Source organism: Streptomyces sp. NPDC096176 (assembly GCF_044763255.1).
In the GTDB taxonomy this organism is placed as follows: domain Bacteria; phylum Actinomycetota; class Actinomycetes; order Streptomycetales; family Streptomycetaceae; genus Streptomyces.
On the sequence record NZ_JBIWFV010000006.1, the window covers coordinates 112,439 to 224,981 of the forward strand.

General features: G+C 71.0%; 104 protein-coding genes and 2 riboswitches (2 of these 106 cut by a window edge). Of the genes, 54 read left to right on the forward strand and 50 right to left on the reverse strand.

The genetic code is table 11. The annotated features are described in order from the left end of the window. A protein-coding gene (locus tag ACIQ7Q_RS18175) for a regulator (protein ID WP_403862472.1) crosses the window boundary here: on the forward strand, nt 1–314 show its final stretch. The gene continues 1,138 nt to the left of window position 1, outside the view; 314 of the gene's 1,452 nt are visible here — the last part of the coding sequence; the start codon falls outside the window, past its left edge; its stop codon occupies nt 312–314. A gap of 144 nt (nt 315–458) precedes the next feature. On the opposite strand, the gene ACIQ7Q_RS18180 is transcribed toward ACIQ7Q_RS18175, so the two are convergent. Together ACIQ7Q_RS18180 and ACIQ7Q_RS18185 are read right to left on the reverse strand one after the other, a co-directional pair. Next, complete coding sequence (locus ACIQ7Q_RS18180) at nt 459–1,817, reverse strand: NAD(P)/FAD-dependent oxidoreductase (protein ID WP_403862474.1); 1,359 nt, start codon at nt 1,815–1,817, stop codon at nt 459–461. 213 nt (nt 1,818–2,030) lie between these two features. Next, the gene (locus ACIQ7Q_RS18185; RefSeq protein WP_403862477.1) at nt 2,031–2,930 is read right to left on the reverse strand and encodes a TIGR01777 family oxidoreductase; all 900 of its coding nucleotides are present in this window, start codon (nt 2,928–2,930) and stop codon (nt 2,031–2,033) included. A gap of 44 nt (nt 2,931–2,974) precedes the next feature. Between ACIQ7Q_RS18185 and ACIQ7Q_RS18190 the strand changes: the two genes are divergently transcribed. Further along, the gene (locus ACIQ7Q_RS18190) at nt 2,975–3,475 is read left to right on the forward strand and encodes a GNAT family N-acetyltransferase (protein ID WP_403862480.1); all 501 of its coding nucleotides are present in this window, start codon (nt 2,975–2,977) and stop codon (nt 3,473–3,475) included. 58 nt (nt 3,476–3,533) lie between these two features. Here the strand turns inward: ACIQ7Q_RS18190 and ACIQ7Q_RS18195 are convergent, their stop codons facing one another. Next, nucleotides 3,534–4,055, reverse strand: a complete 522-nt coding sequence (locus tag ACIQ7Q_RS18195; RefSeq protein WP_403863559.1) for a DUF4240 domain-containing protein — start codon at nt 4,053–4,055, stop codon at nt 3,534–3,536. Between the two features lie 133 nt (nt 4,056–4,188). Here ACIQ7Q_RS18195 and ACIQ7Q_RS18200 point away from each other — a divergent pair, with 133 nt between their 5' ends. Next, nucleotides 4,189–5,121 (forward strand): SDR family oxidoreductase, encoded by a 933-nt coding sequence (locus ACIQ7Q_RS18200; RefSeq protein WP_403862483.1) that lies wholly within the window; start codon nt 4,189–4,191, stop codon nt 5,119–5,121. A gap of 27 nt (nt 5,122–5,148) precedes the next feature. Here ACIQ7Q_RS18200 and ACIQ7Q_RS18205 read toward each other — a convergent pair whose 3' ends face one another. From ACIQ7Q_RS18205 to ACIQ7Q_RS18235, 7 genes are all read right to left on the reverse strand, one after another. Continuing rightward, complete coding sequence (locus ACIQ7Q_RS18205; protein ID WP_403862486.1) at nt 5,149–6,114, reverse strand: helix-turn-helix transcriptional regulator; 966 nt, start codon at nt 6,112–6,114, stop codon at nt 5,149–5,151. Between the two features lie 19 nt (nt 6,115–6,133). Further along, nucleotides 6,134–6,952 (reverse strand): MerR family transcriptional regulator, encoded by an 819-nt coding sequence (locus ACIQ7Q_RS18210; protein WP_403862489.1) that lies wholly within the window; start codon nt 6,950–6,952, stop codon nt 6,134–6,136. 98 nt (nt 6,953–7,050) lie between these two features. Further along, a complete protein-coding gene (gene aceE / locus ACIQ7Q_RS18215; protein WP_403862492.1) occupies nt 7,051–9,720 on the reverse strand; it encodes a pyruvate dehydrogenase (acetyl-transferring), homodimeric type in 2,670 nt (889 codons plus the stop codon). Between the two features lie 910 nt (nt 9,721–10,630). After that, nucleotides 10,631–11,254, reverse strand: a complete 624-nt coding sequence (locus ACIQ7Q_RS18220; RefSeq protein ID WP_403862495.1) for a GntR family transcriptional regulator — start codon at nt 11,252–11,254, stop codon at nt 10,631–10,633. Between the two features lie 115 nt (nt 11,255–11,369). After that, nucleotides 11,370–13,154: a 2-oxoglutarate dehydrogenase, E2 component, dihydrolipoamide succinyltransferase gene (gene sucB / locus ACIQ7Q_RS18225; RefSeq protein WP_403862498.1), complete on the reverse strand. Its 1,785-nt coding sequence runs from the start codon at nt 13,152–13,154 to the stop codon at nt 11,370–11,372. A gap of 54 nt (nt 13,155–13,208) precedes the next feature. Next, the gene (lpdA, locus tag ACIQ7Q_RS18230; protein ID WP_403862501.1) at nt 13,209–14,597 is read right to left on the reverse strand and encodes a dihydrolipoyl dehydrogenase; all 1,389 of its coding nucleotides are present in this window, start codon (nt 14,595–14,597) and stop codon (nt 13,209–13,211) included. Nucleotides 14,598–14,901: 304 nt separating this feature from the next. Then, a complete protein-coding gene (locus ACIQ7Q_RS18235) occupies nt 14,902–16,413 on the reverse strand; it encodes a leucyl aminopeptidase (RefSeq protein ID WP_403862504.1) in 1,512 nt (503 codons plus the stop codon). A 630-nt stretch (nt 16,414–17,043) separates the two neighbouring features. Here ACIQ7Q_RS18235 and ACIQ7Q_RS18240 point away from each other — a divergent pair. The 3 genes from ACIQ7Q_RS18240 to ACIQ7Q_RS18250 all read left to right on the forward strand — a co-directional run bounded on the left by ACIQ7Q_RS18240 (nt 17,044) and on the right by ACIQ7Q_RS18250 (nt 18,924). Further along, on the forward strand, nt 17,044–17,385 hold the full coding sequence (locus ACIQ7Q_RS18240) for a hypothetical protein (protein ID WP_403862507.1): 342 nt from the start codon (nt 17,044–17,046) through the stop codon (nt 17,383–17,385). A 22-nt stretch (nt 17,386–17,407) separates the two neighbouring features. Next, nucleotides 17,408–18,040, forward strand: coding sequence for a spherulation-specific family 4 protein (locus ACIQ7Q_RS18245; RefSeq protein ID WP_403862510.1), 633 nt, complete (start codon nt 17,408–17,410; stop codon nt 18,038–18,040). A gap of 80 nt (nt 18,041–18,120) precedes the next feature. Continuing rightward, on the forward strand, nt 18,121–18,924 hold the full coding sequence (locus ACIQ7Q_RS18250) for an endo alpha-1,4 polygalactosaminidase (RefSeq protein ID WP_403862513.1): 804 nt from the start codon (nt 18,121–18,123) through the stop codon (nt 18,922–18,924). 46 nt (nt 18,925–18,970) lie between these two features. On the opposite strand, the gene cobS is transcribed toward ACIQ7Q_RS18250, so the two are convergent. Then, on the reverse strand, nt 18,971–19,765 hold the full coding sequence (gene cobS / locus ACIQ7Q_RS18255) for an adenosylcobinamide-GDP ribazoletransferase (RefSeq protein ID WP_403862516.1): 795 nt from the start codon (nt 19,763–19,765) through the stop codon (nt 18,971–18,973). Nucleotides 19,766–19,833: 68 nt separating this feature from the next. On the opposite strand from cobS, the gene ACIQ7Q_RS18260 reads away from it, so the two are divergent. After that, entirely contained in the window at nt 19,834–20,592 is a 759-nt protein-coding gene (locus tag ACIQ7Q_RS18260; RefSeq protein WP_403862520.1) for a hypothetical protein, read from the forward strand. On the opposite strand, the gene ACIQ7Q_RS18265 is transcribed toward ACIQ7Q_RS18260, so the two are convergent. The 4 genes from ACIQ7Q_RS18265 to ACIQ7Q_RS18280 form a co-directional block, all read right to left on the reverse strand. Further along, nucleotides 20,538–21,242: a hypothetical protein gene (locus ACIQ7Q_RS18265; RefSeq protein WP_403862523.1), complete on the reverse strand. Its 705-nt coding sequence runs from the start codon at nt 21,240–21,242 to the stop codon at nt 20,538–20,540. The two genes, ACIQ7Q_RS18260 and ACIQ7Q_RS18265, sit on opposite strands and share 55 nt — an antisense overlap. Further along, nucleotides 21,239–23,014 carry a phosphatidylglycerol lysyltransferase domain-containing protein gene (locus ACIQ7Q_RS18270; RefSeq protein ID WP_403862526.1) on the reverse strand — a complete coding sequence of 592 codons (1,776 nt, stop codon included), beginning with the start codon at nt 23,012–23,014 and terminating at the stop codon, nt 21,239–21,241. The genes ACIQ7Q_RS18265 and ACIQ7Q_RS18270 overlap by 4 nt, the downstream gene beginning before the upstream one ends. A 104-nt stretch (nt 23,015–23,118) precedes the next feature. Beyond that, nucleotides 23,119–24,207: a nicotinate-nucleotide--dimethylbenzimidazole phosphoribosyltransferase gene (cobT, locus tag ACIQ7Q_RS18275; RefSeq protein WP_403863562.1), complete on the reverse strand. Its 1,089-nt coding sequence runs from the start codon at nt 24,205–24,207 to the stop codon at nt 23,119–23,121. 39 nt (nt 24,208–24,246) lie between these two features. Continuing rightward, entirely contained in the window at nt 24,247–25,446 is a 1,200-nt protein-coding gene (locus tag ACIQ7Q_RS18280; protein WP_403862529.1) for a bifunctional adenosylcobinamide kinase/adenosylcobinamide-phosphate guanylyltransferase, read from the reverse strand. Nucleotides 25,447–25,542: 96 nt separating this feature from the next. On the opposite strand from ACIQ7Q_RS18280, the gene ACIQ7Q_RS18285 reads away from it, so the two are divergent. After that, nucleotides 25,543–25,746 (forward strand): hypothetical protein, encoded by a 204-nt coding sequence (locus ACIQ7Q_RS18285; RefSeq protein ID WP_403862532.1) that lies wholly within the window; start codon nt 25,543–25,545, stop codon nt 25,744–25,746. A gap of 84 nt (nt 25,747–25,830) precedes the next feature. On the opposite strand, the gene ACIQ7Q_RS18290 is transcribed toward ACIQ7Q_RS18285, so the two are convergent. The 3 genes from ACIQ7Q_RS18290 to ACIQ7Q_RS18300 form a co-directional block, all read right to left on the reverse strand. Beyond that, entirely contained in the window at nt 25,831–26,910 is a 1,080-nt protein-coding gene (locus tag ACIQ7Q_RS18290) for a S1C family serine protease (protein ID WP_403862535.1), read from the reverse strand. A gap of 105 nt (nt 26,911–27,015) precedes the next feature. After that, entirely contained in the window at nt 27,016–27,726 is a 711-nt protein-coding gene (locus tag ACIQ7Q_RS18295) for a class I SAM-dependent methyltransferase (RefSeq protein WP_403862538.1), read from the reverse strand. Between the two features lie 98 nt (nt 27,727–27,824). Further along, nucleotides 27,825–28,424 carry a DUF3043 domain-containing protein gene (locus tag ACIQ7Q_RS18300; RefSeq protein WP_403862541.1) on the reverse strand — a complete coding sequence of 200 codons (600 nt, stop codon included), beginning with the start codon at nt 28,422–28,424 and terminating at the stop codon, nt 27,825–27,827. A 272-nt stretch (nt 28,425–28,696) separates the two neighbouring features. Between ACIQ7Q_RS18300 and ACIQ7Q_RS18305 the strand changes: the two genes are divergently transcribed. The 5 genes from ACIQ7Q_RS18305 (at nt 28,697) to ACIQ7Q_RS18325 (ending at nt 35,302) form a co-directional block, all read left to right on the forward strand. Next, on the forward strand, nt 28,697–29,497 hold the full coding sequence (locus tag ACIQ7Q_RS18305; RefSeq protein ID WP_403862544.1) for a PspA/IM30 family protein: 801 nt from the start codon (nt 28,697–28,699) through the stop codon (nt 29,495–29,497). Between the two features lie 9 nt (nt 29,498–29,506). Continuing rightward, nucleotides 29,507–29,803 carry a hypothetical protein gene (locus tag ACIQ7Q_RS18310; RefSeq protein WP_403862546.1) on the forward strand — a complete coding sequence of 99 codons (297 nt, stop codon included), beginning with the start codon at nt 29,507–29,509 and terminating at the stop codon, nt 29,801–29,803. Between the two features lie 240 nt (nt 29,804–30,043). Further along, complete coding sequence (locus tag ACIQ7Q_RS18315; RefSeq protein ID WP_403862549.1) at nt 30,044–31,300, forward strand: sensor histidine kinase; 1,257 nt, start codon at nt 30,044–30,046, stop codon at nt 31,298–31,300. Beyond that, the gene (locus ACIQ7Q_RS18320) at nt 31,297–31,983 is read left to right on the forward strand and encodes a response regulator (RefSeq protein WP_403862552.1); all 687 of its coding nucleotides are present in this window, start codon (nt 31,297–31,299) and stop codon (nt 31,981–31,983) included. Before ACIQ7Q_RS18315 ends, ACIQ7Q_RS18320 begins: the two co-directional genes overlap by 4 nt. Before the next feature lie 148 nt (nt 31,984–32,131). Continuing rightward, on the forward strand, nt 32,132–35,302 hold the full coding sequence (locus ACIQ7Q_RS18325; protein WP_403862555.1) for an efflux RND transporter permease subunit: 3,171 nt from the start codon (nt 32,132–32,134) through the stop codon (nt 35,300–35,302). Nucleotides 35,303–35,378: 76 nt separating this feature from the next. On the opposite strand, the gene nadA is transcribed toward ACIQ7Q_RS18325, so the two are convergent. Further along, nucleotides 35,379–36,566 carry a quinolinate synthase NadA gene (gene nadA / locus ACIQ7Q_RS18330; protein ID WP_403862558.1) on the reverse strand — a complete coding sequence of 396 codons (1,188 nt, stop codon included), beginning with the start codon at nt 36,564–36,566 and terminating at the stop codon, nt 35,379–35,381. Between the two features lie 248 nt (nt 36,567–36,814). Between nadA and ACIQ7Q_RS18335 the strand changes: the two genes are divergently transcribed. Then, complete coding sequence (locus ACIQ7Q_RS18335) at nt 36,815–37,171, forward strand: iron-sulfur cluster assembly accessory protein (protein WP_005318559.1); 357 nt, start codon at nt 36,815–36,817, stop codon at nt 37,169–37,171. An 83-nt stretch (nt 37,172–37,254) separates the two neighbouring features. On the opposite strand, the gene ACIQ7Q_RS18340 is transcribed toward ACIQ7Q_RS18335, so the two are convergent. Together ACIQ7Q_RS18340 and ACIQ7Q_RS18345 are read right to left on the reverse strand one after the other, a co-directional pair. Then, entirely contained in the window at nt 37,255–38,748 is a 1,494-nt protein-coding gene (locus tag ACIQ7Q_RS18340) for a hypothetical protein (protein WP_403862562.1), read from the reverse strand. Nucleotides 38,749–38,864: 116 nt separating this feature from the next. Then, a complete protein-coding gene (locus ACIQ7Q_RS18345) occupies nt 38,865–39,089 on the reverse strand; it encodes a hypothetical protein (protein ID WP_403862565.1) in 225 nt (74 codons plus the stop codon). A 128-nt stretch (nt 39,090–39,217) separates the two neighbouring features. Between ACIQ7Q_RS18345 and ACIQ7Q_RS18350 the strand changes: the two genes are divergently transcribed. Continuing rightward, a complete protein-coding gene (locus ACIQ7Q_RS18350; RefSeq protein WP_403862568.1) occupies nt 39,218–40,192 on the forward strand; it encodes a carbohydrate kinase family protein in 975 nt (324 codons plus the stop codon). A gap of 170 nt (nt 40,193–40,362) precedes the next feature. Here ACIQ7Q_RS18350 and ACIQ7Q_RS18355 read toward each other — a convergent pair whose 3' ends face one another. Continuing rightward, entirely contained in the window at nt 40,363–41,751 is a 1,389-nt protein-coding gene (locus ACIQ7Q_RS18355; protein WP_403862571.1) for a cysteine desulfurase/sulfurtransferase TusA family protein, read from the reverse strand. 272 nt (nt 41,752–42,023) lie between these two features. Here ACIQ7Q_RS18355 and coxB point away from each other — a divergent pair, with 272 nt between their 5' ends. The 4 genes from coxB to ACIQ7Q_RS18375 all read left to right on the forward strand — a co-directional run bounded on the left by coxB (nt 42,024) and on the right by ACIQ7Q_RS18375 (nt 46,539). After that, nucleotides 42,024–43,028 (forward strand): cytochrome c oxidase subunit II, encoded by a 1,005-nt coding sequence (gene coxB, locus ACIQ7Q_RS18360; protein ID WP_403862574.1) that lies wholly within the window; start codon nt 42,024–42,026, stop codon nt 43,026–43,028. After that, on the forward strand, nt 43,025–44,764 hold the full coding sequence (gene ctaD / locus ACIQ7Q_RS18365) for a cytochrome c oxidase subunit I (RefSeq protein ID WP_403862577.1): 1,740 nt from the start codon (nt 43,025–43,027) through the stop codon (nt 44,762–44,764). Before coxB ends, ctaD begins: the two co-directional genes overlap by 4 nt. Continuing rightward, nucleotides 44,761–45,159: a cytochrome c oxidase subunit 4 gene (locus tag ACIQ7Q_RS18370; RefSeq protein ID WP_403862580.1), complete on the forward strand. Its 399-nt coding sequence runs from the start codon at nt 44,761–44,763 to the stop codon at nt 45,157–45,159. The genes ctaD and ACIQ7Q_RS18370 overlap by 4 nt, the downstream gene beginning before the upstream one ends. A 120-nt stretch (nt 45,160–45,279) precedes the next feature. Continuing rightward, nucleotides 45,280–46,539 carry an Ig-like domain-containing protein gene (locus ACIQ7Q_RS18375; protein WP_403862583.1) on the forward strand — a complete coding sequence of 420 codons (1,260 nt, stop codon included), beginning with the start codon at nt 45,280–45,282 and terminating at the stop codon, nt 46,537–46,539. 14 nt (nt 46,540–46,553) lie between these two features. Here the strand turns inward: ACIQ7Q_RS18375 and ACIQ7Q_RS18380 are convergent, their stop codons facing one another. Beyond that, complete coding sequence (locus ACIQ7Q_RS18380; RefSeq protein WP_356634870.1) at nt 46,554–46,955, reverse strand: hypothetical protein; 402 nt, start codon at nt 46,953–46,955, stop codon at nt 46,554–46,556. A 181-nt stretch (nt 46,956–47,136) separates the two neighbouring features. Here ACIQ7Q_RS18380 and ACIQ7Q_RS18385 point away from each other — a divergent pair, with 181 nt between their 5' ends. The 6 genes from ACIQ7Q_RS18385 to ACIQ7Q_RS18410 all read left to right on the forward strand — a co-directional run bounded on the left by ACIQ7Q_RS18385 (nt 47,137) and on the right by ACIQ7Q_RS18410 (nt 54,303). Further along, the gene (locus tag ACIQ7Q_RS18385) at nt 47,137–47,757 is read left to right on the forward strand and encodes a heme-copper oxidase subunit III (RefSeq protein WP_403862587.1); all 621 of its coding nucleotides are present in this window, start codon (nt 47,137–47,139) and stop codon (nt 47,755–47,757) included. A gap of 92 nt (nt 47,758–47,849) precedes the next feature. Beyond that, nucleotides 47,850–48,659: a c-type cytochrome gene (locus tag ACIQ7Q_RS18390; protein WP_403862590.1), complete on the forward strand. Its 810-nt coding sequence runs from the start codon at nt 47,850–47,852 to the stop codon at nt 48,657–48,659. Then, a complete protein-coding gene (locus ACIQ7Q_RS18395) occupies nt 48,656–49,732 on the forward strand; it encodes a Rieske 2Fe-2S domain-containing protein (protein ID WP_403862593.1) in 1,077 nt (358 codons plus the stop codon). The genes ACIQ7Q_RS18390 and ACIQ7Q_RS18395 overlap by 4 nt, the downstream gene beginning before the upstream one ends. Next, nucleotides 49,729–51,354 (forward strand): cytochrome bc complex cytochrome b subunit, encoded by a 1,626-nt coding sequence (locus tag ACIQ7Q_RS18400; RefSeq protein ID WP_403862596.1) that lies wholly within the window; start codon nt 49,729–49,731, stop codon nt 51,352–51,354. The genes ACIQ7Q_RS18395 and ACIQ7Q_RS18400 overlap by 4 nt, the downstream gene beginning before the upstream one ends. Nucleotides 51,355–51,506: 152 nt before the next feature. Further along, the gene (gene trpD, locus ACIQ7Q_RS18405) at nt 51,507–52,571 is read left to right on the forward strand and encodes an anthranilate phosphoribosyltransferase (protein ID WP_403862599.1); all 1,065 of its coding nucleotides are present in this window, start codon (nt 51,507–51,509) and stop codon (nt 52,569–52,571) included. A gap of 74 nt (nt 52,572–52,645) precedes the next feature. Continuing rightward, nucleotides 52,646–52,763: riboswitch (SAM riboswitch) on the forward strand. 178 nt (nt 52,764–52,941) lie between these two features. Further along, entirely contained in the window at nt 52,942–54,303 is a 1,362-nt protein-coding gene (locus ACIQ7Q_RS18410; RefSeq protein WP_403862602.1) for an aminotransferase class V-fold PLP-dependent enzyme, read from the forward strand. Nucleotides 54,304–54,310: 7 nt separating this feature from the next. Here ACIQ7Q_RS18410 and ACIQ7Q_RS18415 read toward each other — a convergent pair whose 3' ends face one another. From ACIQ7Q_RS18415 to ACIQ7Q_RS18445, 7 genes are all read right to left on the reverse strand, one after another. Next, the gene (locus ACIQ7Q_RS18415; RefSeq protein WP_403862604.1) at nt 54,311–55,471 is read right to left on the reverse strand and encodes a glycerate kinase; all 1,161 of its coding nucleotides are present in this window, start codon (nt 55,469–55,471) and stop codon (nt 54,311–54,313) included. After that, nucleotides 55,468–56,898 (reverse strand): SLC13 family permease, encoded by a 1,431-nt coding sequence (locus tag ACIQ7Q_RS18420; protein WP_403862607.1) that lies wholly within the window; start codon nt 56,896–56,898, stop codon nt 55,468–55,470. The genes ACIQ7Q_RS18415 and ACIQ7Q_RS18420 overlap by 4 nt, the downstream gene beginning before the upstream one ends. Nucleotides 56,899–56,984: 86 nt before the next feature. Next, nucleotides 56,985–57,644 (reverse strand): response regulator transcription factor, encoded by a 660-nt coding sequence (locus ACIQ7Q_RS18425; protein WP_403862610.1) that lies wholly within the window; start codon nt 57,642–57,644, stop codon nt 56,985–56,987. Further along, a complete protein-coding gene (locus tag ACIQ7Q_RS18430) occupies nt 57,641–59,086 on the reverse strand; it encodes an ATP-binding protein (protein ID WP_403862613.1) in 1,446 nt (481 codons plus the stop codon). The genes ACIQ7Q_RS18425 and ACIQ7Q_RS18430 overlap by 4 nt, the downstream gene beginning before the upstream one ends. Continuing rightward, the gene (locus ACIQ7Q_RS18435) at nt 59,055–59,348 is read right to left on the reverse strand and encodes a small hydrophilic protein (RefSeq protein ID WP_403862615.1); all 294 of its coding nucleotides are present in this window, start codon (nt 59,346–59,348) and stop codon (nt 59,055–59,057) included. The genes ACIQ7Q_RS18430 and ACIQ7Q_RS18435 overlap by 32 nt, the downstream gene beginning before the upstream one ends. A gap of 152 nt (nt 59,349–59,500) precedes the next feature. After that, nucleotides 59,501–59,782 carry an Lrp/AsnC ligand binding domain-containing protein gene (locus ACIQ7Q_RS18440; RefSeq protein WP_356634894.1) on the reverse strand — a complete coding sequence of 94 codons (282 nt, stop codon included), beginning with the start codon at nt 59,780–59,782 and terminating at the stop codon, nt 59,501–59,503. Then, nucleotides 59,779–60,510 carry a rhomboid family intramembrane serine protease gene (locus tag ACIQ7Q_RS18445; protein WP_403862618.1) on the reverse strand — a complete coding sequence of 244 codons (732 nt, stop codon included), beginning with the start codon at nt 60,508–60,510 and terminating at the stop codon, nt 59,779–59,781. The genes ACIQ7Q_RS18440 and ACIQ7Q_RS18445 overlap by 4 nt, the downstream gene beginning before the upstream one ends. 151 nt (nt 60,511–60,661) lie before the next feature. On the opposite strand from ACIQ7Q_RS18445, the gene ACIQ7Q_RS18450 reads away from it, so the two are divergent. The 5 genes from ACIQ7Q_RS18450 to ACIQ7Q_RS18470 all read left to right on the forward strand — a co-directional run bounded on the left by ACIQ7Q_RS18450 (nt 60,662) and on the right by ACIQ7Q_RS18470 (nt 66,247). Beyond that, a complete protein-coding gene (locus tag ACIQ7Q_RS18450; protein ID WP_037774904.1) occupies nt 60,662–60,904 on the forward strand; it encodes a hypothetical protein in 243 nt (80 codons plus the stop codon). Nucleotides 60,905–60,941: 37 nt separating this feature from the next. Continuing rightward, nucleotides 60,942–62,306 carry an NYN domain-containing protein gene (locus tag ACIQ7Q_RS18455; RefSeq protein ID WP_403862621.1) on the forward strand — a complete coding sequence of 455 codons (1,365 nt, stop codon included), beginning with the start codon at nt 60,942–60,944 and terminating at the stop codon, nt 62,304–62,306. Between the two features lie 327 nt (nt 62,307–62,633). Further along, on the forward strand, nt 62,634–63,659 hold the full coding sequence (locus tag ACIQ7Q_RS18460) for an NlpC/P60 family protein (RefSeq protein WP_403862624.1): 1,026 nt from the start codon (nt 62,634–62,636) through the stop codon (nt 63,657–63,659). Between the two features lie 245 nt (nt 63,660–63,904). Then, on the forward strand, nt 63,905–64,933 hold the full coding sequence (locus ACIQ7Q_RS18465) for an NlpC/P60 family protein (RefSeq protein WP_403862627.1): 1,029 nt from the start codon (nt 63,905–63,907) through the stop codon (nt 64,931–64,933). 93 nt (nt 64,934–65,026) lie between these two features. Further along, nucleotides 65,027–66,247 (forward strand): hypothetical protein, encoded by a 1,221-nt coding sequence (locus ACIQ7Q_RS18470; protein WP_403862630.1) that lies wholly within the window; start codon nt 65,027–65,029, stop codon nt 66,245–66,247. On the opposite strand, the gene ACIQ7Q_RS18475 is transcribed toward ACIQ7Q_RS18470, so the two are convergent. Next, the gene (locus ACIQ7Q_RS18475; RefSeq protein WP_403862633.1) at nt 66,201–67,439 is read right to left on the reverse strand and encodes a glycosyltransferase 87 family protein; all 1,239 of its coding nucleotides are present in this window, start codon (nt 67,437–67,439) and stop codon (nt 66,201–66,203) included. The two genes, ACIQ7Q_RS18470 and ACIQ7Q_RS18475, sit on opposite strands and share 47 nt — an antisense overlap. 122 nt (nt 67,440–67,561) lie before the next feature. Between ACIQ7Q_RS18475 and ACIQ7Q_RS18480 the strand changes: the two genes are divergently transcribed. Beyond that, nucleotides 67,562–68,704 (forward strand): glycosyltransferase family 4 protein, encoded by a 1,143-nt coding sequence (locus tag ACIQ7Q_RS18480; protein WP_403862636.1) that lies wholly within the window; start codon nt 67,562–67,564, stop codon nt 68,702–68,704. 484 nt (nt 68,705–69,188) lie between these two features. On the opposite strand, the gene ACIQ7Q_RS18485 is transcribed toward ACIQ7Q_RS18480, so the two are convergent. Then, a complete protein-coding gene (locus ACIQ7Q_RS18485; protein WP_403862639.1) occupies nt 69,189–70,985 on the reverse strand; it encodes an AMP-dependent synthetase/ligase in 1,797 nt (598 codons plus the stop codon). Between the two features lie 289 nt (nt 70,986–71,274). Here ACIQ7Q_RS18485 and ACIQ7Q_RS18490 point away from each other — a divergent pair, with 289 nt between their 5' ends. From ACIQ7Q_RS18490 to ACIQ7Q_RS18515, 6 genes are all read left to right on the forward strand, one after another. Next, nucleotides 71,275–72,042 carry a metallophosphoesterase gene (locus ACIQ7Q_RS18490; RefSeq protein WP_403863565.1) on the forward strand — a complete coding sequence of 256 codons (768 nt, stop codon included), beginning with the start codon at nt 71,275–71,277 and terminating at the stop codon, nt 72,040–72,042. Between the two features lie 91 nt (nt 72,043–72,133). Next, on the forward strand, nt 72,134–72,583 hold the full coding sequence (locus tag ACIQ7Q_RS18495) for an SRPBCC family protein (protein ID WP_403862642.1): 450 nt from the start codon (nt 72,134–72,136) through the stop codon (nt 72,581–72,583). Beyond that, a complete protein-coding gene (locus tag ACIQ7Q_RS18500; RefSeq protein ID WP_403862646.1) occupies nt 72,583–73,809 on the forward strand; it encodes an ArsA family ATPase in 1,227 nt (408 codons plus the stop codon). Before ACIQ7Q_RS18495 ends, ACIQ7Q_RS18500 begins: the two co-directional genes overlap by 1 nt. Before the next feature lie 74 nt (nt 73,810–73,883). Continuing rightward, a complete protein-coding gene (locus ACIQ7Q_RS18505; protein WP_403862649.1) occupies nt 73,884–74,327 on the forward strand; it encodes a DUF5304 domain-containing protein in 444 nt (147 codons plus the stop codon). Between the two features lie 65 nt (nt 74,328–74,392). Continuing rightward, complete coding sequence (locus ACIQ7Q_RS18510; RefSeq protein WP_403862652.1) at nt 74,393–75,334, forward strand: ROK family glucokinase; 942 nt, start codon at nt 74,393–74,395, stop codon at nt 75,332–75,334. 68 nt (nt 75,335–75,402) lie between these two features. Beyond that, on the forward strand, nt 75,403–76,155 hold the full coding sequence (locus tag ACIQ7Q_RS18515) for an endonuclease/exonuclease/phosphatase family protein (protein WP_403862654.1): 753 nt from the start codon (nt 75,403–75,405) through the stop codon (nt 76,153–76,155). A 459-nt stretch (nt 76,156–76,614) separates the two neighbouring features. Here the strand turns inward: ACIQ7Q_RS18515 and ACIQ7Q_RS18520 are convergent, their stop codons facing one another. Next, a complete protein-coding gene (locus tag ACIQ7Q_RS18520) occupies nt 76,615–77,169 on the reverse strand; it encodes a hypothetical protein (protein ID WP_403862657.1) in 555 nt (184 codons plus the stop codon). Beyond that, complete coding sequence (locus tag ACIQ7Q_RS18525) at nt 77,162–77,968, reverse strand: alpha/beta hydrolase (RefSeq protein WP_403862660.1); 807 nt, start codon at nt 77,966–77,968, stop codon at nt 77,162–77,164. The genes ACIQ7Q_RS18520 and ACIQ7Q_RS18525 overlap by 8 nt, the downstream gene beginning before the upstream one ends. Nucleotides 77,969–78,178: 210 nt before the next feature. Here ACIQ7Q_RS18525 and ACIQ7Q_RS18530 point away from each other — a divergent pair, with 210 nt between their 5' ends. From ACIQ7Q_RS18530 to ACIQ7Q_RS18550, 5 genes are all read left to right on the forward strand, one after another. After that, on the forward strand, nt 78,179–78,958 hold the full coding sequence (locus ACIQ7Q_RS18530) for a lysophospholipid acyltransferase family protein (protein WP_403862663.1): 780 nt from the start codon (nt 78,179–78,181) through the stop codon (nt 78,956–78,958). Nucleotides 78,959–78,990: 32 nt separating this feature from the next. Continuing rightward, on the forward strand, nt 78,991–80,199 hold the full coding sequence (gene macS, locus ACIQ7Q_RS18535; protein ID WP_403862665.1) for a MacS family sensor histidine kinase: 1,209 nt from the start codon (nt 78,991–78,993) through the stop codon (nt 80,197–80,199). Further along, nucleotides 80,196–80,870, forward strand: a complete 675-nt coding sequence (locus ACIQ7Q_RS18540) for a response regulator (RefSeq protein WP_403862668.1) — start codon at nt 80,196–80,198, stop codon at nt 80,868–80,870. Before macS ends, ACIQ7Q_RS18540 begins: the two co-directional genes overlap by 4 nt. A gap of 157 nt (nt 80,871–81,027) precedes the next feature. Then, a complete protein-coding gene (locus ACIQ7Q_RS18545; RefSeq protein WP_403862671.1) occupies nt 81,028–82,056 on the forward strand; it encodes a 6-phosphofructokinase in 1,029 nt (342 codons plus the stop codon). Between the two features lie 64 nt (nt 82,057–82,120). Continuing rightward, a complete protein-coding gene (locus tag ACIQ7Q_RS18550; RefSeq protein ID WP_403862674.1) occupies nt 82,121–83,125 on the forward strand; it encodes a 2-hydroxyacid dehydrogenase in 1,005 nt (334 codons plus the stop codon). 7 nt (nt 83,126–83,132) lie between these two features. Here the strand turns inward: ACIQ7Q_RS18550 and ACIQ7Q_RS18555 are convergent, their stop codons facing one another. The 3 genes from ACIQ7Q_RS18555 to ACIQ7Q_RS18565 form a co-directional block, all read right to left on the reverse strand. Continuing rightward, nucleotides 83,133–85,034, reverse strand: coding sequence for an anthranilate synthase family protein (locus ACIQ7Q_RS18555; protein ID WP_403862677.1), 1,902 nt, complete (start codon nt 85,032–85,034; stop codon nt 83,133–83,135). 117 nt (nt 85,035–85,151) lie between these two features. Beyond that, nucleotides 85,152–85,208: a trp operon leader peptide gene (locus tag ACIQ7Q_RS18560; protein ID WP_356634498.1), complete on the reverse strand. Its 57-nt coding sequence runs from the start codon at nt 85,206–85,208 to the stop codon at nt 85,152–85,154. 98 nt (nt 85,209–85,306) lie between these two features. Then, entirely contained in the window at nt 85,307–88,105 is a 2,799-nt protein-coding gene (locus tag ACIQ7Q_RS18565; protein WP_403862680.1) for an N-acetylmuramoyl-L-alanine amidase, read from the reverse strand. Between the two features lie 164 nt (nt 88,106–88,269). On the opposite strand from ACIQ7Q_RS18565, the gene ACIQ7Q_RS18570 reads away from it, so the two are divergent. Both ACIQ7Q_RS18570 and ACIQ7Q_RS18575 read left to right on the forward strand, forming a co-directional pair. Continuing rightward, nucleotides 88,270–89,616, forward strand: coding sequence for a class II 3-deoxy-7-phosphoheptulonate synthase (locus ACIQ7Q_RS18570; RefSeq protein WP_403863568.1), 1,347 nt, complete (start codon nt 88,270–88,272; stop codon nt 89,614–89,616). 149 nt (nt 89,617–89,765) lie between these two features. Further along, entirely contained in the window at nt 89,766–90,032 is a 267-nt protein-coding gene (locus tag ACIQ7Q_RS18575) for a bacterioferritin-associated ferredoxin (protein WP_403862683.1), read from the forward strand. A gap of 76 nt (nt 90,033–90,108) precedes the next feature. Here ACIQ7Q_RS18575 and bfr read toward each other — a convergent pair whose 3' ends face one another. Further along, the gene (gene bfr, locus ACIQ7Q_RS18580) at nt 90,109–90,588 is read right to left on the reverse strand and encodes a bacterioferritin (protein ID WP_268770739.1); all 480 of its coding nucleotides are present in this window, start codon (nt 90,586–90,588) and stop codon (nt 90,109–90,111) included. 153 nt (nt 90,589–90,741) lie between these two features. On the opposite strand from bfr, the gene ACIQ7Q_RS18585 reads away from it, so the two are divergent. Next, nucleotides 90,742–91,374: a sulfite oxidase-like oxidoreductase gene (locus tag ACIQ7Q_RS18585; RefSeq protein WP_403862687.1), complete on the forward strand. Its 633-nt coding sequence runs from the start codon at nt 90,742–90,744 to the stop codon at nt 91,372–91,374. A 41-nt stretch (nt 91,375–91,415) separates the two neighbouring features. Here the strand turns inward: ACIQ7Q_RS18585 and ACIQ7Q_RS18590 are convergent, their stop codons facing one another. The 6 genes from ACIQ7Q_RS18590 to thiO all read right to left on the reverse strand — a co-directional run bounded on the left by ACIQ7Q_RS18590 (nt 91,416) and on the right by thiO (nt 97,091). Further along, the gene (locus ACIQ7Q_RS18590) at nt 91,416–91,928 is read right to left on the reverse strand and encodes a DUF4396 domain-containing protein (protein WP_403862690.1); all 513 of its coding nucleotides are present in this window, start codon (nt 91,926–91,928) and stop codon (nt 91,416–91,418) included. 75 nt (nt 91,929–92,003) lie between these two features. Then, nucleotides 92,004–92,852, reverse strand: a complete 849-nt coding sequence (locus ACIQ7Q_RS18595) for a deoxyribonuclease IV (protein WP_403862693.1) — start codon at nt 92,850–92,852, stop codon at nt 92,004–92,006. A 5-nt stretch (nt 92,853–92,857) separates the two neighbouring features. Beyond that, the gene (gene pknB / locus ACIQ7Q_RS18600) at nt 92,858–94,783 is read right to left on the reverse strand and encodes a Stk1 family PASTA domain-containing Ser/Thr kinase (protein WP_403862696.1); all 1,926 of its coding nucleotides are present in this window, start codon (nt 94,781–94,783) and stop codon (nt 92,858–92,860) included. 143 nt (nt 94,784–94,926) lie between these two features. Beyond that, a complete protein-coding gene (locus tag ACIQ7Q_RS18605) occupies nt 94,927–95,721 on the reverse strand; it encodes a thiazole synthase (protein ID WP_403862699.1) in 795 nt (264 codons plus the stop codon). 6 nt (nt 95,722–95,727) lie between these two features. Continuing rightward, on the reverse strand, nt 95,728–95,928 hold the full coding sequence (gene thiS / locus ACIQ7Q_RS18610) for a sulfur carrier protein ThiS (RefSeq protein WP_403862702.1): 201 nt from the start codon (nt 95,926–95,928) through the stop codon (nt 95,728–95,730). After that, nucleotides 95,925–97,091: a glycine oxidase ThiO gene (gene thiO / locus ACIQ7Q_RS18615; RefSeq protein WP_403862705.1), complete on the reverse strand. Its 1,167-nt coding sequence runs from the start codon at nt 97,089–97,091 to the stop codon at nt 95,925–95,927. Before thiO ends, thiS begins: the two co-directional genes overlap by 4 nt. Further along, a riboswitch (TPP riboswitch) is annotated at nt 97,089–97,200 on the reverse strand. (Overlaps the previous gene by 3 nt.) Nucleotides 97,201–97,251: 51 nt before the next feature. On the opposite strand from thiO, the gene ACIQ7Q_RS18620 reads away from it, so the two are divergent. The 6 genes from ACIQ7Q_RS18620 (at nt 97,252) to ACIQ7Q_RS18645 (ending at nt 101,974) form a co-directional block, all read left to right on the forward strand. Then, entirely contained in the window at nt 97,252–97,593 is a 342-nt protein-coding gene (locus ACIQ7Q_RS18620) for a hypothetical protein (RefSeq protein WP_403862708.1), read from the forward strand. An 88-nt stretch (nt 97,594–97,681) separates the two neighbouring features. Next, nucleotides 97,682–98,866 carry an NAD(P)/FAD-dependent oxidoreductase gene (locus ACIQ7Q_RS18625; RefSeq protein ID WP_403863571.1) on the forward strand — a complete coding sequence of 395 codons (1,185 nt, stop codon included), beginning with the start codon at nt 97,682–97,684 and terminating at the stop codon, nt 98,864–98,866. 43 nt (nt 98,867–98,909) lie between these two features. Then, a complete protein-coding gene (locus ACIQ7Q_RS18630) occupies nt 98,910–99,275 on the forward strand; it encodes an Rv2175c family DNA-binding protein (RefSeq protein WP_403862710.1) in 366 nt (121 codons plus the stop codon). 86 nt (nt 99,276–99,361) lie between these two features. Continuing rightward, a complete protein-coding gene (gene thiE / locus ACIQ7Q_RS18635) occupies nt 99,362–100,012 on the forward strand; it encodes a thiamine phosphate synthase (protein ID WP_403862713.1) in 651 nt (216 codons plus the stop codon). Between the two features lie 111 nt (nt 100,013–100,123). After that, nucleotides 100,124–101,041: a methylenetetrahydrofolate reductase [NAD(P)H] gene (gene metF / locus ACIQ7Q_RS18640; protein ID WP_403862717.1), complete on the forward strand. Its 918-nt coding sequence runs from the start codon at nt 100,124–100,126 to the stop codon at nt 101,039–101,041. A 51-nt stretch (nt 101,042–101,092) separates the two neighbouring features. After that, nucleotides 101,093–101,974 (forward strand): hypothetical protein, encoded by an 882-nt coding sequence (locus ACIQ7Q_RS18645; protein ID WP_403862720.1) that lies wholly within the window; start codon nt 101,093–101,095, stop codon nt 101,972–101,974. Between the two features lie 7 nt (nt 101,975–101,981). On the opposite strand, the gene ACIQ7Q_RS18650 is transcribed toward ACIQ7Q_RS18645, so the two are convergent. The 5 genes from ACIQ7Q_RS18650 to ACIQ7Q_RS18670 all read right to left on the reverse strand — a co-directional run bounded on the left by ACIQ7Q_RS18650 (nt 101,982) and on the right by ACIQ7Q_RS18670 (nt 108,167). After that, nucleotides 101,982–103,478, reverse strand: a complete 1,497-nt coding sequence (locus tag ACIQ7Q_RS18650; RefSeq protein WP_403862723.1) for a phytoene desaturase family protein — start codon at nt 103,476–103,478, stop codon at nt 101,982–101,984. 63 nt (nt 103,479–103,541) lie between these two features. After that, nucleotides 103,542–104,165, reverse strand: a complete 624-nt coding sequence (locus ACIQ7Q_RS18655) for a DUF4126 domain-containing protein (RefSeq protein WP_403862726.1) — start codon at nt 104,163–104,165, stop codon at nt 103,542–103,544. A gap of 363 nt (nt 104,166–104,528) precedes the next feature. Then, nucleotides 104,529–105,143, reverse strand: coding sequence for a TetR/AcrR family transcriptional regulator (locus tag ACIQ7Q_RS18660; protein ID WP_403862729.1), 615 nt, complete (start codon nt 105,141–105,143; stop codon nt 104,529–104,531). Between the two features lie 29 nt (nt 105,144–105,172). Then, nucleotides 105,173–107,260: a YhgE/Pip family protein gene (locus tag ACIQ7Q_RS18665; protein ID WP_403862732.1), complete on the reverse strand. Its 2,088-nt coding sequence runs from the start codon at nt 107,258–107,260 to the stop codon at nt 105,173–105,175. Beyond that, nucleotides 107,232–108,167 carry an ATP-binding cassette domain-containing protein gene (locus tag ACIQ7Q_RS18670; protein WP_403863574.1) on the reverse strand — a complete coding sequence of 312 codons (936 nt, stop codon included), beginning with the start codon at nt 108,165–108,167 and terminating at the stop codon, nt 107,232–107,234. The genes ACIQ7Q_RS18665 and ACIQ7Q_RS18670 overlap by 29 nt, the downstream gene beginning before the upstream one ends. 206 nt (nt 108,168–108,373) lie before the next feature. On the opposite strand from ACIQ7Q_RS18670, the gene ACIQ7Q_RS18675 reads away from it, so the two are divergent. The 3 genes from ACIQ7Q_RS18675 to ACIQ7Q_RS18685 all read left to right on the forward strand — a co-directional run bounded on the left by ACIQ7Q_RS18675 (nt 108,374) and on the right by ACIQ7Q_RS18685 (nt 110,420). Next, complete coding sequence (locus ACIQ7Q_RS18675; RefSeq protein WP_403862735.1) at nt 108,374–108,913, forward strand: SAV_6107 family HEPN domain-containing protein; 540 nt, start codon at nt 108,374–108,376, stop codon at nt 108,911–108,913. Between the two features lie 147 nt (nt 108,914–109,060). Then, nucleotides 109,061–109,777 (forward strand): class I SAM-dependent methyltransferase, encoded by a 717-nt coding sequence (locus ACIQ7Q_RS18680; protein WP_403863577.1) that lies wholly within the window; start codon nt 109,061–109,063, stop codon nt 109,775–109,777. A gap of 247 nt (nt 109,778–110,024) precedes the next feature. After that, on the forward strand, nt 110,025–110,420 hold the full coding sequence (locus ACIQ7Q_RS18685) for a DUF3040 domain-containing protein (protein WP_356634496.1): 396 nt from the start codon (nt 110,025–110,027) through the stop codon (nt 110,418–110,420). Between the two features lie 349 nt (nt 110,421–110,769). On the opposite strand, the gene ACIQ7Q_RS18690 is transcribed toward ACIQ7Q_RS18685, so the two are convergent. After that, nucleotides 110,770–112,543 carry the 3' portion of a transglutaminaseTgpA domain-containing protein gene (locus ACIQ7Q_RS18690; RefSeq protein ID WP_403862738.1) on the reverse strand. 761 nt of this gene lie beyond the right edge of the window, so the window shows 1,774 of its 2,535 coding nt (coding positions 762–2,535); its start codon lies beyond the right edge, outside the window; its stop codon occupies nt 110,770–110,772.

The following is a 112,543-nucleotide window of genomic DNA, read 5'->3' on the forward strand; positions in this document are numbered from 1 at the left end:
AGTTCGGCCACTGCCACCGGGACCTGCGGCAGTACCGGACCGCGGCCCAGCACGCGGAACGCTCCCTCCAGCTGCAGGCCCCGGCCTTCGCGCGCAGCCGGCTCTTCTCCCGCGTCGTCCTGGCCTCGGCCCGGCTCGGCCTCGGGGAACTGGACCAGGCCTGCGCGCTGGGAGCGGAGGCGGCGCTGCAGGCGTCGGAGATGCGGTCGGCGAGGGCGGCGGAGTACGTGCGGGACTTCGAACGCCGCCTGGAGCCGTACCGCGACGCGGCCCCGGTCCGCACGTACCGCGACCGCGTGGCGGCCCTCGGCTGAGGGCCGCGCCGGGGGTGTCCGGCTTTCGGCGGTACGCGCCCGGGGGCTCCGGCTTTCGGCGGCGGGGCCGAGGCCGCCCGGGTTTCGGCGGCTCCGAGGGCACCGGCGGCCGGCGGGCGGGGTGGCGGCCCCGTCCGCCGAGGTTCAGGCCGCCGCCGTCAGCGGCTTCGCCGCGTGGCCGGGCCGGATGCCGAAGTCGCTGAGCACCGCCTGCGCCGCCCTGCGGCCCGAGTGCAGAGCGCCCTGCACCGTTCCCGTGTCGCGGTGGTCGCCGCAGACGTAGAGGCCGGACAGCACCCGCACCGGACGTCGCAGATCGTGCGGGGCGGGCGACGCCGGCACCGCCCGGGGGTCGTGGTGGACCGCGAGCAGTTCCCACCCGTGGGTGCGGGTGCCGTACAGCATCGCCAGATGCCGGCGCACCCGTCGCTCCAGGTCCTTCCCCGCGGACCGCGCACCCAGCACCGTCGACGAGATCAGCACCCGGCCGTCCGACGCCCGGGACGGATCGACCTCGCTCATCACCGTGGTGTGCGAGACCGGACCCGTCCGGTCGGCGTCCAGCACGAGCGACGGCTCCCGCAACGGGGACTCGGGCGCGGTGTGGTGGAACACGGTCACCGCGTGGAACGGCGGAACCCGCAGCCCCGGCAGCAGCCCGGCGGCGGCCCCCGCCCCCGTGGCCAGCAGCACGGCACGGCAGCGGAGGATGCCGTGCTCCTCGGTGGTCACCGACGTGGTCGAGACGTCCGTGACCCGCGCCCCCGTCCGTACGACTCCCTCCGGCAGTCCCGCCGCCAGCAGTTCGGGCAGCGTCGCCGCACCGCCCGCCGGCACGCAGAGGCGGCCACGGGCATAGCCCAGCAACGCCAGATCGGCGCACCGGCTCGAGGTGGCGGTCAGATCCGGGTCGCTCAGCAGGGCGGAGAGCAGCGGGCGCAGGAAGCCGTGCACCGTACGGGCCGGCAGCCCGCGGCCGTACAGCGCCTCCGCGGCGGTCCGTTCAGGGCGGGCCAGGATCCGGTCCACGGGCGTCGCGGCGAGGCGGGCCAGCGCCGCCCCGAGCCGTGCCTGGTCGAGCTGGCGGGGCCGAGGGGCGCTCGCGAGGGCGCGCGCAACGGTGAATGCGACCCCCACGCCCCTCGGGGCGTTCGGCGTCCCCCGGCCCACGCTCCGCAGAGCGTGGGGAGAGGCCCCCACCTCGCCGGTCCGCTGGAGCCGGCCCCCGCTGTGCACGAGCACACCGGGCGCGAACATCCGCAGATCGGCGTCCCGGAGCGCCGCCGTGCGGCGCAGCTCCGGGTACGCGGTACTGAGCAACTGGCCTGTGCGGTCGAGCCGGAAACCGTCGAGCTGCTCGGTGGCCATTCTGCCGCCCACCACGGGGGCGGCCTCCACGACGCTGACCGTGACACCCGCACTGGTCAGACGGTGGGCCGCCGACAGTCCGGCGATTCCGGCCCCGACGATGACGACATCCGCATCATGAGCGGTGCTGAGCACGTGCCCCTCCCCGAGGTCGGCGCGGCTGGTGCGAGGGTCATGCCCCCAACAGGCCCGAGGAATACCCGAGTTCGGACCGAGACTAAGGAGGTATGGGGCCGTGGAGGTCGCGCACACCGCGGAGCACCGGAGCGCGGGGGCGCACGCGGCGCCTCTGGCGCCCCCGCGTCCCTTCGAAGCCATCCGTCCACCGCGGCGGGCCCCGATCACGTCCTACCGCACCGCGGCCCTGATCGCCTCGTCGATGCGCGGGAACGCGAAGGAGAAACCGGACTCCAACAACCGTGCCGGCAGCGCCCGCTGACTGCTCAGTACGTCGGACGCCAGGTCGCCGAGCGCCGCGCGCAGCACCGGCTGCGGAACCGCGAACGGTGTCGGGCGGCGCAGGACCCGGCCCATGGCCGCCGTCGCCTCCCGGTTGGTGACCGGTTCCGGCGCCGTCAGATTCACCGGTCCCGACAGCGACTCGGTGTCCAGGATGTGCCGCAGAGCGGCGACCTCGTCGTGCAGGGCGATGAAGCTCCAGTACTGACGGCCACTGCCCAGCCGTCCGCCCAGACCCGCCTTGAACAGGGGGAACATGCGCCCCCACGCGCCGCCTTGCCGGGCCACCACCAGGCCCGTGCGGGCGAAAGCCGTGCGTACCCCGGCCTCCTGGGCCGCGGCCGCCGCCTCCTCCCACTCGACGCACACCTGCGGCAGGAAGCCGTCCCCGGGCGGCGCGCTCTCGTCCACCGGCCGGTCGCCGGTGTCACCGTAGTAGCCGACGGCGCTCCCGCTCACCAGCACCCGTGGCGGCACGTCGAGGGAGGCGACGGCCTCCGCGATCGCCGCCGTGCCGAGCACCCTGCTGTCGCGGATCTCCTTGCGGTACGCGTCTGTCCAGCGATGGTCGCCCACCCCCGCTCCCGCGAGGTGCACGACGGCCTCGCAGCCGACCAGGCCCGCCACGTCCACGTGCTGCCGCTGCGGATCCCACTCCACCTCGTCACCGGCGCTCGGCGGGCGCCGGACCAGACGCACCACCTCGTGTCCGTCGGCGCGCAGCGAGTGCACCAGCGCCTTGCCGATGAGTCCGGAGGCGCCGGTGACGGCAATTCGAGATCTCTGCATGGAGCCCATCCTGCCCTCGTCGTCCGCCGTGACACAGTGGCTCCATGCCCGAGTCGCACATACGCCCCGCCCGCCGCGCCGACGACGCGGAGCTCGGCGAGCTCGACCGTGCCGCCTGGTCGCCGACGCACGCCGTGACGCCCCGGCCGCAGCCCCCGTACGACCCGTTCTTCGACCCGAGGCACCGGCCGGACCAGTTCCTCGTCGCCGAGGACGCCGACGGCACGATCGTCGGCTACATCCGGCTGGCACCGCCCACGCCGCTCGCCTGCAACCAGCACGTCCGCCAGATCCAGGGCCTCGCCGTGGCCGCCCGGGGGCGGGGGCGCGGTGTCGGGCGGGCCCTGCTGCGTGCGGCGTGCGACGAGGCCCGGCGCCAGGGCGCTCGGCGCATCACGCTCCGGGTGCTCTCCCACAACGCGCCGGCACGGGCGCTCTACGAGGCGGAGGGCTTTGTCGTGGAAGGCGTCCTGCCGGGCGAGTTCCACCTCGACGGCCGGTACGTGGACGACGTCCTCATGGGCCGGACCCTCGACGGAAACTGACGGGAACTGAGTGCGGCGCAACGGACCCGAGATCGGGCCCCAGAGCCGTGCGGTCCGCTCACAGCCCGCCGAACCGCTCCCACAGCCGGGGAAAGCGCTGCGCCAGCGCCATGTCGTCGTCGAAGTCGAACGGTGTGCCGGCGGGCTCCGCCGACTGCACGGGGATGCCCAGGTCGGGTGCGTCGACTCCGGTCAGCTGCTCGTACGCCTCGTCCGCCGCGTACCCGAGCTCCTCGCCGTCGCCGTCGATGTCCTCGTCGAACTCCTCCAGCAACTCGGCCAGGGAGTCCGGTTCGTGCACCCCGCCCTCGAAGATCTCCCGGCCCTGCCCGATCAGCCAGCAACGGAAGTAGTCGAAGGCGTCGTCGCTCGCCCCGCCCAGCAGCACCGCGGCAGCACCCCACAGGTCCCAGGTGTAGGCGCGGTTGTAGCGGGCCTCGAAATGCCGCGCGAAGTCGAGCACGGAATCGGGGTCGAGTTGCAGCAACCTCTCGACGAGCAGCTCCGCGTGGTCCTCGGGGTCGCCCTCGGCGGCCTCGCGGGTGCTGTCGATGATCTCCCAGAACTCCGTCTCGTCCATCACGGGTCCAGCATCGTGGTTGGCGGAGGGCGGCGCACGCGGAGCCGCCGAAAAGCGGCTGTTTCGCAATCGGAGGCACCTGCACGGGTCATACCGGACAGAGGATGTCCGGTATCCGTGCGACGGTCGGTTCATGACGACGAACAAGCCGCTGGACGGCAGCCTCTCGAACAAGATCGCGCTCGTCGCGGGCGCCACCCGGGGCGCGGGCCGCGCCATCGCCGTACAGCTCGGCGCCGCGGGCGCGACCGTGTATGTGACCGGCCGGACCACCCGGGAGCGTGTCAGCGAGGTCGGCCGGCCGACCGAGACCATCGAGGAGACCGCGGAACTGGTCACCGCCGCCGGCGGCGACGGAATCGCCGTGCCCACCGACCATCTGGAGGCGGATCAGGTACGGGCGCTCGTGGAACGCGTCGACCGCGACCACGGCCGGCTCGACATCCTCGTCAACGACATCTGGGGCGGTAACTTCCTGCTCGACTTCGACACGAAGATGTGGGACGTCGATCTGCGGCGGGGGCTGCGGATGATCGACCTCGGGGTGAGGAGCCACATCATCACCAGCAGCATCGCGCTGCCCCTGCTGGTCCGTGAACCGGGCGGCCTGGTCATCGAGGTCACCGACGGCACGGCGGAGACCAACCAGGGCTTCCGCGAGAACTTCTACTACGACCTGGCCAAGAACGGCCCGATCCGGATGGCGTTCACCCTCGGCGAGGAGCTGAAGAGCGTCGGCTGCACGGCTGTGGCGGTCACCCCCGGGTTCCTGCGCTCCGAGGAGATGCTCGACATCTTCGGCCTGACGGAGGAGAACTGGCGCGACGGCATCGGGAAGCAGCCGCCCCACTGGGCGCTGTCCGAGTCGCCCGTGTATCTGGGCCGGGGGGTCGCGGCACTCGCCGCCGACCCGGAGCTGTCCCGCTGGAACGGACAGTCCCTCGACAGCGGCCGGCTGGCCAGGGAGTACGGCGTCACGGACGCGGACGGCAGCAGGCCCGACGTGTGGGGATACATGCTGGCGGAGCAGGCGGGCCGGACACCGGCGGTGGAGGACTACCGGTAGCGGGGCGGGGCCGGCGGCGGTGCGGGACTACCGGTAGAGGTCCCGCATCCCGGCCGCCGCCCCCGCGAAGCGGTCGCGCAGCTCCTGTGGCTCCACGACCTCCACCTCCGGTCCCAGGGACAGGAGTTGGCTGTACGCCACGTCGAGGGACTCCACCGGCAGCGTCACCGTCACCCTGCCGCCCCCGTCCGGTGGCCCCGCCGCGGCGAGCGCCTCCAGCGCGGCGGCGCGGTCCGTCACGTACGGCAGCCGCCGTGCGCCGTCCTCGGTGGCGCGGACGACGACCTCGGCGCGCAGGATGGAGCGCGCGAACTGCGCCGCGCGCTCCTCCCAGAAAGCGGGCAGGTCGAAGTCGTCGTCGCGTTCGAAGAACTCCTCGTCCGCCGCGGCCGACGAGAACCGATCGATCCGGTACACCCGGAACGTGCCGCCGGCCCGGGCGCACAGGTACCAGACGCCGGCCTTCAGTACGAGCCCGTACGGCTCCAACTCCCGTTCGACCTCGGCGTCCCGGCGGCGGTACGTCGCCCGGATGCGGCGGTCGTCCCACACGGCCTCCGCGATCACCGGCAGCAGCTCCGGGGTCTCCGGCTCCTGGTACCAGCCGGGGGCGTCCAGATGGAAACGGCCGGCCGCGGAGTCGGAGGCGTTCCTGAGCGACGGGAGCAGCGCCGCGGTCACCTTCAGGCGTGCCGCGGACGCCGCGTCCTCGAGCCCCATGTCCCGCAGGGCGCCCGGCAGCCCGGACAGGAACAGGGCCTCGGCCTCGGTGCGGGCGAGGCCGGTCAGCCCGGTGCGGTAGCCGCCGACGAGCCGGTAGCCGCCCGCTCGGCCCCGGTCCGCGTAGACCGGGACACCGGCCTCCGACAGGGCGAGCGCGTCCCGGGTGACGGTGCGCTCGGACACCTCGAGCTCGCGGGCGAGCTCCGCCCCTGTCATCGACGGTCTCGACTGCAGGAGCAGCACCATCTTGATCAGCCGGGCCGCGCGCATGCCCTCATCATGGCGCAGCTCAGGCCAGCGGTACCTGGAGCTCCGTCACCCACTTCTGCTTGTCCGGCGGGCACTCCAGGTAGACCTCGCGGGCGTAGCCGACCGAGACATGGCCGCCCGCGTCGATCCAGCGGGCCAGGTTCTGCTCCGTGGGCATGATGGTGTCCATCGGCCCGCGGTGCACGATCGTCGCCGCCCGCTCGACGGCCGGGAGGTCGACGATCTCGAAGTTCTGACCGTCGGCCGCACCGGCCGCGACGGTGCAGCCGGCGTGCACCAGGATCGTGCCGTCGCCCTCGGGCGCGTCCTCGTAGTAGGCGACGCCCGGTCCGATCGGCGTGACGCCGGCCGCCTTCAGCCGCGTGAACAGCTCGTCGTACAGCGGGGAGATGACCGGGCCGATGTGTTCGGGTGCGTAACTGGCGGCGACGGCGGACAGTTCGGCGATCCGCACCGCCGGGAGGGTCTTGATCACGACGTCCTGGGTGGGCATGCGCCCCTCGCTCTCGATCGACCGGAGCCTCGCCTCGACCTGCGCCAGCCTTGCGGCCGCCACGGACATCGCCTCCTCCAGCTCCACCTGCCGCAGCTTGAGCATGCCGCGCAGCTCCTCCGGGGTCACCTTGTCCTCGAGGATCTCCTGCACCTGCTGCAGCGTGAAGCCGAGATCCTTGAGGGCGACGATCCGGTTGAGCCGGTCGAGCTGTACGGCGGAATAGTAGCGGTAGCCGGTGAAAGCGTCGGTGTGCTGGGGGCGCAGCAGCCCGATGGCGTCGTAGTGACGCAGCATGCGGGCCGAGACGCGACCGTGCCTGGCGAAGTCTCCGATGGTGAACATGACGACTCCCACTGCACGGCTTCACACGGTGTCAAGGTCAAGCATCGCGCACGGGGCCCCCGGAGGCAGCTGCCTCCGGGGGCCCATGTGAGCCGGTTCTACAGGCCGTAGCGCTCGCGCGCCTCCTTCACGGCGGACGCCGGGACCTCGCCGCGCTTGGCGAGCTGGGCAAGCGCCGCGACCGTGATCGACTGCGCGTCCACGCCGAAGTGGCGGCGCGCGGCGTCACGGGTGTCGGACAGGCCGAAGCCGTCCGTGCCGAGCGACGACCAGTCCTGCTCCACCCACTGGCTGATCTGGTCCGGAACCTGGCGCATCCAGTCGGAGACCGCGAGGACCGGGCCCGGCGCACCCTCCAGCGCCTGGGTGACGTACGGGGTGCGCTGCTCGCCGCGGAGCAGGGCCTCGTCCGCCTCCAGCGCGTCACGGCGCAGCTCGCCCCACGACGTCGCGGACCACACGTCGGCCGCCACGTTCCAGTCGGCGGCCAGCAGCTGCTGGGCCTCGAGCGCCCAGTGGATGGCCGTACCGGACGCGAGGAGCTGGAGTCGCGGCGCGTCGGCGCCCGCCGAGCCCTCGTTGAAGCGGTACAGGCCCTTGACGATGCCCTTCTCCACGCCCTCCGGCATGGCGGGCTGCGGCTTGGGCTCGTTGTAGACGGTGAGGTAGTAGAAGACGTCCTCCGCGTCGGGGCCGTACATCCTGCGCAGACCGTCCTTGACGATCACCGCGATCTCGTACGCGAACGCCGGGTCGTAGTTCAGCGACGCCGGGTTCGTGGCCGCGATCAGGTGCGAGTGGCCGTCCGCGTGCTGCAGGCCCTCACCGGTCAGCGTCGTACGGCCCGCGGTGGCGCCGACGATGAAGCCCTTGCCGAGCTGGTCGGCGAGCTGCCACATCTGGTCGCCCGTGCGCTGCCAGCCGAACATCGAGTAGAAGATGTAGAAGGGGATCATCGTCTCGCCGTGCGTCGCGTACGACGTGGCGGCGGCGATGAAATCGGCCATGGCGCCGGCCTCGGTGATCCCCTCGTTGAGGATCTGGCCGTCCTTGGCCTCCTTGTAGTACATCAACTGGTCGCGGTCGACCGGCTCGTACGTCTGACCCAGCGGCGAGTAGATGCCCGCCGACGGGAACAGCGACTCCATACCGAAGGTGCGGGCCTCGTCCGGGACGATCGGAACCCAGCGCTTACCGGTCTCCTTGTCCCGCATCAGGTCCTTGACCAGGCGAACGAACGCCATGGTCGTGGCCATCTCCTGCTTGCCGGAGCCCTTGTACAGCGCCTTGAACGCGCGCTCCTCCGGCTGGGGCAGCGGAGCGGAGGCGTGCAGCCGGCGGGCCGGGGCGGGGCCGCCGAGGGCGGCGCGGCGCTCCTGGAGGTAGCGCACCTCCGGCGAGTCGGCGCCGGGGTGGCCGTAGGGAACGAGGCCGTCCTCGAACGCGCTGTCCGCGATCGGGAGCCCGAGCAGCTCGCGCATGCCCTTGAACTCGTCGATCGTCAGCTTCTTCATCTGGTGGTTGGCGTTCTTGGACTCGAAGCCCTTGCCGAGCGTGTAGCCCTTCACCGTCTGCGCCAGGATCACCGTCGGCGCACCCTTGTGCTCGACGGCCGCCTTGTACGCCGCGTACACCTTGCGGGCCTCGTGGCCGCCGCGGGAGGTGTGGAAACACTCGGCGATCTTCGCGTCGCTGAGCAGCTTCGCCAGCTCGACGAGCGCCGGCTCCGCGCCGAAGAAGTGCTCACGGATGTATGCCACGTCACGCGTCGCGTACGTCTGGAACTGCGCGTCCGGGACCTCGCGCAGGCGGCGCACCAGCGCGCCCGTGGTGTCGAGCTGGAACAGCTCGTCCCAGGCCGAACCCCACAGCGACTTGACGACATTCCAGCCGGCGCCGCGGAACTGGGCCTCCAGCTCCTGCACGATCTTGAAGTTGGCGCGGACCGGGCCGTCGAGACGCTGCAGGTTGCAGTTGATCACGAAGGTCAGGTTGTCCAGCCGCTCGCGCGAAGCGAGGGCGAGAGCCGCCGTCGACTCGGGCTCGTCCATCTCGCCGTCACCGAGGAACGCCCACACGTGCGAGTTCGCCGTGTCCTTGATCCCGCGGTTGTGCAGATAGCGGTTGAAGCGAGCCTGGTAGATCGCGGAGAGCGGGCCGAGACCCATGGAGACGGTGGGGAACTCCCACAGCCAGGGCAGCCGGCGCGGGTGCGGGTAGGACGGCAGGCCGTTGCCGCCCGACTCCTGCCGGAAATTGTCGAGCTGTGCCTCGGTGAGGCGGCCGTCGAGGAAGGCGCGGGCGTAGATGCCCGGGGAGGCGTGGCCCTGGATGTAGAGCTGGTCGCCGGAGCCGTCGCCCTCCTTCCCGCGGAAGAAGTGGTTGAAGCCGGTCTCGTACAGCCAGGCCGCCGAGGCGAAGGTGGCGATGTGGCCGCCGACGCCGTACCGGGAGCCGCGGGTGACCATGGCCGCCGCGTTCCAGCGGTTCCAGGCCGCGATGCGCTGCTCCATCGCCTCGTCGCCGTCGAAGGCGGGCTCGGCGGAGGTCGGGATGGTGTTGACGTAGTCCGTCTCCAGCAGGCGGGGCAGGGCCACACCGGCCTTCTCGGCGTGCTGGAGCGTGCGGCGCATCAAGTACGCGGCGCGGTGCGGGCCTGCGTGCTCCGCGACGGCGTCGAGGGACGCCGCCCACTCGGCGGTTTCCTCGGCGTCACGGTCCGGGAGCTGGTCGAGCTCGCTCGGAAGCTTGCCTACGGGGTCGGTCATGATCGCCGCCTTCCGGACAGGAGGGGGGTGGAGATAGGGGTGCCGTGTCTGGCAGGACAGGGCGACGGGTTGGTGAACCCGTGGACGACTGTAAGTCTCTGATCGATGATCGATCAAAGTCTGGGACCAAATTGGCATCCAGTGCCGCGAAAGTGGGCACGCCGTGCCGGTACGAAACGGTCTTTCCCGGACGCGGTGGCCGGGGTGGCCGCGGTGGCCGCGTGGGCGCGGCGTTCTCGGGTGGGGGCCCGGTCCGAGGGCGTGGTGCCCCCGGTTCCCCGGTCCGAGGGCGTGGCGTCCCGGGGCTGCGCCCCCCGTGTGCCCGCTGTGCGGGGGTGGGTGCGGGGGCGGGGCCTCCGGGGGCGGGGCCTCCGGAGGGGGATCGCGGACTGCTTTCCCGTACTTGCCCCGCCCTGACTCACGACGCTTTACGTCCGCTCACCCCCCTCCTACGACCCCACCCCCTCCCGCCGGTCACGGGACCGTGGGGCCGGTGGCCGTCCCCACGGCCGGGGCAGGCTTCCCTCGGGGGAAACGGGCGCCCGTGGGCGCGACTGTCCACCTGGGGCGGAATGGACGCGCGGGTGCCGGTCCACGGAGGGAGAGGGGGCGCGCCGCAGTACCGCGGGCGGTGGGCTGTCCACCTCCGGGAGCGAAGCCGTTGGCCGGGGGAGGGGGACGCGCAGGGGGCGTGTTCGGGACGTAAGGCGTCGTGAGTCAGGGCGGGGCAAGTACGGGAAAGCAGTCCCGGACATGCCCCCGGAGCGGCACCCGGACGCCAAGCGAAACGGACCGGGCCACGCCTGACAGCGCACTCGGACCGGGCCGCGCCCGGACGTCAGCCGGGACAACCGGGCCGCGCCCCGGAACCGCACCCGGGCCGGGCCGCGCCCGGGACCGCCGGGCCACGTCAGGCGCGCGGCGCGCAGCCGAGGACGTGGGCCTTCACGAGCGCGCCGATCTCCGGGTCGCGGCGGCGGAACGCCTCCACCAGGTCCTGGTGCTCCTCCGCGTACGACTTCTGCACCGTGCCCAGCCAGCGGATCGACAGCGCGGTGAAGACCTCGATGCCGAGGCCCTCCCAGGTGTGCAGCAGCACGCCGTTGGACGCGGCCTTCACCAGCTCGCGGTGGAAAGCCACGGTGTGGCGGACCTGGGCCGCGGAGTCCCCGGCCGCGTCCGCCTCGTGGAGGGCCGTCACGTGGGGCGTCAGGGCCGAGCAGTCGTCCGCCAGCCGGTCGGCGGCGAGTTCCGCGGCGATCTGCTCCAGACCGGCCCGCACCGGGTAGCTCTCCTCGAGGTCCGCGGCCGTCAGACTCCGTACCCGTACGCCCTTGTTGGGCGCGGACTCGATCAGCCGCAGCGACTCCAGCTCGCGCAGCGCCTCGCGGACCGGGGTCTGGGAGACCTCCAGTTCCGTGGCGATGCGGCGCTCGACGATTCGTTCACCCGGCTTCCAGCGTCCACTGACGATCCCCTCCACGATGTGCTCGCGGATCTGATCGCGCAGCGAGTGGACGACGGGGATGGTCATGGAGCGCTCCTTAAAGCCGCGTTGACCTGTGACCCCTAGACAATACGGCGGCGCCCCCGCCGGGAAGTACTCCCGGCAGGGGCGCCGTCGGTGAGGCTGGTTACAGCCGGGTGGCTCAGAGGCCGAGTTCGACCTCGAACTCGCCCGCCTCAAGGATCGCCTTGACCGTCGTCAGGTAGCGGGCGGCGTCCGCGCCGTCCACCAGACGGTGGTCGTAGGAGAGCGCGACGTACGTCATGTCGCGGATCGCGATCGTCTCGCCGAGGTCCGGGTGGTTCACGACCACCGGGCGGCGGACCGTGGCGCCGATGCCCAGGATGGCGACCTGGTTCGGCGGCACGATGATCGTGTCGAACAGCGCACCGCGCGAGCCGGTGTTGCTGATGGTGAAGGTCGCACCGGCGAGGTCGTCCGGCGTGATCTTGCTGGCGCGCACGGCGCCCGCGAGCTCGGCGGTCTTCTTGGCGATACCGGCGAGGTTCAGGTCGCCCGCACCCTTGATGACCGGCGTCATCAGACCCTTCTCGGAGTCGACGGCGATGCCGATGTTCTCCGAGTCGAAGTACGTGATGGTGCCCTCGGCCTCGTTGATCCGGGCGTTGATGACCGGGTGGGCCTTCAGCGCCTGGGCGGCGGCCTTGACGAAGAACGGCATCGGGGAGAGCTTGACGCCCTCACGGGCCGCGAACGAGTCCTTCGCACGGGCGCGCAGCTTCATCAGCTTGGTGATGTCGACCTCGACGACCGAGGTCAGCTGGGCCTGGTCGTGCAACGCCTTCATCATGTTGTCGCCGATGACCTTGCGCATGCGGGTCATCTTGACCGTCTGACCGCGCAGCGGGGACACCTCGAGCTTCGGCGCCTGCGCCGCGGCCGGTGCGGCAGCGGCGGCGGGAGCCGGTGCGGCGGCCTTGGCGGCCTCCGCGGCGGCGATGACGTCCTGCTTGCGGATACGGCCGCCGACGCCGGTGCCCTTGACGGAGCCGAGGTCGACGCCGTTCTCGGCGGCCAGCTTGCGGACCAGCGGGGTCACGTACGCGTCGCTCGCCTCGACGGAGGCGGGCGCCGCCGGAGCCGGAGCCGCGGGGGCGGCCTGGGCCGGGGCGGGAGCGGGAGCGGCCGGTGCCGGGGCGGCCGGTGCCGGGGCAGCCTGGGCCGGGGCGGGCGCGGGAGCCGGAGCCGCCGGGGCGGGAGCCGGTGCGGCGGGGGCCTCGGCCTGTGCCGGAGCCGGAGCCGGAGCGGCCGGGGCGGCGGCCGGAGCCGCGCCCTTCTCGCCGATGACGGCCAGCTTGGCGCCGACCTCGGCGGTCTCGTCCTCGGCGACCACGATCTCGAGCAGCACACCGGAAGCCGGGGCCGGGATCTCGGTGTCGACCTTGTCCGTGGAGACCTCGAGCAGCGGCTCGTCCTCCGTGACCTCGTCGCCGACCTCCTTGAGCCAGCGGGTGACGGTGCCCTCGGTGACGCTCTCGCCGAGCGCCGGAAGGACGACGTCGGTGCCGGATGCGCCACCGGCGGGGGCGGCGGCCGGAGCTGCCGGGGCCTCGGCGGCCGGAGCGGGCGCGGCCTCGGCGGCCGGAGCGGGCGCGGCGGGCGCCTCGGCCGGAGCCGGGGCGGGGGCAGCGGCCTCGGCGGCAGCCGGCTCAGCGGCAGGCGCGCCGCTGCCGTCGTCGATGACGGCCAGCTCGGCGCCGACCTCTACGGTCTCGTCCTCGGCGACCTTGATGGACGCCAGCACTCCGGCGGCAGGGGCGGGGATCTCGGTGTCGACCTTGTCGGTCGACACCTCGAGCAGCGGCTCGTCGGCCTCTACACGCTCTCCCTCGGCCTTCAGCCAGCGGGTGACAGTGCCCTCGGTGACGCTCTCGCCGAGCGCCGGAAGGGTTACGGAAACCGCCATGGTTTCAGTTGCTCCTTACGAATGGTGCGGAAGTGGTCGTCGCGCCCGGACTGATCAGTCGTGGGAGTGCAGCGGCTTGCCGGCAAGGGCCAGGTGGGCCTCGCCGAGGGCCTCGTTCTGCGTCGGGTGCGCGTGGATGAGCTGCGCGACCTCGGCCGGCAGAGCCTCCCAGTTGTAGATCAGCTGCGCTTCGCCGACCTGCTCGCCCATACGGTCACCGACCATGTGGACGCCGACCACGGCGCCGTCCTTGACCTGGACGAGCTTGATCTCGCCCGCGGTCTTGAGGATCTTGCTCTTGCCGTTGCCCGCGAGGTTGTACTTCAGGGCGACGACCTTGTCCGCACCGTAGATCTCCTTGGCCTTGGCCTCGGTGATACCGACGGAGGCGACCTCGGGGTGGCAGTACGTCACCCGCGGCACGCCGTCGTAGTCGATGGGGACGATCTTGAGACCGGCCAGCCGCTCCGCCACCAGCATGCCCTCGGCGAAGCCGACGTGCGCGAGCTGGAGCGTCGGGACCAGGTCGCCGACCGCGGAAATGGTGGGAACGTTGGTCTGCATGTACTCGTCGACGAGGACGTAGCCGCGGTCCATCGCGACGCCCTGCTCCTCGTAGCCGAGACCGGCCGAGACCGGGCCGCGGCCGATGGCGACCAGAAGCACCTCGGCCTCGAAGGTCTTGCCGTCCGCGAGGGTGACGCGCACACCGGTCTCGGTGTACTCGGCCTTCTCGAAGAAGGTGCCGAGGTTGAACTTGATGCCGCGCTTGCGGAACGCGCGCTCAAGAAGCTTCGAAGAGTTCTCGTCCTCGACCGGGACCAGGTGCTTGAGGCCCTCGATGACGGTGACGTCGGTGCCGAAGGACTTCCACGCCGAGGCGAACTCGACGCCGATGACGCCGCCGCCCAGGATGATCGCGGACTGCGGGACGCGGTCCAGCTTGAGGGCGTGGTCCGAGGAGATGATGCGGTTGCCGTCGATGTCCAGGCCCGGCAGCGACTTCGGCACGGAGCCGGTCGCCAGCAGGACGTGGCGGCCCTGGACACGCTGGCCGTTGACGTCGACGGAGGTGGGGGAGGACAGGCGGCCCTCACCCTCGATATAGGTCACCTTGCGGGAGGCGACCAGACCCTGCAGACCCTTGTAGAGGCCCGAGATCACGTCGTCCTTGTACTTGTGGACACCGGCGATGTCGATGCCCTCGAAAGAGGTCTTGACACCGAACTGGTCGGCTTCACGAGCCTGGTCCGCGATCTCGCCGGCGTGCAGCAGAGCCTTCGTGGGGATGCATCCGTTGTGCAGGCAGGTGCCGCCGAGCTTGTTCTTCTCGATCAGTGCGACGTCCAGGCCCAGCTGAGCTCCGCGCAGCGCCGCAGCGTAACCGCCGCTACCACCGCCGAGGATCACTAGGTCGAAAACGGTGCTGGCGTCGTTCGCCACGTCACGTCCTCCATGCATGTGCGCCGTTCGCCGGTCGTCCATGACCGGGCGGCGGCTGGTATTCGGCCGCTTAGTCTTCGGCCCTGTGGTGGGGGCCCTGTCCTGCCGAGAACCCATCTTCGCACTTGTCGACGGGCGGCGGGACGCGGGGCCGGAGCTTGAGATGGTGACCTTGAGCGCTTTTACGGGTTACCGAGTCGTAGCCAACGCGGGGAAGCGGGGTGTTGTTCCCGGAGGTGGTGGGACTGCGGTGCAGCCCGTCCGGCGAGGGTGCGCGCCGCCGGAGCGACACGCACCCACAGCGTCAGCCCAGGTCGCCGGCGGCCGTGCGCTCCGCCAGCTTCACCAGCGTGCGGACCGCCGACCCGGTGCCGCCCTTCGGCGTGTAGCCGTACGGCGCACCCTCGTGGAACGCCGGGCCCGCGATGTCCAGGTGCGCCCAGGTGATGCCTTCGCCCACAAACTCCTTCAGGAACAGGCCGGCGACCAGGCCGCCGCCCATGCGCTCGCCCATGTTGGCGATGTCCGCGGTCGGCGAGTCCATGCCCTTGCGCAGGTCGGCGGGGAGCGGCATCGGCCAGGACGCCTCGCCGACCTCCTCGGCGATCTCGTGGATGGAGGTACGGAAGGCGTCGTCGTTGGCCATGATCCCGAACGTGCGGTTGCCCAGTGCCAGCACCATCGCGCCGGTAAGGGTCGCCACGTCGACGATCGCGTCCGGGTTCTCCTCGGAGGCCCGGGTCAGCGCGTCGGCGAGCACCAGCCGGCCCTCGGCGTCGGTGTTGAGCACCTCGACCGTCTTGCCGCTGTACATGCGCAGCACGTCACCGGGGCGGGTGGCGGTGCCGGACGGCATGTTCTCGGCGAGCGCCAGCCAGCCGGTGACGTTGACCGCGACGCCCAGGCGGGCGGCCGCGACAACGGCGGCGAACACGGCGGCCGCGCCGCTCATGTCGCACTTCATCGTCTCGTTGTGGCCGGCCGGCTTCAGGGAGATGCCGCCCGAGTCGTAGGTGATGCCCTTGCCGACCAGCGCCAGCGTCTTCGCGCCCTTGGAGTGGGTGTAGGAGAGCTTCACCAGGCGGGGCGGGTTCTGCGAGCCCTGGCCGACGCCGAGGATGCCGCCGAAGCCGCCCTTGACGAGCGCCTTCTCGTCCAGCACCTGCACCTTGACGCCGTGCTCCTTGCCGGCGGCCGTGGCCACGGCGGCGAAGGCCTCGGGGGTGAGGTCGTTCGGCGGGGTGTTGATCAGGTCACGGGCGCGGTTGATCTCCTCGGTGACCGCGATCGCACGCTCGGCGGCCGCCTTGAACGCCTTGTCGCGGGGCTTGGCGCCCAGCAGGGCGACCTCGGCCAGCGGCTTCTTGGCGTCCTTGCCGTTTTCCTGGTAGGCGGTGAAGGCGTACGCGCCGAGCAGCGCGCCCTCGGCGATGGCCTCCGCGTCCTCCACGGACTCTATGGGGAGCGCGAAGCCGGCCTTCTTGGAACCGGTCAGCGCGCGGGCCGCGGCACCGGCCGCACGCCGCAGCGCCTCGGTGCCGAACGCCTCGTCGTTCTCCGGCACGCCGCCGAGGCCGACCGCGATCACGACCGGGGTCTTCAGGCCGGCGGGCGCGGGGAGCTTGGTGACCTCGCCCTCGCCACCGCCGGCGCCGAGGGTCTCGAGGACGGAGGCGAGCTTCCCGTCGAACGCCTTGTCGACGGCCTCGGCGCCCGGCACGACGACCGGGCCCTTGGCGCCCTTCGCCACGCCGACCACGATGGCGTCGGCGCGGAGCGTCGCAGCGCCTGCAGTGCTGAGAGTGAGAGCAGTCACGGTGGTGAAATCTCGCTTCCGTTGAGTTCCGAGGGTCCGGCGAGGTGGATCGACACCCCACTCGGGAGAGAGCCTACGCGCGGCCCCATGTATCGCTCACGGCGGCGGCGGTTCACTCATCCGTGGTTTCTCTTTCACGTTTGCCCGGGAGATCGTGAGAGCTCAGCCACACTCACCATATTCGGGCAGGGGAGCGTGGGGCTCCTTTGCGTCATCTCCACAGAACCTCCTTGCGCCTCAAGGGCGTTGAGGGTGGTGTGCGAGGGGGGACACGGATGGAACTGCACGGTGCACGGGCGAGCGGGCCCGCCGGCTCTCGGCGTCCGGAGGCAGCGAAGGACGCGACCGCTCGGGGATCCGGCGCGGGACCGACGGCCGACGGCGCCGGGTTGACGGATCGGCCCCACCCGGCCGCGTCGGCCCGCCCCGCCGGCTCCGGGCGGGGCGGGGCAGCCGCGCGGGTGGCGCGAGGCGTCGCCGTCGGCGTCGCCGCCGTCACGCCGCCGCGCTGACGCTGAGCATGGGCGCCGCCGAGTGGCTGCTGCACCGTTTTCGCAGCAAGGCGCTTGCCGGGCTGCGCGCGAGCACCACCTCGGCCGCTTTCCGCCGCAGCGCCGCAGCGCCGCAGCCGTGCTCGCGCGATGCCTCACCGCGTATCTCACGACGCCGGCCGTGCTCGCGCTCGCCGGGACGCTCCTGTGGCCCGGCGCCCCCGCCCCCGACGGACCGCGGACGGCGACCGTGCTGCTCATCGGCGCGGTGCTGTGGACAGGGCTGCTGCTCCAGTCGTTCGGCCCGGCGCACACGGCCGCCGCGGTGTGCGCCGGGGCGGCAGCCGTGCACACGCCGGCCCTGTTCACCGGTACCGGCAGCCCCCGTGTCGTCGGGCTGTGCGTCGCGGTCGTCGCCGCCTGCGCGCTTGCCGTGGTCGGCTGTGTTCTGCTGGGCCGTGCCACCGCCCACCGTCATTGACCCACTCCCTCTGGAACCGCCCGTGAAAAGCCTGTTGGTGCCGTTCTACGAGCACCCCGCCGACCGGCCCGACGCCTGGGACGCCGTCGTGGCCGCCGCTCCGCGCCTCTACGGCGTCGTGCTCAACCCGGCCGACGGACCCGGCACCGCCCCCGACCCGGGGTTCGCCGCAGTGGCCGCGCGGCTGCGGCGGGCCGGGGTGCGCCTCCTCGGCTACACCGACACCGACTACGGCCGCCGTCCGCACGCCGACGTGCTGCGGGACCTGGCCCGCCACCGCGACTGGTACGGCGCCGACGCGGCCTTCCTCGACCAGGTCTGCTCCGGGCCCGACGCGCTGCCCCACTACCGGCGGCTCGCGGACGCGGCCCGCGCGTCGGGCGCCGCCACCCTGGCGCTGAACCACGGCGTCCACCCCGACCCCGCGTACGCCGAACTCGCCGACCTGCTGGTCACGTTCGAAGGCCCCTGGGACGCCTACCGCACGGCCGGCGTCCCGACCTGGACCGCCGCTCATCCGCCCGAACGGTTCTGTCATCTCGTCTACGCCGCGCCGCCCGGCGCCCGCGCGGGCGCCGCCGTCCACTGCGTCGTCCCCGGTTCGGGCGCCCACCCGTGGGGCACCCTTCCGCACACCCTGGAGCCTGCGCGTTGAACGCCGGTCCTGTGAACGCCCGTCCTGTGAACGCCCGTGCTGCGAGTGCCCGCCGGTCGCGAGGCGCGTCCCTTCTTCTGGTGCTGCTCCTGCTGCTGTGCGCGGGCTGCACCACCACCGGCCCCGACGATCCCGAACCCTCGGCGCCGACCCAGCCGACCCAGCCGACCATGCCCGCCGGGCAGCGGTGGCTGCCGAAGCCGGGCCTCGCCTGGCAGTGGCAGCTCAGCGGGCGCCTCGACCCGACCGTCGACGTACCGGTCTACGACATCGACGGCTTCGACCACCCCGCCTCCGCCGTCGCCGACCTCCACCGCCGCGGCCGGAAAGTCATCTGCTACTTGTCCACCGGGGCCTGGGAGGACTTCCGCCCCGACGCCGACCGCTTCCCGAAGTCGGTCCTCGGCCGCGGCAACGGCTGGAAGGGCGAGCGCTGGCTCGACATCCGCCGCATCGACATCCTCGAACCGCTCATGGCCGAGCGGATCGACATGTGCCGTGACAAGGGCTTCGACGCGGTCGAGCCCGACAACATGGACGCCTACGCCAACCCCACCGGCTTCCCCGTCACCGCCGCCGACCAGCTCCGCTACAACCGCCTGATCGCGCGCCTGGCGCGCGAGCGCGGCCTGTCCGTCGGCCTGAAGAACGACCTCGACCAGATTCCCGAGCTCGTCGACGACTTCGACTTCGCCGTGAACGAGCAGTGTGCGGAGTACGACGAATGCGACGCCCTGACCCCGTTCGTCCGCGCGGGCAAGGCGGTGTTCCACGTCGAGTACGAGCTGGCGACGGACGAGTTCTGCCCGCAGACGCTCCGGCTGCGGCTCAGCTCGATGCTGAAGAAGTACGAGCTGGGGGTGTGGCGCGAGCCGTGCGCATGAGGGCGGGGCGCCGGCGGGATGTGACGCAGCCGGCGGAACAGAACCGTCAGCCCACCACCAGCGCCACCAGCGCCACCGTGCCCGCCGTCTCCGCCAGTGCCCCGAACACATCGCCCGTCACCCCGCCGAAGCGCCGCACACAGTGCCGCAGCAGCAGCTGTGCCGCGAGGAGCCCGGCCGCCAACGCCAGTGCGTGGTGCAGTGCGCCGTACGGGCCGAAGAGCGCACCCGCGCCCGCCGCGCAGGCCATGACGAGCACCGCCGCGACACCCCCCGCGCGTCCGGGAACAGTCTCCGCGACCACCGCCCCCAGGCCGTCGGGGCGGGCCGCGGGAACGCCCTTGCGGGACGCGAGAGTCAGCGCCAGCCGGGCGGTGACGGCGGACACCGCCGCGGCCATCACGCCGGTCGCCCAGCCCCGCGCGTACAGCTCCGCGAGTGCCGCGACCTGACCGAGCAGGACGAAGAGCAGGGTGATGACACCGAACGGACCGATGTCCGACTGCTTCATGATGCGTAGCGCGTCCTCCGCCGGCCTGCCGCTGCCCAGCCCGTCGGCGGTGTCCGCGAGGCCGTCCAGGTGCAGGCCCCGGGTGAGGGCCGCGGGCACCGCCGCCGTGGCCACGGCGGCGAGCAGGGGGCCGGCGCCCAGCAGCATCAGCAGGCCGCCGAGCGCCGCGGCGAACAGGCCGACCACCAGACCGGCGAGCGGCGCGCAGAGCATGCCGGCGCGGGCGGCCTCGCGGTCCCAGCGGGTGACACGGACCGGGAGTACGGTCAGGGTGCCGAAAGCGAAACGTATGCCGTGCGCGCAGGCCAGTGCAGCAGTCCGAGGTGTCATCGCGCGAAGGGTAGCCCGGCGCCCGTGACGGTAAATTGCGCATAACACGCGAATCGGGAGCGGGTGGCATGGGTCACTGGTTTTACCGCAACATCGTCGAGCCGGGGAAACTCCCGATGCTCATCGCGCTGGCCTCCTTCGTGGTGACCTTCCTGGCGACCCGCACCATCACCCGGATGATCCGCGCGGGCAGGGGCCCCTTCACCAACGTCTCGCCCGGCGGACTGCACATCCATCATGTGGTGCCCGGCGTCATCCTCATGGTCATCGGCGGTTTCTGGGCCGTCGGCACCGGCAGGTACGGCGTCTCCGCCTCGGTCTGTGCCGTCGTCTTCGGGGTCGGTGCCGGTCTCGTCCTCGACGAGTTCGCGCTGATCCTCCATCTCGCCGACGTCTACTGGACCGAACAGGGCCGGCAGAGCGTCGAGGTCGTTGTCCTCGCCGTCGCTCTCGCGCTGCTCGTCCTCGGCGGCTCCGTGCCGCTCGGCGTGAACGAACTGACCCCGGACGAACGCGAGGACCGTGCCTTGGTGATGCTCACCATCGCCGCCAACTTCCTCTTCGTGCTCGTCACCGCCTTCAAGGGGAAGGGGCGCATGGCGCTCATCGGCACGCTCGTCCCGCTGGTGGCGCTCGTCGGCGCGGTGCGTCTCGCGCGGCCCTCCTCGCCTTGGGCCCGGCGCTTCTACCGCAACAGGCACAAGGCCCGGGCGAGGGCCGCACTGCGCAGGTTCCGACACGACCGGCGCTGGAACCGGCCGCGCCGGGCGTTTCAGGACTTCATCGGTGGTGCTCCGGACCAGCTGCCGACCCGCAAGCGGCGCTGACGGCGGCGATTTCTCAGCTCGGTCGCCGCGCACACGACCAGCACGGCCGCGATCGACGCGAGATGCTCCTTGCCGGCGAGGTTGTTCTTCACCAGGACCTCGGCCACCATCGCCGCCACGACCAGCCCCATGGTCAACCACGCCCGGTAGCGGTGACAGACGTAGACCGCGAGCCCGACGACGGCCGCCGACGGTCCGGTGTCCACGACCTGAGCGTCGGAGGCCGGCAGCCCGAGCGGACCGTCCGGGCCGACCGCGATCCCGATCCGGGCGTACGCGGTCCCGGCCAGCGTCGACGCGTAGGCGACCACCAGCGTCCGCGGCCTGCCCAGAGTGATCTCCGCGATGCCGAACACCAGCAGGATCTGGGCCAGCGCGCCCCACACGGGAAGATCCAGCGCCGGCACGAACAACGACAGCGGTGTCCGCAGCAGCGCGAGCCAGAGAGGGTCCTCGGCCCGTACGAAGCCGATGTCGCGGACCGGTTCCAGCCCCCACGGCTGGTTCTGCACGAGATGGAGCAGGGCTGTCAGGCAGACAACGGCGAGCGTCATCGGTACGGCCCGCCACCGCCGGGCGTCGAGTGCCGCGTGGACCGCCCCGTACAGCGGGCCCCACTCGCGGCGCGCGAACGCGGACGCCGTGTTCAACGCCGGCTCTCCAGATGTCTGCGGTGCAGCCACTTGGGCAGGCCGGGTGCGTCCAGGAAGCCCTCGGCCCGTCCGGCGGCGAGGCCGATGCGCAGCAGGTCGGCGCTCTTCTCGAAGAGCATGAAACGCGGCTCCCAGATCGGTCGGTACTTGGCATTGGCGCGGTACAGCGACTCGATCTGCCACCAGCGGGAGAAGAAGCCGAGGAGCGAACGCCACAGCCTCAGTACCGGTCCCGCACCGAGCTTCGAGCCACGTTCGAAGACCGATCTGAACATCGCGAAGTTCAGCGAGACCTGAGTGATCCGGATCTCCTTCGCGCGCTGCAGGAGTTCGATCACCATGAATTCCATCAGGCCGTTGTCGGCATCCCGGTCACGCCGCATCAGGTCCAGGGACAGGCCCTTTGGCCCCCAGGGAACGAAGCTGAGCAGCGCCCGCAGCGTGCCCTCGCCGTCGGCGCACTCGAGCATCACGCAGCGGCCGTCCGCCGGGTCGCCGAGCCGTCCCAGCGCCATGGAGAATCCACGCTCGCTCTCCCCGTCCCGCCAGTCGTCCGCGCGCCGCAGCAACTCGTCCATCTCGTCGGCGGGGATGTCCTCGTGCCTGCGGATGCGCACCTGGTACCCGGCCCGCTTCACGCGGTTGTAGGCCTGGCGCACGGTCCGCATCGCACGCCCCTCGAGCGTGAACTCGGCGGTCTCCACGATCGCCTCGTCGCCGAGCTCCAGCGCGTCCATGCCGTGCCGCGCGTACACCGTCCCGGCCTCCTCGCCGGCCCCCATCACCGCCGGGATCCAGCCGTGCTCGCGCGCCTGGGCCAGCCACGGCCCGATCGCGCCCGGCCAGGCCTCCGGATCGCCGATCGGGTCGCCGGACGCGAGCGACACACCGCCGACCACCCGGTAGGCCACGGCCGCCTTGCCCGTCGGCGACCACACGAGGCTCTTCTCGCGGCGGAGCGCGAAGTAGCCCAGCGAGTCCCGTTCGCCGTACCGCTCCAGCAGGGCGCGGAGCTTCGCCTCGTCCTCCTCGGTGATGGGGTCGACGGCCCGGCGCGAACGGAAGGCCGCGTACAGCACGGCGAGCAGCAGCAGCGTCGACATGATGTTGATGAGGACGTCGGCCCAGCCGGGGCTGGTGATGGTGGGGAAGCGGTCGTCGTCGACATCGATGGACACCAGCCGCATCGCGCCGTAGCGCCAGCGCTCGAGGAAGGTGGAGCGTTCCGGCGAGGTGTTGGTCGCGGTGACGAGCAGCGCCGCGAGCAGCGACGTGATGAGCAGCCCGCCGACGGCGACGCCCGCGGCAAGCTTCGGGTTGGAGCGGTCGCCCTTGGCGTAGAACGCGCGCCGGCCGAGCAGCGACGCGGCCATGAAGGCGGCGGTCAGGAGGAAGGAGACCCAGTTCTGTGGGTGCTGCCGGATCTCGGGATGCGTCAGGGCGACGGCGAAGAGCAGCAGGAAGAGTCCGCAGAGCACCACATTGAGGATCCAGGCGGCCCGCTTGCGGCGGCGCATGGTGATGGCGAGGAAGAGCGCGAAGAGGCCCGAGGCGAAGCCCGCGGTGAGCAGGTAGGGCGTGAAGTAGTCGTCCTCGTTGTGGCGGCGCAGGTCGTTGCCGAACGAGACCCAGACGGCGCCCAGAAAGTTGATGAACGCCACGACGCGCAGGTACCAGATGGTGAACGCGGCACTGCGCCGGGAGCGGTCGGTGTCGGCATGCGTGACCGCGCCGTCACCGGATGAACGGACTCTTCCGGCTTCTCCCATGAAAAGGGATCATATGGGGCATGGCGCCTCGCCGGGGGTGGGCGACGGCCGGGCGGTGGAGCACCGCTCACGGCCGCCCCGCCCGGGGCGCAGGGCCCGGCTCGTCACTCCGCCGCCTCCGGGACCTCGTACTCCGGCAGCTCGGCCGCCTCCGGCACTTCGCGCTCCGGCAGCTCTGCCGCCAGCGCGGCCGCCGCCTGTACGAGGGGGAGGGCCAGCAGTGCACCCGTTCCCTCGCCGACCCTCACGCCGTGATCGAGCACCGGATTGAGCGCCATCCGGTCCAGCGCCTTCGCCTGCGCCGGTTCGCCGCTCATCTGGCCCGCGATCCACCAGTCCGGTGCGCGGAACGCCGCACGCTGCCCGACCAGCGCGCATGCCGCCGAGACCACCCCGTCCAGAATCACCGGCATCCGGCGCACCGCACTCTGCAGCAGGAACCCGGTCGTCGCGGCCAGGTCCGCGCCGCCGACGGCCGCCAGCAGCTCCAACTGGTCGCCCAGCACCGGCCGGGCCCGCCGCAGCGCGTCCCGGATCGCCGCGCACTTGCGCATCCAGGCCAGGTCGTCGATGCCCTCACCGCCGCGGCCTGTCACGACAGAGGCGTCCGTGCCGCACAGTGCCGCGATCAGGGTCGCGGCCGGCGTCGTACCGCCGACGCTCACGTCACCGAGGACCACCAGGTCGGTCCCGGAGTCCGCCTCCTCGTCGGCGATCGCCATGCCGAGCCGTACGGCCTGCTCCGCCTCCTCGACCGTGAGGGCGTCCTCGATGTCGATACGACCGCTGCCGCGTCGCACCCGGTGGCGTACCACGTCCTTCGGCAGCAGCTTCGGGTCGCAGTCCAGGCCGGCGTCGACGACCCGCATCGGCACACCACACCTGCGTGCCAGAACGGCCACCGGGCTCGCGCCCTCCAGCACGTTCCGCACCAGCCGGTACGCGCTGCCCGACTCCCGGGAGGACACGCCCAGTTCGGCGACGCCGTGGTCACCGGCGAACAGCACCACGCGGGGGTGCTCGATCGCCTTGACCGGGACCGACGCCTGCGCGGCGGCCAGCCACTCGCCCAGCTCGTCGAGTCGGCCCAGCGCACCGGGCGGCACGATCAGCCGCTCCCGGCGTTCCTCGGCGTCACGCCGCGTTCCGCTGTCGGGGCGCTCGATCAGATCGGAGAAGTCGTCGAGATTCAGCCTGCTCATTCGCCGAACAGTACCGGCACCGCCCCGAACTCAGCCGCGCAGTACGAGAGCCTGGCCCGCGACCACCAGGAGCACATGCTCGCACTCGTCGGCGAATGCCGCGTTCAGCCGTCCCAGCTCGTCGCGGAAGCGCCTGCCGGAGGCGGTGGCGGGGACGACGCCGGAACCCACCTCGTTCGTCACGGCCACCACCGTACGAGTCGTCGCGCGTACCGCCGCGACCAGTTCGGCGACCCGCTCGCGCAGTGCCCGCTCGCCCGATGCGGACCAGCGCTCGTCGTCCCAGGCGCCGACCTTGTCCATCGCGTCCGTCAGCCACAGCGACAGACAGTCGATCAGCACCGGCGGCCCGTCCTCCGCGAGCACCGGCACCAGGTCGCAGGTCTCCGCCGTACGCCACGAGCCCGGCCTGCGGTCACGGTGCGCGGCGACCCGTGCGGCCCACTCCGTGTCGCCTTCCCGGCCGCCGCCCGTCGCGACGTACAGCACGCCGGGGAAGGCCTCCAGCCGCCGCTCGGCCTCCATCGACTTCCCCGAACGGGCCCCGCCCGTCACCAGAGTCCGCCGCGGCACGTCCGGCACCGCGTGGTACTCGCCGACGATCAGCGTGGTCCCGTCCGGCACGGCACGGGCACCCGAAGCGGCCAGACGCCGAGTCAGCTCCAAGCCGCCGGGGACGTCGTGGTCGAGGTGCACGGCGACCACGTCCGTCGTCGAACCGATCGCGCCCGACGCGCGCAGCCGTGCCACCGCGTCGGGGCGGCCCACCACGTCGGCGACCACCATCGCGTACGCGGCGAGCCCTTCCGCGAGTCCGGCCGGCGCCGCGCCCGGCGGCAGGTAGAGCAGCCGCTCGCCGTCGGGGGACGTCACCTCGTACCCGGTGCCGGGGTGGTCCATCGGAACGGCCCGCACCCGGTGACCGCTGATCAGCGTCAACTCCCGTCCGTCGGGCACCCTGCCCGCCGTCGGCAGCCCGGCGGGCAGATCCACGGCCGGTCCGTCGTGAGGATGCGTCAGCAGTACCTGCCGTACGCCCACCAGCGAGTGCCCCGCCCGCGCAGCGGCCAGCGCGGCGCCCGGGGTGAGATCGAGAAGCAGTGCGCCGTCGACGAGCAGCGCGGTCGCCGCCCGCGCCTCGGGCCCGCGTGCGGTGGCGCACACGGCGCAGGGGCAGTCGGGCCGGGGGAGACCGGCGGGCGCGCCGGTGCCGAGCAGAGTCAGTTCCACGCCTCTGATCCTGCCGTCTCGCCCCCGGCGGTGCGCGCCCGGCTACGCTGCGGGCAGCAAACTGATCAGCTTGCCCTAGGGACCTGGGAGGCGCACATGGCGTGGACGTGGCGGTTCGAGAAGTCGGACGGTACGGAGGTCCAGCCTGCGGTGGAGCCGGAGGAGTTCACGACGCAGGGCGACGCGGAGTCCTGGATCGGCGAGTACTGGAAGCAGCTCCAGGAGGGCGGCGCGGACCAGGTCGTCCTCTCGGAGGACGGCACGAAGATCTACGGCCCGATGAGCCTCCACGAGTCCTGACCGTCGGCGCCGGGGGCCCGCGCCACACGGCGTGGCGCCCCCGGCGTGTCTCGGGGGCGTCGGCCAGGCCCCGCATCCTGAAGATCAGATCTCCCCGAGGGTGACCTCCACGGTCCGCGCGCTGCCCGCTCGCTCCACGGTGACGGACACCTTCTCACCAGGCTGTCGCGAGGCCAGGGCCTCCGCCAGGGACGTGATCGTGGTGATCTCCGTGCCGCCGACCCTGGTGATGATGTCTCCCGGTCGCAGGCCCGCCCGCTCCGCCGCGCCGCCCCTCGTCACGGAGACCACGGCCACCCCGGAGGGGCGGTAGTCGTCGTCCAGCACGGTACGGCCGGTGATGCCGAGAGCCGCCCGGCCCGAGTCCCTCACCTCGCCGTACTCAATGATCTGGTCGGCGACCGTCTTCACCATCGAGGCGGGGATCGCGAAGCCGATACCGGGCGCCGCGCTGCCCTCGAGGCCGGGGTCGGACGCGGCCAGCGTCGGGATGCCGATGATCTCGCTGCTCAGGTTCACGAGTGCGCCGCCGCTGTTACCGGGGTTGATCGCGGCCGACGTCTGCACCATGTTGCCGAGCGTCGCCCCCGTCCCGCCGCCCTCACTGCTCTCGCTCACCGTGCGGCCGACCGCGGAGACGATGCCCTGGGTGACGCTGCTCGACAGGCCGAGAGGCGACCCCATCGCGAGGACGATCTGGCCGACGGCGACCTCGGACGAGTCGCCGAGGCGGGCCGCCCGCAGCCCCGGCGGTACCGACCGGAGCTTGATGACGGCGAGATCCTGCTCGGGAAAGGCCGACACCAGGGAGGCGGTCAGAGGCTGCTCACCGGTGGCGACGGTGACCTCGAAGTCCCTGCCCCGGCCCACCACATGCGCGTTGGTGACGATGTGGCCCTGGTCGTCGTAGACGATCCCGGAGCCGAGGCCCTCCTCGGCCTCGATCTGGACGACCGAGGGCAGCACGTTCTTGATGACTTCCCGGTAGTCGGCTTCCAGCTCGCTCACGGCGGCGGGGGCGTCTGCCGCCGCCCCGGTGGAGGTCGCCGGTGCGGGCCCGGAGACGGGGGAGCAGCCCATCGAGAGCGTGATCACGCAGAGCGCGGCGGTCGCGAGCAGCAGCAGCCCGCGTGCGGACCGACCGGGGCGAGGGGATGCGTCCATGCCCGGAGTATCCCTTTTGCCACCGCGCCGGTGCTCGAGGTACGCCGCCGATCAGGGGCATGGACAGTGCCGTGCCACCGGCGACGCGGTCGCGGCGCCGAACGGTCAGTTCCGCCGCACTCCGCACAGGTGCAGCAGCGCCGCCACCCGGCGGTACGGGTCCGTGCGGCCGGCCTTCTCCTCGAGCGCGAGCACGCGCTCCAGCTCCTGTGCGGCCGGGAGTTCGACCTCGTTGCCCACGCTGTCGGTGAAGATCCGCACTCCGTACCAGGCGTGCAGCGGCGCGGCGATCCCCGAAAGCGTCGCGGTCAGCGCCTCCAGCCGGTCGGCCCGTACCTTCAGCCCCAGCCGGTTGGTGTAGGTGTCCGTCTCGAAGGCGTCCAGCGCCGTCTGCCAGTCGCCGGCCATCCCCGGCCGGACGGCCAGCGCGTCGCCGTTGCGTACGAGCAGCGACAGCAGACCGCCGGGCGCCAGCATCCGGGCCAGGCCCGCGAGCATCGCGTCCGGCTCCTCGACGTACATCAGCACCCCGTGGCACAGCACCACGTCGAAGCTGCCCGGCAGGAAGTGCACACCGGTGTCCCGGCCGTCGCCCTCCACGAGCCGGACCCGCTCCCGGATTCCGGCCGGTTCGCCCGCGAGCGCGTCACGGGCCGCCTTCAGCATCACCGCGTCGGACTCCAGGCCGGTGACCGTGTGACCGGCGCGTGCCAGCCGCAGGGCCTGCGTTCCCTGGCCCATGCCGACATCGAGCACACGCAGCCGCTGACCGACCGGATAACGCGCGGTGACCTGTTCCTCGAGCTGACGGGCCACGAGCTCCTGGCGGACGGTGTTGCGCAGTCCGCCCGCACCGGCCAGCCAGTTCGCGGACGCCTCGGCCGTGAAACCGGACAGCCGCGAGGAATCGGTGCTCAGGGCCGCTCTCCGCGCTTGACCTGCGGCTTGGGGAGGCGCAGCCGACGCATCTGGAGCGTACGCATCAGGCCGTAGGCCACGGCGCCGCGCTTCGGCTCGTTCGGGAAGCGCTCCCTGAGCTGCTTCTTGAGCCGCATCGCCAGACCGATCGAGTCGATGACGATCAGCACGATGACGCCCAGCCAGAGCAGCAGCGCCACGTTCTGCAGCTGCGCGACCCGGACCATGCTCAGCACCAGGATCACCACCGCGAGCGGCAGGAAGAACTCGGCGATGCAGAAGCGGGAGTCGACGAAGTCGCGCACGAAGCGCCGCACCGGACCCTTGTCACGGGCCGGCAGGTAACGCTCGTCGCCGCTGGCGAGGGCCTCGCGCTGCTTGGCCAGGTCCGCACGGCGGGCCTCGCGCTGGCGCTTCATCGCCTCCTTGCGGTCCGCCGGGGCACCGCTGGAGGCACGGCGGCGCTGGCCCTGTGCCTCACTGCGCTTCGGCGTCGGGCGGCCCTTGGGGGCCTCGGGGCTGCGGGGCTGCTTGGAGAGGTCCGCCGTCACCTTGCCGGTGGGGGCCTTCTCTTCCTTGGAACGGCTACGGAACACAAAACCCAAGGGTACGGGGTGCCGGGCATGGACCCCACCCCGGTGGGGAACGATCCCGCAACGGCGTGCGTCCGTATCGGACAGAACGGGACGCCGTGCACAGGTTCCCTGACTCCCACCTACTCCTTGCGCCGGATCGGGGCCGTGGGCAGTCGTCCTTGGGGATGAGCGCATCCGCGTCCGAACAGTGCGGTAATGGATGCAGGGCCCGTAGGCTGGGTTCTGTTGGAGTGCTGAAGCCGTAGTCCGTCAGAAGGGGGCGCGCGAAGCCCATGAGCGGTGTCATGAAGCGTATGGGGATGATCTTCCGCGCGAAGGCGAACAAGGCCCTCGACCGGGCCGAGGATCCGCGCGAGACCCTCGATTACTCCTACCAGAAGCAGCTGGAGCTGCTGCAGAAGGTGCGCCGCGGAGTCGCCGACGTGGCGACTTCCCGCAAGCGCCTCGAGCTGCAGCTGAACCAGCTCCAGGGACAGTCCTCCAAGCTCGAGGACCAGGGCCGCAAGGCGCTGGCGCTCGGCCGCGAGGACCTGGCGCGCGAGGCGCTCTCCCGCCGCGCCGCGCTCCAGCAGCAGGTCACCGACCTCGAGACCCAGCACCAGACGTTGCAGGGCGAGGAGGAGAAGCTGACCCTCGCCGCGCAGCGGCTCCAGGCCAAGGTCGACGCCTTCCGTACGAAGAAGGAGACCATCAAGGCCACCTACACCGCGGCCCAGGCGCAGACCAGGATCGCGGAGTCGTTCTCCGGCATCTCGGAGGAGATGAGCGACGTCGGCGTCGCGATCCAGCGGGCCGAGGACAAGACCGCCCAGCTCCAGGCGCGGGCCGGCGCGATCGACGAGCTGCTCGCCTCCGGCGCCCTCGATGACCAGTCGGGACTGGCGAAGGACGACATCCAGGCCGAGCTGGACCGCCTCTCCGGCGGCACGGACGTCGAGCTGGAGCTTCAGCGCATGAAGGCGGAACTGGCCGGCGGACCGACGGCTTCGAAGCAGGCCATCGAAGGCGGCGCCGGAGGTGCCCAGGACGCCGCGCAGCAGCAGAGCACCCCGCACAAGTTCGACAAGCAGTAAGGACTCGTCATGATCGTACGGATCATGGGGGAGGGGCAGCTGGAGGTGGCCGAGAGCCACCTCCCCGAGCTGAACAAGCTCGACGACGAACTGCTCGCGGAGATGGAGAGCGGCGATGGGCCCGGCTTCCGCCGGACCCTGCAGGCGCTGCTGGAGAAGGTCCGCGCACTCGGTGAGCCGCTGCCCGACGCTTCCCTGGAACCGTCCGAACTGATCCTTCCGGCCGCTGAGGCGACGCTCGAGGAGGTCCGGGAACTCCTGGGCGAGGACGGCCTGATCCCGGCGCCGGACGCCCCCAGGGCCTGACGCGCCCGGCACTCCGACAGCGCACGACCGGCGAGGGTCTCGCGTTGGATCGGGCCGGGCTCGCGGGCCCTGGCACGCACACTGATCCGGGCTGATCCCACGAAGGATCCTGCACCCGGACCGCCGTACGGCGGTCCGGTGGGGCCCCACGCCGCCAGGCATAGGGGGCGGAACCACTGGTTCCGGAAAGCGGCGGTGCGGGCGACGGCCCGCGCAGCCGCCGCCGCTCACGCCGTAACGTTGACCGACGTGACCTCACTCGCCGCCCGCTACGACCGCACCCGCCGCTGGCTGCGCGAGCACCCCCTCGCGTTCGACGGCGCCCTGGCCGTCGCCGCGCTGATCTGCATGGTCGCCGGTTCCTTCGCCGAACCCAACGGCCCGCACGGCCCGGCCTTCGGCACCCGCAGCCCCGACCTGCGCAGCATCGTCCTGATAGTGGTCGCCGCCGCCGCGCTCGTCTTCCGCCGCCGCGCTCCGATGGCCGTGCTCTCGGTCACCGGCGCGCTGTCCGTCGTCGAGCTCGTCGCGGGCGACCCCGCCGCACCCGTAGCGATGAGCGCCGTCATCGCCCTGTTCACCGTCGCCGCCCGTACCGACCGGCCCACCACTTGGCGGGTGGGCCTGTTGACGATGGCCGTGCTGACCGGCTCCGCGATGTTCTTCGGCTCGAGCCCCTGGTACACGCAGGAGAACCTGGGCATCTTCGCCTGGACCGGCATGGCCGCCGCGGCGGGCGACGCCGTGCGCAGCCGCCGAGCCTTCGTCGACGCGATCAGGGAGCGGGCCGAGCGCGCCGAACGGACCCGTGAGGAGGAGGCAGGGCGTCGGGTCGCGGAGGAGCGGCTGCGGATCGCCCGCGATCTGCACGACGTGGTCGCGCATCACATCGCGCTGGTCAACGTCCAGGCCGGGGTCGCCGCGCATGTCATGGACAAGCGGCCCGACCAGGCCAAGGAGGCCCTCGCCCACGTACGGGAGGCCAGCCGCTCCGCGCTGAACGAGCTGCGCGCCACGGTCGGGCTGCTGCGCCAGTCGGGAGACCCGGAGGCGCCCACCGAACCTGCTCCCGGTCTCGCCGTCCTCGACGAACTGGTCGCCACCTTCCGGCACGCCGGCCTCCCCGTCGAGGTCGCCCGTGCCGACGATTCCGCGATTCTGTCCGCGGCCGTCGACCTCGCCGCGTACCGGATCATCCAGGAGGCGCTGACCAATGTGCAGAAGCACGCCGGCCCGGACGCGAAGGCCGAGGTGAGTGTGGTGCGGGTGGGCTCGAGGCTGGAGGTCACCGTCATCGACAACGGCCCCGCCACACGCAACGGCCCCGTCGACGCCGTCCCCTCGGACGGCGGAGGCCACGGCCTGATCGGCATGCGCGAACGCGTGACCGCGCTCGGCGGCACCCTCACCGCCGGCCCCCGCTACGGAGGGGGCTTCCGGGTGCAGGCGATACTGCCGCTGGAGGCGCGGGGTGCCCGCGCGGGAGAGGACACATGACGATCAGGGTGCTGCTCGCCGACGACCAGACGCTGCTGCGCAGCGCCTTCCGGGTCCTCGTGGACTCCGAGCCGGACATGGAGGTGGTCGGGGAGGCGGCGGACGGCGCCCAGGCCGTGGCGCTGGCCCGTTCCGAGCGGGCCGATGTGGTGCTGATGGACATCCGGATGCCCGGCACGGACGGGCTCGCCGCCACCAGAATGATCAGCGCGGACCCCGAGCTGTCACACGTACGGGTTGTCATGCTGACCACCTTCGAAGTGGACGAGTACGTCGTGCAGTCGCTGCGGGCCGGTGCCTCCGGCTTCCTCGGCAAGGGCGCCGAGCCGGACGAGCTGCTCAGCGCCATCCGTATCGCCGCGGCGGGCGAGGCGCTGCTGTCACCGGCGGCGACGAAGGGGCTGATCGCCACGTTCCTCGCGCAGGGCGGGAGCGCGCTGGACGGCCTCGCGTCGCAGCAGTACTCCGAGCGGCTTTCGGTGCTCACCGTGCGCGAGCGCGAGGTGCTGGTCCTGGTGGCCGGCGGGCACTCCAACGACGAGATCGCGGAACAGCTCGAGGTCAGCCCGCTCACGGTCAAGACCCATGTGAACCGCGCGATGGCCAAACTCGGCGCCCGTGACCGCGCTCAGCTGGTCGTCACCGCGTACGAGTCGGGGCTGGTACGTCCAAGGGTGGAGTGAGCCCGGGAGAGCACTACTCCAGCTGCGGTATGTGCGACATAAGGAACGGGACCTGCGGTCTACGGATCGGCCTCTCCCCGTGGCCGAAGGTGTAGGGGTGGGCACCTGACTCCGCCCGTCCCCGTGCACGCCACAGAAGAGAGACCCCATGTCCTGGCTGTCCAGATTCAGCCTGTCGCAACGGGCCCTGATAGGGCTGATGTCCATCGTGGCGATCGTCTTCGGCGCGATCGCCATCCCGCAGCTCAAGCAGCAGCTGCTGCCGTCCATCGAGCTTCCGATGGTGTCGGTGCTCGCCCCGTACCAGGGCGCGTCCCCCGATGTCGTGGAGAAGCAGGTCGTCGAACCGCTCGAGTCGAGCATCAAGGCCGTCGACGGCATCAAGGGCATCACCTCCACGGCGAGCGAGGGCAACGCCGTGATCATGGCCGGCTTCGACTACGGGGACGGCAGCAAGCAGCTCGTCGCCGATGTCCAGCAGGCAGTGAACCGGGCCCGTAGCCAGCTGCCCGACATGGTCGATCCGCAGGTCGTGGCCGGTTCGACGGACGACATCCCGACCGTCGTACTCGCCGCATCCTCGGGCAAGGACCAGCGTGGGGGCACCCCCAGGCCGAAGGCTCTGGGGGAGCTCGCCGACCAGCTCGAGCGGACCGTCGTCCCGGCGATCGAGGACATCGACGGCGTCGGCCAGGTCACGATCGACGGCGTCCAGGACCTCCAGGTCTCCGTCACCCCCGACGACAAGAAGCTCGCGGGCGCCGGCCTGAACACCGCGGCCCTCGCCGAAGCGCTGAAGTCGGGCGGCGCGACCATGCCGGCCGGTTCCTTCTCGGAGGACGGCAAGAGCCGCACGGTGCAGGTCGGCGGCGGCTTCACCACCCTGAAGCAGATCGAGGACCTGCGGATCGTGCCGCAGTCGGGGGCCGGCAAGGCCAAGGTCGCGGAGCCCGTCCGCCTCGGTGACGTCGCGACGGTCGAGCAGACCGAGTCGACCCGTGTCTCCCTGACCCGTACCAACGGCGAGCCCAGCCTCGCCGTCTTCGCCACCATGGACAACGACGGCAGCGCCGTCGCCATCTCGGAGGCCGTGCAGGACAAGCTGCCCGGCCTGCGCGCGGACCTCGGCGACGGCGCGGAGCTGACCGTCGTCTCCGACCAGGGCCCGGCCGTCTCCAAGTCGATCTCCGGTCTGACCACCGAGGGTGCGCTCGGTCTGCTCTTCGCGGTCATCGTGATCCTGGTCTTCCTGGCGTCGCTGCGCTCGACGCTGGTCACGGCGGTGTCCATCCCGCTGTCGGTCGTCCTCGCGCTGATCGTGCTGTGGACCCGCGACCTCTCGCTCAACATGCTCACGCTCGGCGCGCTCACCATCGCCATCGGCCGTGTCGTCGACGACTCGATCGTGGTCCTGGAGAACATCAAGCGTCACCTCGGCTACGGCGAGGAGCGCCAGAGCGCGATCATCACGGCCGTGAAGGAAGTGGCCGGCGCGGTCACCTCCTCCACGCTCACCACCGTCGCGGTGTTCCTGCCGATCGGCCTGGTCGGCGGCATGGTGGGCGAGCTGTTCGGCTCGTTCTCCCTGACCGTCACGGCCGCCCTGCTGGCGTCGCTCCTCGTCTCACTGACTGTGGTCCCCGTCCTGTCCTACTGGTTCCTGCGCGCGCCGAAGGCCGTGCGCGGCCTGGACCAGGAGCAGGCCCGGCGCAAGGCGGAGGAGGAGGAGACGAAGAGCCCGCTGCAGCGGGCGTACGTCCCTGTCCTGCGTTTCGCGACCCGCCGCCGTCTGACGAGTGTCGTCCTCGCGGTGGTCGTGCTCTTCGGCACCTTCGGCATGGCTGGACTGCTCAAGACCAACTTCTTCGACCAGGGCGAGCAGGAGGTCATGTCCATCAAGCAGGAACTGGCTCCCGGGACCAGCCTGCAGGCGGCGGACGCCTCCGCGAAGAAGGTCGAAACGGTCCTCGCCGGCATCGACGAGATCAAGGACTACCAGGTCACCGTCGGTTCCTCCGGCTTCATGGCGGCCTTCGGCGGCGGCACCGGCGCGAACCAGGCGTCGTACCAGCTGACCCTGAAGGACTCGGGCGCGTACGAGAAGGTCCGCGACCGGATCGACAAGGAGCTCGGCGAGCTCGACGGCATCGGCGACACGACGATCGCCGCCGGCGACGGCTTCGGCAGCCAGGACCTGAGCGTCGTGGTGAAGGCGTCCGACGCCGACACGCTGAAGAAGGCGTCGGAGGCGGTCCGCGCCGAGGTCGCGAAGCTCGACGATGTCACCGATGTACAGAGCGACTTGGCGCAGAGCGTTCCGCGTATCTCGGTCAAGGCCACCCCGAAGGCGGCGGACGCCGGCTTCACCGACGCCACGCTGGGCATGGCCGTCGGCCAGGCCGTGCGCGGTACGCCCTCCGGCAAGGCGATCCTCGACGACACCGAGCGGGACATCGTCATCACCTCGGCCAAGCCCGCCAGGACCATGGACGAGCTGCGCGCCCTGCCGCTCGGCCCGGTGAAGCTCGGCGACATCGCCGAGGTGAAGCTGGTGCCCGGTCCGGTCTCGATGACCCGTATCGACGGTTCGCGGGCCGCGACGGTCACGGCGAAGCCGACCGGTGACAACACGGGTGCGGTGAGCACCGCGCTCCAGTCGAAGATCAACGCACTGGACCTGCCCGAGGGCGCGACCGCGTCCATCGGCGGTGTCACGGAGGACCAGTCCGAGGCGTTCCTCAACCTGGCGCTGGCGATGCTGGCCGCGATCGCGATCGTCTTCATGCTGCTGGTCGCGACGTTCCGCTCGCTGATCCAGCCGCTGATCCTGCTGGTCTCCATCCCGTTCGCGGCGACCGGCGCGATCGGTCTGCTGGTCGCGACGGGTACGCCGCTGGGCGTCCCGGCGATGATCGGCATGCTGATGCTCATCGGCATCGTGGTCACCAACGCGATCGTGCTGATCGACCTGATCAACCAGTACCGGGCCCAGGGCCTCGGTGTGGTGGAGGCGGTCATCGAGGGCGGCAGGCACCGTCTGCGCCCGATCCTGATGACGGCTCTGGCGACGATCTTCGCGCTCCTGCCCATGGCGCTGGGCGTCACGGGTGAGGGCGGCTTCATCGCCAAGCCCCTGGCGGTGGTGGTCATCGGCGGTCTGATCACGTCGACGCTGCTGACGCTGCTGCTGGTGCCGACGCTCTACGCGATGGTGGAGCTCCGCAAGGAGCGCAGGCGCGCGAAGCGCGAGGCCAAGCGGGCGGAAGCGGCCTCGGCTGCACAGTCGCCGGAGGCGCAGCCGGAGCCGGCGAACGCGTAGCCGTTACCCCTGTACAAAGGCCGGACGGGCCGAAGCCGCTCAGCGACTTCGGCCCGTCCGGCCTTTGTGACGACGGCTACGGCAGCGCCAGCATCCGCTCGAGCGCCAGCTTCGCGAAGCTCTCCGTCTCCGTGTCGACCTGGATGCGGTTGACGAGGTTCCCCTCGGCCAGGGACTCGAGCGTCCACACCAGGTGCGGCAGGTCGATGCGGTTCATCGTCGAGCAGAAGCAGACCGTCTTGTCGAGGAAGACGATCTCCTTGCCCTCGTCCGCGAAACGATTCGCCAGGCGACGGACCAGGTTGAGCTCCGTGCCGATCGCCCACTTCGAGCCGGCCGGGGCGGCCTCCAACGTCTTGATGATGTACTCGGTCGAGCCCACGTAGTCCGCAGCGGCGACGACCTCGTGCTTGCACTCCGGGTGCACCAGCACGTTCACGCCCGGGATGCGCTCGCGCACGTCGTTGACCGAGTCCAGCGAGAACCGGCCGTGCACCGAGCAGTGACCGCGCCACAGGATCATCTTCGCCGAGCGCAGCTCCTCGGCCGTCAGGCCGCCATTCGGCTTGTGAGGGTTGTAGAGGACGCAGTCCTCGAGGGACATCCCCATGTCGCGGACGGCGGTGTTGCGGCCCAGGTGCTGGTCCGGCAGGAAGAGGACCTTGTCACCCTGCTCGAAGGCCCAGTCCAGCGCGCGCTTCGCGTTCGACGACGTACAGATCGTGCCGCCGTGCTTGCCGGTGAAGGCCTTGATGTCGGCGGAGGAGTTCATGTACGAGACGGGCACGACCTGCTCGGCGATGCCGGCCTCCGTGAGCACGTCCCAGCACTCCGCGACCTGCTCGGCCGTGGCCATGTCGGCCATCGAGCAGCCGGCCGCCAGGTCGGGGAGGACGACCTTCTGGTCGTCGGAGGTCAGGATGTCCGCCGATTCGGCCATGAAGTGCACACCGCAGAAGACGATGTACTCGGCCTCCGGCCGGGCGGCGGCGTCCTTCGCCAGCTTGAACGAGTCGCCGGTGACGTCGGCGAACTGGATGACCTCGTCACGCTGGTAGTGGTGGCCGAGGACGAAGACCTTCTCGCCGAGCTTCTCCTTCGCCGCGCGGGCACGCTCCACAAGGTCCGGGTCGGACGGCGACGGCAGGTCGCCGGGGCACTCCACGCCGCGCTCGCTCCGCGGGTCGGCCTCGCGGCCGAGGAGCAGCAGGGCGAGCGGCGTCGGCTGAACGCCGAGCTCGGGGCTGGTTTGGGCGGTGGTCACGTCACGCACCCTTTCTTCGTCTGGCAGAGACCTTCTCGTCTATTTGACGCTATTTATCATAACCGCTTCACGTCACTTTGACGATGGCCATCGTGTCTATGTGACGCACCCCCCGTCGACATGCCGGTGCCTCCCGGTGGCCCGGTGTGCGAGCATGAAGGAGGAAAGACGAGCCGGTCCGGAATGAATCCGCGGCCACGCCGGTTGCACCGTCGGCAAGCAGTCCGCACAACCCGGGAGAGAAGCAGATGTCCGTATCGGACGAGACCACCACCGTGAGCGACGGCATCCTCCTGTCCGACGCCGCCGCGGCCAAGGTCAAGGCCCTGCTGGACCAGGAAGGCCGGGACGACCTGGCCCTGCGCGTCGCGGTTCAGCCCGGTGGCTGCTCCGGCCTGCGTTACCAGCTGTTCTTCGACGAGCGTTCGCTCGACGGCGACGTCGTGAAGGACTTCGACGGCGTCAAGGTCGTCACCGACCGCATGAGCGCCCCGTACCTGGGCGGCGCCTCCATCGACTTCGTCGACACCATCGAGAAGCAGGGCTTCACCATCGACAACCCGAACGCCACGGGCTCCTGCGCCTGCGGCGACTCCTTCAGCTAGGAGTCCGGCTGCTCATGCCGAAGGCGGCGGTCCCGGATCGGGACCGCCGCCTTCGGCATGAAGCGCCCACCACCCCTGGCGCGCTATCCCTTGCGCGGCAGCGCCTTGCCTGAGCCGGCGTCGACGACCTTGCGGTCGTCCAGCGGCTTGTCCAGCGTCACGGACTCCGTCAGTTCCTTGGCCAGCATGATGCAGACCCGCTTCGGGTCCGGATTGGTCTCGACGATGCGCACCTTCACCGTGTCGCCGGTCTCGGTCGCCTTCGCCTCGTAGGAGCTGCACACGCCGCCCCAGAACGTGATCTTCAGCGTCCGGCCGTCCACGCTGTACGAGATCTGGGCGGGCCCCGACTGCCCCTCGGCCGGGTCGGCCGGGTCGGTCGGGGTGACGTCCTTCATCGGCGGCTCCGCGCTCTTGATGAACCGCTCCTCCACCGCCGGGTGCGTCACGGTGAACGGTTGGTTCCCGTCCTTCGCCGCCACCTCGAACAGCCACGAGGGCACCAGCGCCTGCCGCCCGTCCACGTACTGCGCCGCGAGTCCGAAGACGGCCTTGCCGACCGTCAGACGCTCCGGCTCGGCCGGGGAGCCGCCCGGCTCGCAGGGCGCGTCCGGCTTGGGTTCGCCGTTGAGCTTGATCTCGCCGTCCGGCTGGTCGCCGTGCGGGACGGGAGTCGCGCAGCCGCCGATGCCGGCCCGGCCGGTGTCCTTGCCCGCCTCGTTCAGCTGCCGCACCGCCTCGTCGGCGGAGATCACGGGATAGGTGTCGCCCTTCGTGGGCTTCTTCAGCTGACCGCTGCCGCCGACGACGGTCCCATCGGCGCCGACCTGGACGCCGGTCGTCCAGCCGTACGTCGGCAGGCCGCTGACGACGGGGTTCGCGTTCACCACCCGTACCGCGCCCATCACTTGGCCGGCGCTCAGCTTCGCGTCGCCCTGGCCCACCGCCTCGAGCACCGGGGCGGCGGCCTTCCTGGCCTCGGCCTCGCCGACGGGCTCACCGGACTCGCCCGCACCGCCCGACGGGCAGGCCTTGCCCTTGAGGCAGTTGTCGCCGCCGGGCGCCGGACCGAACCGCGCGAAGGTCCAGGTGCCGGGAGCGTCCTTGTTGACCTGCAGCATCGGCCCCTGGCCGTCCTTGGACGGCCCGATCTTCCAGGCCGCCCCCTCGAGCTGGGGTGTGCCCTGTACGCCGAGCGCCTTCGCCAGAAGGGTCACCTCGTCCTGCGTGACCGCCCCCGTCGCCCGGTGCACGGCCGCACGGCCGGGCCCCTCCGGCAGGTCTCCCTCGGCACGGTAGACGACGCCGCCACCGGTCGGGTCGGGCTCTCCCGGGGCGATACCCCGTTCGCTTCCGGCTCCCCCGAGATCCAGGGCGAGCAGGGGCGGCTGCTTTCCGCCGTCGGGCGCGCCGCTTCCGGCGTCACCCGCGCCTTCGGCGCCGGTTCCGCCGAAGCCTGAGGTCGCGAAGTACGCACCGCCACCGCCGGCCACCAGAACCGCGGCCGCCACCGAGGCGACGACAAGCGGGGAACGCCGACGACGGGGACTGTCATGCGTGTTCTCGGTGCTGCTCACCGCATCGCTCCTTGTCTCGTGCCTCCTGCTGCGGAGGACACGGGTGGGACGGAGCGGGGGAGCGCGTGGTTCCCTTCGCCTCTTCCCCGGCGGCAGTGGCCGGTCAGTCCACGGCGTCAGTCGCCGTAGTCGGACATCGCGTCCACCAGCCGCGCGGAGGCGGGAGGCACCACGACGCCGTGGATGAGGGACGGGTGCACGGGCGCGGGCGCCGCTGCCGCCGGTACGACCCAGTGTGGAGCCATGCGGGCGCAGTCGCCGCGAAGCAGGGCCAGACTCATCTCGGATTCCCGCGGATCCGGCCGCTTGTGCGGCTCGTACGCGGCAATGGGCTTCGTCATAGGCGCACCGTATGCACCTGGGACTCCAGGAAAAAAGCCCTACTATCGGGTAGTTTCCCCGCGTGGGCACCGCGCAGGACCCGGTAGCGTGGAGTGACACTGCCACCCCGCCTCAGGAGCGCCTCACCGTGCGTATCGCAGTTACAGGCTCCATCGCCACCGACCACCTCATGACGTTCCCCGGCCGATTCGCCGACCAACTGGTCGCGGACCAGCTGCACACGGTCTCCCTCTCCTTCCTGGTCGACACGCTCGATGTGCGCAGGGGCGGAGTGGGGGCGAACATCTGCTTCGGCATGGGTCAACTGGGCACCGGTCCGGTCCTGGTCGGCGCGGCGGGCTCGGACTTCGACGAGTACCGTGCCTGGCTCGACCGCCACGGCGTGGACACGGCGTCCGTCCGTATCTCCGAGGTTCTGCACACCGCCCGTTTCGTGTGCACGACGGACGCCGACCACAACCAGATCGGTTCCTTCTACACCGGCGCGATGAGCGAGGCCCGCCAGATCGAGCTCAAGGCGGTCGCGGACCGTGTCGGGGGCCTCGACCTCGTCCTGATCGGCGCGGACGACCCCGAGGCGATGCTCCGCCACACCGAGGAGTGCCGCTCGCGGGGCATCGCGTTCGCCGCGGACTTCTCGCAGCAGATCGCCCGGATGAGCGGCGACGAGATCCGGATACTGCTGGACGGCGCGGCGTACCTCTTCTCCAACGAGTACGAGAAGGGCCTCATCGAGTCGAAGACCGGCTGGACCGACGAAGAGATCCTCGGCAAGGTCGGCCACCGCGTCACCACGCTCGGCTCGCGCGGCGTCCGCATCGAGTCCGCGGGCGAGGACCCGATCGAGGTCGGCTGCCCGGAGGAGGACTCCAAGGTCGACCCGACCGGCGTCGGCGACGCGTTCCGCGCCGGCTTCCTCTCGGGCCTCTCGTGGGGCGTGGGACTGGAGCGGGCGGCGCAGGTGGGCTGCATGCTGGCGACGCTGGTGATCGAGACGCTGGGCACGCAGGAGTACACGCTGCGTCGTGCCCACTTCATGGACCGCTTCACCAAGGCCTACGGCCACGACGCGGCGGCGGAGGTCCGCGACCACCTGTCCTGACGGGCCGGGCTCGCGAAGTCAGCCTCGCCGCGGTACCTGCCACGGCCGCCAGGTCGCAGGGGGAGTTCGAGGGGCGGGGTACGGGGCGGAGCCCCCGACGGGGCGGGCAAGTCCAAGCTCCCGGCGGGGGCCCGGCCTCTCCGGGCCCCCGGCGAAGACCCCCGCAGGCGTCACCGCACTCGACGGACCACGTACGCCACCCCCCGCTCCGCCTCCCGTTCCCCCACGTACTCCTGTCCCCTCATCCCGCACCACGCCGGAATGTCCAGCCGAGCCGCCTCGTCGTCGGAGAGCACCGTCACCGTGCCGCCGACGGGGACGTCGTCGATGACCTTCGCCAGCTCGATCACCGGGATCGGGCACCGACGGCCGAGCGCGTCGACCACGAGGGATTCGGCGGAGGACGGGGGCGGCGGCGCCGCCGAAGACGCCGCCGGGGCGCCGAGCCGCTCGCGCACCTGCCGGACCACCCCCGGCAGCACTTCCAGGAAGCCGTTCACGTCCGCCTCCGACGTGCCGAGCGGCAGCGACACCCGTACGTTTCCCTCCGACAGCACCCCCATCGCCCGCAGCACATGGCTCGGGATCAGTGTGCTGCTCGTGCACGACGAGCCGGAGGACACGGAGAAGCCGGCCCGGTCCAGCTCGTGCAGAAGGGTCTCTCCGTCGACATAGAGACAGGAGAACGTCACCACGTTCGGCAGCCGCCGTACCGGATCGCCCACGACCTCCACGTCGGATACCAGTTCCGGCACGCGTCCGCGGATCCGGTCGACCAGCGCCCGGAGCCGTGCCGCTTCGTCCGCCGCCTCGGCGCGTACGGCACGAAGGGAGGCTGCCGCCGCCACGATCGCCGGAAGATTCTGGAAACCGGCCGATCGTCCGGACTCCCGCTCGTCGGCGGGGCCTTGCGGGGCGAACCGGACACCCTTGCGCACGGCGAGCAGCCCGACTCCCGCCGGCCCGCCCCACTTGTGCGCGCTCGCCGTGAGCAGCGACCACCCGTCCACGGGCCCCCACGCCAGGGACTGTGCCGCGTCCACGAGGAGCGGTACGCCCAGGGCCCGGCACGCCTCCGCCACCTCCCGCACCGGCTGCTCGGTGCCGACCTCGTGATTCGCGGACTGCAGGCAGGCCAACGCGGTGGTCTTGTCCATCTCGGCGGCGAAGGCAGCGGGGGCCACCGTCCCCTGCCGGTCCACGCAGACCTCGGTCACCGAACCACCGGCGGCCTCCCAGGAGGCCGCCGCGTGCAGCACGGCCGAGTGCTCGACCGCAGAGACGACAAGACGACGGCCGACGCGCCGACGGCCCGCGAGAGCTCCGGAGATGCCCGAGTGAATCGCGTGCGTACCCGAAGGAGTGAAGAAGAGCTCGTCGGGGCGGCACCCCACGGCCTCCGCCGCGGCCTCCCTGGCGGCGTCGAGAAGCAGCCGGGCGCGCCGCCCCTCGCGGTAGAGCCGGGCGGGGTCGGCCCAGCCCTCGTCGAGGGAGGCCTGCAGGGCCTGGCGGGCGACGGGGTGCAGGGGAGCGGAGGAGGCTGCGTCGAAATAGGGCACGTCGCCACGCTAACCCCGGGCAGGAGAGGGGGCGTCAGTTGCCTGCCGGAAGCGGGCATTCCGGGGCGCTCCGCACGTCCACCGAAGGGCCCAGCCACCCCTTCGGGGTGTCGGACGGCGCGTTGGGCACCCTCCCCGCGCGACCCCAAATAGCGTCCAGTAGGGTTTGGTCCGCATAAACATCCAAACCCCTGCCCGCGTCAGGGCCGGCGACCGACCAGCGAGACGGCCGCAGCCGGCCGCGCGGGCCGAGACTCTCGGGAAGGCGCTACGTGAGTCCCAACGGCTCCGACCTCCCCCACCGCCCAAAGGGCGGGGGCGGTTCCCCCATGTCGCGGCGCCCGATGCGGCGGAAGCTGCCTCAGGTGCTGACTGCGGGCCTGATCCTGGCTACCGCCTCCGGTTGCTCATACAACTGGGAGGATTTCCCCCGCCTTGGTATGCCCACCCCCGTCACGGAGGAGGCGCCTCGGATCCTCTCCCTCTGGCAGGGCTCGTGGGCGGCTGCGCTCGCCACGGGCGTGCTGGTGTGGGGTCTGATCCTGTGGAGCGTGTTCTTCCACCGGCGCACCCGCACCAAGGTCGAAATCCCCCCGCAGACCCGGTACAACATGCCCATCGAGGCGCTGTACACCGTGGTCCCGATCATCATCGTCTCGGTGTTCTTCTACTTCACCGCGCGTGATGAGTCGAAGCTCCTCGCTCTCTCCGACAAGCCGGCCCACACGGTGAACGTCGTCGGTTACCAGTGGAGCTGGGGCTTCAACTACCTCGAGGACGTGGACGGGAACCCGGCCACCGGAGACGCGGCCGCGAACAAGGAACTGAACGCGGTCCCGGACGCGTACAGCAATGACTTCCCCAAGGGTGCGGAGGGCGTCTACGACGCCGGTATCCCCGGCACCCGGAACCCCCAGACCGGCAACCCGGGCCCGACGCTCTGGCTGCCCAAGGGGGAGAAGGTCCGGTTCATCCTGACCTCCCGTGACGTCATCCACTCCTTCTGGGTGGTCCCCTTCCTGTTCAAGCAGGACGTCATCCCCGGCCACACCAACGTGTTCGAGGTGACGCCGAAGGATGAGGGAACCTTCCTGGGCAAGTGCGCCGAGCTCTGCGGCGTCGACCACTCCCGGATGCTCTTCAATGTCAAGGTCGTCTCCCCGGAGCGCTACCAGCAGCACCTGAAGGAGCTTGCCGAGAAGGGGCAGACCGGCTTCATCCCGTCGGGCATTGAGCAGACGGACCCGGCCAGGAATGCGGAGAAGAACCAACTGTGAGCATCCTCAACGAATCCCAGGGTGCCGCGGCGGCAGATGAAGACTCGTACGAGAACGAGCTGCCGGTCCGGCGCAAGCAGCCCGGCACCGTCGTCGTGAAGTGGCTGACGACCACCGACCACAAGACGATCGGCACGCTCTACCTCGTCACGTCGTTCTTCTTCTTCTGCATCGGCGGCCTGATGGCGCTCTTCATGCGCGCCGAACTGGCCCGGCCGGGCACGCAGATCATGTCGAACGAGCAGTTCAACCAGGCGTTCACGATGCACGGCACGATCATGCTGCTGATGTTCGCGACGCCGCTGTTCGCCGGTTTCGCGAACTGGATCATGCCGCTGCAGATCGGCGCACCGGACGTGGCCTTCCCGCGTCTGAACATGTTCGCCTACTGGCTGTACCTCTTCGGCTCGCTGATCGCGGTGGCCGGCTTCCTCACCCCGCAGGGTGCGGCCGACTTCGGCTGGTTCGCCTACTCCCCGCTGTCGGACGCCGTCCGCTCGCCGGGTGTCGGCGCCGACATGTGGATCATGGGTCTGGCCTTCTCCGGCTTCGGCACGATCCTCGGCTCGGTCAACTTCATCACCACGATCATCTGCATGCGCGCTCCCGGCATGACGATGTTCCGGATGCCGATCTTCACCTGGAACGTGCTGCTGACCGGTGTGCTGGTCCTGCTCGCCTTCCCGGTCCTGGCGGCCGCGCTGTTCGCCCTGGAGGCGGACCGCAAGTTCGGAGCGCATGTCTTCGACGCGTCCAACGGTGGCGCTCTGCTGTGGCAGCACCTCTTCTGGTTCTTCGGTCATCCAGAGGTGTACATCATCGCCCTGCCGTTCTTCGGCATCGTCTCGGAGATCATTCCGGTCTTCTCCCGCAAGCCGATGTTCGGTTACATCGGCCTGGTGGGCGCGACCATCGCGATCGCCGGCCTGTCCGTGACGGTCTGGGCGCACCACATGTACGTCACCGGCGGTGTGCTGCTGCCGTTCTTCTCCTTCATGACGTTCCTGATCGCCGTTCCGACGGGCGTGAAGTTCTTCAACTGGATCGGAACGATGTGGAAGGGCTCGTTGTCCTTCGAGACACCGATGCTCTGGACGATCGGCTTCCTCGTCACCTTCACCTTCGGTGGCCTGACCGGCGTCATCCTGGCCTCGCCGCCGCTGGACTTCCACGTCTCCGACTCGTACTTCGTCGTCGCGCACTTCCACTACGTCGTCTTCGGCACCGTGGTGTTCGCGATGTTCGCCGGATTCCATTACTGGTGGCCGAAGTTCACGGGCAAGATGCTGGACGAGCGGCTCGGCAAGATCACCTTCTGGACGCTGTTCATCGGCTTCCACGGCACGTTCCTGGTGCAGCACTGGCTGGGCGCGGAGGGCATGCCGCGTCGTTACGCGGACTACCTCGCGGCCGACGGCTTCACCGCGCTGAACACCATCTCGACGATCGCCTCGTTCGTGCTCGGTCTGTCGATCCTCCCCTTCATGTACAACGTCTGGAAGACGGCGAAGTACGGCAAGAAGATCGAGGTCGACGACCCGTGGGGCTACGGCCGCTCGCTCGAGTGGGCCACGTCCTGCCCGCCGCCCCGGCACAACTTCCTCACCCTGCCCCGCATCCGCAGTGAATCCCCGGCGTTCGACCTGCACCACCCGGAGATCGCCGCCATGGAGCAGCTCGAGAACCACGGGCAGAAGGACACCGCGCTGTTCGGCGGCAAGGAGGTCGGCAAGTGAAGATCCAGGGCAAGATGTTCCTCTGGCTGGGAGTCTTCATCCTCGCCGTCGCCGTCCTGTACGGCGTCTGGTCGAAGGAGCCGGCCGGCACCACCGCGCTCTTCCTGGCCTTCGGTCTGAGCATCATGATCGGCTACTACCTGGCCTTCACGGCCCGGCGGGTGGACGCCATGGCGCAGGACGACAAGGAAGCCGACGTGGCCGACGAGGCCGGCGAGGTGGGGTTCTTCTCCCCGCACAGCTGGCAGCCGCTCTCGCTGGGCATCGGCGGTGCGCTCGCCTTCCTCGGAGTGGCGATCGGATGGTGGCTGCTGTACGTCTCGCTGCCGCTGATCCTGGTCGGCCTCTTCGGCTGGGTCTTCGAGTACTACCGCGGTGAGAGCCAGAACCAGTAGTACCGCCTGAGCGGACCACGGGACGGGCCCGGTTCACCTCACTCCAGTGAGGTGAACCGGGCCCACTCGTTTGCAGTCATCCGGCGCGCCGCGGCTGACAACCGTTCATACCGTGTGGTTATGAACCAGACGCCTCGCATGCGCACTTTTGTCAGCTGCACCGTGCTGGTCGTGACCCTCGGGGTGGTCGCGACCGCGTGCGGCGAACCGGACAGGCATCCGCTGTCCGCAGCCCCGTACGACGCGGCACGGCAGGTGGGCTTCAACGCCGCGCCGGGCGGCTCGAAGGTCGATCCGGAAAAGCCCCTCGAGGTGACCTCGAAGGGCGACGGCGGCCGCCTCACGGACGTCACCGTCATAGATGACGCCGGCCACTACCTGGCCGGCGAACTCGCCGCGGACGGCGCCCGCTGGCGCTCCACCGCCCCCCTCTCGGCCGGCGCCAAATACACCGTCAGGGTCTCCACGGAGGACGACGACGGCGCGCCGGGCCTGCGCACGCTGGTCTTCGAGACGGCGCCCGCCAAGAGGTTCCTGACCGCCGAGTTCGGCCCGGAGGCGGGCACGTACGGCGTGGGGCAGCCCATCACGGCCAAGCTCAGCCTCGCCGTCACCGACGGCAAGGGCAGGGCGGTCGTCGAACGCGCCCTGAAGGTCACCTCGAAGCCCGCGGTGGAGGGGGCCTGGCACTGGGTCGACGACAAGACCCTGCACTACCGGCCCAAGGAGTACTGGCCCACGGGCACGATCGTGAACGCCACGAGCAACCTCCACGGCGTCAAGGTCGCGGGCAAGCTCTACGGAGGCCGTTCCAAGCCGCTCAAGATCACTATCGGTGACCGCATAGAAGCCGTCACGGACGCCGCGTCGCACTCCATGACGGTCATGCGGAACGGCGAAGTGATCAAGACCATGCCGGTGACCACCGGCAAGCCCGGCTTCGACACCCGCAACGGCGTCAAGGTCGTGCTGGGCAAGGAGTACTTCGTACGGATGCGCAGCACCAGCATCGGCATAGCGGCGGGCAGTTCCGAGTCGTACGACCTGCCCGTCTACTACGCCACACGCGTCACCTGGAGCGGTGAATACGTGCACGCCGCGCCCTGGTCCGTCGGCTCGCAGGGCTCCGCGAACGTGAGCCACGGCTGCACCGGAATGTCCATGGCCAACGCCAAGTGGTTCTACGACACCGTCCGACCGGGTGACATCGTCAAGGTCATAAACAGCTACGGCAGCATGATGGACACGTTCGGGAACGGCTTCGGCGAATGGAACGTGTCCTGGGACAAGTGGCTCAAGGGCAGCGCCCTGATACCCGGGTCTGAGGCCTCCAACGGCAACGTCACCGCCGTCTCGGCCCGCCTGCGTCCCGCCGTCTGACCGGTCCCGTCGCGTCAGGCCTCGATGGCCAGCCGGCTGCGCAGCAGCGAAGCGAGGGAGGCGGCGAACTCCACCGGCTCCACCGGCAGCGTCACCGCGGCCTCCGCGCGGCTCCAGGTGGCCAGCCAGGCGTCCTGCGGGCGGCCGATCAGCAGCAGTACGGGCGGGCAGTCGAAGATCTCGTCCTTGATCTGCCGGCACACGCCCATGCCGCCCGCCGGAACCGTCTCCCCGTCCAGCACGCACACGTCGATGCCGCCCTCGTCCAAGGCCTTGAGGACGGCGGGCAGCGTCGCGCACTCCACGAAGCGCACGGGCGGGACATCCGCGGCGGGCCGGCGACCGGTCGCCAGCCTGACCTGCTCGCGGGTGTTCGCGTCGTCGCTGTAGACAAGGACCGTGGCGCTCGACTGCATTGTTCCTCCGCACTCGTTCGATCAGGCTTGTCTGCCGGATGCTACTCCGTCCCACTGCCTGTCAGCATCGGTTCGGACGGGGCTTCGATGGGCCGTTCGGGCCCGCTCGAGCGACCCGTTGAGGGTGGGAACACTCCGAACGGCACCCCCCGGAGTGAGGGCGGGATAAGCGACCGACATAATGTCGGTCGTGGCGACAGCAACGACAGTAGAAACCGGGCACGCGCACCCGTCGGTCAATCGACCGAACCTCACCAGCGTCGGAACCATCATCTGGCTGAGTTCCGAGCTGATGTTCTTCGCGGCCCTCTTCGCGATGTACTTCACCCTGCGATCGGTGACGGGCACCGAGTACTGGACGGCTCAGGCGGAACACCTGAACTTCCCGTTCTCGGCCACCAACACCACGATCCTGGTGCTCTCCTCCCTCACCTGCCAGCTCGGCGTCTTCGCCGCTGAGCGCGGTGATGTGAAGAAGCTCCGGACGTGGTTCATCATCACGTTCGTCATGGGTGCGATCTTCATCGGCGGTCAGGTCCTGGAATACACGGAGCTGGTCAAGGACGCGGGCATGTCGCTCTCGTCGGGCCCGTACGGTTCCGTGTTCTACCTGACCACCGGTTTCCACGGCCTGCACGTGACGGGCGGTCTCATCGCCTTCCTGCTGGTCCTGGGAAGGACCTACGCGGCCAGGAGATTCACCCACGAGCAGGCAACCGCCGCCATCGTCGTGTCCTACTACTGGCACTTCGTCGATGTCGTCTGGATCGGCCTCTTCGCCACGATCTACATGATCAAGTAATCGGCGCGGGCGGTTCGTCCCGAGCGGACGCCGCCTGAAGCAGACATAGTCCAGAAGCATCGACGCAGAAGATCCTGACACCGGGGTAATCCGTGAAAAAGCTCTCCGCACGACGACGCCATCCGCTGGCGGCGGTCGTCGTCCTACTCCTCGCGCTGGCGGCCACTGGGGGGCTGTACGCCGCGTTCGCACCCGCGGACAAGGCGCAGGCCGATGAAACCGCCCAGTCCCTCGCCATCAAGGAGGGGCAGAAGCTCTACACCGTCGGCTGCGCAAGCTGCCACGGAACCGGCGGTCAGGGCACCTCAGACGGCCCGTCCCTGGTCGGCGTCGGCTCGGCCGCTGTCGACTTCCAGGTCGGCACGGGGCGTATGCCCGCCCAGCAGCCCGGCGCGCAGGTGCCCGAGAAGCCGGTCGTGTACTCGCAGGCCGAGATCGACCAGCTCGCGGCGTACGTCGCGTCGCTGGGTGCCGGTCCGATCACGCCGACCGAGAAGCAGTACAGCCCCGAGGGCGCGGACATCGCCAAGGGTGGCGAGCTGTTCCGCAACAACTGCGCCCAATGCCACAACTTCACCGGTGAGGGCGGCGCGCTGACCGACGGCAAGTACGCCCCGAGCTTGGAGGGCGTCAGCCCGAAGCACCTCTACGAGGCCATGCAGACCGGCCCGCAGAACATGCCCTCCTTCCCCGACACCACGATGCCCGAGCAGCAGAAGCGGGACATCATCGCGTACGTCAAGACCGTGAACGGCGAGGAGACGCCGACCCCCGGCGGTTTCGCGCTGGGCGGCCTGGGCCCCGTCAGTGAGGGTCTCTTCGGCTGGATCTTCGGTCTCGGTTCGCTGATCGCTGTTGCCATCTGGGTCGCGGCCCACACCGCTAAGGCCAAGAAGTCATGAGTAGCCAAGACATTCCAGAAGAGAACCTGCCCGCAGAGCAGGGCGCCGCGCACGACGCGGCCCACGGCGGCTCGACCGCCGTCGCACAGCGCCACGACGACCCGTTCGCCGACCCGGGACTGCCGGCCCACAAGCCGCGCATCCAGGACATCGACGAGCGTGCCGCCAAGCGCTCCGAGCGTGCCGTCGCCTTCCTGTTCACGCTGTCGATGCTCTCGACGGTCGGCTTCATCGCCGCGTTCGTGATTCTCCCGGTCGACAAGATCGTGTACATCTGGCCGTTCGGTCACATCAGCGCGCTGAACTTCTCGCTGGGCGTGACGCTGGGTCTCGCGCTCTTCTGCATCGGCGCGGGCGCCGTCCACTGGGCGCGCACCCTGATGTCCGACGTGGAGGTCGCCGACGACCGTCACGCGATCGAGGCCGCTCCCGAGGTCAAGGCCAAGGTCATGGCCGACTTCGCGGACGGTGCCCGAGAGTCCGCCATCGGGCGGCGCAAGCTGATCCGCAACACCATGTTCGGCGCGCTGGCCATGGTGCCGCTCTCCGGCGTCGTGCTGCTGCGCGAACTGGGTCCGCTGCCCGAGGACAAGCTCCGCAGCACCCTGTGGGCCAAGGGCAAGCAGCTCATCAACATGAACACGAACGAGCCGCTGCGTCCCGAGGACGTTGCCGTCGGTTCGCTGACCTTCGCCATGCCCGAGGGCCTGGAGGAGAGCGACCATAACTTCAACACCGAGATCGCCAAGGCTGCCCTGATGATCGTCCGGCTCCAGCCGGAGGACATCAAGGACAAGCGGGAGCTCGAGTGGTCCCACGAGGGCATCGTGGCCTACTCGAAGATCTGCACCCACGTCGGCTGCCCGATCAGCCTGTACGAGCAGCAGACGCACCACGTCCTCTGCCCGTGCCACCAGTCCACCTTCGACCTCTCCGACGGCGCCCGCGTCATCTTCGGTCCGGCCGGTCACGCGCTTCCGCAGCTGCGTATCGGTGTGAACGCCGAGGGCAACCTCGAGGCGCTCGGCGACTTCGAAGAGCCCGTCGGTCCTGCCTTCTGGGAGCGCGGATGAGTACTGCAACGGATACGCAGAAGAAAGCACCCGCCGGCGAGCGGGTGGCCGACTGGGCGGACGGCCGGCTCGGGATCTACTCCCTGGCCAAGGCCAACATGCGCAAGATCTTCCCGGACCACTGGTCCTTCATGCTGGGTGAGATCGCGCTCTACAGCTTCATCATCATCATCCTCACGGGTGTGTATCTGACGCTGTTCTTCCACCCGAGCATGAACGAGATCGAGTACCACGGCTCGTACGTGCCGATGCAGGGCATCCGGATGACCGAGGCGTACGCCTCGACGCTGGACATCAGCTTCGACGTCCGCGGTGGTCTGCTCATCCGGCAGATCCACCACTGGGCCGCGCTGATCTTCCTTGCCGCGATGTTCGTGCACATGATGCGCGTGTTCTTCACGGGCGCGTTCCGCAAGCCGCGTGAGATCAACTGGCTGTTCGGCTTCCTGCTGTTCGTCCTCGGCATGTTCACCGGCTTCACCGGTTACTCGCTCCCGGACGACCTGCTTTCCGGCACCGGTGTCCGCTTCACGCAGGGCGCGATCCTGGCGACGCCGATCGTCGGCACCTACCTGTCGATGTTCCTGTTCGGCGGCGAGTTCCCCGGCCACGACATGGTGGCCCGGTTCTACTCGATCCACATCCTGCTGCTGCCGGGCATCATGCTCGGCCTTGTGGTGGCCCACCTGATCCTGGTCTTCTACCACAAGCACACGCAGTTCGCGGGCCCCGGCCGTACGAACAAGAACGTCGTCGGCATGCCGCTGCTGCCGGTCTACATGGCCAAGGCCGGAGGCTTCTTCTTCCTGGTCTTCGGTGTCATCGCCCTGATCGCCGGCATGTTCACGATCAACCCCGTGTGGGCACTCGGCCCGTACCGGCCGGACATGGTGTCCACCGGCGCCCAGCCCGACTGGTACATGGGCTTCGCCGAGGGACTCGTCCGAGTGATGCCGGGCTGGGAGATCAACCTCTGGGGCCACACTCTGGTCCTGGGCGTGTTCATCCCGCTGGTTCTCTTCGGTCTCGTCCTCGCGGTGCTCGCGCTGTACCCGTTCATCGAGTCGTGGATCACCGGCGACAAGCGCGAGCACCACATCCTGGACCGGCCGCGCAACGCTCCGACCCGTACCGCGCTCGGCGTCGCCTGGGTCACCGGCTACGTGATCATGCTGCTCGGTGGTGGAAACGACATCTTCGCGACGCACTTCCACCTGTCGATCAACGCGATCACCTGGTTCGTCCGCATCACGTACTTCGTCGGACCGGTCCTCGCGTTCATCGTCACCAAGCGGATCTGCCTCGGTCTGCAGCGTCGCGACAAGGACAAGGTGCTGCACGGACGCGAGTCCGGCATCATCAAGCGCCTGCCGCACGGTGAGTTCGTCGAGGTCCACGAGCCGCTGGCTCAGGGCGACCTCTACAAGCTGACCGCGCACGAGCAGTACAAGCCCGCCGAGATCGGCCCCGAGGTCGACGAGAACGGCGTCCGGCGCAAGGTGACGCGCAAGGAGAAGCTGCGCGCCAGGCTCAGCAAGAGCTACTACGGCGAGGGGACCCAGATCCCCAAGGCGACCTCCGAGGAGTACAAGGAGATCACCAGCGGCCACGGACACCACTGATCCCTTGCGCTGACACGTCGCCACAGCTGGGGGCTCCCCCCGGCGCAGCCAGGGGGAGAGCCCCGTCCATTCGCTGGACGGGGCTCTTCGCCGTCCCCGGGGCTGGATAGGGTGGAACCATCCCTATTGGCTTGTGGACCCAGGAGCGGACCATGAACGTTGTGACCCCGGTTGGCGGCGACAGCGTGGCGGCCCACTCCTGGCCCAGCGTGCTGAACGCCCTCCTCGACAACCGCGACCAGAGCGCCGAGGCCACCGCGTGGGCCATGGACCGCATCCTCAGCGGCGAGGCCACCAACGCCCAGATCGCCGGCTTCGTGGTCGCGCTGCGGGCCAAGGGCGAGACCGTCGAGGAGATCTCCGGTCTGGTGCGCACGATGTACGCCCACGCCAACCTGATCGCTGTGCCGGGACCGAGCGTCGACATCGTCGGCACCGGCGGCGACGGGGCCAAGACGGTGAACATCTCCACCATGTCCGCGATTGTGGTCGCCGGCACGGGAGCCAAGGTCGTCAAGCACGGCAACCGGGCCGCGTCCTCCGCGAGCGGCGCCTCCGACGTGCTCGAGAAGCTCGGGGTCAATCTGGAGCTGACCCCGCAGCGGGTCGTCCAGGTCGCCGAGGAGGCGGGCATCACCTTCTGTTTCGCCGTGAAGTTCCACCCGGCGCTGCGGCACGTCGCCGCCGCCCGCAAGGAGCTCGGGATCCGCACCACGTTCAACTTCCTCGGGCCGCTCACCAACCCGGCCCGGGTCAAGGCCCAGGCCACCGGAGTGGCCGACGCGAGGGTGGCGCCGATCGTGGCCGGGGTGCTCGCCGAGCGCGGCTCTTCCGCCCTGGTCTTCCGCGGCGACGACGGCCTCGACGAGCTGACGACCACCGCCACGTCCAAGGTGTGGGTGGTGCGCGACGGCGCCGTCCGCGAAGAGGCGTTCGACCCGCGCGACATCGGGATCGACCTCGTACCCGTCGAGGCGCTGCGCGGCGCCGACGCCTCCTACAACGCCGACGTCGCCCGACGGCTGCTCGGCGGCGAGACCGGCCCCGTGCGGGACGCCGTGCTGCTCAACTCGGCGGCGGCGCTCGCGGCCCTGGAGCCGACGGACGGCACGCTGAACGAGCAGCTCGCGGCCGGGGTGGCCCGAGCGGCCCAGTCGATCGACTCGGGGGCGGCGCGGGCCGCGCTGGAGCGCTGGGTGGCGGCCAGCAACGCATGACGCCACAAGGGCGCGGTCCGGATCGTGGACCGTGCCCTTGCGTCATGCGAGACGTATGGCAGGATGCTTTCCAAGGTCATGAGTGACAGCGATTACGGCCCCGGCCCGCTGTCCGGCAACCCTCCGTCCGTGGCGGGGTGCCCCGGGTGAAGACCAGGCCGCAGGCAGCGAGGTCTGTGGCAAGCGCGGACCCCCGCGGCATCGTCGAATGCCGTGTCCCTGGGGTCCTGGTCCTCAAGGGAGCAGTCTCGTGAGCAAGCGAATGCGATAGGGCATCTCCGCCCCTTCTCCGGTCACCCTTTTCTCTTGCGGTGCTCCGCCCTGTGCTGCGTCGACGCACCGTTTTCGCCTGCCCGTACGGGAGTTCGCCATGTCTGTCGCCACCACTGCCGACCTGTCCCTCTGTGCCCCGCTGCCGGTCCTCGGCCGGGACGTCACCGTTCCGCTCGTCACCGGCGGCGAAGTCACCTACGCCGCCCTCGACTACGCGGCCAGCGCCCCGGCGCTCCAGCGCGTCTGGGACGACGTGGCCGCGTACGCCCCGTACTACGGCAGCGTGCACCGCGGGGCCGGCTACCTCTCCCAGCTGTCCACCGATCTGTTCGAGAACAGCCGGGCCGTGGTCCACGACTTCCTCCACTGCCGGGACGCCGACCAGGTCGTCTTCACCCGCTCCACCACCGACTCCCTCAACCTGCTCGCCGCCGCGCTGCCGGCCGGCTGCGAGGTCTTCGTCTTCGAGACCGAGCACCACGCCTCGCTGCTGCCGTGGAGCGACGCCCGTGTGACCTACCTGAACGCGCCCCGTACTCCGGCGGAGGCCGTGCGGACCCTGGAGCACGCGCTGGCCGACCGCGACCCCTACGGTCCCGCGCTGGTCTGCGTCACCGGCGCGTCCAATGTGACCGGTGAGCTGTGGCCGGTGAAGGAACTCGCCGCCGCCGCCCACGCCCACGGCGCCCGCATCGTGCTCGACGCCGCTCAGCTGGCGCCACACCACCCGGTGTCCGTACAGGAGTTGGACGTCGACTGGGTGGCCTTCTCCGGGCACAAGCTGTACGCGCCGTTCGGCTCCGGCGTGCTCGCCGGACGGTCCGACTGGCTGCAGGCCGCGGAGCCGTACCTCGCGGGCGGTGGCGCCTCCCGGAAGGTCACGCGGCGGACCGACGGCGGGGTGGACGTCGAGTGGCACACCACCGCCGCCCGGCACGAGGCCGGTTCCCCGAACGTGATCGGCGTCTACTCGATCGCCTCCGCCTGCAAGGCGCTCACCGAGGCGGGGTTCGACGGACTGGTCGCCCGGGAGCGGCACCTGATCGCGAAGGTCCGCGAGGGGCTCGCCGAGGTGCCCGAGGTCAAGGTGCTGTCCCTGTTCGGCGACGACGCACCGCGGGTCGGTGTCATCTCCTTCGTGGTGGAGGGCTGGAACAGCTCGCACTTCGCCGCGGCGCTCTCCGCCGAATACGGCATCGGTGTGCGCGACGGCCTCTTCTGCGCCCACCCGCTGGTGCGCACCCTGCTGGGCGGTGACCAGCAGGACGTCGGCGAGTGCGGCGCGCCGGAGGCGAAGCCGGGGGAGAAGTCCCTCAACGCCATCCGCGTCAGCTTCGGCGCGGGCACGCCGGACGAGCACGTGGAGCGGTTCGTGAGCGCCGTGAAGGAACTGGTCCGTGACGGTGCTCAGTGGAAGTACCGCACCGAGGACGGCCGTTGCGTGCCCGACCGCGGCTGACGCCCGTTCACGCCGCGAGCCGCGTCCCCACCAGCACCATGCGCAGCGCGCGTTCGGCCGCGTCGGCGAGAAACTCGCCGGCGCGGTCCAGCGCCTCCGGAAGCGGTACGGGGGCCGGCACGATCGAGCCGTAGGCGTCCACACCCGCGGCGGTGATCGCGCGGACGCCGTGGCCGAGGGTGCCGGCGAGGGCGAGCACGGGCACTTCGGCGGCCCGGGCCCGGTGCGCAACCTCCGCCGGGATCTTGCCGCGTACGGTCTGGTCGTCGAGTGCGCCCTCTGCCGTGATCACCAGATCGGCGCGGGCGAGCCGGGCGTCCAGGTCGATGTGGTCGAGCAGCACGTCGAAGCGGGGCAGCAGCCGGGCGCCGATCGCGGCCAGGCCCGCGCCGAGCCCGCCCGACGCACCGGTGCCGGGGGCCGCCCGCAGATCGACGGAGGCAGGCAGCGCGGCGGCGAGGTGGGAGGCCCAGTGCTCCAGTGCCGCCGACAGATCCTCCACCTGCGCCGGGGTCGCGCCCTTCTGGGGGCCGAAGACCCTGGCCACGCCCTGCCGCCCGCACAGCACGTTGTAGGGGTTGCAGGCCACCAGGATCTCGGTGGTGCGGATGCGAGGGTCGAGGCCGGCAGGGTCGATCCGCGCCAGACGCCGCAACGCCCCGCCTCCCGAAGGCAGTTCGACCCCGTCGGCGTCGAGGAGGCGGACGCCGAGCGCCTGGAGTGCGCCCGCCCCGCCGTCGGAGGTGCCGGAGTCGCCGCAGCCGACCAGGATCCGCTTCACCCCCGAGTCCAGCGCGGCGCGGATCAGCTCGCCCACTCCGTACGTGGTGGTGGCGCACGGGTCCCGGCGGTCCGGCGGCACCAGGGCGAGCCCGGCGACGGCGGCCATCTCGACGACCGCGGTGCCGTCGCCGAGCAGGGCGAAGTGGGTGGGCACCGGGCTGCCGAGCGGGCCGATGGCGACCCGCGGCACGAGCCGGCCGCCGGTCGCGGCCGCCAGTGCCTCCGCCGTGCCCTCGCCCCCGTCGACGAGCGGGATCAGATCGAGGTCGGCGTCGGGTGCGACCCGGCGCAGGCCCTCCGCGATCGCCTCCGCGGCCTCGCGGGCGGTTAGGGACTCCTTGAAACCGCTGGGTGCGACGGCGATGCGGTAGGGGGTACGGCTCATGGCTGGGTCTCCAGGAGGACGGGCACGCCGAGCAGCGGCCAGACGGCAAGGGCGAACAGCAGCACGACGGCGGCGCTGAGCGGCGCGAGCAGCGCGGACAGCCGCAGCAGGTCGCGACGCGTGAAGGTGGGCACACCGTCCGGCGGGTCGGCGAAGAGCGCGACCGGCTTGGCGGAGGCGGGCAGGGTGTGGCAGAAACCGGCAGCCGCGGTGGACGCGAGGGCGGCGGCGACCGGGTTGATTCCGGCGCCGACGGCGGCCGCCACCACAAGGGGGACGAGCACCGACGAGCGGGCGGAACGGGACTGCAGGACAAGATGCGCGGCCGTGCTGACCACGACGATCACGGTGAGGAACAGCCAGGCCGGCAGGCCCCCGGGCAGCCCGCCCACCAGCCACCCGGCTGCTCCCGAGTCGGCGAGCGCCACCCCCATCGCGGTGGTCGCCGCCATGAACAGCAGCAGCGGCCAGGGCACCGTCCGCAGACCGTCCTTCAGCCGTACGGTGCCGAGGGCGGGGGAGGACGCCACCACCGCGCCGATCAACGCGACGACCGCGGGCGGCACCCCGTGCAGAGGCTCGCTGCACCACAGAGCAACCACCGTGCCCAGCAGCATCAGGCAGCGGGCCTCCGAGGTGGTCAGCGGGCCGGTCACGGGTGTGGGGGAGTGCTGCTGGAGCAGCGCGGCGGTGATCTTCACCGGTCCGCGCCGCTCGGCCCGCGAGGTGGTCGTCAACAGCACAATCTCCGCGGCCAGATGCGAGGAGACGACGGCCAGCGGCAAACCCAGCACCAGCCACTGGACGAAGCCGAGCCGCTCACCGGTCTGCTCCCACAGCACACTGACCGTGATCAGATGCGCGCCGGCGCCGATGAGGGTCGCGACGGCCGACAGCAGGACGACCGTGGGAAAGAGCAGCGCCAGCATCACTACGAGCCGCCGCCGGTCGGCCAGCGCCTTGGCGAGCGAGAGGAAGACCGGCATGGCCGGCGCGGCACGGCCCGAGGTGGCCGGCACCGCGAACGCGGTGACGACCAGCGCGGCGGTGCTCAGATGCACCAACTGCCGTACGGTGCGGGCCCCGCTGATCAGGAACGCCGCCGCCCGTCCCGCGAGCCCGGTCCTCGCCACCGCGGCGGCGAGCACGAACGCGCAGATCAGCAGCCAGATCGTCGCGTCGCCGAGGGTGGCGAAGAGGGTGTCGGCACTGATCACCCCGGTCGCCGTCAGGGCGAGCCCCGCTCCCAGCGCCGTATAGGTGTCGTCGACGGGAGCGGCGATCCAGACGCAGGTGGCGACGGCGAACACGGCGAGCGTGAACCGGGCTTCACCGTTGAGCGTGGGGAGAACGGTGGGGACGGCGAACACGGCGCAGACGCTGAGCGCCGCGCACAGCCAGACCGCCTGGCGGAGGGATAGGGTCACGACGACGAGTCTCGAAGCCCGCCGTGAGGCGTCGATGAGCCTTCGATGAAGGACAGTTCATCCGGATTGTCCTGAATCCGCCCGCGCTACGGCATCCGGTAGCCCATGCCCCGCACGGTATCCAGCCGTGCCGCGCCGAGCTTCTTGCGCAGCGCCCGCACATACACGTCCACGATGTTGGAACCAGGATCGAAGTCGTATCCCCACACATGGGAGAGGATCTGCTCCCGGGACAGCACCTGGCCGGGGTGGCGCAGGAACAGCTCCAGCAGCACGAACTCACGGGCCGTCAAATCCACCGTCCGCTCGGACGCACGCGCCCGGCGGGTGCGCAGATCGAGGCTGAGGTCGCCGCTGCGCAGCACCGTGACCTCGGGGGCGCGGGCCGCGGTGCGCAGCCGCAGCCGCACACGGGCGAGCAGTTCCTCGAATCGGAACGGCTTGGTCATCCAGTCGTCGGCGCCGCCCTCCAGGCCCGCCACCGTGTCCCGTACCGAGTCGCGGGCCGTCAGCACGACGACGGGCAGGGTCACCCTCGCCTCGCGCAGCTCCCGCAGCACGGTGAAGCCGTCCCGGCCGGGCAACCCGATGTCGAGCAGCATCAGGTCGAAGCCGCCGGTCACCGCGTAGGCGAGGGCGGTGTCCCCGTCGGCGGCGACCGTGGTGGTGAAGCCGCCTGCGCGCAGCCCCTTCTCGACGAAGGACGCGATCCGCTCTTCGTCCTCGGCGATCAGAATGCGGTTCACAGCGCTTCCTCCATGACGAGTACGAATGTTGCCCCTCCGCCGTCGGTGCGGCGCAGCTCGACCCGGCCGCCCCGGTGTCCCTCCGCGATGGCCCGGACGATCGACAGGCCGAGTCCGGCGCCGGTGGTCCGGGCGCCGCGGCGGGCGGTGCCGCGCCGGAACCGCTCGAAGATCACCTCGGCGTCCTGCTCCTGCACGCCGGGACCGCTGTCGGCGACGTACAGCTCGACACCGCTGTCGAGTTCGCGTGAGCCGATCCGTATCCGGGCGCCGGGGACGGTGTGCTGGACGGCGTTCTGCGCGAGCTGGACCATCGCCTGGGTGATGCGTTGCGGATCGAGCACGGCCTCGCGGTCGGCGACCTGGTCGAGCACCCAGTCCCGCTCGCCCAGCGCTCTCGCCTTCACGAAGACGTCGGCGGTCAGTTCGCCGAGCTGAACCGGCTCGGGGCGGATGAAGTCGGGCCGTTCGGCCTTGGCGAGCAGCAGCAGGTCCTCCACGATCCGGCTCATCCGGTCGAGCTCCTCGGTGACCAGCCGGATGGTCTCGCGCTGCTCGGCAGGGTCGTCGCCCATGACCTCCAAGTGCCCGCGCACGATGGTGATGGGGGTGCGCAGCTCGTGGCCTGCGTCGTCGACGAACTGGCGCTGGCCCGCGAAGGCCCGCTCCAGGCGGTCGAGCATGGCGTTGAAGGTCTCGGCGAGCGCGGCGATGTCGTCGCGGCCCTGGACGGGGATCCGCTGGGTCAGGTCCTGCTCGGTCAGCTGTTCCGCGGTCGCCCTGACCAGCCGTACCGGGGCCAGGATGCGGCCCGCGACCACCCAACCGATGCCGGTCGTCAGCAGCAGCGCCACACCCGAGATCACCAGCAGGGTGCGGAACGCGTCGTCGGCGATGGACCGCTCGCGGTCGGCGTGGAAGGCGACGACGAAGGCCGCAGGGCCCTGCGGTCCTGCGGAGTCGATGGACACCTTCGCCCAGCGCACCTCGCCCTCCGGCCGGTCGAGGACGCCGGAGCGGGCCTTCGAGTCGAAGACCGCGGCGAGCAGGGCGCGGTCGGGGTGGAGTGCGACCGAGGCCCTTATGTCGCGGGACTGCCGTATGACGTGAAGGCCCTGTCCGGGCGGCCGGGTCAGGCCCAGGAGCTCCTCGTCGGGGTCGGAGTACTGGCGTCGCAGAAAGACATGGAGCAGTTTCGCCGGGTCGGTGAAGCTGCGGCCGGTGTCCGGATCGACACTCTGGGGGATGAAGTTCGCGAACTCCTGGCTCTCCTGGGTGAGCAGCTGGTTGATCCGGTGGTCGATGTCCCTCAGCAGCAGGGAGCGGGTGGTCGTGGCCACTGCGGCGAGGGCCACCGTCATCATCAGCAGCAGCCAGAGCAGAATGCGGACCCGTGCGGAGATCCGGCGGTCAGTTCTCTTCACCGAGGTCGTCGTCGTCATCGTCGTCGGTGGCCGGCGGGCCGGGTACGACCGCGTCCGAGGTGGGCGCGGTGCTCGGCGGGGTACCGGTCGGTGTGCCCGAGGGGGTGCCGGCCGGGCTGCCCGTGGGCGGCGGAGCCGGACGCGGGGTGGCGTCCAGTTCCACGGCGGGCGGCACGCGGGGCGTCCGGGGTGCATCGGTCAGGGCGTAGCTGGTCGCCGCGATGCCCAGAGGGATGGCGACGATGGCGGCGAGTGTCGCCATATGGTGGGTGAAGGCCATGCCGGTCATCCTCGCGCCGGGGCCGAAATCCCGGATGAGGCCAGGATGAGGATTCCTTCATCTGGGGCTTGTGGCCGGTGGGGCTTCTGCCCCGCGGGCCTGGGCTCCGCGACCGGTCTCTGGGACGCCGGGGCGGGGCGCCGCCTCCCGTGCTACGCGTCCAGGCCGATCGCGAACGCCGCCTCCAGGTCGTGCTGGGAGTAGGTGCGAAAGGCGACGTGGGTGTCGGTCGCCTCGACGCCCTGGATCTTGCTGATCCGGCCGGGAATCACATCCGCCAGGTCGTCGTGCCTGGCCACCCGGACCATGGCGATCAGATCGTAGGTGCCGGTGACGGAGAAGACCTCGCTGACGCTGTCCAGCGCGGCGATCGACTCGGCGATCTCGGGGATGCGGTCCACGCTGGTCTTGATGAGCACGATCGCGGTGATCACGGCTGGCTTTCTCCCTCGGTCGCTGCAGATGCGTTCACTCTAGTCCCACGCCCGTAGCGGCCCCACGCGTAGACGAAGCCCGCCCCGAACCCCACCAGGTGCGCCAGATACGCGACGCCCGGCCCGCTGCCCGCGGCCCTGGCCGCCAACCACTGCAGGACGAACCAGAAGATCAGTACCGCCCAGGCGGGGAAGCGCAGTGGCAGGAAGAAGAGGAAGGGGAAGAGACTGGTCACCCGGGCCCTGGGGAAGAGGAAGAGGAACGCTCCGAGCACGGCGGAGATGGCCCCCGACGCACCCACCAGGGTCTGCTCCGAGTTGTCGTTGACCGCCGCATAGACGAGCAGCGCGAGATAGCCGGCCCCTGTGTAGAAGAGCGCGAAGCCGAGCCGGCCCATCCGCTCCTCGGCCATCGCGCCGAACACAAAGAGGAAGAGCATGTTGCCGAGCAGGTGCAGCCAACTGCCGTGCACGAACAGGGCGGTGAGCGGGGTGAGCAGGGCGCCCGGGGAGCCGGCCATCAGTTCGGCGGGGATCACTCCCCACCGTTCGAAGTACGCCGCCTGGGCGGCGAGCAGCCGGTCGCCGAGGCCGTACGAGAGGTTCAGACCGGAGACCGGGCTGATGACGAAGATCGCGCAGCAGACCGCGATCAGGCCGTATGTCACGGCGGGACCTCTCACCGCGTTCCGGATCGCATGCCTGGCCGTGCCCCACCGACTGATCATGGACAGAGCATGGCTTAGCGGGACCGAACGGTACAGAGTGCCTCGCCGCGCCATGGGATACCCGCGAGGCCGTAGGGTTGCAGGCAGTACATCCGCAGTTCGACGGCGCACCGCGGCACCAGCATCCCGCATGACGAAAGAGGACGGCACGATGACGACGGTTCCCTCGCCGACCGCTGACACCCGGTGGCGCTGCACACTCTGCGGCAACCTCACGCGCTTCGACGTCACGCGCTCCTCGAAGGTCGTGGAATACGTCCATCTGGACCTGGCGGGAGAGCCGACAGTGGAGGAGCGCGAGGTCGTCAGTGAGACCATCGAGTCGGTCCGGTGCCGTTGGTGCAACGCGGTGGACCAGATCGAGCTGGTGGACAGGCCGGGCGCCGGCTCCTGAACGGAGCGGCCCGCACGGGTGGTAGGGGTGACGGATCGTGGAGCAGCCTGACAACGGCGCCGAGTCGGCCGGTGCGGCCGGCGACGCCGCCGAGGCGCTCGACCGCCCGCTGCCGGAGGGGATTCGACGACGGGTCGTCGCCCTGGTCTCCGACGCGTTCGGCGGCCTGACCGTCGCCGAACTTCCGGCACAGTTGCGCCAGTACGCCCGATTCACCCCCACCCGGCGCGCCAAGTTCGCAGGGAACGCGATGGCCGCCGCGATGGAGAGCGACCCTCTCTTCCGCCAGCGCATCGGCGAACGGTTGGGCAAGGCCCAGCCCGAGCTGGCCGCGGCGCTCGAGTCCGGTGCGCCGCCTGCCGCCGCCGACCCCGTCGACGTGGCGGCAGCCGCCTATGTGCTGCGTCCCCCCGGCTGGGTGAAGATGGTCGCCGCCGCGGGCGAGGAGGCCCTGCGGGCCGACGCCGAGCGCGCCGACGAGGCGGGCCGGCGCGAGCTGGACCGGCTGCGCGAGGAACTGGCGGAGGCCCGCGGCCAGATCAGGAGCGAGACCGACCGGCTGCGGACCGAACTCGAGGGCGCCCGCAAGGAGAGCGAGTCGCTCCACCGCAAGCTGCGCAGCGCCCAGGCCGATGTGAAGCGCGGCGAGGCCGCCCTGCGTCGCAGGGAAGCGGAGATCGACGGCATCAGGGCCCAGGCGGCGACCCAGGTGTCGGCCGCCGAGAGCGAGACGCGGCGGCTCAAGGCGCGTCTGGCGGAGGCGGAGGCCGCCGTCGAAGCGGGCCGCCGGGCCGCCCGTGAGGGTCGCTCCATCGAGGACATGCGGCTGCGGCTGCTCCTGGACACGGTGCTGGACGCCGCACAGGGGCTACGCCGCGAGCTGGCCCTGCCGCCGGCCGGCATCCACCCGGCCGACACGGTGGAGGCCGTAGAACCCGGGCGGATGTCGCCCAAGGACATCGCGGCCCGTGCGCTGTCCGAGACGGACCCCGCCCTCCTGGATCAGCTGCTGGCGCTGCCCCAGGCGCATTTGGTCGTGGACGGCTACAACGTCACCAAGACCGGCTATCCGACGATGCCGCTGGAGAAGCAGCGGCTGCGGCTGCTGGGCGGGCTGTCCATGCTCGCCGCCCGCTCCGGGGCCGAGATCACCTGTGTCTTCGACGGGGCTGAACTGGCCGCGCCGGTGCTGCTGGCGCCGCCGCGCGGGGTGCGCGTGCTCTTCTCCAAGGCGGGTGTGACCGCCGACGAGCTGATCCGTCAGCTGGTGCGTGCGGAGCCGCCCGGCCGGCCCGTGGTGGTCGTCTCGACCGACCGTGAAGTGGCCGACGGTGTCGCGAAGGCGGGCGCCAGGCCGGTCGCGTCCGCCTTGTTGCTCAAGCGGCTTTCGCGCGTCTCGTAGAGTCTGGCAACTCCTACGGCATATGCCCGTTTTGGCGTCAACGCAGGTGGGACGTTGCGTCAAGTAACCATTACTACGCGTGTGATGAGAGTAAAGAAACACCTCGCGGGGCGAGATTTTTCCTGCGAGGATTTGAACTGATCACGAGAAGGTCACTAAGGTCAGGCCTCGAACCTTCGCGCGGTTGATCACCCATCCGGGGTGACAGTGAAGGAACCGCCTAGTTCGTGCAGTTCGCCCCATTTCCCCCGGGTTCGACGCGCGAACAGCCGGGGATTCGACCCCCCACGCCCGGTAGGCGGCTCGAGGAAGAAGGAGCTCGCCTTCGTGGCGTCCCACCGTCGTCCCAAGCAGCCGAGCCGCACCCGCGTGACCGTGCTCACCGCGACCGCCGCAGCCGCCGTCGCCCTGACCGCCCAGACCGCCCAGGCCGACCCGAAGCCGAGCAAGAGCGAGGTCAAGGAGAAGGTCGACAAGCTCTACGAAGAGGCGGAGAAGGCCACCGAGAAGTACAACGGGGCCAAGGAGCAGCAGGAGAAGCTCGACGAGCAGATCGACGCGCTGCAGGACAAGGTCGCCCGCGGCCAGGACGAGCTCAACACCCTCCGGGACAGCCTGGGTTCTGTGGCGAGCGCCCAGTACCGCACCGGTGGCATCGACCCCTCCGTGCAGCTCTTCCTCTCCGGCGACCCGGACACCTACCTCGACAAGGCCTCCGCGCTGGACCAGCTCGGCGCCAAGCAGACCGAGGCGATCCAGGAGATCCAGGCCAAGCAGCGCACCCTCGCGCAGCAGCGCCAGGAGGCCCAGAGCAAGCTCGGCGATCTGGCGGAGACCCGCAAGACCCTCGGCGACAAGAAGAAGGAAGTCCAGGGGAAGCTCGCGGAAGCGCAGACGCTCCTCAACTCCCTGACCGCCGCTGAGCGCGCTGCGCTCGCCGCCGACGAGACCCGCGCCAACCGCGCGAGCGCCCGCGTCGACCTCGGCCCGGCCGTGCCCGCCTCGCAGCGCGCGTCCGCCGCCTTCGCCGCCGCGCAGTCCCAGATAGGCAAGCCGTATGTGTACGGGGCCTCCGGCCCCAACTCCTTCGACTGCTCCGGGCTCACTTCCTGGGCGTTCGCCCAGGCCGGTGTCTCCATCCCGCGCACCTCGCAGGCGCAGGCCAACGCCGGCTCCCGCATCTACTCGCAGAGCCAGCTCAAGCAGGGTGACCTGGTCATCTTCTACGGCGACCTGCACCACGTCGGCTTCTACGCGGGCAACGGGCAAGTGCTGCACGCCCCGCGCAGCGGGACCAACGTCCGCTACGAGTCGATCAACAACATGCCGTTCCAGTTCGGAGTGCGTATCTGACGGACGGTCGGACGGAGCGTTCGGCGGGACTTCACACCCGCCCGAACGGGGGAATTCCGTCCCTCCAGGCTGACCCGACGCCCCGCCGGTGACCTTGTGGTCTCCGGCGGGGCGTCACTTTGTATGCCCGGAAGTGCCTTTGGCCGGCTTGTGTTCACCCGGCTACTCTCTGCCGCGCACCGAACCCGGTTGCACGGAAGTCCCGTGCAACCGCTGCGGAAGTCCTGCGGAAGGGAGCGCGGCCCGTGGTTTCCCACCGCCGACCCTCACAGTCCGGCCTCACCCGGAGCGTCGCCCGTGGCACCGTCCTGTCCGCGGCTGCGGCCGCCGCCGCCGCCCTCACGGCCGTACCGGCGGGCGCGGAACCGAGGGACACCGCCGAGGCCACCCGGGCCAAGGTCGACCGGCTCCACCAAGAGGCGGAGCAGGCCACGGAGAAATACAACAAGGCCGGTGAACACGTCGAACAGCTCAACGACCAGGTACTGCACGCGCAGGACAGGGTCGCCCGCAGCCAGGAGCGGATCAACCGGATGCGCGAAGCGCTCGGTTCCGTGGCGGGCGCCCAGTACCGTTCCGGCGGCATGGACCCCGCCCTCGCGCTGCTGCTGTCCAAGGACCCGGACAGCTACCTCGAGGCAGCGGCGACCCTCGACCGCATCAGCGAACGCCACACCAGTGCCCTCGCGGACCTCCGCCGCGAGCAGCGCGGCCTCGGCCAGGAGCGCGCCGAGGCCGCCCAGGACCTCGCGGAGCTCGAACGCAGCCGCAGCGCCGTGGCACGCCACAAGCGCACCGTCGAACGCAAACTGGGCGAGGCCCGCCGACTGCTGAACGCCCTGCCCGCCGAGGAACGGGAGGCATACGACCGGGCTTCGCGCTCCGCCCGCGGCGAACTCCCCGACCTGACCGGCCTCGTAGCAGGCTCCCCGCACGCGGCCGCCGCGACGATGGCGGCCCGCAGCGTCGTCGGCCGCCCGTACGTATGGGGCGCGAACGGGCCGTCCGGTTTCGACTGTTCCGGCCTCGTCCAGTGGTCGTACGCCCAGGCGGGCGTGGGCCTGCCCCGCACCTCCCAGGCACAGGCGCACGCCGGCCGTCGGGTGTCCCTGGCGGAGGCGCGGCCCGGCGACATCGTCACGTATCGCAGCGACGCCAGCCATGTGGGCATGTACGTGGGGAACGGGCAGGTGGTGCACGCGCCGTATCCGGGTGCGTCGGTGCGATACGACCCGGTGGGGATGATGCCGGTGAACGCGGTGACGCGGGTGTAGCGCGGGCGGCGCTCCGCCCCGCTGGGGTTTCGCGGCGCAGGGGCCCGGATCCGGCAGGGGCGCTGGTGGGGGCCGGTTACGTACCATCGCAGGGTGATAGGTCATGGGCGCCCGCGGCGCACGGCGGGGCTCGGGCTCGCCGTGCTGGTGGTCGCGTCCGCGTGCACCGCCGGGGACAGGCCCCTGGACCCGACCCTCGAGGAGATCCAGCGGACGCTGGACGCCCGCGCCGCCGCCGTGCTCGATCACGACCGCGCCGGCTATCTCGCCTCGCTCGAGCCCGGCGCGGCGAAGCTCCGGGCCGCTCAGGGCGCGGAGTTCGACAACCTCGCGGACGTGCCGCTGGGCTCCTGGGAGTACCGCATCAAGGGTCTGCGCCACAAAGGCTCTCAGGCCGTCGCGGACACCGAGCTGCGCTACCGCATCGCCGGTTACGACTCCGCCCCTGTGGTCGCCTCGCGCACGCTGGAGCTGGCCGAGCGCGACGGCCGCTGGTACGTGACGGCCGACCGCCGCGGCGCCGGCGCCCTGCAGCAGCTGTGGCACCAGGGCGACGTGCAGGTCGTGCGGGGCAGCCGCAGCATCGTCCTCGGGGTCGGCCAGGACGAGAAGCGGCTGCGTGAACTCGCGACGGTTACCGACCGCGCCGTGCCGGAGGTGTCCAAGGCGTGGCCGGGCGAGTGGGCCGGCCGTGTGGTCGTGCTCGTACCGCCCTCCGTGGAGGCGATGGGCAGGCTGCTGGGCGCGCCCGCCGCCGGCTACAAGGGCATCGCGGCGGTCACCACCGGCGAGACGAACCCGAAGGACACCTCGCCCGCCGACCGGGTGGTCGTCAATCCGGAGGCGTACGGGCTGCTCGGCGACTTCGGGCAGGGGATCGTGCTCACCCACGAGGCCACCCATGTCGCGACCCGCGCCCACACCTCGCCGGCGACCCCGATGTGGCTGTCGGAGGGCTTCGCGGACTGGGTCGCCTACCGCGGCACGGGTCGCACCGCCGGGGAGGCCGCGCCCGAACTGCAGGAGGCCGTCCGGGCGGGCGACGTGCCCGCCGTCCTGCCGGACGACCGCGACTTCACCTTCGGCGGGGACGCGGGCGCGACGGCCCGGGCGTACGAGGGCGGCCGGCTGGCCTGTGAGCTGATCGCCGAGCGGTGGGGCGAGAAGAAGCTCACCGCCTTCTACCGGTCCGTGGGCGAGGGCGAGCACCGGGACGGCGCGGTGGAGCGCGCGCTGAGCGAGGAGCTGGGCACGACGCCGGACGCGTTCACCGCGATGTGGCGGGGCTATCTGCTCGAGCGTCTGGGCCCGTAGCCCGCCCCCGGCCGGGCTCCGCCGTGACCGTCCGACGCCACAGCCGCAGGCACGCGTCGAGGGTGGCGGCCACCAGCAGCCCGTTGCGCACCACGAGCAGCGTGATGCCGAGCGGGTCGCTCGCCACGACGTGCGAGAACCACACCGGGAACTCCAGCAGCGTCACGCCGGTCGCCGCCAGCACCAGCATGGCCGGCCGCGCCATCGCGGTGGCCCGGTGGACCAGGCACACGGCGGCGAGGCCGACCAGCCACACCATGTACTGAGGGCTGATCACCCGGCTCGTGGTGGTGAACAGCAGCACGGCGGCGAACGCCGCGTCGCACACCGTGGCGGCGTCGAACTCCTTGGCCCGGGCCCGCCACAACGCCAGCCAGCCCAGCGCCGCGAGCGACAGTGCGAGGGCGAGGCGGCTGACGAGCGGGACGTACGGGCCGAGGAACTCGACGGACCCGTAGTTGAACAACACCTCGCCCTGCCAGCCGAAGTGGCGTGCCACATGGAAGACGAGAGACCCCAGCGACTCGACCTCGGTGCCGCGGTCGCGCTGGAAGGTGAGGAAGGCCAGCGCGCCGGGCATCACCGCGGCCAGCACGAGCGCGGGCACGACGGCCGTGACCGCCGCGGCGGCCCAGCAACGCCGGGTGACCCGGCCGCGCGGGGTGCCCAGGAGCACCAGCAGCGGCCATACCTTCAGCAGCGCGCCGAGGCCCGCCAGCGCGCCCATCACGGCCGGCCGGCGGGCCGAGGCGAGGAGGGCGGCGACGGCGACGGCGGTCACCATCAGGTCGTAGCGGGCGTAGACGGTGGGTCCGAGCAGCGGCACACCGGCGACCCACGTCCAGGTGCCGCGCCGGCGGGTACCGTGCCGCTCCGCGCGCAGGAGCAGCGCGAGGACCAGCAGGTCGCACAGCAGTGCGAGCACGATGAAGGCGGAGGTGTAGTCGAGGCCGGGGAGCAGGCCGGGTGCGACGATCACGAGTGCGGCGCCGGGCGGGTACTGCCAGGTGATGTCGTCGCGCGGATACGTACCGGTGCGCAGCACCTCCTGCCAGCCCTGGTAGATCACCGAGACATCAGTCGTGACATCGGGACCGGGATAGGTGAGGACGCCGAGGACCAGGAGCAGCAGCGCCGTCCTCGTCAGGACCCACACCGCGACGGGATGCCGGGCGCCGTTCGCCACCGCCATGGCCGTGTCGCCCCTTTCGTGGGGGAATGGGCGTTGCCATGATGCCCGGCCGGGCGGTTCGGAGGGACGAGGCGGGGCCGTGCCGGGGCCCGGGCGGAGACGGTTCGGTACTGTCGGCGGCGATGCACAAGACCTTGATCGTGACCAACGACTTCCCGCCCAGGCCCGGCGGCATCCAGGCGTTCCTGCACAACATGGCGCTACGGCTGGATCCCGGGCAGCTCGTCGTCTACGCCTCCACGTGGAAGCGCAGCCAGGAGGGTGTGGCGGCTACGGCGGCGTTCGACGCCGAGCAGCCGTTCACCGTCGTGCGGGACCGTACGACGATGCTGCTGCCGACGCCCCGCGTCACCCGCACGGCGACCCGGCTGCTGCGCGAGCACGGCTGTGAGTCCGTGTGGTTCGGGGCGGCCGCCCCGCTCGGACTGATGGCGCCCGCGCTGCGCAAGGCCGGCGCCCGGCGGCTGGTGGCCACCACGCACGGCCACGAGGCGGGCTGGGCACAGCTGCCGGCGTCCCGGCAGCTGCTGCGCAGGATCGGCGAGGGCACGGACACGATCACCTATCTGGGTGAATACACGCGCTCGCGGATCGCCGCCGCGCTGACACCGGCCGCCGCCGACCGGATGGTCCAACTGCCGCCGGGCGTCGACGAGAAGACCTTCCATCCGGGCTCCGGCGGCGACCTCGTCCGGCGCAGACTCGGACTCAGCGACCGGCCCGTGGTCGTGTGCGTCTCGCGGCTCGTGCCGCGCAAGGGCCAGGACACCCTGATCCGTGCCATGCCCGCGATCCTGTCGAAGGTGCCCGACGCGGTGCTGCTGATAGTCGGCGGCGGCCCGTACGAGAACGAGCTGCGGGGCCTCGCCGCGCAGACCGGCGTCGAGGGATCCGTCCGGTTCACCGGCGCTGTGCCGTGGTCCGAGCTCCCGGCGCACTTCGGCGCGGGCGACGTCTTCGCCATGCCGTGCCGTACGCGCAGAGGCGGCCTGGACGTGGAGGGTCTCGGGATCGTGTACCTGGAGGCGTCCGCCACCGGACTCCCCGTCGTGGCGGGCGACTCGGGCGGCGCGCCCGACGCGGTGCTCGACGGCGAGACCGGCTGGGTGGTCCGCGGCGGCTCGGCGGAGGAGTCGGCCGACCGCATCGTCACGCTGCTCGAGGACGCGGAGCTGCGGAGGCGGATGGGGGAGCGGGGCCGCGCGTGGGTGGAGGAGAAGTGGCGCTGGGACCTGCTGGCGGAGCGCCTCAAGTCCCTCCTCTGAGCGAAGCGTTCCCCACCCCGCCCCTTCCGGGGCAGGCCCCTGGGCCCGGTACCGCGGCGCTCCGCGCGGTGCCGGAGGCCTACCTCTGCGGCTTGGCGGCCGAATCACGGGCTCCGCGCGGTGTCGGGTGTGCCCCTTGAAGGGGTCGGCTTCAGCTCCGCGCTGAGAGCGCCGGCCGGTCGGCTCCGCAGGCGGGCAACTTCAGCCCCGCCGGGAGTACCGTCAAGTTCAAGCCCCGGGCCCCGCACCCGTTCTCGAACCGGGGCCGGCTCCGGGCCCGTACCGCGCTCCGTGCGCCGGCCGGTCGGCTCCGTGAGCGGGAGTGACTTCGGGCCTCGCCGGGGGTACCTCCCACGGCCCCAGGCCGTGGGGGATATCGAGGCGCGAGGCGCGGGGCCGTCGGCGCACTCCCGACAAGGCCGACAGGTCCAGGCCCCGAAGGGGCACGGGCCCGGGGGTGGGAGCCCCGGGGTGGGGCGGCGGCTCAGGCCTGGTAGATCGCTTCGATCTCGTCCGCGAAGTCCTTCGCCACCACATTCCGCTTCAGCTTCAGCGACGGCGTGATGTGCCCCGCCTCCTCCGTGAACTGCGACGGCAGAATGCGGAACTTCCGTACCGATTCGGCCTTGGAGACTGCCGCGTTCCCGTCGTCCACCGCCTTCTGGATCTCGGCCTGCAGCTCCGCGTCCGCGCGCAGCGTCGCCGCCGTCGATCCGGCCGGCTTGCCGTGGTCCGCCACCCAGCGGGCGAGGAACTCCTCGTCGATGGTGACGAGCGCGCCCACGAACGGGCGGCCGTCGCCGACCACCATGCACTCCGAGACGAGGGCGTGCCCGCGGATGCGGTCCTCGATCACGGCGGGGGCGACGTTCTTGCCGCCCGCGGTGACCAGGATCTCCTTCTTGCGGCCGGTGATCGCGAGGTAGCCGTCCTCGTCGAGCGTGCCGATGTCGCCGGTGTGGAACCAGCCGTCGGCCAGCGCCTCCGCCGTCGCGCTCTCGTTGTTCCAGTAGCCGGAGAAGATGTGCTCGCCGTGCAGCAGCACCTCGCCGTCGTCGGCGATCCGCACCACGGAGCCGGGCAGCGGCTGGCCGACCGTGCCGATCTTCTGCCGGTTCCACGGGTTGAACGCGGTCGCCGCGCAGGACTCGGTGAGGCCGTAGCCCTCGAGGACGGTGAAGCCGATGCCGCGGAAGAAGTGCCCGAGTCGTTCGCCCAGCGGGGCACCGCCGGAGATCGCGTACTCGCCGCGCCCGCCCAGCACCGCGCGGAGCTTGCTGAAGACCAGCTTGTCGAAGACCTTGTGCTTGATCTTCAGCCCCAGCGACGGCCCTGCGGGCGTGCTCAGCGCACGGCTGTACGCGATCGCCGTGTGCGCCGCCTTGTCGAAGATCTTGCCCTTGCCGTCCGCCTGGGCCTTGGCGCGCGCCGAGTTGTAGACCTTCTCGAAGACGCGCGGCACACCGAGGATCAGCGTCGGCCGGAAGGCGGCCAGTTCGTCGGTGAGGTTCTTGATGTCCGGCACGCAGCCGAGCTTGATGGGGGCCATGACGGAGGCCACCTCGACCAGCCGGCCGAAGACGTGCGCGGCGGGCAGGAACAGCAGCACAGAGCACTCGCCCGTGCGGAACAGGGGCTTGAGGCGCTCCACCACGTTGCCGCACTCGGCGAAGAACGCGCGATGCGTCAGCACACAGCCCTTGGGGCGGCCGGTGGTGCCGGACGTGTAGACGATCGTCGCGGGGTCGTCCGCCTTCGCGACCGCGCTGCGTTCGTCGACCACGGCGTCGGTGACGTCCGCGCCGGCTGCGGTCAGTTCGGCGATCGCGCCCTTCTCGATCTGCCAGACGTTGCGCAGTTCCGGCAGCGACCCGCGCACCGACTCCACGGCCGCGGCGTGGGCCCCGTCCTCGACGATCACGGCGGCTGCGCCCGAATCACCGAGGATCCACTGCACCTGCTCCGCCGAACTGGTCTCGTACACCGGCACGGTGACCGCGCCGGCGCTCCAGATGGCGAAGTCGAGCTGGACCCACTCGTAGCGGGTGCGCGACATCAGGCCGACCCGGTCGCCCGGCTGGATACCGGCTGCGATCAGGCCCTTGGCAGCGGCCAGGACCTCGGCGAGGAACTGGGTGGCGGTGACGTCCGTCCATGTGCCGGCAACCTTGCGGCCCATGACTGCCACATCTGGATGCTGCGCGGCATTGCGGCGGATGAGATCCGTCAGGTTGCCGTCCGTGGGGACCTCGTACAGGGCCGGAAGGCTGAACTCGCGCAAGACTGCTGCTCCTCATCGGGCGCCGGTGCCACGGCTCTGTGTGACGCACCGGCTGCGGTCCAAGATCGGGCGGGTGCTCGGTGGGGCGAGCACGACTGGACTGCCCGGACGTTACCCACGAGTACTCAGTTCCCGATAGGGGTTCCCGGCCAATGTTCCCTGCGTCACACCTCGCTGGCCGACCCTCCCGCGAAGTATTCCACTCCGCGGGGGCTGGGTGAGTAACCGCAGGTAGACCCCCTCTACCCAGCAGTCAGCAGCGCGTTCTAGGGTGATCGTCATGCGAGGCATGCGAGTCAATGTGGTCAGCGACGTGCACGGCAATGCAAAAGATCTCGCCACCGCGGGCGACGGCGCCGACGCCCTCATCTGTCTCGGTGACCTGGTGCTCTTCCTGGATTACGCCGACCACTCGCGCGGCATCTTCCCCGACCTGTTCGGCGTGGAGAACGCCGACCTGATCGTGGAGTTGCGCACCGCCCGCCGTTTCGACGACGCCCGTGAACTCGGCCGCAGGCTCTGGGCGGAGCTCGACATGGACAAGGAGTCCGCCATCGAGTCGGCGGTGCGACGCCAGTACGCCGAGATGTTCGCGGCCTTCCCGACGCCGACGTACGCCACCTACGGCAATGTCGACATTCCGGCTCTCTGGCCCGAGTACGCCCGCCCCGGCACGACCGTCCTCGACGGCGAGCGCGTCGAGATCGGCGGCCGCGTCTTCGGCTTCGTCGGCGGCGGACTGCGCACCCCGATGCGTACGCCCTACGAGATCTCCGACGAGGAGTACGCCGCAAAGGTCGAAGCGATCGGCGAGGTCGACGTGCTCTGCTCGCACATCCCGCCCGACGTGCCCGACCTGACGTACGACACCGTGGCCCGCCGCTTCGAGCGCGGCAGCCGCGCGCTGCTGGACGCCATCCGGCGCACCCGGCCCCGGTACGCGTTGTTCGGCCACGTCCACCAGCCGCTCGCCCGCCGGGCGCGGATCGGCGCGACGGAGTGCGTGAACGTCGGCCACTTCGCGGCAGGCGGGCGACCCTGGTCGCTGTCCTGGTGACACGGGGCCCTCACGGACCGGCGGCCGGGGCGCGATAGCCTGCACCCCACACACTTGCCCGGTCCGTACCGCACTGTGAGGAGCCGCAGCGATGGCGGAACACACCAGCTCGAGCATCACGATCGATGCGGCGCCGGCAGAGGTCATGAGGGTCATCTCCGACTTCGCCCGCTACCCGGAGTGGACCGGCGAGGTGAAGGAGGCGGAGGTCCTCGCCACCGACGCCGACGGCCGGGCCGAACAGGTCCGCCTGGTGCTGGACGCGGGCGCGATCAAGGACGACCACACCCTCGCCTACACCTGGCACGGCGCCGACGAGGTCAGCTGGACCCTCGTCAAGTCGCAGATGCTGCGCGCCATCGACGGCTCGTACCGGCTCGCGCCGGCAGGCGACGGCGACCGCACCGAGGTGACCTACCAACTCACCGTCGACGTCAAGATCCCGATGCTCGGCATGATCAAGCGCAAGGCCGAAAAGGTCATCATCGACCGTGCGCTCGCCGGTCTGAAGAAGCGCGTCGAGAGCGGCGCCGGCGCCTGATGCGCAGGGTCCTCGTCACCGGCCTCGGCGGCGCGGGCCGCACCACCGTCGCCGCCGCCACCGCACTGTCCGCCGCCCGCGGCGGCCGGCGCACCCTCTTTCTCTCCGCCGACCCCGGCGAGGTGCTCGGCGTCCCTGTCACCGCGCCCCTCGGCGCACCGGCCGGGATCAGCGGCAACCTGTGGGCCGCCCGCCTCGACGCCGGCACGGACTTCCGCGCCGAGTTCCTCGACCTCCAAGAGCGTGCCTCCGCGGCGCTCGACCTGCTGGGCGCGGCCCGGATGGAGGACGAGGAGCTGACCTCGCTGCCCGGCAGCGACCAGTTCGCCCTGCTGCGCGCGCTGGTGCTGACGGCCGGCGGCGACTGGGACGTCGTCGTCGTCGACATGCCGCCGCTGCCGGAGACGATCGCGCTGCTCGGCCTGCCCGAGGAACTGCGCCGCTATCTGCGCCGGCTGCTCCCGCGGGAACGCCAGGCCGCCCGCGCGCTGCGCCCCATGCTCGCCCAGCTCGCCGGCGTACCCATGCCCGCGCAGTGGCTGTACGAGACCACCGGCCGCTGGGACACCGAGCTGGCCGGCGTGCAGTCCGTGATCGAGTCCCGTGGCACGGTGCTGCGGGTCGTCGCCGAGCCAGGCCCCCGGTCCGCCGCCGCCCTGCGCACCGCCCGGACCGGGCTGGCGCTGCACGGGCTGCGCGTCGACGCGCTCGTGGCGAACCGGAACCTGCCCCAGGACCCGGCGGGCCCCTGGCTCGCCGGCCTGCTCGCCCAGCAGGAGAAATGCCTCCACGAGTGGCACGGCTCCTGGGCGCCGGCCACGCCGCTACGCCGGGTACCGCACCTCGGCCGCGACCCGCAGGGCCTCGACGACCTGGCACTGCTCGACGCGGACCACGGCCCCGCCGGCGACGGACCGGACGAAGGCCTTGCTCCCGCAGCCGGCCCTGACGGGGACGGCGACGAACTCCGCGCGGACCCGCCCGGCAAGCGGTACGCCGAGGGCGACCTCTTCGTGTGGGAACTGGAGCTGCCCGGCGCCGTCAAGGAAGAGCTCTCCCTTGTCCGCCGAGGGGATGAACTCCTCATCGACGCGGGGGCCTTCCGCAGGATCCTGCCGCTGCCGTCCGCCCTCCGCCGCTGCACCGTGGCCGGGGCGGGCCTCACGGACGGCGTGCTGAAGGTCCGCTTCACGCCGGACCCGGCACTGTGGCCGCGAACCCGCTGAACGGTGTACCGCCGTTCGGGTAACGTCGAGTACACAACCCCTGAAACCCCTTGAAACGGCCCCAGGAGCACGTCATGAGCGAAGCGACAGAGCGCCCCGACGCCGACGCCTGGGCCACCGCCTGCGAAGAGGATCTCCAGCAGGAGCAGGCCCGCCGTCGCGCAGAGTACGGCCCGCAGCCGGGTTCGGCCGCCGAGGAGTTCCGCAAGCTCTTCGACGTCGTCGCGGACAAGCTCTCCTCGTTCCAGTCCTCGCTGCCCGGCGTGGCCGCACAGAGCACGGTGCAGCAGTTCGTGAACCAGGCCAAGTCCGCCGTCGAGCCCGTCATCGAACGAAACCCGCAGGTCTTCGACCATCTCGCGGCCGCCGGCGGCGAGCTGCTCGCCGCCTACCGGTCCGCCGTCGAAGGCCACGAGCGCCGCTGGACCCAGCGCCCGTCCGGCACGGGAGACGTCAAGGACGCCGACGACCCGCGCGACGACGGCCCCGGACCGAGCGAGCACATCGACCTGGACTGACCAGGGCGTGCCCGGCCTCGGGTACGGTTGGCCTTAGCGGGGCTCGACCGAATACTGAGGGACACATGGGACTCACCATCGGCGTCGACATCGGCGGCACGAAGATCGCGGCGGGAGTGGTCGACGAAGAGGGCGCCATTCTCGAGACGCACACCGTGCCCACCCCGTCGACTCCCGAAGGCATCGTCGACGCGATCTGCTCTGCCGTCGCGGGAGCCGGCCAGGGGCACGACATCGAGGCCGTCGGCATCGGCGCCGCCGGATACGTCGACGACAAGCGCGCCACGGTCCTTTTCGCGCCGAACATCGACTGGCGCCACGAGCCGCTCAAGGACAAGGTCGAACAGCGCGTCGGCCTGCCCGTCGTGGTCGAGAACGACGCCAACGCCGCCGCCTGGGGCGAGTACCGCTTCGGCGCCGGTCAGGGCCACGAGGACGTCATCTGCATCACCATCGGCACCGGCCTCGGCGGCGGTATCATCATCGGCAACAAGCTGCGCCGCGGACGCTTCGGCGTGGCAGCCGAGTTCGGCCACATCCGGGTCGTCCCCGACGGGCTGCTCTGCGGCTGCGGCAGTCAGGGCTGCTGGGAGCAGTACGCCTCCGGCCGTGCCCTCGTCCGGTACGCCAAGCAGCGTGCCAACGCCACCCCGGAGAACGCGACGATCCTCCTCGGCCTCGGCGACGGCACCATCGAAGGCATCCAGGGCAAGCACATCAGCGAGGCGGCCCGCCAGGGCTGCCCGGTCGCCGTCGACTCCTTCCGGGAGCTGGCGCGCTGGGCCGGCGCCGGTCTCGCCGACCTTGCCTCGCTGTTCGACCCGTCGGCGTTCATCGTGGGCGGCGGCGTCTCGGACGAGGGCGACCTCGTGCTCGACCCGATCCGCAAGTCCTTCCGCCGCTGGCTGATCGGCGGCAGCTGGCGTCCCCACGCCCAGGTTCTCGCCGCGCAACTGGGCGGCAGGGCAGGTCTGGTGGGCGCGGCGGACCTGGCACGCCAGGGCTGACACTCCGTACGCCTGGTGCCCGCCGCGTCCTTTGAGGATCGCGGCGGGCACCGACGTATCTTGCTCCCATGCCGATCACCGCACTGCCCAAGTCCCGCACCGAGCCGGACGGTTCAGCCGTGATCCGGGTCCTGAGCTACAACATCCGCTCCCTGCGCGACGACGCGGACGCACTGGCGAGAGTGGTCCGCGCGTGCGGGCCCGACCTGGTCTTCGTGCAGGAGGCGCCGCGCTTCTTCCGCTGGCGCAAACACGCGGCACGGCTCGCCGGCGCGACCGACCTCGTGATGCTCTCCGGCGGTGCGACGGCGGCCGGGCCGCTGCTGCTGTGCTCACTGCGGGCGACGGTCGAACGGACCGAGGACGTGCTGCTGCCCCTCAGGCCAGGCCTGCACCGGCGAGGCTTCGCCACGGCGGTCGTACGGTTCGGCGGCGCCCGGGTGGGGGTCGTCAGCTGCCATCTGAGCCTGCAGACGGACGAGCGCTACGCACAGGCGGGAATGCTGCTCGACCGGGTGAAGGCGATGGACGTTCCGCACGCGATCGTCGCGGGCGACATCAACGAACGGCCGACCGGGCGCAGCTTCCACCGCCTGGCGGGGGAGCTCCAGGACTGCTGGGCGGTCAGCCCGTGGGGAGCGGAGCACACGTCGACGGCGCTGCATCCGCACCAGCGGATCGACGCGATCTTCGCGACGAAGGGGGTGGAGGTGCTGGGGTGCGGTGTGCCGCGCGGGCTGCCGGGCGTCACCGAGTCGGACCTTCGCGCGGCGACGGACCACCTGCCGGTGCTGGCGGCGCTGCGGCTGCCGGCGACGTAGGGGGCGCCGGCGTTTCCCCGCCCCACCCCGCCCCTTCCCGAACCGGGGCTCCGCCCCGGACCCAGGTACCGCGCTCCGCGAGGTGTCCTCGAACTCCCCCTACGGCCTGGCGGCCGCGGATGGAGGGGCCTCCTACGCCGCTGGGCGTAGGGGAGTGCCCTCAGTCGGGCTGCACTGCCACGAGGCGGCAACCCGGCTTCGCCTGCTCCGCCGGTACGTCCGGCTCGGCCGGGACGTTCGGCCCGGGGCGGTGCTTTCGGCTTCGCCTGCGTGTCTGGTCCGGGGTGTCCGGCTCCGCCCGGGTTGGTGCCTCTGGCCTCCCCCCGCACGAGCGGCCGGGGCGGTGCCCCGGCCGGAGACGCAGGCCGGGGAACCCGGGGATCGGAGTGCCCGGAAGCTCAGGGCTGGACCCCCGGGGTCGGCCGGAGACGCAGGCCGGGGACCCCGGGCCCGAGTTCGTCAGACCACCGCGCCGCGGCCCGCGTCGTCCGGCGTGTCGTCGTCCTCATGGGACATCCGGGCCACCAGCGTCGCGAAGCCGCCGAGGAAACCGCCGATGCACAGTGTCGTCAGCCACCACGTCATGTCCCAGCTCAACAGCACCGCTACCAGCATCAGCACCGGGCCGCCGATCACCGCCAGCCAGGCGAACTTGGCCGTGACGTCGGCCTCCGGCAGGGGCGGTGGCTCCGGCGGGACGAAGTGGCCCTCGTCGCTCTCGTCGAGGTCGTCGTCGCTCGCCTCGGCGACCTGGTAGTCCCGGGGGCCGCCGACGCCCGGCGCGAAGGTGATCGAGCTGCCCAGCGCGGGCTTGTCCTCGTCGGGCTTCTTCGCCGACGGCTCCGGGGACTCGTTCACGTCGCTCTCGAGCAGGGCCAGATCGTCCACCGACTTGAACGGCTTCGCTCCCGGCGGGTCGGTCGGCTCCTCGCCGTACCCGGCGACGATGGCCGCCCAGGCGGCCTCTTCGTCGATCGGCTGCGGCTCACGGTCCGCGTCGTGCTGCTCAGCCACCGGTCGTGCTCCCTCCCAAGGCTTCCGTCGCGGAGGACCCGGTGGTCCCCGCACCCGGAGCGAGCCTGCCGATGAACGCGTAACTCTCCTCGAAGATCCGCTCCGCATCGTGGTCCAACGTCGCCACGTGGTAGCTCTGTTCCAGCAGGATCTCCGTGACGTCCGTGGAGGAGACCCGGCTGAGGATCCTGGCCGAGTCCGCGGCCGGCACCACATGGTCCTCGGGGCTGTGCAGCAGCAGCATCGGCTGGGTGACCTGCGGCAGTTCGCCGTCGACCATCCGGAAGAACTGCCGCACCGAGTGAGCGGCGTGCAGCGGCACCCGGTCGTACCCGATCTCCTCGACGCCCTCCTTGGCGATGTCGCTGGTCAGCCCCTTCGTGGAGGGCACCAGGTGGCGTACGACGGGCAGCAGGGCCGCCATCGCGCCATGCACCTTGTTGGCCGGGTTGACCACGACGACGCCCCGGACCGCGTCCCCGTGCTTGGCGGCGAGCCGCAGCGTCAGGGCGCCGCCCATCGAAAGACCGAAGACGAAGACGTGCCGGCACCGCTCGAGCAGCGTGCGCAGTTCCCTGTCCACCTCCGCGTACCAGTCCTGCCAGCCGGTGACCTGCATGTCCTGCCAGCGCGTGCCGTGGCCCGGCAGCAGCGGCAGGGACACCGTCAGTCCCCGCTCCGCCAGGTACTCGGCCCAGGGCCGCAGCGACTGCGGGCATCCGGTGAAACCGTGGCAGAGGAGGACGCCGACCTCGCCGCCGTCATGGCGGTAGGGCTCGGCTCCAGGAATGACCGGCACCGGGGTCTCCTGTTCGTGAGGTGTGAGACGTACGGGGTGTACGGCAGGGGCGAAGGGTGTACTTCACGGTACGCGACCGCACCGACACCGACCAGGGCCGTTCGCGCACCGGCGGCACGGACGTGGGGGGCCGCGCACGGCCCCCTCGGGCGGGAGTCGGGGGTCTACCTCGGGTTAAGGTCTGTTCGACAGCAACAGGAGGCATTCGAGTTGATCTACGGCGCCATGAAGTTCTCCATCGGAGGCTCGCTGAAGCTTGCCTTCAGGCCTTGGGTGGAGGGTCTGGAGAACATTCCCGCCGAGGGCCCCGCGATCCTCGCCAGCAACCATCTGTCGTTCTCGGACTCCTTCTTCCTCCCCGCGGTGCTCGACCGCAAGGTCACCTTCATCGCGAAGGCGGAGTACTTCACCTCGCCCGGCGTGAAGGGCAGGCTGACGGCCGCGTTCTTCAAGGGCGTCGGCCAGCTTCCCGTGGACCGCTCGGGGGCACGCGGCGCGGGTGAGGCGGCGATCAAGGCCGGTATCGACGTGATCGAGTCCGGTGGTCTGTTCGGTATCTACCCGGAGGGCACCCGCTCCCCGGACGGCCGCCTCTACCGGGGCAAGCCCGGCGGTCTCGCCCGTGTGGCGCTGGCCACCGGTGCGCCCGTGATCCCCGTCGCGATGATCGACACCGAGAAGATCCAGCCGCCCGGCAAGGTGATCCCCAAGCTGATGCGCCCCGGGATCCGGATCGGCAAGCCGCTCGACTTCAGCCGCTACCACGGCATGGACGGCGACCGCTTCATCCTGCGCTCGGTGACCGACGAGGTCATGTACGAGATCATGAAGCTGTCCGGCCAGGAGTACGTCGACATCTACGCGACGGCCGCGAAGCGCCAGATCGCCGACGCCGAGAAGGCCGAGAAGGCCGCCAGGGCCGAGGCCGAGAAGGCGGCGCAGGCGCAGCAGGCCGACAAGCAGAAGAAGGCGCAGCGGCCGGCCGCCTAGCCGGGTCGCGTACCGCCGGGGGGTTGGGGGAAATGGCCAAGCGCGAGCGAGTCGTGCGCATGTCGGTGGAGCAGCCGCTGTGGCGTGCGCTGACCGCCTATCGCGTGCTGACCATGGTCTACGCGGTACTGCTCTACGTCTTCACCCGGCAGAACTTCGAGCGCCCGCTGGTCGCCGTCGGCTTCCTCGCGGTGCTTGTCGTCTGGACGTTCGCCACGCTCCCCAAGGTCGCGAACGCGGCGCGCTGCACGCGTGGGTTCCTGGGGGCGGACCTCGCCGTCGCTCTCACCGGCATTCTGCTGACCCCGCTCGCCGACGTGCACGCCCAGACCCACGACGGCCCCACGCTGCCCTCCATTTGGACGGCGGGTTCGGTGCTCGCCTTCGCCATCAAGGGCGGCTGGCGCTGGGCCGGTTTCGCGTCCTCCTTCGTCGCCGTCGCCAACATCATCGAACGGGGCGAACCCAGCCGGGACACCTTCCACAATGTCCTGCTGGTGTGGGTGGCGTCCATCGCCATCGGTTACGTCGTCGAGGTGGCCCGCGCCTCGGAGCGGACGCTCGCGCGCGCCCTGGAGATCGAGGCGGCCACCCGCGAGCGGGAGCGCCTCGCGCGTGACATCCACGACAGCGTGCTCCAGGTGCTGGCGATGGTGCAGCGGCGGGGCACCGCGCTGGGCGGCGAAGCCGCCGAGCTGGGCCGTATGGCGGGCGAGCAGGAGGTCGCGCTGCGCACCCTGGTCGCCGGCGGCCTGGTGCCCGCCTCCCGGGTGTCGGAGGACGAGTCGCAGGGCGCGGTCGTGCGGGTCGTGGAGGTGTCGGACGACGACGAGCCGGCGCGGGCGTGCGACCTGCGCACCCTGCTGTCCCCACACGCGGGGGCGCGGGTGACGCTGTCGGAGCCCGGCGCGCCGGTGCTGCTGGAGGCCGGCGCGGCCCGCGAGCTGGCGGCGGCCGTCGGTGCCGCCCTGGACAATGTGCGCAGGCATGCGGGCGAGAACGCCCGGGCCTGGATCCTGGTGGAGGACTGGCCGGACGAGGTGACGGTGACCGTCAGGGACGACGGGCCGGGCATCGAGGAGGGCAGGCTCGCGCAGGCCGAGGGTGAGGGGCGGCTCGGAGTCGCGCAGTCCATCCTCGGCCGGCTGCGGGACCTCGGCGGGACGGCCGAGCTGATCTCGGTTCCGGGCCAGGGCACGGAAGTAGAGCTGAAGATTCCACGGGGGAAGGCAGGAAAATGACGGACCAGCAGACGATCAAGGTGATGGTGGTCGACGACCATCCGATGTGGCGGGACGCGGTCGCCCGCGACCTGACCGAGGCCGGGTTCGATGTCGTCGCCACGGCGGGCGACGGCGCCCAGGCTGTGCGCCGGGCCAAGGCCGCGGTGCCCGACGTGCTGGTGCTGGACCTCAATCTGCCCGAGAAGCCGGGCGTCCAGGTGTGCAAGGAGCTGGTGGCGGCCCTGCCCGGCCTGCGGGTCCTGGTGCTCTCCGCGAGCGGCGAGCACCAGGACGTCCTGGAGGCGGTGAAGTCGGGCGCCACCGGCTATCTGCTGAAGTCGGCAGGCGCCGACGAGCTGACGGACGCGGTACGCCGCACGGCTGTGGGCGACCCCGTCTTCACACCGGGTCTCGCGGGACTGGTCCTCGGTGAGTACCGCCGCCTCGCCTCCGAGCCCGCCCCGGTGACCGGAGCGGACGAGCCGAAAGCGCCGCAGCTGACGGAGCGGGAGACCGAGGTGCTGCGGCTGGTCGCCAAGGGCTTGTCGTACAAGCAGATCGCCGAGCGGCTGGTCATCTCACACCGCACGGTCCAGAACCACGTACAGAACACGCTCGGCAAGCTCCAGTTGCACAACCGCGTCGAGCTCGTGCGGTACGCGATCGAGCGCGGCCTCGACGACGCCTGACCCGCGGGCCGCCGCACGGCTTTACCCGTACGAGTGAATGGCCGTCGCACAACGGCCGCGAAAAACGCAGGAATTGACCAATCGGCCCATCCCTGGGTGACCTGCGTCACCATTAGCGTGACGGTCATAGGCTCACCAGGCGAAGGGAAGTTTTTCCATGCGCGTCGGAGTACTGACCGGGGGCGGCGACTGCCCCGGCCTCAACGCGGTCATCCGCGGCCTCGTCCGCAAGGGTGTGCAGGAATACGGCTGCGAGTTCATCGGCTACCGCGACGGCTGGCGTGGACCGCTCGAGGGCGACACCGTCCCGCTCGACATTCCGGCCGTCCGTGGGATCCTGCCCCGCGGCGGCACCATCCTCGGCTCCTCCCGCACCAACCCGCTGAAGGAAGCGGACGGTATCCGCCGGATCAAGGAGAACCTCGCCAAGCAGGAGGTCGACGCCCTCGTCGTCATCGGCGGCGAGGACACCCTTGGCGTCGCGGCCCGACTGTACGACGAGTATGGCGTCCGGTGCGTCGGCGTCCCCAAGACCATCGACAACGACCTGTCCGCCACCGACTACACCTTCGGATTCGACACGGCCGTCGGTATCGCCACCGAGGCCATCGACCGGCTGCACACCACCGCCGAATCCCATATGCGGGTCCTGGTCGTCGAGGTGATGGGCCGTCATGCGGGTTGGATCGCCCTCCACTCGGGCCTGGCGGGCGGCGCCAACGTCATCCTCATCCCGGAGCAGCGCTTCGACGTCGACCAGGTCTGCGCCTGGGTCACCTCACGTTTCAAGGCCAGCTACGCCCCGATCGTGGTGGTCGCGGAGGGCGCGATGCCCAAGGACGGGGAGGCGGTGCTCAAGGACGCCACGCTCGACTCGTTCGGCCATGTCCGGCTCTCCGGCGTGGGCGAGTGGCTGGCCAAGGAGATCGAGAGGCGTACGGGCAAGGAGGCGCGCACCACGGTGCTCGGCCATGTGCAGCGCGGCGGCACGCCGAGCGCCTTCGACCGGTGGCTGGCCACCCGCTTCGGTCTGCACGCCATCGACGCCGTACATGAGGGCGACTTCGGGAAGATGGTCGCGCTGAAGGGCACCGACATCGTGCGGGTGCCGATCGCCGACGCGACCGCGAAGCTCAAGACGGTCGACCCGAAGCTCTATGAGGAGGTCGGCGTCTTCTTCGGCTGACGGGACGGGGTGTGGGCCGTATATTCGCGATATCCGGCCCACAGCTCTTATACCGGGAGAAATCGTGGAAATCCTCGCCTTCGGTGTCCAGGCCGACGAGAAGCCGCTGATCGAGAAGGCATTCGCGGGCGTCCACGATGTCCGGTGTCTCGATGTGTTCCTCACCGAGGACACCGCGGCCATCGCCGCCGGGCACGAGGTGATCTCCACCAGCGTGAACGCCCAGCTGAACGCGGAGGTGCTGCGGACCCTGGCCGCCGGCGGCACGGCGATGATCGCCCAGCGCTCCACCGGCTTCAACAACATCGACCTGGAGGTGGCGGAGCACCTCGGGCTGACCATCGCCCGGGTGTCCACCTACTCGCCCTACTCCGTCGCCGAGTTCGCGTGGACCCTGGCCATGGCCGTCAACCGGCGTATCGTCCGCGCCTCGAACCGGACACGGGACTTCGACTTCCGGCTCGACGGACTGATGGGCCGTGACATGCGCGGCCGCACCGTCGGCGTGCTCGGCACCGGCAAGATCGGCGAGGCGTTCACCCGGATCGCTCACGGCTTCGGCATGCAGCTGCTCGGCTGGGACCTCGCCCCCGCCCCCGGGTGCGTCGAACTGGGCATGAAGTACGTCGACAAGGACGAACTGCTCGCCGCTGCCGACCTGGTCAGCCTGCACGTACCCCTGCTGCCCGCCACCCACCATCTGATCGGCGCCGACGAGTTGCGGGCGATGAAGGACGAGGCGATCCTGGTGAACTCCAGCCGCGGCGGCCTGATCGACAGCGACGCTCTCGTCGCCGAGCTGCGCAAGGGCCGCTTCGCCGGAGTGGGACTCGACGTGTACGAGGCGGAGGCCGGACTGTTCTACATCGACAAGTCGATGGAGGCCGTCGACGACGACACCCTGGCCCGGCTGATGACGTTCCCCAATGTGCTGGTCACCTCGCACCAGGCGTACTACACGGCGGACGCCGTCGCGCAGATCGTGGACACGACGGCGCGCAACGTCGATGACTATGTGGCGGGCCGACGCAGCGAGAACGTGCTGGTCCCCGCAGCGCCGACCCGATGACGGCCTGCTATCCGACCAGCACCCCCGCGAGCAGCGTCGCCGTCAGCGCCGCCCCGTTCATCGTCAGCACCGACTCGGGGTGGAACTGCACGCCGGCGAAGCCGCTGCCCCGCAGTGCGTGCACGTCACCGGTCGCCTCGTCCCGGCTGAGCTCGATCCGGTGCATGGCGAGCTCCGCTGCCGTGGCCTCGTCGCACCGGGCCGTGAAGCTGCTGTAGAAGCCCACTGTTTCGGGGCGGCCGAAGAAGTCGATCCGCTCCTGCGCCCCCTGGTACGGCTCGTCCTTGCGGACGATGTCCAGACCCAGCTCCGCCGCGAGCAGCTCGTGGCCCAGGCAGACGCCCAGCAGGCCGTGGCGGTGCCCCTTGAGCAGATCGGCGGCGAGAGACCGCAGGAAGCGCATCTTCGGGTCCGTCGCGTCGGCCGGATCGCCCGGGCCCGGGCCCAGCACCACCGGCCCGCGATGGGCGAGCACCCGCTCCCGCAGACCCGGCTCGTCGTACCTGCGGACCGTCACGGCGAGGCCGGTCGAGCGCAGCAGATGCGCCAGCATCGCTGTGAAGGTGTCCTCGCCGTCGACGACCAGGGCGTGCCCGGACAGCTGCCCGGCGTCGCCCCGAGCTCCAGCAGGGGAAGCCACGTCCTGCATCCGCAGCCAGAAAGGCGCGAGGTCGGCGCGGCGGGCGTCGAGCGCGGCACGCACCCGCGGGTCGTCGGCGAGCCGCGGAGACTCGGCGGGCGTGTCCGGCCGGCCCGGACGCACCCCGAGGGCGGCCAGCACGCCCGCCGCTTTGGCGTGCGTCTCCGCGACCTCGCCCTCCGGGTCGGAGTGGCGTACCAGCGTCGCCCCGACCGGCACCCGCAACGTGCCGTCCGCGCCGATGTCGGCGGTACGGATCAGGATCGGCGAGTCCAGCGTCTGAGCGCCGCCCGCGTCCTGCCCGATCAGCGCCAGCGCCCCCGCGTAGTAGCCGCGGCCGCCCACCTCGTGGCGCTCGATGACACGGCAGGCGTTCTGCACGGGGGAGCCCGTGACCGTCGCCGCGAACATGGTCTCCTTCAGGACCTCGCGCACGTCGAGCGAGGAACGGCCCCGCAGCTCGTACTCGGTGTGCGCCAGATGGGCCATTTCCTTGAGCCGGGGTCCGACGACGACGCCGCCCATGTCGCCGACGGTGCACATCATCTTCAGTTCCTCGTCGACGACCATGGAGAGCTCCTCGCGCTCCTTGCGGTCGTCGAGGAAGCCGAGCAGGGCTTCGGCGGTGGGCCCCTGTGGGGGGTAGCGGAACGTCCCGCTGATCGGATTCATCACGACCGTCCCGCCGCTCATGCGGACGTGCACCTCGGGGCTCGCGCCGACCAGTGTGCGGTCCCCGGTGTGCACGACGAAGGTCCAGTAGGCGCCGCGCTCCGCGGTCAACAGTCGCCGGAACAGCGCGAGTGCGTCGGCGCGGGTGAAGCCGGGGATCCGACCGGTGAAGGTGCGGCGGACGACGAAGTTGGCGCCCTCGCCCCTGCCGATCTCGTCCTCGACGACCCTGCGGACGATTCCGGCGTACTCGTCGTCGTCGACGTCGAACTGCCCGTCCTCCACCCTCACCTCGTGGTGGGGGAGGGCGGAAAGAACGTCTGTGAGGGGGAGTTCGTGGCACTCGTCCGCGAGCAGCACGGACAGTGGGGTCCCGTCGTCGGTGACGTCGAAACCGCGTTCCGCGATCTGGCGGAAGGGGACGAGGGCGAGCGAGCGCCGCTCGCCCACCGGGATGTCGGCAAGACGCGCCACCTCCCGCACCTCGCCGGTCAACACCTCCACGGTGGCGTGGTCGTGGCCGGGCGTACGCCGGCGCAGCAGGGCGAACGGCGGGCAGTCGTCGTCGAGGAGTCGGCCGATGAGGCTGTCGGTCATGCGGGGTGTTCCTTCCGTGTGGGAGGAACGGCCGCTTCGCCCGGAGAACCGCTTCGTCCGGAAACACTGAAGGCCGCCCCTCGGGCGGCCTTCGCGGTTCGGTGTCGCGCGCGTCAGTCAGTGGGCCGCCGGGTCTGCGGTCCACCACCAGCTCTGGGTCGAGTGCGCGAACATGACGCCGACCCTAACGCATCCGCCCGCGGTGCGGCGGCGCGTCCCACGATGAGGACGGACCGCGGCGGCCGCGGGCGGAGTGTGTGCAGGGCGCCGGATCAGATCAGCAGGTTGTAGATCTGCCAGCCGTCGCCGATCTTGGTGCGGCTCGCGAACGGAGCCGTCGCGCTGCCTGTGCCCTTGTAGAGGTAGAGGGCACCGGCCGGCTCACGGGCGATCATGTCGGCCTTGCCGTCGCCGGTCAGGTCACCGATGGCGACGAGCGCGTTGAAGCGGCTCCAGCCGTCTCCGATCTTCGTGCGTGCGGCGAACGGAGCCGTCGCGCTGCCCGTGCCCTTGTACAGGTACAGCGCACCGGCACCGTCACGCGCGACGATGTCCCGCTTGCCGTCCGCATCGAGGTCTCCCGTGCCGACGAGCATGTTGAACTTGCCCCAGCCGTCGCCGACCTTGAGCTTCGTCAGGAACGGCACGGCCGGGTCGCCGGTGCCCCGGTAGAGGTAGAGGCTGCCGGTCGAGGTCTGCCGGGCGATCATGTCGGCCTTGCCGTCACCGGTGAGATCACCGGTGCCGACGAGCAGGTTGAACTGACCCCAACCCGTGCCGACCTTCAGCTTGGTCTTGAACGGCGCGTTCTTGTTGCCGCTGCCCCGGTAGTACCAGAGCGTCCCGGACGAGTCCCGGGCCACCATGTCGCCGGTCCCGTCGGCACGCAGGCTGTCGAGGTCGGTGATGGCGTTGAACTGCTGCCACCCGCTGCCGACGCGGTAGCGGGTGAAGAACGGCGCGGAGGCGCTGCCGGTGCCCTGGTACTGGTACAGGTTGCCGCCGGAGTCACGTCCCAGCGCGTTGAAGCGGTTCGTTCCGGGGTCCGGCGCCGTGGGAGTCGCTTCGACCACGTCGCTCTGCTTCACCCACGCCAGGCGGTGGTTGTAGCGGATCGGGACGTAGACGTCGGCCTTGCCCTCGACGCGGACCTGCGAGGAGCCGAAGTAGTCGTCACCGAGGACGGCCTCGCCGGCCTTCGCATAGGCATGGCCGGCCGGCAGCGTGTACTTCGAGAGGTACGCGGGGTTGTCCGTCGGCACTTCCTGTCCGGCCTCGGTGTACGCCGCGTCCTCCGGGAACGACCGCCCGAAGACCGGCGCCGTGGCCCCGGCCTTGAGCTTCACCAGCGTTCCGCCGGCGACGGGCGCGGTGTACTGGCCGCCCGGGTTGTGGAACCACGCCTTCTTGCCGCCGTACCAGATCGCCGTCCAGTCGTTCTGGGCCTCCGCTACGACGTAGGTGCCGCCCGCGCGTACCTTGTTCGCCCAGTTCGAGCCCTGCGACCAGAGCGCGGAGAAGTAGGGGTCGGACAGCGTGGCCGAACTCGTCGACGGCGAGGTGTAGAGGTAGCCGAAGTTCGCAGGCCGCGCGGAGGCGGCCTTGTTCGTACCCGTCGCGGAGTCGTAGTAGGTCAGCTTCGGCTGGTTGGCCGTGGTGAACGGCGGGACGACTCGGACCAGCTGGCCGGCCTTGAGCGGGCCGCCGGCGCCCTGGGCGCCCGTCGGGGCCCCCAGCAGCGACATGTAGTGGTTCCAGTCCCAGTACGGGCCCGCGTCCCAGTGGAGTTTGTTGATGTAGCTGTCCTGCATCATCGGGACTTCGTCGTGGCCGATGATGTGCTCACGGTCCAGCGGAACGCCGTACTTGGCCGCCAGGAACTTCACCAGCGCCGCGGACGACTCGTACTGGGGCTCGGTGTACCAGCTGCCCTCCTTGATGGCGTAGCCCTCGTGCTCAACGCCGATGGAGTGCATGTTCAGGGCCCAGTTGCCCGCGTGCCAGCCGAGGTTCTTGTTCTCCACCATCTGGGTGACCAGACCGTCGGAGGCCCGGATCAAGTAGTGGGCGCTGGCCCCCGAGGCGGGGCTGGTGAGCACGTCGAGCGATCCGTCGTAGCCGCCCTCGGTGTCGTGGATGACGATCTGACGGACGGCGAACCCGTTGTCCGGCCGGGAGGCGAGCGAGTAACTGCGCTGTCCGGTGCTGGACGTGCGGGCGGGGACGAAGTTGCAGTTCAGTCCCGCCGGGCACTCCGGCGTCGGGACGGCCGAGGTGCCGGCCGTCGTGGCCAGCGGAACCTTGGACGGCCTGGCCGGGTTCGCCGAGGGGTCCGCGGGCAGGGTCAGCTGCTCGCCGTCGATGGTCAGGCGGCTCTCGCCGGTGCGGATCGACTCGAAGACGCGCTTCGCGAACAGGTCGGCGCCCTTCCTGTCGGGCGATTGGCTGTAGCGCGCCACGGCCGCGTACCACTGGTCTGCGTCGTCGGGCAGATCTCCCGTGGCCTGCTTCTGGTACTCGGCGAGCAGCGCGGCACCGGCGCGTATGTTCTCGCCGGCGTCCGTCTTCACGGACTCCTCGGAGCTGTCGATCAGCTCGGCGGCCTCGTCCAGCGTGTGCAGCCGGGGGTCGTCCGTGTCGACGGTCTCCTTGGGAATGCTGCGCAGCGCCTCGGCGGGGTCGAACTGCTTCTCCAGCGCCGGGTTGCCGCTGCGGTTCATGTGCTCGAGCCGGTGATCCTCGGCGTCCGCGTCGATGTCGTCCGCGTCGACCTGCGTGAGCCCCATCACGTTGTACGCACCCGTGGTGCTCGGCGTGCCGCCGTGCGTCTCCCAGCGTGTCTGCCGGTACGAGACCGCCATCAGCACGCTCCGGGGGACGTCGAACTCCCGCGCCGCGTTCTCGAACTGCGTCTGGAGCGACTCGCTCCGGCCTGCCGCGCCGTCGTTCAGGCCGACAAGCTCGGGCGACGCCACCGCGACGGTCCCGATTGTTGCGGTGGCGACGACAGCCGCCGCCACACCGTAGAAGAGCCGTCTCTTCTTTCGATCCCTGCGATGCCCCTGGCTCACGCCCACCCCTGGCCTTGTTTTGTTTTTATTGTTTCGAAAGCGGGCCGCAGGGTAGCACCGCCCGATCGGCTCAACCTCCCCCAGGGACATTTCGGGCCGCCGTCTCAGCCACTGGGCACTGGGCTGGGCAGGTACCGGGACCCCGTAATGTTGTGGTTGTGACCGTGAACGCTAAGACCACCGCTACCGGTGGCAACACCTGGCGAAACCTGCCCGCGGCGCAGCAGCCCGAGTACCCCGATGCCGAGGCTCTGCGCGATGTGATCGCGGACCTCGAGTCGTATCCGCCGCTCGTCTTCGCGGGCGAGTGCGACCAGCTGCGCGCCCGGATGGGAGCTGTCGCCAGGGGCGAGGCGTTCCTGCTCCAGGGCGGCGACTGCGCCGAGGCCTTCGACGCCGTGTCCGCCGACCACATCAGGGCCAAGCTCAAGACACTGCTGCAGATGAGCGCCGTACTCACGTACGCCGCGTCCGTGCCGGTCGTGAAGGTCGGCCGGATCGCAGGCCAGTACTCCAAGCCGCGCTCCAAGTCGACCGAGACCCGCGACGGCGTGACGCTGCCCACCTACCGCGGCGACTCCGTCAACGGCTTCGACTTCACCGAGGCCGCCCGTGTCCCGGACCCCGAGCGCCTGAAGCGGATGTACAACGCCTCCGCGTCGACGCTCAACCTGGTGCGCGCCTTCACCACCGGTGGCTACGCGGACCTGCGCCAGGTGCATGCCTGGAACCAGGACTTCGTGAAGTCCTCCCCGTCCGGGCAGCGCTACGAGCAGCTTGCCCGCGAGATCGACAACGCTCTGAACTTCATGAAGGCCTGCGGCACCGACCCGGCCGAGTTCAAGGCGGTCGAGTTCTACGCCTCCCACGAGGCGCTGCTGCTCGACTACGAGTCGGCCCTGACCCGTGTCGACTCCCGTACGGGCGATCTGTACGACGTCTCCGGCCACATGGTCTGGATCGGTGAGCGCACCCGCCAGCTCGACGGCGCGCACATCGAGTTCGCCTCGAGGATCCGCAACCCGATCGGCATCAAGCTCGGCCCGACGACGACGGTGGACGAGGCGCTGACCTACGTCGACCGTCTCGACCCCGAGCGCGAGCCCGGCCGGCTGACCTTCGTCGTCCGCATGGGCGCCGACAAGGTCCGCGACAAGCTCCCCGAGCTGGTCGAGAAGGTCACTGCCTCCGGGGCGACCGTGGCCTGGGTGACCGACCCGATGCACGGCAACACCTTTGAGGCGGCCTCCGGCCACAAGACCCGTCGCTTCGACGACGTGCTCGACGAGGTCAAGGGCTTCTTCGAGGTCCACAAGGCCCTCGGCACCCACCCGGGCGGTATCCATGTCGAGCTCACCGGTGACGACGTCACCGAGTGTGTGGGCGGCGGCGACGAGATCTTCGTCGACGATCTGCACCAGCGCTACGAGACGGCCTGCGACCCGCGGCTGAACCGCAGCCAGTCCCTGGATCTGGCGTTCCTGGTCGCCGAGATGTACCGCGACCAGTAGTGAGGAAGCAATGACAGTGGGGCGTGGATCGATGTGATCCACGCCCCACTGTCATATTCGGGGCTTTTAACCGCCCCGGGCGCCGGGTAAGGTTAGGTTAGCCTCACCGATCATCGGGAGGGCGCCACACCCATAGATCCCGCCGGGAGGTGAACCGCGTGTACGTCTGCTCATGCTTCGGCATTACGGAGAAGCAGGTCAAGGAGCACGCGGAAGCCGGCGCCTGCACCCCGCGGCAGATAGCGTCCGTCTCCAAGGCGGGCACGGACTGCGGTTCCTGCGTGCGGCGCATCCAGGGGATCCTCGGCCGCGGCGCATGTCCCCGCCGTGAGCTGCTGGAGCAGGGGCAGAATGCAGCCGTGCTGGCTGCGGAGGCCGCCGGGGACGGTCGGCCCGCGCTCGACGAAGCCGCCTGACCACTGGGCGCCTGGCAGTCCCGCCGTCTTGCGCAGGGCCGCCTGGCGGCATTGCCGAGACTCGCCGCTTCGCCCGCTAGCCTTCCGGCTGCTCGATCAGCTGGGCGATGTACAGCGCCTCACCGAGCTTTTCGACCAGCTCCAGCTGAGTGTCGAGGTAGTCGATGTGGTGCTCCTCGTCCGCGAGGATCGACTCGAAGATGTTCGCCGACGTGATGTCGCCCTTGGCGCGCATGACCTCGATACCCCGCCTGAGGCGGTCGATCGCCTCCACCTCGACCTGTCGGTCGGCCTGGAACATCTCCGTGACCGTCTGCCCGACGCGTACATGGAACAGCCGCTGGTAGTTCGGGAGGCCGTCGAGGAAGAGGATCCGGTCGGTCAGCACCTCCGCGTGCTTCATCTCGTCGAACGACTCGGCACGGGTGTACTTGGCGAGCTTCGTCCAGCCGAAGTTCTCCTGCATCTTCGCGTGCAGGAAGTACTGGTTGATCGCGGTCAGCTCGGCAGTCAGCTGCTCATTGAGGAACTCGATGACCTCGGGGTCGCCCTGCATCGCAGAGGCTCCTTCCGCGCGTATGACTAGCAGGTTCGCGCATCCTCGCACCGTGGCAGTGGGGCGTCCAGTAAGTGCATGCTTAGTAGGAGTTGCCCGAATCGGGCCAGACCTGGTCATGACCACCCCTCTTGGTCTGTCACCATTGAAGGCATGGGTCAGCCGGAGAGCCGGGATTACCGCGCACAAGAGGAGTCCGAGCTTCCGCCGGGGCAGCGACTGCAGCGAGGCTGGCCGGTCACCCATTACGGGCCCGTTCCCAAGTTCAAGCCGGATCGCTGGGAGTTCAGGGTCTTCGGCGCCACCGCCGACGGCGACAAGCACTGCTGGAACCACGAGGAATTCTCGGCGCTGCCGTTCTCGACCGTCGTCGGGGACCTGCACTGCGTGACGAAGTTCAGCATGCTGGGGGCCGAATGGGGCGGTGTCCCCGCCCGGACGATCGTGGAACTCGCGCCGCCGGCTTCCGCCGTCACCCACGTCATGGTCTGGGCCGAGTACGGCTTCAGCGCCAATCTGCGTCTCGCGGACTTCGTCGCCGAGTGCACCATTTTCGCCACCCACAAGGACGGCGAACTGCTGACGGCGGAGCACGGCTTTCCGCTGCGCCTTGTCGTGCCGCACCTGTACGCCTGGAAAGGGCCCAAGTGGGTCCGGGGCGTGGAGTACATGACGGCCGACCGCCGCGGCTTCTGGGAGGAGCGCGGCTATCACAACCTCGGTGACCCGTGGCGGGAGCAGCGCTACTCCTACCAGGAGGAGCCGGGGGACGGCCCGGAGCTCTGAGCCCGTAGCTCCGTGCCCGGACCGCCCGGCGGCACACGGTCTCAGTGGTGGTACTGGTGGACCACCGCGTGGCCCTTGCCGCGGCCGATCATCCACTTGTTCACGGGGGTGGTGACCAGGAACGCCACGAGGAACGCGAACGCGAGCGCGCCCCAGAACAATCCGTCCGCGAGATGGGCGTCCATTGCGCCGGGCACCATGAGCAGTACGCCGTTGTCGACGATCTCCATGACCGTGATGGAGAGGGTGTCGGCGGCGAGCGCGACGCCGATCGCGGCCTTCAGGCCCAGGCCGGCCCGTACGACCGCCCAGAAGGTCAGCGAGTAGCCGAAGAAGAACGCCAGCACGATGGCGAGGACCATGGTGGGCGCGTTTCCCCAGCCCAGCGCCGTACCGATGATCATGCCGAGCACTTCGCCGATGGCGCAGCCGGTGAGGCAGTGCAAGGTGGCCTTGGCCGCCATGCCCCAGCTGACCTTGCCCCCGCCGCTGTTGCCGTGTGCGTGGCCGTGGTCCGCGTGGTCCGTGTGGTCTGCGTGTGTGTCGTGCTGCATGGCGATGCCCCCAACGTCAGGTAGCGGTTCCTGCCCACGTAGGAACCGTATACCCCCCAGGGGTATTCCTGGGGCTCAGCGAAGTTTCTTCAGCCGCGCCACATCCGCCGAGTGCCCCTCCTTGCCGCCGGGTGTCTCGATGATCAGCGGCACTCCCTCGGTGGCGGGGTGCGACATGAGCGCACGGAAGGGCTCTTCGCCGATGTGTCCTGAGCCAATGTTCTCGTGACGATCCTTGTGTGCCCCGACAACATCCTTCGAGTCATTCGCGTGGATCAGCTTCAGCCTCCCCTCGCCGACCGTCTCCACCAGCAGATCCAGCGTCTGCGCCATCCCGGTCGGGCCGGTCAGATCGTGTCCGGCCGCGAAGATGTGGCAGGTGTCGAGACAGACGCCGAGCTTGGGATGGGCGTCCAGGGCCTCGAAGTACGGCCCGAAGTCCCAGGTCCGGGAGCAGAGCGAAAAGCCCTGCCCCGCCGTCGACTCCAGCAGCAGGAACGGGTCGTCCTCGTGCGTCAGTTCGTCCAGCAGTGGCAGCATCCGCTCCCGGACCTGAGCCAGCGCCACCTCGCGGGTGCGGCCACCCGTCGCGGAACCGGTGTGCACGACCACACCCCGCGCCCCGATCTCCCGGGCCCTGCGCAGCGAGTGCCGCATGGACAGCACCGACTGCTCGACGGTGGCCTCGGTGTGGGAGCCGAAGTTGATCAGATACGGCGCGTGGACCCATGCGGAGATGCCCTCGTCGGCGCACTCGGCCCGGAACTTCTCGTCCTGGGCCGGATTGCCCTTGGGAGTCGCCCAGCCGCGCGGATTGGCCACGAAGACCTGGACGGTCTCCGCCTCCAGCTCGCGTGCGTAGACGAGTCCCGTCGTGGCGAGACCGCCGGCCACGGGGACGTGGCCGCCGACGGGGTTGCGCATCAGAACTACAGCCCCTTGATCTTGATGGTGATGATGCTGCCCTCGGGCGCCTGACCGCCGCCCTCGGTGGACTGCCTCTCGACCTTGTCGCCGAGGAAGGGGAAGTTCTTCTCGACCTTCACCTCGAAGCCGGCCGCCTCCAGCTCGGCGGTGGCGTCGTCCACGGTGTCGCCTACGACATCGGGGACCTCGACCATCCGCGGACCCTTGGAGACCGTGAGCGTGATCGTGTCGCCGCGGGCGCGCTGTGTGCCCTCGGCCGCCGACTGCCGTGCGACCGCCCCCGCCTCCTCGGCCGAGTGGATCCGCGCTGCGGCGACCTTCACCTTCAGGCCCGCCTCCTCGAGGTCGGCGGTGGCGTCCTCGACGGACTCACCCGTCACATCGGGGACGTCGATCGGTGCGCCCTTGCTGACCACGAGCGATACGGCGGTGTCGGGGCTGCGGCTGCTGTCCGCGGCCGGGTCGGTGCTGATCACCGAGCCCTGCGCGACGCTTTCGTCGAACTCCCGGGTCACCACGCCCGGCGCCAGTCCGGCTCGGCGCAGCTCGCGCTCCGCCTTGGCGAGCGGCTCGCCCACCACATGCGGCACCTTCACGATCTTCGGCCCGCGGGAGATGGTGATTGTCACCGAGCCGTTGCCCCGGATGCGCTCGTTCGTGCCGGGGTCGGTCCTGATGACCGTGCCCCGCACGACGGTCTCGCTGAAGTCGTGGCGGACCCCCTTCACGTCCAGACCCGCCTTGTCGAGGGTCTGCCGTGCCTCCTTCTCGCTCTTGCCGATCAGGGCGGGCACACGCGTGAACTGGCCCGAGTTGATGTACCAGACGCCCGCACCGATACCGAGAACGGCGACCACCGCGATCAGCAGAGCGACCACGCCTCGACGGGGCGGCCAGGCGGCCCGGGGCGGTGCAGGGGCGGCCACGTCCGGCTCCGGGCGGGGCATGGCCAGCCGGGCCGTGTGGTGGATCTCGGGCTCCTCGCGGGGGAGTGCCCGCAAAATCACGTCCGTACGGTCGTCGGCGGCGTCGGGAGCCGGGTCCTCGGCGCGGGCCTGGGGCGGCACCGCGTCCAGCTGCTCGGCGCTCAGCGCCGACCGCGCCTCACGAGCCTGTGCCAGCAGCGCCACCGCGTCGTACGGACGGACCTCGGGATTCCGGGCGGTCGCGCTCGCGACGAGCTCGTCCAGCTCGACGGCGAGGGCGGGAAAGAGCGCGGAGGGCGCCGGAACGTCCGCGTTCAGATGCTGGAACAGCACCTGGGCGGGGGTGTCCCCGGCGTGCGGCTTGGAGCCGGTCAGCATCTCGTACAGGACCACCCCGCACGCGTACACATCGGCACGGGTGTCGGCCGTTCCGTATTCGATCTGCTCCGGTGCGAGGTACGAGACGGTACCGAGGACCGTGCCCGACGTGTTTGTGACGGAACCGACAGCGCGCACAAGACCGAAGTCGGCGACCTTGACCCGGCCGTCGTCCCCTATCAGCACGTTCTCCGGCTTCATGTCCCGGTGGACGAACCCGGCCCGGTGCGCGGCGCCGAGGGCGGCCAGCACGGGCTCAAGGATGTCCAGCGCCGCCCGCGGCTGAAGCGCGCCGCGCTCGCGCAGCACGTCACGGAGGGTGCAGCCCTCGACGTACTCCATGGCCAGATAGACGTACGCGCCCTCGGCGCCCTGGTCGAAAACCCCCACCACGTTGGGATGGGCCAGGCGCGCCACGGACTTCGCCTCGCGGATGAAGCGCTCCACGAACGAGGCGTCCGTGGCGAGGGCCGGATGCATCACCTTGAGGGCGAGCACCCGGTCGAGACGGATGTCGACGGCCCGGTAGACCGTGGCCATGCCGCCGACGGCGATGCGCGCATCGACTCGGTAGCGGCCGTCGAGCAGCTGCCCGACGAGAGGGTCCTGGAGGGTCGTGTCCACGCGGCGATTCTACGAGCCGGGACGGACAGGGCCGACGGGCCGGGCAGAGCCGGGCCACGACTGCAGCCGAGCTGTGACGCGCGGGACGTATCCGAAGCCCCACGCCGTAGGAGGGTGGCCCCGCAGGGCCACCCCTCGCCCCCTCAGAAAGCGGGTCGCTCCGGATCCAGCGCCGCTACCCCCTCGACCGGCGACGACGCCTGTGCGAAGTGCCGCCGCGGGATCCGCCCCGCACGGAACGCCAGCCGCCCCGCCTCCACGCCCCGCCGCATCGCCTCCGCCATCAGCACCGGCTCCTGCGCCCGCGTCACCGCCGACGCCAGCATCACCGCCGCGCACCCCAGCTCCATCGCCAGCGCCGCGTCCGACGCCGTGCCGGCGCCCGCGTCCAGAATCACCGGCACGTCCGCCTGCTCGACGATCAACTGGAAGTTGTGGGGGTTGCGGATGCCGAGCCCGGAGCCGATCGGCGAGCCCAGCGGCATGATCGCGGCGCAGCCCACGTCCTCCAGCTTCCGCGCGAGCACCGGGTCGTCGTTCGTGTACGGCAGCACGGTGAAGCCGTCGTCGACGAGCGTTTCTGCCGCGTCCAGCAGTTCGACGCCGTCCGGCAGCAGCGTTCGCTCGTCCGCGACGACCTCGAGTTTGATCCAGTCGGTGCCCAGCGCCTCCCGTGCGAGACGCGCGGTGAGGACCGCCTCACCTGCCGTGAAACACCCCGCGGTGTTCGGCAGGACCCGGATGCCGAGCTTGTCCAGCACGGACAGCACCGAACCCTGGACGGTCGGGTCGAGGCGCCGCATCGCGACGGTCGTCAGTTCCGTGCCGCTCGCGACGAGCGAACGTTCGAGAACGTCGAGGCTGGGCGCCCCGCCGGTGCCCATGATCAGCCGGGAGTCGAATGTGGTCTCCCCGATGGTGAAACGGTCGTCGGCCACGACGGATCAGCCTCCCTGCACTGCGGTGAGAACTTCGACACGGTCGCCGTCGCCGAGCGGGGTGCCGGCCCACTGGCTGCGCGGCACGACGGTCTCGTTGACGGCCGCGGCGACTCCCGAGGGCGCCGCGGTGAGCGCGGCGACGACGGCGTCCAGGGTGGTGCTGTCGGCGAACTCTCGGACTTCGCCGTTGACGGACACGTTCATGCGGGCTGCTCCTGGAGGACGGAAGAGAAGCGGCGGGGGGAGAAGGCCCGTGCCACCTCGGGCAGTTCGCCGCTCACCAGCGCGCCCGCCAGCGCGTCGCCGGTTACCGGCGTCAGCAGCACACCGTTGCGGTAGTGCCCGGTGGCCAGCAGCAGGCCGGGCAGCTCGGTGAAGCCCAGCAGAGGCGCGTTGTCGGGGGAGCCGGGCCGCAGTCCGGCCCGCGTCTCGACGAGGGGCAGCTCGGTGATGCCGGGCACGAGCTCGTGCGCGTCGCGCAGCAGCTCGTACACCCCGCCCGCGGTGACCGTCGTGTCCCAGCCGAGTTCCTCGCTGGTCGCGCCGACCACCAGCTCGCCGTCCTCCCGGGGCACCAGGTACACATGGCTGCCGCGCACCACCGCCCGTACGGTGCGCGAGAGGAACGGCGCGTACGGGCGCGGCACGGTCAGCCGCAGGACCTGGCCCTTCACCGGCCGTACGGGCGGAAGAACGTCCGCCGGTACGCCCTCCAGCCGTCCGCTCAGGCTGCCCCCGGCCAACACGGTCTGACCCGCGGCGAGTTCGCCGCCGTCGGCGAGTACGGCTCCGGCCGCCCGGTCGGCGGCCACCACCAGCCGCTGCACCCAGGTGCGGCGGAAGTCCACGCCGGCCCGCTCACAGGCGACGACAAGCGCGGCGGCCAGCCGTCGCGGGTCGACCTGGTGGTCGCCGTCCACCCGCAGCCCGCCGCGTACGCCGGGGGCCAGCATCGGCTCGAGGCGGCGGCACTCACGGCCCGTGAGCCACTCGGACGCGAGTCCCGAGCGGCGCTGCAGGGCGTGCAGCTCACGCAGATGTGCGCGGTCGTCGGCGTCGAGGGCGACGGCGAGCGTGCCGCAGGAGCGGTAGCCGACCCGCTGACCGCTCGCTTCCTCGAGCTCCGCGACGAAGGCCGGGTAACGGCGGGCGGATTCGAGGTTGAGGCCGAGCAGGGTCTGCTCGCCGTAGTGGAGTTCGGTGACGGCGGCCAACATCCCGGCCGCGACCTGAGCGGCCCCGCCGCCCGGTTCTGGATCGGCGACGGTGACGTCCAGCCCGCTCTGCGCTGCTCGCCAGGCCGTGACCAGACCGATGATCCCGCCCCCTATGACAAGGACGTCAGGGGTGTGTCGAGTACGAGACATGGGCGTCCAGCCCCTCCCTTCGCCGGCATGACCCGGATCAGGTTCGTACGGTCGGAGGCCGCCAGCCTCCCTCTCAGCCCGGTGCGTCCGGGCTCCCGCGAGTGCCTTACGGTGGCCACCCTAACCTCCCGCCCCGCCACGCAGTAAGGGAGCCGCAGCAGTGGCAAGGACGCTCGACGGACTCGTTCTCTCACCGGTCGCCGACCAGGCTCCGGGGCAGGTCGGCACCCGGACCCGGTTCACGTACCACGAGGAGCGGGGCCGGATCTGGGCCGAGTACGAGGGCGGCGACGTGGTCCGCGGACACCTCGTGGGGACCCGGGACGGCGACCGTCTCGACTTCCGCTACGTGCAGTTGAAGGCGGACGGCGCCACCTCCTCGGGGCACTGCGTCTCCACGGTCGTGGACCTGCCGGACGGCCGTGTGCGGCTGGAGGAGACATGGGAGTGGGAGTCCCAGGAGGGCAGCGGGACGAGCGTGGTCGAGGAGCTGCCTTCCTGACTCACTGTCAGGTACGTAAGGTGTGCGGGTGGACGAACGGCAGCAGCAGACAGCGCCGCGGCGGCGCGTGGTGATCGTCGGTGCGGGCATGGCCGGAGTGCAGACCGCGGTCGCGCTTCGGGAGCAGGGTTTCACCGGACCGGTCACCCTGATCGGCGCCGAGCCGCACCAACCGTACGACCGGCCGCCGCTGTCCAAGGCGATCCTGCTCGGCAAGGCGGAGGACTCGGCCTTCGACATCGACTTCGAGGCCCTCGACGTCGAGCTGCGCCTGGGCGTCGAGGTCACCGGCGTGCGCACCGGGGCGCACGAGGTGGACACCGCGGCCGGCCCCGTCCCGTACGACGTCCTGGTCCTCGCCACCGGCGCGGAGCCCATCACGCTGCCCGGCACCCGGGGCGTACCGGGCGTCCATCTGCTGCGCACCCTCGACGACGCCGCCCGGCTGCGGCCGCTGCTCACCGAGCAGCACGACATCGTCGTGGTCGGCGCGGGCTGGATCGGCGCGGAGTTCGCGACCGCGGCCCGCCAGGCCGGCTGCGCCGTCACCGTCGTCGAGGCCGCCGACCGCCCGCTCGCCGGCACCATGCCCGCGGAGGTCGCCGCTCCGATGGCCGCCTGGTACGGGCAGTACGGGGCGGAACTCGTCACCGGCGCCCGTGTGGCCACCGTCGAGCCGGGCGCCGTGGTCCTGGTCGGAGGGCGCAGGATCCCGGCCGGCGCCGTCGTCGTCGGTATCGGCGCACGGCCCGCCACGGGCCTGCTCGAGGACTCCGGCATCCAACTCGGCCCGGACGGCTCGGTCGTCGCGGACCGCCACCTGCGTGCCTCCGCGCCCGATGTGTACGCCGTCGGAGACTGCGCCTCCTACCCGTCCGGCCGCTACGGCGAGCGGCTGCTGGTCCATCACTGGGACAACGCGCTCCAAGGGCCGCGCACGGTCGCGGCGAACATCCTCACGGACGCGGCCGGGAAGGGCGGCCCGGGCGCCGAGGTGTACGACCCGGTGCCGTACTTCTGGTCGGAGCAGTTCGGCCGGTTCGTCCAGTACGCGGGCCACCACGCCGCCGCCGACACCCTGCTGTGGCGCGGCCGGCCGGACGACGACACCTGGTCGGTACTGTGGCTGCGCGAAGAGAAGCTGGTGGCGCTGCTGGCTGTCGGCAGGGCCCGTGATCTGGCGCAGGGGCGCAGGCTGATCCTGTCGGAGGCAGTGCTGGATCCGGAGCGGGCCGCCGACCCGTCCGTCCCTCTGAAGGCGGTAGCGCGGTAGGTCCCGGCTACCGACTGTCGGTCCCGGATGGCAGGCTTGTCCTGTGACCGAGATTGACGCAAAGATCGATGCTCTCGTCCCCGCCTGGCTCTACCTGCCCGACATCGCGGAAATGCTCGATGTCGAGGTGACGCGTGTGCGCCAGCTGGTCAAGGAGGGCCAGCTGATCGCCGTGCGCCGCGGTGAGAACCGTGCGCTGCAGGTGCCTGCCGCCTTCATCGACGGCAACAAGGTGGTCAAGGGTCTCGCAGGGACCCTGACGCTCCTGCGGGACGACGGCTTCACCGACGAAGAGATGCTGGAGTGGCTCTTCACTCCGGACCCGACCCTGCCGGGCACCCCTGCCCAGGCGCTCGGGGAGAATCGCGGCACGGAGGTGAAGCGCCGGGCCCAGGCGCTCGCCGTCTGACGCCACGGAGAACACCACTACCGGCCGGGTGCTCGGGGCCGGCCGTCCGGCCCGAGCACCCGGCCGACCAACGGGGGGATCGCCTCATGTCCACGGCTCGCGCACTGCTGTCCGACGCCCGGCTCTATCTCTGCACGGACGCCCGCAAGCGGCAGGGAGACCTTCCCGAGTTCCTCGACGCCGTGCTCTCGTCCGGCGTGGACATCGTGCAGCTGCGCGACAAGGGCATGGAGGCGGGCGAGGAGCTGGAGCACCTCCAGGTCTTCGCCGATGCCTGCCGTAGGCACGGCAAGCTCCTCGCGGTGAACGACCGCGCCGACGTGGCGCATGCCATCGGCGCCGACGTGCTGCACCTGGGGCAGGGCGATCTGCCGGTGCCCGCCGCGCGCGCGGTCCTCGGGGACGCCGTGCTCATCGGCCGTTCGACGCACGCCGAGGCCGAGGCGGCGGCCGCCGCCGCCGAGCGGGGTGTGGACTACTTCTGCACGGGCCCCTGCTGGCCGACCCCGACCAAGCCCGGGCGGCACGCCCCCGGCCTCGACCTCGTCCGCTACACGGCCGCCCTCGGCGGTGACCGGCCCTGGTTCGCCATCGGCGGCATCGATGCCGGCAATCTGGAAGAGGTGCTGGACGCGGGGGCCCGCAGGGTGGTCGTGGTGAGGGCCGTCACCGAGGCGGACGACCCGGCCGCGGCCGCCGCCGACCTGGCGAAGCGGGTCAGGGTCCGAAGCGTGTGAGACCGGTGGTGATCGTCCATCTCTGTCCAAGGGATGGACAAGAGATGGACAAATCCGGCATATTTCCTTGATTCGGTTGGGTGACCCTCTCGGTCTGGCTAACCTGCGGGTATGGCCCTCGGTACTGCTTCCACCAGAACGGATCGCGCACGCACGGTGCGCGACCTGCTTGCGACGGGCAAAACGTCGTACTCGTTCGAGTTCTGGGCGCCGAAGACGGAAAAGGGCGAGCGGAACCTGTGGAACGCGCTGCGCAGGGTCGAGGCGGTCGCGCCGAACTTCGTCTCCGTGACCTACGGCGCCGGCGGGTCCACCCGCGCCGGCACGGTCAAGGCCACCCAGCAGATCGCCGCCGACACCACCCTGACGCCCGTCGCGCACCTCACGGCGGTGAACCACTCCATCGCCGAACTGCGCAACATGATCGGCCAGTACGCGGACGCCGGCATCCGCAACATCCTCGCCGTCCGGGGCGACCCGCCCGGCGACCCGATGGGGGAGTGGGTCAAGCACCCCGAGGGCGTGCAGTACGCCGCGGAGCTCGTCCGGCTCATCAAGGAGTCCGGCGACTTCTGTGTGGGCGTCGCCGCCTTCCCCGAGATGCATCCGCGCTCGGTCGACTGGGACGAGGACATCCGGTGCTTCGTCGACAAATGCCGCGCCGGTGCCGACTATGCGATCACGCAGATGTTCTTCCGGCCCGAGGATTATCTGCGGCTTCGCGACCGGGTCGCCGCAGCGGGTTGCGAAACCCCGATCATCCCCGAGATCATGCCCGTCACCAGCGTCAAGCAGATCGACCGGTTCGCCGCCCTGAGCAACGCGCATTTCCCGGCGGAGCTGAAAGAGCGGATCCTCGCGGTCAAGGACGATCCAGCCGCTGTACGCTCCATTGGCATCGAGTTCGCGACGGAGTTCGGCGCCAGGCTGCTCGCCGAGGGTGTCCCCGGGTTGCACTTCATCACGCTCAACAGCTCCACCGCGACGCTCGAGATCTACGAGAATCTCGGACTGCACGAGCAGTCCTGACAGGCCGTACCCGCCCCGCCCCGGGGCGGCGGCCGCAGGAGAGGGGCGGGCATGGGCTGGACGGTCCTCTACGTCGCGTTCGGAATCGTCGCGCTGTGGCTCCTCGGTGAGGTGCTGCTCCAGTACAAGGCCCGTCTGCGCTGGCGGCTGCTCGCCTTCGCCGGGTTCCTGGGCGTCGTCATAGGCGTGCTGCTGCCGTCGGTGGTGGTCATCGCCCTCGGTGCGATGGCGTTCGCGGTCGGTCAGACATATGTGACGCTCTCCTTCCGGCGCGGCTTCTCCACCGGCTGGGCACTCGGCGGCAGCCCCGGCGTGAGCAGGCGGCGCAGGTCCGGCACTGCCCAGAAGGCCGACCGGGAGCCCTCACTGGAGGTCACCGGCCTCTCCTACGACACGCCCGAGTACAACACGCCCGAGTCCTACGCCGCCGAGCACGACCCAGCGGCGCCCCAGGCGGCGCCCGAGGTCTACGAACCGGAGCCGCTGCCCGACGAGACCGGGCAGTACGGCATCTACACGGAGGACGCGTACGCCGCCCGGCGGGACGCGGAGCGGCAGGCCGCCCCCGAGGAGGGCCGGCAGTACGCCACCTACGACTCGGGTTACGGCACCTACGACGCGTACGGCGACTACGGCCAGCAGCAGCCCGCCGCGCAGACGGCCTACGCCGGACAGTACGACTACGGCAGCGGCCAGCAGCAGTACTCCACCTACTCGGATCCGTACGTGGGCGGCCAGCAGTACAGCACCTACGACTCATACGGTGGCTACGCCGACCAGCAGCAGTACGCCGGCCACGGGCAGCAGGAGGGCTACAGCGAGACCCCGCCCGGCGGGGTCTGGGTGCCGCAGCAGCGTGACGGGGAGCAGCCGGAGCAGCCCTCGGCCTACTACGATCCCGGGTACAACGAGCAGCAGCAGTACCGCTACTGAGAGACCGCTACTGCGAGCCGCGGAAGTCCGCGCCCTCCACGATCAGCCCGGCGACCAGCGCCCCGGACATCCCCGCGTGCGCCAGCCCGCCCCCGGGGTGCGCCCAGCCGCCGGCGAAGAACAGACCGGACAGACTCCCGGCGTTGACCAGGGGCAGGAACGCGCCGTCGGCTCCCGCAAGGGCCGGGGCCGGAACCCGGCCGGTGCCCGTAGCACGGCGCGTGTGCTCCGGATGGCGCACCTCTCGCCACAGGAGCCGCTCACGCAGGCCCGGCACCGCGGCCTCTGCGACCTCCACCATCCGGTCCGCGGTCGCATCGGCGAGCCGGTCCCAGGTCTGGCCGCCGTGCACCTCGGCCGGCACCGTTGACACCAGAGTGACCGTCTCGTGGTCGTCGTCCGGCCGCAGCAGCGGGTCGTCCGGCCGCAGAACGGTCACCGTCGGGTGCGGGCCGGGCCCTCCGGCGTGGATCGCGTCCCACTCAGCGACGGGGTCCGCGGCGTGGACCACCGTGCGGTGCACGGCCCCCGCCTCGGGACCGCCGCGCAGGGCGAGATGGACACTCACCCGCCCGGTCCGCACCATCGGCTGCCAGTGCGGCCACTCGGCACGCAGGCTCCGCAGGCCGATGTGCTCCTCGAACAGCGACGGCATCCAGGCGCCCGACACCACGACGTCGGCCTCGACCGGACCGCCGCGCTCGAGCTCGAGCCCCCGCGCTCGACCGTCCTTCTCCAGCACGCCCGTCACGGCGGATCCGAAGACGAACTCCACCTTCCGGGCCAGACAGCGCTCGTACACCGCGTCGGCGAGGACACGCAGGCCGCCCTTGACGTACCAGGAGCCGAAGGTCTGCTCCATGTACGGCAGTACGGCGGCCGAGGCGGGTGCGGTACCCGGGTCCAGCCCGTACGCCGCGGCATGGCTGCCGAGCAGCGCCGCCAGGCGCGGGTCGCGCAGCTCGCGCGTGCCGACCTCGGAGAGTGTGCGGGCCGATCGCCGCAACAGACCCTGCCGCAGCGCCGGATAGAGATCCCTCGACAGCGGCGAGACGTCGGAGGGCAGCGGCTCCTCCAGCAGAGGGCGTCGCGAGCGCTCCCATGTCTCGCGTGCCCGCCCCAGGAACTCGCCCCAGCGCTCGCCCGATCCGGGCCCGAGCGCCGATTCGAGGGCGGAGACGATGCCGGCCCTCGATGCGTTCGGCAGGAGGACGTCGGTGCCGTCGGCGAAGAGGTGCCGGCTCGCGGGGTCGACCTGCGTCAGCTCGACGCACCGCTCCAGCGGCTCCTTGCCGGTCTTGACGAACAGATCCCGCCACACCGCCGGGAGATGCAGCAGACCGGGCCCGGTGTCGAAGGCGAAGCCGTCCCGTTCGAAGCGGCCCAGGGAACCGCCGTACGTCGCCGAACGCTCGTACACCGTCACCCGGTGGCCTGCCACGGCCAGCCGGGCGGCAGCCGCCATGGCGCCCATCCCGGCGCCGATCACCGCAATCCGTGCCATGCAGGCGACTCTACTGATCAGGACCGACACGCACCGGGCCGGGTGTTCCCGGCGGTGCCGAGGTCACCAGTCCGGTGGTCTGCGGGAGCGCGCCGCGCCTGTCAGGCGTTTCTCCTCCCGGCGCTGGGCCCTGCGCCGCAGGAAACGGCGGATCCTCGAGGCCAGGAAGAACACGGTGACGATGCCCAGCACCAGCAGAGCGCCCGCGATGATCGCCGCGGCCACCGGGTTGAAGACGGCGAACGAGATGATCCCGGCGACACCCAGGTCCTCCGCCACGCTCACGGCGATGTTGCTGAACGGCTCCGGCGACGTGTTGACGGCCATCCGCGTGCCGGCCTTGACCAGATGACTCAACAGGGCGGTCGAACCGCCCACGGCGCCCGCCGCGAGCTCCGGCAGCGACCCGCTCTCGCCCGCCAGAAGCGCGGCGACGACCGCGCCCGCCACGGGCCGGATCACGGTGTGGACGGAGTCCCATATCGAGTCGACGTACGGGATCTTGTCGGCCACCGCCTCGCACAGGAAGAGCACCCCCGCGGCGATCAGGACGTCGGTTCGCTGCAGCGACTGGGGCACCTGGTCGGACACTCCGGTCGCGCCGAAGATGCCAAACAGGAGGACCACCGCATACGCGTTGATCCCGCTGGCCCAGCCGCTGGTGAAGACGAGGGGGAGTACGGGCACGGACGCGATCGTAACCAGCCGGCGGCCGCGGAAGGTGGGCTTCGGTGCGCAGAGCTGAGTATCCGTACCTAGCCGCCGAGATGAGTATCCGCGCGGATGGGTCCCAGCCGCGCGGACGGAAGAGTGGGGACCACGGAAGGGGCGCGGCGCCGGCACCGACGACACGGGGCGGCGGAACGGCGCGGCTCCCCTGACGGAACGGGGGTTGCAGGACGGAGAGCCCACGACCACGGGGGACAAGGGGGGACCGGGCTCTTCGGACCACGGGGGAGAGCGGGGAACGGGGGAACGGGAAACGCCGGGCGGGCTGGAAACTCCAGCCCGCCCGGCGTTTCGTCGATCCCCCGACCGTGCTCCGGGCCGTCAGTCCCGGCGGCCGCTCACCCGGCCGTGCAGTAGCAGGGCCAGCGCCCCGTGCACATCGTCCAGCGACCGCTCCCGCTGGAACGCCTGCCAGTCCAGAGCCGCCACCAGCACCATCCCGACCAGCGCGGCGGCCGTGAGCGGAACGTCGATCTCCTCGCTCAGTTCGCCGGCCTCCACGCCCTCTCGCAGGACCGTCTCCACGACGGCCACCGCCTGCTGCCGCACGACGAGGAGCGTGGACTGCCAGGCGCGGTTGGTACGCCAGAGCTCGGCGACATACAGCTGGGTGAAGGCCGGGTAGCGGTCGATGAACACGAGCCCGGCCCGGATCATCGCGTCCAGCGCCTCGATCCTGGAGCCGCCGCGCTCCGCCGTCTCGTCGGCGGCCTGCTGCAGGGAGGCGGTGAGCAGGCCGACTCCGAAACGCAGCAGCTCCTCGAAGAGCTCGGTCTTGCTCTTGAAGTTGTAGTAGACCGTGCCCTTGGCGACCCCGGCGCGCTCGGCGATCTCGTCGACCGTGGTGGCCGAGAAGCCCTGCTCCGCGATGAGCGTCACGGCTGCCTCGTAGAGCTTGGCGCGCGTCGCCCGGCGCCTGGTGCTGCTGCTGTCCATGACATCGATTCTCACAGGTCCGCCCATGATCACAGACTCAGCTCCGGGTGCAGCCTGTCGAGCGTCCACACCTGCTTGCGCCGCGCGGACAGGGCGGTCAGCGCCAGCGCGCCTGCGGTGAAGGCCAGCAGCACCGCGCACGCCTGCCAGACCGGGCCGAGACCGCCGCCCGTGATCAGCCTGCGCAGCGCCTCGACGACATACGTCATCGGCAGGAACGGGTGGACGGCGCCGAAGAACCCGGGGCTCGTCTGCACCGGGTAGGTGCCGCCCGCCGAGGTCAGCTGGAGCATCAGGACCGCGAGGACCAGGATGCGGCCGGCGGCGCCGAAGCGGGCGTTGAGCCACTGGATGATCGCCGCGAAACAGCAGGTGACGAGGGCGAGGAAGCCCACGGTGCCGGCCGCGTAGGCCATTTCGAGGCCAAGGCCCCAGTACAGGACGGACATCAGAGCCGCCACCTGGAGCAGGCCGATCGCAGCCACCGGCAACCAGCCCGCCGTCGCGATCCGCCAGGCGGACGCCCCGGCGGCGAGGGCCCTGCGGTTGAGCGGCTGGATGATCATGTACGCCACCATCGCGCCCACCCAGAGGGACAGCGGGATGAAGTACGGGGCGAAGCCGGTGCCGTAATTGGGCGCCGTGTGAAGGGACTTGCCGGCCAGCTGGACCGGGTCGGCCATCACCTCCGTGCGGCGGTCGCGGTCCTTCTTGCCGTAGTCCGGGATCTTGTCCACGCCGCTGTTCAGCCCCACGGCCAGCTCGGTCGACCCGTCGGCCAGCCGGAAGAGTCCGCCGTCCAGGTCGCCCGCGCCCTTCTCGAGCTTGCCCACGCCGGTGTCCAGGTCGGTGGAGCCCTTCTTGGCGGTGGTCAGACCCGTGTGCAACCGGTCGGCGCCTGTGGCGACCTTGTGGGCACCGGTGTTGAGCTCGTTGACCTTGCGGACGGTGTACGCCAGGTCCCCGTCCAGTTTCGGAGCACGCTTGGCGAGGGCGTCGGCCTTCTTCTCCAGGCCGGCGAGCTGCTTCTTCAGTGCCTTCAGATCGCCGTTGCTGTTGCCGATCAGCACGTTGAGGTCGTCGGCGATCTTGGCGACGTCGGCCGCCGCCGTCTTGGCGCGCTTGAGCTCGGCACAGGCCTCGGCGTCGGGGAGCAACGCGTCCTCGCACTGGGTGCGGTGGATCTCGGCGAGCGCGTCGGCGGACTTGTGGGCGAGCACCGCCGCGCCCGGCGCCCGTTCGACCAGACGGTCCAGGTTGTGCTGCACGGCCCGCGACGAGTCGGCCACCAGCCGGGCCGAGTCACCGATCGACTTCCCGCTGTCCTTGAGATACGGGCGCACCTCGTCGGCGACCCTGTTGACCTTGTCGGCGAGCGTCTGGGTCCCGTCGGCGACCTGACGGGAGCCGGTCTCGAGCTCACCGGCACCCTTGTGCAGCTTGCTGATGCCCCCCGACAGCTTGCCGCTGCCGTCCTTCGCGTCCTTGAGCCCGTCGGCGAGGTCCTCCGAGCCCTTCTTCGCCCTCCCGACACCGCTCTTGAGCTTGTCGGCGCCCTTCGCCGCCTTCTCCGTCGCCTCGTGGATGTCGGAGAACGAGATGAAGATCCGGTCGAGGAACGACCGGGAGGCATCGGTCGACGCGGCGGTGCGCACCTCGGAGAAGACCGTCCGCGAGATCTGCCCGACGATGTAGTTGTTCGCGTCGTTCGTGCGGACCTGGAGCGCGCCGGTCTCGGGGGAGTCGCCCGAGCTGGAGGCGATGCGCCGGCTGAAGTCCGCAGGCATGGTCAGCGACAGGTAGTACGTACCGTCCTCGACGCCCTTGCGGGCCTCGGCGTCGCTCACCTCGTGCCACTGGAAGACCTTGCTGTCGCGCAGCCCTTTGGTGATCTCGTCGCCGGCCACGATCTTCCTGCCGGCGGCGGTAGCGCCCTTGTCGTCGTTGACGAGCGCCACGGGGACCTTGTCGAGCCTGCCGTACGGGTCCCAGAACGAGTACAGGTACAGGGCGCCGTAGAGCAGCGGCAGCAGCAGGACCGCGACGATCGCGGCGGCGGGCAGCTTCCCCCTGCCGAAGCGCCTCAGCTCAAGCGCGGCCAGTTTCGGCGAGCGCATCGGCCGCCCCCTCCTCGTAGGTGTTCTCTTCCGACCTGGTCCCGGTCTCGGTCTCGGTGTCCGTGTGCGTGTCGGTCCCGGTCTCGGTCTCGGTGTCCGTGTGCGAGTCGGTCCCGGTCCCGCTCTTGGTGCCGGCGCCGGCGTCCGTGTCGAGCGCGTCCCGATCCGTGTCCACGGGCGCGGCGTCGGGGCCCTCGTCCTCGTCGCGGACGGCGCCCGTCGTACGGACGGCGACCGCGTCCTCGGGGGCCTGGCTGCACACCGCGAGCACCGTCGTGCCGCTGTCCGCGATCGAGCGCAGGAGCGCCCAGGCCGTGGCACGGTCGGCGTCGGAGAGCTTGAGGTCGGTGTCGTCGACCGCGAGCAGCCGGGGCTCGGCGATCAGCGCGAGGGCGACGGAGAGCCGCAGCTCCTCCAGCCGCTCCAAGTCGCGTACGGACGTGCGGTCCCGCTTGGGCAGCGCCGCCAGGTCGAGCCCCGCGGCGGACAGCGCCTTCTCGATGCGCTCCCGCGCGGCGGCGGACCGCTCCGCGCGGGGCCGCAGCAGGGCGCGCAGCGAACCGTCGAAACGCCGCTGCAGCAAGGCCCGTTCGCGCAGATGCTCCGCGACGGTGAGTGCCGGGTCGAGGTCGCTGACTCCCGGCACCGGGCCGAGCGCGCTGATCCGACGCACCGCCGCCATCCTGCGCGGCAGTTCGAGGCCGGCGACCTCGGCGCGGCCTTCCGAGGGCCTCATCCGTCCCGTGAGTGCGAGCAGCAAACTCGTGCGCCCCGAACCCGACGAGCCCTCGATCGCGACGAGCGCCCCCGGCGCGGCGTCGATGTCCACCGAGCGGAACGCCCAGCCGCGCGGGCCTTTCAGTCCGAATCCCTCGGCGGCGACGGCCGCGCCGCGCGGGCTGTCCAGCGGGCTGTCCACGTTCCCCACCCCGATCCCCATCCCATCCCCGGTTTCCTTCTCCTTGTCAGTTTTTGGACTGACCAGTCAGTTCAAAAACTACCCCCGAACCCGTGGTCGGAGCAAAAGGGCAGGTCAGCGCGGACTGTCAGTGGCGGCCTCCACGATGGACACATACGGCCACAGCGCCGTCACACGACGACAGGAGGCTCGTCATGGCCAGTTACTCGGCAGCCGCCGCACACCGGCGCCGCGCCACCGGCACCGCCCCCTCATCGACCGGCTCCGCGCACGACGTCCACCCCGTCCCGCGCCGCGCGTCCGCACCGCCCGCCGCTCTCGATCTGCTCGCCCAGGCCCGCGCCGGGCTCGAGGAGGCCGAGAGCTTCGACCAGCCCAACGAGCGGTATGCCACGGCTCATCTGGCCGCCCTGCGCACGGCCGCCGCGGTGCTCGCCGCCCGCGTTCGCCCCGAGACCGGTCCGCGCCGCCGGCAGCGCATCCGCAGCGCGTGGGAGGTCCTGCCGGAGATCGCGCCCGAGCTTTCCGAGTGGAGCCTGCTGTTCGCCTCCGGGGCCGAGCGCCGGGCGCGCGCGGAGGCGGGCATACGGGGCGCGGCCAGTCGCCGTGACGCCGACGACCTGCTGCGGGACGCGGCCATGTTCCTGAGGCTGGTCGAGCGTCTGCTGGTGCTGCAGCCCGTGCTCCCGCAGCCCAGGCCGCAGCAGCCGGAGCGCGGGGACGCCGCGGGGTGAGACGGATCGCTGGCGGGGGAGTCGGAGGCAATAGGGTGGACTGAGGTCACCAGTACATCGCCCGAGGAGCCAACAGCCGTGTCGGAACCGTCCCCCGCCGGTGGGGAGACCCCACCGCGACCCTCTCGCGCCTCCCTCCGTACCGCCGTGGTCTGGGAGGTCCTCAAGGAGGCTCTCGACCGTCGGGTCAAGGCGACCGGGACGGACTCCCTGGACATCCTGGACACCGGTGGCGGCACCGGCAACTTCGCGGTGCCCGCCGCCCAGCTCGGTCATCGGGTCACGGTCGTCGACCCCAGCCCGAACGCGCTGTTCGCGCTCGAGCGGCGGGCGGCGGAGGCCGGGGTCGCCGACCGGGTACGCGGCGTCCAGGGCGACATTCACGGCCTGTTCGACGTCGTCGAGCGCGGCGGCTACGACGCCGTCCTGTGCCACGGTGTGCTGGAGTACGTGGACGATCCCGCCGAGGGCGTTCGCAACGCGGTGGCGGCGCTCCGGCCCGCCGGAGCGCTCAGCCTCCTCGCCGCAGGCCTCGGCGGCGCCGTCCTCGCCCGCGCCCTGGCCGGGCACTTCAACGAGGCCCGACAGGCGCTCTCCGACCCAGACGGCCGCTGGGGAGCGGGCGACCCGGTGCCCCGACGCTTCACCGCCGAGCAGCTCACCGAGGCCGTCACGCAGGCCGGTGTCGAGGTCGGCGCGGTCCACGGGGTGCGGGTCTTCGCCGACCTGGTCCCCGGCGTTCTGGTGGACACCGAGCCCGGCGCGCTGGACGCGCTGCTGAAGCTGGAGGCAGCCGCCGCCGAGCTTCCCGCCTTCCACTCCGTCGCGACCCAGCTGCACGTCCTGGGGGAGAAGCGGGGCTGATCAGGGGCGCAGCCGCAGATGGAGTACGCCACAGACCCTCCGTTGGCGGCCGTCGCCCCGTATGATCGGGGGACACCATCCGGCATGACGGATCGGAGGTTGGGGAATCAACGCCTCAGCACCCCGATCGGGCATGGCGGCCCGGAATGGCGTTTGCGAGAGGGCGGGTTTCACGGGGGCGAATCCCTGCCTATCCTGAAAGGGCCGCATACCGGTCGCCCCCGCGACCGACGACGAGGAGGACTCCGTGCCGCTCTCGGAGCACGAGCAGCGAATGCTCGAGCAGATGGAGCGAGCGCTGTACGCCGAAGATCCCAAGTTCGCTACAGCGCTTGAGGGAAGCGGGCTGCGTACGTACACCCGGCGACGGGTCTACCAGGCGGTCGCAGGCTTCCTGGTGGGTATCGCGCTCCTCATGGCCGGTATGGTCGCCCAGCAGATCTGGATCAGTGTGGTGGGCTTCCTGGTGATGCTCGGCTGTGCGGTTCTCGCGGTCACGGGCTGGCGCAAAGCGCCGAAGCCGGGCGAACAGCAGCAGGCAACCGGCGAGCAGGGACGCCGACAACCGCACCAACGCAGATCGATGATGCACCGGATCGAGGAGCGGTGGCAGCGCCGCCGCGACGAGCAGGGCGGCCACTGAGTTCACCGGTCACCGGACTTTCCCCGGACCGGATAGTGGCCCCCCGGGGCACAGGCTTGGAGTACGGATGAGGGGCGACGCTTTCGAGCGTCGCCCCTCATCCGTGTACGAGGTCTGCACCACACGAGCCGACGTCCAACGCGACGCGCACGGCGGCCCCGTCACACCCCAGTGCGCCAACTGCCCCCGGGGCACCTGCCCCACGGCACGCTCCGGCCGGCCGCGTGCCCGGACCGAGCGGCCCAGGCGCGCGCCTGAGCCCGCGCCCGGACCGAGCGGCCCAGGCGCGCGCCTGAGCCCGCGCCCGGACCGAGCGGCCTAGGTGCGCGGCCGGGCCCGCCCCCCGGCCTCAGCCCCGCTGCCGGCTCGGTCGGCGAACTGCCTGCGCCCACCGTTCGAGCGGCAGGCGGCGTACGGACCACCGGGCCGTGAAGGCCGACCAGCGCTCGCTCAGAGCCCACAGGACCCGGACAGACGAGCGGGGCAGCAGCAGCGCCCGCATCCGGGGCCAGAAGCCCACCGCGTCGAGCAGGCCGGCGTGGATCTGCCGCGCGTCCTTGGAGAGGCCCGTGCCGGATCGCGGGACCGGCGCGTAGAGGACCTGCTCCACCGAGCGGGCCATCCGATGCACGGCTGCCGCGGGCTCGTCCTCCAGCTTGCCGAGAGTGACGATGCGGGCCGCCGCCTTGCGCGGCGTCAGCGATTCGTCGGGGAGGATGCCGACGTCCCATGCCGAGTCGGTGACCTCCTGCCACGCCGCCAGCGTCCGGCCACGATCGTCCACTGCCGTGCGGCCGGCGACCGCTCCGGCGCTCGCCTCCAACGACACCCCGGACGAGCCGGAGCCGTCGGGGTCCGGACCTGTCGCGTCGGCGTCGCGCTGTGCCGGCCGGCTCACCGACGCGGTCAGTCTGCGGGCGCGTGTCGCGATCCGCCACAGCAGCGGCACCGCCAGCAGCAACAGCCCGACAGCCGAGCCGAGCACCACCAGCAACACCGTGCCCACGGACGACTCGTCGGCCGACGGCGGCTGGACGTCACGCGGTGCGGCCGCGCCGCACTCGCCGAGCTGCCGCTCCTGGCGGGGGCAGGCGTCCTGGGGCCGGTCGGTCTGTGCCGGGGCGGCGGAGCTGCCCTCTTCCGGCTGCGCCGGGTCGGAGGGCCCGCCGGAAGGCGTCTGCTCCTGGGTGTACTCGGGACGGCTGCCGCGGCTCGGCGTCGGCTCGAAGCGGGTCCACCCCACACCCTCGAAGTACAGTTCGGGCCAGGCGTGGGCATCGCGCAGACCGATCGACACCGTGCCGTCCGACTGCGTGGTGCCGGGCTGGAAGCCCACCGCCACCCGCGCCGGGATGTTCAGCGTGCGGGCCATGGCCGCCATCGAGAACGAGAAGTGGACGCAGAAGCCCTTCTTGTCCTTCAGGAAGCGGCTGATCGCCGTCGCGCCCGTGCCCGAGCGGACATCCGTGTTGTACTGGAAGCCACCGTTGTCCGCGAACCACTCCTCGAGCTTCTTCGCTCGCTCGTAGTCGTTCGTGGCGCCCCTGGTGACCGTGACGGCGGTTTCCCTGACATCGTCCGGGAGCACGTCGGGCACGCGGGTGTACTCCTGCAACAGCGCGGCGGGCGGTGCGGGAGCGTCTGCCAGCTGCTCCTGGGTCGGCTGCACGACGAGGCTGCCGACCGAGTACTGCACGCCGGCCGTGGTCTGCCTGCGGTCGCCGACCAGGGTCCGTCCGGCGGGCTCGAAGCGCCACCGGCCTTCGATGGCCACCGTCGTCGCCGGGTAGGGCATCGGCAGCCAGTTCTGCTTGTAGTCGCCGGCCGCGGACAGGTTGGTCTTCACCTCGGTGACCTGAACCGACGGGCTCAGACCGGCCGGCTCCGGCAGACGCTCGGGCACGTTGGTGACCTTGCGCTCCGAGGAGCGCCACGAGGTGCCGTCGAACCGGTCGAGGGCCAGGATCCGCAGATACATGTCCCGGTTGTCCGGCGCGTTGGTGCGGTAGCGAAGCACCTCGCGGTTCTGGGGCTGGTTCAGATTGTCCTGGAGCGAGACCAGGGGGTTGACGGCCGAGATGGTGCCGCCACCGCCTCCTCCCACCCCGCCGCCAGGGCCGTTG

Excerpts from the sequence above, each read along its gene's own strand:
- ACIQ7Q_RS18185 (WP_403862477.1), bottom strand. The coding sequence starts at position 2,930 with ATGCAGAGATCTCGAATTGCCGTCACCGGCGCCTCCGGACTCATCGGC.
- ACIQ7Q_RS18190 (WP_403862480.1), top strand. The coding sequence starts at position 2,975 with ATGCCCGAGTCGCACATACGCCCCGCCCGCCGCGCCGACGACGCGGAG.
- ACIQ7Q_RS18195 (WP_403863559.1), bottom strand. The coding sequence starts at position 4,055 with ATGGACGAGACGGAGTTCTGGGAGATCATCGACAGCACCCGCGAGGCC.
- ACIQ7Q_RS18200 (WP_403862483.1), top strand. The coding sequence starts at position 4,189 with ATGACGACGAACAAGCCGCTGGACGGCAGCCTCTCGAACAAGATCGCG.
- ACIQ7Q_RS18205 (WP_403862486.1), bottom strand. The coding sequence starts at position 6,114 with ATGCGCGCGGCCCGGCTGATCAAGATGGTGCTGCTCCTGCAGTCGAGA.
- ACIQ7Q_RS18210 (WP_403862489.1), bottom strand. The coding sequence starts at position 6,952 with ATGTTCACCATCGGAGACTTCGCCAGGCACGGTCGCGTCTCGGCCCGC.
- aceE (WP_403862492.1), bottom strand. The coding sequence starts at position 9,720 with ATGACCGACCCCGTAGGCAAGCTTCCGAGCGAGCTCGACCAGCTCCCG.
- ACIQ7Q_RS18220 (WP_403862495.1), bottom strand. The coding sequence starts at position 11,254 with ATGACCATCCCCGTCGTCCACTCGCTGCGCGATCAGATCCGCGAGCAC.
- sucB (WP_403862498.1), bottom strand. The coding sequence starts at position 13,154 with ATGGCGGTTTCCGTAACCCTTCCGGCGCTCGGCGAGAGCGTCACCGAG.
- cobS (WP_403862516.1), bottom strand. The coding sequence starts at position 19,765 with ATGACACCTCGGACTGCTGCACTGGCCTGCGCGCACGGCATACGTTTC.
- ACIQ7Q_RS18260 (WP_403862520.1), top strand. The coding sequence starts at position 19,834 with ATGGGTCACTGGTTTTACCGCAACATCGTCGAGCCGGGGAAACTCCCG.
- ACIQ7Q_RS18270 (WP_403862526.1), bottom strand. The coding sequence starts at position 23,014 with ATGGGAGAAGCCGGAAGAGTCCGTTCATCCGGTGACGGCGCGGTCACG.
- ACIQ7Q_RS18285 (WP_403862532.1), top strand. The coding sequence starts at position 25,543 with ATGGCGTGGACGTGGCGGTTCGAGAAGTCGGACGGTACGGAGGTCCAG.
- ACIQ7Q_RS18290 (WP_403862535.1), bottom strand. The coding sequence starts at position 26,910 with ATGGACGCATCCCCTCGCCCCGGTCGGTCCGCACGCGGGCTGCTGCTG.
- ACIQ7Q_RS18305 (WP_403862544.1), top strand. The coding sequence starts at position 28,697 with ATGAGCGGTGTCATGAAGCGTATGGGGATGATCTTCCGCGCGAAGGCG.
- ACIQ7Q_RS18310 (WP_403862546.1), top strand. The coding sequence starts at position 29,507 with ATGATCGTACGGATCATGGGGGAGGGGCAGCTGGAGGTGGCCGAGAGC.
- ACIQ7Q_RS18320 (WP_403862552.1), top strand. The coding sequence starts at position 31,297 with ATGACGATCAGGGTGCTGCTCGCCGACGACCAGACGCTGCTGCGCAGC.
- ACIQ7Q_RS18325 (WP_403862555.1), top strand. The coding sequence starts at position 32,132 with ATGTCCTGGCTGTCCAGATTCAGCCTGTCGCAACGGGCCCTGATAGGG.
- ACIQ7Q_RS18335 (WP_005318559.1), top strand. The coding sequence starts at position 36,815 with ATGTCCGTATCGGACGAGACCACCACCGTGAGCGACGGCATCCTCCTG.
- ACIQ7Q_RS18345 (WP_403862565.1), bottom strand. The coding sequence starts at position 39,089 with ATGACGAAGCCCATTGCCGCGTACGAGCCGCACAAGCGGCCGGATCCG.
- ACIQ7Q_RS18375 (WP_403862583.1), top strand. The coding sequence starts at position 45,280 with ATGAACCAGACGCCTCGCATGCGCACTTTTGTCAGCTGCACCGTGCTG.
- ACIQ7Q_RS18380 (WP_356634870.1), bottom strand. The coding sequence starts at position 46,955 with ATGCAGTCGAGCGCCACGGTCCTTGTCTACAGCGACGACGCGAACACC.
- ACIQ7Q_RS18385 (WP_403862587.1), top strand. The coding sequence starts at position 47,137 with ATGTCGGTCGTGGCGACAGCAACGACAGTAGAAACCGGGCACGCGCAC.
- ACIQ7Q_RS18395 (WP_403862593.1), top strand. The coding sequence starts at position 48,656 with ATGAGTAGCCAAGACATTCCAGAAGAGAACCTGCCCGCAGAGCAGGGC.
- ACIQ7Q_RS18400 (WP_403862596.1), top strand. The coding sequence starts at position 49,729 with ATGAGTACTGCAACGGATACGCAGAAGAAAGCACCCGCCGGCGAGCGG.
- trpD (WP_403862599.1), top strand. The coding sequence starts at position 51,507 with ATGAACGTTGTGACCCCGGTTGGCGGCGACAGCGTGGCGGCCCACTCC.
- ACIQ7Q_RS18410 (WP_403862602.1), top strand. The coding sequence starts at position 52,942 with ATGTCTGTCGCCACCACTGCCGACCTGTCCCTCTGTGCCCCGCTGCCG.
- ACIQ7Q_RS18415 (WP_403862604.1), bottom strand. The coding sequence starts at position 55,471 with ATGAGCCGTACCCCCTACCGCATCGCCGTCGCACCCAGCGGTTTCAAG.
- ACIQ7Q_RS18430 (WP_403862613.1), bottom strand. The coding sequence starts at position 59,086 with ATGACGACGACGACCTCGGTGAAGAGAACTGACCGCCGGATCTCCGCA.
- ACIQ7Q_RS18435 (WP_403862615.1), bottom strand. The coding sequence starts at position 59,348 with ATGGCCTTCACCCACCATATGGCGACACTCGCCGCCATCGTCGCCATC.
- ACIQ7Q_RS18445 (WP_403862618.1), bottom strand. The coding sequence starts at position 60,510 with ATGATCAGTCGGTGGGGCACGGCCAGGCATGCGATCCGGAACGCGGTG.
- ACIQ7Q_RS18450 (WP_037774904.1), top strand. The coding sequence starts at position 60,662 with ATGACGACGGTTCCCTCGCCGACCGCTGACACCCGGTGGCGCTGCACA.
- ACIQ7Q_RS18475 (WP_403862633.1), bottom strand. The coding sequence starts at position 67,439 with ATGGCGGTGGCGAACGGCGCCCGGCATCCCGTCGCGGTGTGGGTCCTG.
- ACIQ7Q_RS18480 (WP_403862636.1), top strand. The coding sequence starts at position 67,562 with ATGCACAAGACCTTGATCGTGACCAACGACTTCCCGCCCAGGCCCGGC.
- ACIQ7Q_RS18490 (WP_403863565.1), top strand. The coding sequence starts at position 71,275 with ATGCGAGTCAATGTGGTCAGCGACGTGCACGGCAATGCAAAAGATCTC.
- ACIQ7Q_RS18495 (WP_403862642.1), top strand. The coding sequence starts at position 72,134 with ATGGCGGAACACACCAGCTCGAGCATCACGATCGATGCGGCGCCGGCA.
- ACIQ7Q_RS18500 (WP_403862646.1), top strand. The coding sequence starts at position 72,583 with ATGCGCAGGGTCCTCGTCACCGGCCTCGGCGGCGCGGGCCGCACCACC.
- ACIQ7Q_RS18505 (WP_403862649.1), top strand. The coding sequence starts at position 73,884 with ATGAGCGAAGCGACAGAGCGCCCCGACGCCGACGCCTGGGCCACCGCC.
- ACIQ7Q_RS18510 (WP_403862652.1), top strand. The coding sequence starts at position 74,393 with ATGGGACTCACCATCGGCGTCGACATCGGCGGCACGAAGATCGCGGCG.
- ACIQ7Q_RS18515 (WP_403862654.1), top strand. The coding sequence starts at position 75,403 with ATGCCGATCACCGCACTGCCCAAGTCCCGCACCGAGCCGGACGGTTCA.
- macS (WP_403862665.1), top strand. The coding sequence starts at position 78,991 with ATGGCCAAGCGCGAGCGAGTCGTGCGCATGTCGGTGGAGCAGCCGCTG.
- ACIQ7Q_RS18540 (WP_403862668.1), top strand. The coding sequence starts at position 80,196 with ATGACGGACCAGCAGACGATCAAGGTGATGGTGGTCGACGACCATCCG.
- ACIQ7Q_RS18545 (WP_403862671.1), top strand. The coding sequence starts at position 81,028 with ATGCGCGTCGGAGTACTGACCGGGGGCGGCGACTGCCCCGGCCTCAAC.
- ACIQ7Q_RS18555 (WP_403862677.1), bottom strand. The coding sequence starts at position 85,034 with ATGACCGACAGCCTCATCGGCCGACTCCTCGACGACGACTGCCCGCCG.
- bfr (WP_268770739.1), bottom strand. The coding sequence starts at position 90,588 with ATGCAGGGCGACCCCGAGGTCATCGAGTTCCTCAATGAGCAGCTGACT.
- ACIQ7Q_RS18585 (WP_403862687.1), top strand. The coding sequence starts at position 90,742 with ATGGGTCAGCCGGAGAGCCGGGATTACCGCGCACAAGAGGAGTCCGAG.
- ACIQ7Q_RS18590 (WP_403862690.1), bottom strand. The coding sequence starts at position 91,928 with ATGCAGCACGACACACACGCAGACCACACGGACCACGCGGACCACGGC.
- ACIQ7Q_RS18595 (WP_403862693.1), bottom strand. The coding sequence starts at position 92,852 with ATGCGCAACCCCGTCGGCGGCCACGTCCCCGTGGCCGGCGGTCTCGCC.
- thiS (WP_403862702.1), bottom strand. The coding sequence starts at position 95,928 with ATGAACGTGTCCGTCAACGGCGAAGTCCGAGAGTTCGCCGACAGCACC.
- thiO (WP_403862705.1), bottom strand. The coding sequence starts at position 97,091 with ATGTCTCGTACTCGACACACCCCTGACGTCCTTGTCATAGGGGGCGGG.
- ACIQ7Q_RS18625 (WP_403863571.1), top strand. The coding sequence starts at position 97,682 with ATGGCCGGAGTGCAGACCGCGGTCGCGCTTCGGGAGCAGGGTTTCACC.
- thiE (WP_403862713.1), top strand. The coding sequence starts at position 99,362 with ATGTCCACGGCTCGCGCACTGCTGTCCGACGCCCGGCTCTATCTCTGC.
- metF (WP_403862717.1), top strand. The coding sequence starts at position 100,124 with ATGGCCCTCGGTACTGCTTCCACCAGAACGGATCGCGCACGCACGGTG.
- ACIQ7Q_RS18645 (WP_403862720.1), top strand. The coding sequence starts at position 101,093 with ATGGGCTGGACGGTCCTCTACGTCGCGTTCGGAATCGTCGCGCTGTGG.
- ACIQ7Q_RS18650 (WP_403862723.1), bottom strand. The coding sequence starts at position 103,478 with ATGGCACGGATTGCGGTGATCGGCGCCGGGATGGGCGCCATGGCGGCT.
- ACIQ7Q_RS18660 (WP_403862729.1), bottom strand. The coding sequence starts at position 105,143 with ATGGACAGCAGCAGCACCAGGCGCCGGGCGACGCGCGCCAAGCTCTAC.
- ACIQ7Q_RS18665 (WP_403862732.1), bottom strand. The coding sequence starts at position 107,260 with ATGCGCTCGCCGAAACTGGCCGCGCTTGAGCTGAGGCGCTTCGGCAGG.
- ACIQ7Q_RS18675 (WP_403862735.1), top strand. The coding sequence starts at position 108,374 with ATGGCCAGTTACTCGGCAGCCGCCGCACACCGGCGCCGCGCCACCGGC.